General features: G+C 68.0%; 105 protein-coding genes, 1 tRNA gene and 2 pseudogenes (2 of these 108 only partly in view). 42 read left to right on the plus strand and 66 right to left on the minus strand.

All coding sequences use genetic code 11. The annotated features are described in order from the left end of the window. Positions 1–4, minus strand: partial view of a hydrogenase formation protein HypD gene (gene hypD, locus HYU53_08360; protein MBI2221208.1) — the 5' end (the start) only. Its footprint begins 1,163 nt before the window's first position; only the first 4 of its 1,167 coding nucleotides appear in the window; it begins with the start codon at positions 2–4; its stop codon lies beyond the left edge, outside the window. After that, positions 1–323, minus strand: partial view of a HypC/HybG/HupF family hydrogenase formation chaperone gene (locus tag HYU53_08365; protein ID MBI2221209.1) — the 5' portion only. It extends 4 nt beyond the left edge of the window; the window shows 323 of its 327 coding nt (coding positions 1–323); the start codon lies at positions 321–323; its stop codon lies off the left edge, out of view. The genes hypD and HYU53_08365 overlap by 8 nt, the downstream gene beginning before the upstream one ends. Positions 324–443: 120 nt before the next feature. Continuing rightward, entirely contained in the window at positions 444–2,759 is a 2,316-nt protein-coding gene (gene hypF / locus HYU53_08370) for a carbamoyltransferase HypF (GenBank protein MBI2221210.1), read from the minus strand. 385 nt (positions 2,760–3,144) lie between these two features. On the opposite strand from hypF, the gene HYU53_08375 reads away from it, so the two are divergent. From HYU53_08375 to HYU53_08395, 5 genes are all read left to right on the plus strand, one after another. After that, positions 3,145–4,935: a 2-oxoacid:acceptor oxidoreductase subunit alpha gene (locus HYU53_08375; GenBank protein ID MBI2221211.1), complete on the plus strand. Its 1,791-nt coding sequence runs from the start codon at positions 3,145–3,147 to the stop codon at positions 4,933–4,935. 32 nt (positions 4,936–4,967) lie between these two features. Beyond that, positions 4,968–5,837 (plus strand): 2-oxoacid:ferredoxin oxidoreductase subunit beta, encoded by an 870-nt coding sequence (locus HYU53_08380; GenBank protein MBI2221212.1) that lies wholly within the window; start codon positions 4,968–4,970, stop codon positions 5,835–5,837. A 79-nt stretch (positions 5,838–5,916) separates the two neighbouring features. After that, the gene (locus HYU53_08385) at positions 5,917–6,123 is read left to right on the plus strand and encodes a DUF2892 domain-containing protein (GenBank protein MBI2221213.1); all 207 of its coding nucleotides are present in this window, start codon (positions 5,917–5,919) and stop codon (positions 6,121–6,123) included. Continuing rightward, entirely contained in the window at positions 6,120–6,698 is a 579-nt protein-coding gene (locus HYU53_08390; protein MBI2221214.1) for a sigma-70 family RNA polymerase sigma factor, read from the plus strand. Before HYU53_08385 ends, HYU53_08390 begins: the two co-directional genes overlap by 4 nt. After that, positions 6,695–6,952: a zf-HC2 domain-containing protein gene (locus tag HYU53_08395; protein MBI2221215.1), complete on the plus strand. Its 258-nt coding sequence runs from the start codon at positions 6,695–6,697 to the stop codon at positions 6,950–6,952. The genes HYU53_08390 and HYU53_08395 overlap by 4 nt, the downstream gene beginning before the upstream one ends. A gap of 6 nt (positions 6,953–6,958) precedes the next feature. On the opposite strand, the gene HYU53_08400 is transcribed toward HYU53_08395, so the two are convergent. From HYU53_08400 to HYU53_08440, 9 genes and pseudogenes are all read right to left on the minus strand, one after another. Beyond that, positions 6,959–7,384, minus strand: a complete 426-nt coding sequence (locus HYU53_08400) for a hypothetical protein (GenBank protein ID MBI2221216.1) — start codon at positions 7,382–7,384, stop codon at positions 6,959–6,961. A gap of 106 nt (positions 7,385–7,490) precedes the next feature. Then, positions 7,491–7,742 (minus strand): ferrous iron transport protein A, encoded by a 252-nt coding sequence (locus HYU53_08405; GenBank protein ID MBI2221217.1) that lies wholly within the window; start codon positions 7,740–7,742, stop codon positions 7,491–7,493. 25 nt (positions 7,743–7,767) lie between these two features. Beyond that, complete coding sequence (locus HYU53_08410) at positions 7,768–9,513, minus strand: ferrous iron transporter B (protein ID MBI2221218.1); 1,746 nt, start codon at positions 9,511–9,513, stop codon at positions 7,768–7,770. Positions 9,514–9,717: 204 nt separating this feature from the next. Then, the gene (locus HYU53_08415; protein MBI2221219.1) at positions 9,718–10,125 is read right to left on the minus strand and encodes a DUF302 domain-containing protein; all 408 of its coding nucleotides are present in this window, start codon (positions 10,123–10,125) and stop codon (positions 9,718–9,720) included. Then, entirely contained in the window at positions 10,092–10,298 is a 207-nt protein-coding gene (locus HYU53_08420) for a DUF2892 domain-containing protein (GenBank protein MBI2221220.1), read from the minus strand. Before HYU53_08420 ends, HYU53_08415 begins: the two co-directional genes overlap by 34 nt. Continuing rightward, complete coding sequence (locus tag HYU53_08425) at positions 10,295–10,813, minus strand: universal stress protein (protein MBI2221221.1); 519 nt, start codon at positions 10,811–10,813, stop codon at positions 10,295–10,297. Before HYU53_08425 ends, HYU53_08420 begins: the two co-directional genes overlap by 4 nt. Position 10,814: 1 nt before the next feature. Continuing rightward, positions 10,815–13,926 (minus strand): annotated as a pseudogene (locus HYU53_08430) (efflux RND transporter permease subunit). Between the two features lie 26 nt (positions 13,927–13,952). Next, positions 13,953–15,107, minus strand: a complete 1,155-nt coding sequence (locus tag HYU53_08435) for an efflux RND transporter periplasmic adaptor subunit (GenBank protein MBI2221222.1) — start codon at positions 15,105–15,107, stop codon at positions 13,953–13,955. 1 nt (position 15,108) lies between these two features. Then, a complete protein-coding gene (locus HYU53_08440) occupies positions 15,109–16,428 on the minus strand; it encodes a TolC family protein (GenBank protein MBI2221223.1) in 1,320 nt (439 codons plus the stop codon). 51 nt (positions 16,429–16,479) lie between these two features. Between HYU53_08440 and HYU53_08445 the strand changes: the two genes are divergently transcribed. Both HYU53_08445 and HYU53_08450 read left to right on the plus strand, forming a co-directional pair. After that, entirely contained in the window at positions 16,480–17,073 is a 594-nt protein-coding gene (locus tag HYU53_08445; protein ID MBI2221224.1) for a sigma-70 family RNA polymerase sigma factor, read from the plus strand. A 1-nt stretch (position 17,074) separates the two neighbouring features. Next, on the plus strand, positions 17,075–17,341 hold the full coding sequence (locus HYU53_08450; GenBank protein ID MBI2221225.1) for a zf-HC2 domain-containing protein: 267 nt from the start codon (positions 17,075–17,077) through the stop codon (positions 17,339–17,341). Between the two features lie 70 nt (positions 17,342–17,411). Here HYU53_08450 and HYU53_08455 read toward each other — a convergent pair whose 3' ends face one another. The 18 genes from HYU53_08455 to HYU53_08540 all read right to left on the minus strand — a co-directional run bounded on the left by HYU53_08455 (position 17,412) and on the right by HYU53_08540 (position 41,928). After that, positions 17,412–19,679 (minus strand): CocE/NonD family hydrolase, encoded by a 2,268-nt coding sequence (locus HYU53_08455; protein MBI2221226.1) that lies wholly within the window; start codon positions 19,677–19,679, stop codon positions 17,412–17,414. A gap of 126 nt (positions 19,680–19,805) precedes the next feature. After that, on the minus strand, positions 19,806–23,048 hold the full coding sequence (locus tag HYU53_08460; protein ID MBI2221227.1) for a fused MFS/spermidine synthase: 3,243 nt from the start codon (positions 23,046–23,048) through the stop codon (positions 19,806–19,808). Further along, positions 23,045–25,210, minus strand: coding sequence for a carbohydrate binding family 9 domain-containing protein (locus tag HYU53_08465; GenBank protein ID MBI2221228.1), 2,166 nt, complete (start codon positions 25,208–25,210; stop codon positions 23,045–23,047). The genes HYU53_08460 and HYU53_08465 overlap by 4 nt, the downstream gene beginning before the upstream one ends. A gap of 7 nt (positions 25,211–25,217) precedes the next feature. Then, positions 25,218–25,901, minus strand: coding sequence for a response regulator transcription factor (locus tag HYU53_08470; protein MBI2221229.1), 684 nt, complete (start codon positions 25,899–25,901; stop codon positions 25,218–25,220). After that, the gene (locus tag HYU53_08475; protein ID MBI2221230.1) at positions 25,876–27,582 is read right to left on the minus strand and encodes a HAMP domain-containing histidine kinase; all 1,707 of its coding nucleotides are present in this window, start codon (positions 27,580–27,582) and stop codon (positions 25,876–25,878) included. The genes HYU53_08470 and HYU53_08475 overlap by 26 nt, the downstream gene beginning before the upstream one ends. Before the next feature lie 113 nt (positions 27,583–27,695). Further along, positions 27,696–27,863: an anion permease gene (locus tag HYU53_08480; GenBank protein MBI2221231.1), complete on the minus strand. Its 168-nt coding sequence runs from the start codon at positions 27,861–27,863 to the stop codon at positions 27,696–27,698. Next, positions 27,785–28,249, minus strand: a complete 465-nt coding sequence (locus HYU53_08485; protein MBI2221232.1) for an anion permease — start codon at positions 28,247–28,249, stop codon at positions 27,785–27,787. Before HYU53_08485 ends, HYU53_08480 begins: the two co-directional genes overlap by 79 nt. A 17-nt stretch (positions 28,250–28,266) precedes the next feature. After that, positions 28,267–29,958: a D-aminoacylase gene (locus tag HYU53_08490; GenBank protein MBI2221233.1), complete on the minus strand. Its 1,692-nt coding sequence runs from the start codon at positions 29,956–29,958 to the stop codon at positions 28,267–28,269. Between the two features lie 69 nt (positions 29,959–30,027). Next, positions 30,028–32,880, minus strand: coding sequence for a TonB-dependent receptor (locus HYU53_08495; GenBank protein MBI2221234.1), 2,853 nt, complete (start codon positions 32,878–32,880; stop codon positions 30,028–30,030). Between the two features lie 28 nt (positions 32,881–32,908). Then, positions 32,909–33,643 (minus strand): DinB family protein, encoded by a 735-nt coding sequence (locus HYU53_08500; GenBank protein MBI2221235.1) that lies wholly within the window; start codon positions 33,641–33,643, stop codon positions 32,909–32,911. Positions 33,644–33,902: 259 nt separating this feature from the next. Then, positions 33,903–35,978 carry an MtrB/PioB family outer membrane beta-barrel protein gene (locus HYU53_08505; protein MBI2221236.1) on the minus strand — a complete coding sequence of 692 codons (2,076 nt, stop codon included), beginning with the start codon at positions 35,976–35,978 and terminating at the stop codon, positions 33,903–33,905. 12 nt (positions 35,979–35,990) lie between these two features. After that, positions 35,991–36,971 (minus strand): DmsE family decaheme c-type cytochrome, encoded by a 981-nt coding sequence (locus HYU53_08510; GenBank protein MBI2221237.1) that lies wholly within the window; start codon positions 36,969–36,971, stop codon positions 35,991–35,993. Between the two features lie 304 nt (positions 36,972–37,275). Beyond that, positions 37,276–38,484, minus strand: a complete 1,209-nt coding sequence (gene nrfD, locus HYU53_08515; GenBank protein ID MBI2221238.1) for a polysulfide reductase NrfD — start codon at positions 38,482–38,484, stop codon at positions 37,276–37,278. Positions 38,485–38,493: 9 nt separating this feature from the next. After that, entirely contained in the window at positions 38,494–39,252 is a 759-nt protein-coding gene (locus tag HYU53_08520) for a 4Fe-4S dicluster domain-containing protein (protein ID MBI2221239.1), read from the minus strand. Positions 39,253–39,272: 20 nt separating this feature from the next. Continuing rightward, the gene (locus HYU53_08525) at positions 39,273–39,728 is read right to left on the minus strand and encodes a cytochrome C (protein MBI2221240.1); all 456 of its coding nucleotides are present in this window, start codon (positions 39,726–39,728) and stop codon (positions 39,273–39,275) included. Position 39,729: 1 nt separating this feature from the next. Then, complete coding sequence (locus tag HYU53_08530) at positions 39,730–40,020, minus strand: hypothetical protein (protein MBI2221241.1); 291 nt, start codon at positions 40,018–40,020, stop codon at positions 39,730–39,732. Between the two features lie 216 nt (positions 40,021–40,236). Continuing rightward, positions 40,237–41,631: an NAD(P)(+) transhydrogenase (Re/Si-specific) subunit beta gene (locus HYU53_08535; GenBank protein MBI2221242.1), complete on the minus strand. Its 1,395-nt coding sequence runs from the start codon at positions 41,629–41,631 to the stop codon at positions 40,237–40,239. Positions 41,632–41,649: 18 nt separating this feature from the next. Further along, entirely contained in the window at positions 41,650–41,928 is a 279-nt protein-coding gene (locus HYU53_08540; GenBank protein MBI2221243.1) for an NAD(P) transhydrogenase subunit alpha, read from the minus strand. Positions 41,929–41,987: 59 nt separating this feature from the next. Here HYU53_08540 and HYU53_08545 point away from each other — a divergent pair, with 59 nt between their 5' ends. After that, positions 41,988–43,271: a cation:dicarboxylase symporter family transporter gene (locus tag HYU53_08545; GenBank protein ID MBI2221244.1), complete on the plus strand. Its 1,284-nt coding sequence runs from the start codon at positions 41,988–41,990 to the stop codon at positions 43,269–43,271. A 51-nt stretch (positions 43,272–43,322) separates the two neighbouring features. Here the strand turns inward: HYU53_08545 and HYU53_08550 are convergent, their stop codons facing one another. From HYU53_08550 to nrfH, 3 genes are read right to left on the minus strand one after another with little or no spacing between them, the layout of a single operon-like run. Further along, positions 43,323–44,747 carry an alginate export family protein gene (locus tag HYU53_08550; GenBank protein ID MBI2221245.1) on the minus strand — a complete coding sequence of 475 codons (1,425 nt, stop codon included), beginning with the start codon at positions 44,745–44,747 and terminating at the stop codon, positions 43,323–43,325. Further along, a complete protein-coding gene (locus HYU53_08555; protein ID MBI2221246.1) occupies positions 44,747–46,180 on the minus strand; it encodes an ammonia-forming cytochrome c nitrite reductase subunit c552 in 1,434 nt (477 codons plus the stop codon). The genes HYU53_08550 and HYU53_08555 overlap by 1 nt, the downstream gene beginning before the upstream one ends. A 9-nt stretch (positions 46,181–46,189) precedes the next feature. Continuing rightward, the gene (nrfH, locus tag HYU53_08560; GenBank protein MBI2221247.1) at positions 46,190–46,651 is read right to left on the minus strand and encodes a cytochrome c nitrite reductase small subunit; all 462 of its coding nucleotides are present in this window, start codon (positions 46,649–46,651) and stop codon (positions 46,190–46,192) included. 88 nt (positions 46,652–46,739) lie between these two features. Between nrfH and HYU53_08565 the strand changes: the two genes are divergently transcribed. Then, positions 46,740–47,510, plus strand: a complete 771-nt coding sequence (locus HYU53_08565) for a radical SAM protein (protein MBI2221248.1) — start codon at positions 46,740–46,742, stop codon at positions 47,508–47,510. A gap of 6 nt (positions 47,511–47,516) precedes the next feature. On the opposite strand, the gene HYU53_08570 is transcribed toward HYU53_08565, so the two are convergent. Then, positions 47,517–47,960, minus strand: a complete 444-nt coding sequence (locus HYU53_08570) for a hypothetical protein (GenBank protein MBI2221249.1) — start codon at positions 47,958–47,960, stop codon at positions 47,517–47,519. Between the two features lie 14 nt (positions 47,961–47,974). After that, positions 47,975–48,928 (minus strand): sigma-54-dependent Fis family transcriptional regulator, encoded by a 954-nt coding sequence (locus HYU53_08575; protein MBI2221250.1) that lies wholly within the window; start codon positions 48,926–48,928, stop codon positions 47,975–47,977. Between the two features lie 214 nt (positions 48,929–49,142). On the opposite strand from HYU53_08575, the gene hemN reads away from it, so the two are divergent. From hemN to HYU53_08645, 14 genes and pseudogenes are all read left to right on the plus strand, one after another. Continuing rightward, positions 49,143–50,537: an oxygen-independent coproporphyrinogen III oxidase gene (gene hemN / locus HYU53_08580; GenBank protein MBI2221251.1), complete on the plus strand. Its 1,395-nt coding sequence runs from the start codon at positions 49,143–49,145 to the stop codon at positions 50,535–50,537. Positions 50,538–50,545: 8 nt separating this feature from the next. After that, positions 50,546–51,604 (plus strand): ferrochelatase, encoded by a 1,059-nt coding sequence (hemH, locus tag HYU53_08585; GenBank protein ID MBI2221252.1) that lies wholly within the window; start codon positions 50,546–50,548, stop codon positions 51,602–51,604. A gap of 15 nt (positions 51,605–51,619) precedes the next feature. Further along, a complete protein-coding gene (hemG, locus tag HYU53_08590; GenBank protein ID MBI2221253.1) occupies positions 51,620–53,029 on the plus strand; it encodes a protoporphyrinogen oxidase in 1,410 nt (469 codons plus the stop codon). Then, positions 53,026–54,348: a cytochrome ubiquinol oxidase subunit I gene (locus tag HYU53_08595; GenBank protein ID MBI2221254.1), complete on the plus strand. Its 1,323-nt coding sequence runs from the start codon at positions 53,026–53,028 to the stop codon at positions 54,346–54,348. The genes hemG and HYU53_08595 overlap by 4 nt, the downstream gene beginning before the upstream one ends. Positions 54,349–54,367: 19 nt before the next feature. Next, a complete protein-coding gene (gene cydB / locus HYU53_08600; GenBank protein ID MBI2221255.1) occupies positions 54,368–55,384 on the plus strand; it encodes a cytochrome d ubiquinol oxidase subunit II in 1,017 nt (338 codons plus the stop codon). 504 nt (positions 55,385–55,888) lie between these two features. Further along, positions 55,889–56,347 carry a hypothetical protein gene (locus HYU53_08605; protein MBI2221256.1) on the plus strand — a complete coding sequence of 153 codons (459 nt, stop codon included), beginning with the start codon at positions 55,889–55,891 and terminating at the stop codon, positions 56,345–56,347. Positions 56,348–56,727: 380 nt separating this feature from the next. Next, a complete protein-coding gene (locus HYU53_08610; protein MBI2221257.1) occupies positions 56,728–57,306 on the plus strand; it encodes a tetratricopeptide repeat protein in 579 nt (192 codons plus the stop codon). A 5-nt stretch (positions 57,307–57,311) separates the two neighbouring features. After that, positions 57,312–57,695 (plus strand): hypothetical protein, encoded by a 384-nt coding sequence (locus tag HYU53_08615; GenBank protein MBI2221258.1) that lies wholly within the window; start codon positions 57,312–57,314, stop codon positions 57,693–57,695. Between the two features lie 57 nt (positions 57,696–57,752). Beyond that, positions 57,753–59,009 carry a TolC family protein gene (locus HYU53_08620; GenBank protein MBI2221259.1) on the plus strand — a complete coding sequence of 419 codons (1,257 nt, stop codon included), beginning with the start codon at positions 57,753–57,755 and terminating at the stop codon, positions 59,007–59,009. An 8-nt stretch (positions 59,010–59,017) separates the two neighbouring features. Then, complete coding sequence (locus HYU53_08625) at positions 59,018–60,427, plus strand: efflux RND transporter periplasmic adaptor subunit (GenBank protein ID MBI2221260.1); 1,410 nt, start codon at positions 59,018–59,020, stop codon at positions 60,425–60,427. Beyond that, entirely contained in the window at positions 60,420–63,692 is a 3,273-nt protein-coding gene (locus HYU53_08630; GenBank protein MBI2221261.1) for an efflux RND transporter permease subunit, read from the plus strand. Before HYU53_08625 ends, HYU53_08630 begins: the two co-directional genes overlap by 8 nt. After that, positions 63,689–64,033, plus strand: coding sequence for a hypothetical protein (locus tag HYU53_08635; protein MBI2221262.1), 345 nt, complete (start codon positions 63,689–63,691; stop codon positions 64,031–64,033). Before HYU53_08630 ends, HYU53_08635 begins: the two co-directional genes overlap by 4 nt. A gap of 30 nt (positions 64,034–64,063) precedes the next feature. Then, a pseudogene (locus tag HYU53_08640) lies at positions 64,064–64,534 on the plus strand (DUF411 domain-containing protein). A gap of 175 nt (positions 64,535–64,709) precedes the next feature. After that, positions 64,710–67,091: a PAS domain S-box protein gene (locus HYU53_08645; protein ID MBI2221263.1), complete on the plus strand. Its 2,382-nt coding sequence runs from the start codon at positions 64,710–64,712 to the stop codon at positions 67,089–67,091. A gap of 14 nt (positions 67,092–67,105) precedes the next feature. Here the strand turns inward: HYU53_08645 and HYU53_08650 are convergent, their stop codons facing one another. From HYU53_08650 to HYU53_08670, 5 genes are read right to left on the minus strand one after another with little or no spacing between them, the layout of a single operon-like run. Next, a complete protein-coding gene (locus HYU53_08650; protein MBI2221264.1) occupies positions 67,106–67,555 on the minus strand; it encodes a hypothetical protein in 450 nt (149 codons plus the stop codon). Positions 67,556–67,601: 46 nt separating this feature from the next. Beyond that, the gene (locus tag HYU53_08655) at positions 67,602–68,339 is read right to left on the minus strand and encodes a prolipoprotein diacylglyceryl transferase (GenBank protein MBI2221265.1); all 738 of its coding nucleotides are present in this window, start codon (positions 68,337–68,339) and stop codon (positions 67,602–67,604) included. Between the two features lie 23 nt (positions 68,340–68,362). Then, positions 68,363–68,689 (minus strand): hypothetical protein, encoded by a 327-nt coding sequence (locus HYU53_08660; protein MBI2221266.1) that lies wholly within the window; start codon positions 68,687–68,689, stop codon positions 68,363–68,365. Then, complete coding sequence (locus HYU53_08665; GenBank protein MBI2221267.1) at positions 68,686–69,318, minus strand: cytochrome c; 633 nt, start codon at positions 69,316–69,318, stop codon at positions 68,686–68,688. The genes HYU53_08660 and HYU53_08665 overlap by 4 nt, the downstream gene beginning before the upstream one ends. A 26-nt stretch (positions 69,319–69,344) precedes the next feature. After that, entirely contained in the window at positions 69,345–70,172 is an 828-nt protein-coding gene (locus HYU53_08670) for a substrate-binding domain-containing protein (protein ID MBI2221268.1), read from the minus strand. Positions 70,173–70,284: 112 nt separating this feature from the next. On the opposite strand from HYU53_08670, the gene HYU53_08675 reads away from it, so the two are divergent. From HYU53_08675 to HYU53_08690, 4 genes are all read left to right on the plus strand, one after another. Next, the gene (locus tag HYU53_08675) at positions 70,285–70,968 is read left to right on the plus strand and encodes a response regulator transcription factor (protein ID MBI2221269.1); all 684 of its coding nucleotides are present in this window, start codon (positions 70,285–70,287) and stop codon (positions 70,966–70,968) included. After that, positions 70,965–72,380, plus strand: coding sequence for a HAMP domain-containing protein (locus tag HYU53_08680; protein ID MBI2221270.1), 1,416 nt, complete (start codon positions 70,965–70,967; stop codon positions 72,378–72,380). Before HYU53_08675 ends, HYU53_08680 begins: the two co-directional genes overlap by 4 nt. Before the next feature lie 89 nt (positions 72,381–72,469). Continuing rightward, positions 72,470–73,390 (plus strand): DmsE family decaheme c-type cytochrome, encoded by a 921-nt coding sequence (locus tag HYU53_08685; protein ID MBI2221271.1) that lies wholly within the window; start codon positions 72,470–72,472, stop codon positions 73,388–73,390. A gap of 11 nt (positions 73,391–73,401) precedes the next feature. Next, positions 73,402–75,861 carry an MtrB/PioB family outer membrane beta-barrel protein gene (locus tag HYU53_08690; protein MBI2221272.1) on the plus strand — a complete coding sequence of 820 codons (2,460 nt, stop codon included), beginning with the start codon at positions 73,402–73,404 and terminating at the stop codon, positions 75,859–75,861. A gap of 163 nt (positions 75,862–76,024) precedes the next feature. Here the strand turns inward: HYU53_08690 and HYU53_08695 are convergent, their stop codons facing one another. The 4 genes from HYU53_08695 to HYU53_08710 all read right to left on the minus strand — a co-directional run bounded on the left by HYU53_08695 (position 76,025) and on the right by HYU53_08710 (position 79,393). Then, on the minus strand, positions 76,025–77,077 hold the full coding sequence (locus HYU53_08695) for a sigma-54-dependent Fis family transcriptional regulator (GenBank protein ID MBI2221273.1): 1,053 nt from the start codon (positions 77,075–77,077) through the stop codon (positions 76,025–76,027). A 15-nt stretch (positions 77,078–77,092) separates the two neighbouring features. Continuing rightward, positions 77,093–77,317, minus strand: coding sequence for a NifU family protein (locus tag HYU53_08700; protein MBI2221274.1), 225 nt, complete (start codon positions 77,315–77,317; stop codon positions 77,093–77,095). Between the two features lie 159 nt (positions 77,318–77,476). After that, positions 77,477–78,838, minus strand: coding sequence for a sigma-54-dependent Fis family transcriptional regulator (locus HYU53_08705; GenBank protein ID MBI2221275.1), 1,362 nt, complete (start codon positions 78,836–78,838; stop codon positions 77,477–77,479). A gap of 60 nt (positions 78,839–78,898) precedes the next feature. After that, the gene (locus HYU53_08710) at positions 78,899–79,393 is read right to left on the minus strand and encodes a response regulator (protein MBI2221276.1); all 495 of its coding nucleotides are present in this window, start codon (positions 79,391–79,393) and stop codon (positions 78,899–78,901) included. Between the two features lie 60 nt (positions 79,394–79,453). Between HYU53_08710 and HYU53_08715 the strand changes: the two genes are divergently transcribed. Beyond that, positions 79,454–81,205, plus strand: a complete 1,752-nt coding sequence (locus tag HYU53_08715) for a PAS domain S-box protein (protein MBI2221277.1) — start codon at positions 79,454–79,456, stop codon at positions 81,203–81,205. 63 nt (positions 81,206–81,268) lie between these two features. Here HYU53_08715 and HYU53_08720 read toward each other — a convergent pair whose 3' ends face one another. The 4 genes from HYU53_08720 to HYU53_08735 all read right to left on the minus strand — a co-directional run bounded on the left by HYU53_08720 (position 81,269) and on the right by HYU53_08735 (position 86,791). Beyond that, entirely contained in the window at positions 81,269–83,941 is a 2,673-nt protein-coding gene (locus HYU53_08720) for a GNAT family N-acetyltransferase (GenBank protein ID MBI2221278.1), read from the minus strand. Positions 83,942–84,097: 156 nt separating this feature from the next. Beyond that, positions 84,098–85,567 carry a cardiolipin synthase B gene (locus HYU53_08725; GenBank protein ID MBI2221279.1) on the minus strand — a complete coding sequence of 490 codons (1,470 nt, stop codon included), beginning with the start codon at positions 85,565–85,567 and terminating at the stop codon, positions 84,098–84,100. Between the two features lie 8 nt (positions 85,568–85,575). Continuing rightward, a complete protein-coding gene (locus HYU53_08730) occupies positions 85,576–85,791 on the minus strand; it encodes a hypothetical protein (protein MBI2221280.1) in 216 nt (71 codons plus the stop codon). 61 nt (positions 85,792–85,852) lie between these two features. Next, entirely contained in the window at positions 85,853–86,791 is a 939-nt protein-coding gene (locus HYU53_08735; protein MBI2221281.1) for a proline dehydrogenase family protein, read from the minus strand. Positions 86,792–86,880: 89 nt separating this feature from the next. On the opposite strand from HYU53_08735, the gene HYU53_08740 reads away from it, so the two are divergent. Further along, on the plus strand, positions 86,881–88,227 hold the full coding sequence (locus HYU53_08740) for an Nramp family divalent metal transporter (protein ID MBI2221282.1): 1,347 nt from the start codon (positions 86,881–86,883) through the stop codon (positions 88,225–88,227). Positions 88,228–88,241: 14 nt separating this feature from the next. After that, positions 88,242–88,676, plus strand: coding sequence for a universal stress protein (locus tag HYU53_08745; protein ID MBI2221283.1), 435 nt, complete (start codon positions 88,242–88,244; stop codon positions 88,674–88,676). A gap of 28 nt (positions 88,677–88,704) precedes the next feature. Here the strand turns inward: HYU53_08745 and HYU53_08750 are convergent, their stop codons facing one another. Then, on the minus strand, positions 88,705–89,166 hold the full coding sequence (locus HYU53_08750; GenBank protein MBI2221284.1) for a DUF4920 domain-containing protein: 462 nt from the start codon (positions 89,164–89,166) through the stop codon (positions 88,705–88,707). A gap of 50 nt (positions 89,167–89,216) precedes the next feature. Here HYU53_08750 and HYU53_08755 point away from each other — a divergent pair, with 50 nt between their 5' ends. Then, complete coding sequence (locus HYU53_08755) at positions 89,217–89,459, plus strand: hypothetical protein (protein ID MBI2221285.1); 243 nt, start codon at positions 89,217–89,219, stop codon at positions 89,457–89,459. Between the two features lie 58 nt (positions 89,460–89,517). Here HYU53_08755 and HYU53_08760 read toward each other — a convergent pair. After that, positions 89,518–89,601, minus strand: a tRNA-Leu gene (locus HYU53_08760). A gap of 131 nt (positions 89,602–89,732) precedes the next feature. On the opposite strand from HYU53_08760, the gene HYU53_08765 reads away from it, so the two are divergent. Next, positions 89,733–90,071, plus strand: coding sequence for a polymer-forming cytoskeletal protein (locus HYU53_08765; protein ID MBI2221286.1), 339 nt, complete (start codon positions 89,733–89,735; stop codon positions 90,069–90,071). On the opposite strand, the gene HYU53_08770 is transcribed toward HYU53_08765, so the two are convergent. Continuing rightward, positions 90,068–90,769, minus strand: a complete 702-nt coding sequence (locus HYU53_08770) for a lipid-binding SYLF domain-containing protein (protein ID MBI2221287.1) — start codon at positions 90,767–90,769, stop codon at positions 90,068–90,070. The two genes, HYU53_08765 and HYU53_08770, sit on opposite strands and share 4 nt — an antisense overlap. Here HYU53_08770 and pdxH point away from each other — a divergent pair. After that, the gene (gene pdxH, locus HYU53_08775; protein ID MBI2221288.1) at positions 90,768–91,379 is read left to right on the plus strand and encodes a pyridoxamine 5'-phosphate oxidase; all 612 of its coding nucleotides are present in this window, start codon (positions 90,768–90,770) and stop codon (positions 91,377–91,379) included. The two genes, HYU53_08770 and pdxH, sit on opposite strands and share 2 nt — an antisense overlap. A gap of 9 nt (positions 91,380–91,388) precedes the next feature. Here pdxH and HYU53_08780 read toward each other — a convergent pair whose 3' ends face one another. After that, the gene (locus HYU53_08780) at positions 91,389–92,282 is read right to left on the minus strand and encodes a paraslipin (GenBank protein ID MBI2221289.1); all 894 of its coding nucleotides are present in this window, start codon (positions 92,280–92,282) and stop codon (positions 91,389–91,391) included. Between the two features lie 20 nt (positions 92,283–92,302). Continuing rightward, entirely contained in the window at positions 92,303–92,758 is a 456-nt protein-coding gene (locus tag HYU53_08785) for an NfeD family protein (protein MBI2221290.1), read from the minus strand. Between the two features lie 537 nt (positions 92,759–93,295). On the opposite strand from HYU53_08785, the gene HYU53_08790 reads away from it, so the two are divergent. Next, entirely contained in the window at positions 93,296–93,772 is a 477-nt protein-coding gene (locus tag HYU53_08790) for a hypothetical protein (GenBank protein ID MBI2221291.1), read from the plus strand. Here HYU53_08790 and HYU53_08795 read toward each other — a convergent pair. Beyond that, positions 93,732–94,076: a hypothetical protein gene (locus tag HYU53_08795; GenBank protein ID MBI2221292.1), complete on the minus strand. Its 345-nt coding sequence runs from the start codon at positions 94,074–94,076 to the stop codon at positions 93,732–93,734. The genes HYU53_08790 and HYU53_08795 overlap by 41 nt on opposite strands. A 21-nt stretch (positions 94,077–94,097) precedes the next feature. Beyond that, on the minus strand, positions 94,098–96,230 hold the full coding sequence (locus tag HYU53_08800; GenBank protein MBI2221293.1) for a thioredoxin domain-containing protein: 2,133 nt from the start codon (positions 96,228–96,230) through the stop codon (positions 94,098–94,100). Positions 96,231–96,241: 11 nt separating this feature from the next. Between HYU53_08800 and HYU53_08805 the strand changes: the two genes are divergently transcribed. Genes HYU53_08805 through HYU53_08815 form a run of 3 tightly spaced genes read left to right on the plus strand, consistent with a single transcriptional unit; the run spans position 96,242 to position 99,047 of the window. Further along, positions 96,242–96,553 (plus strand): DUF2231 domain-containing protein, encoded by a 312-nt coding sequence (locus HYU53_08805; protein ID MBI2221294.1) that lies wholly within the window; start codon positions 96,242–96,244, stop codon positions 96,551–96,553. Positions 96,554–96,579: 26 nt separating this feature from the next. Then, positions 96,580–97,341, plus strand: a complete 762-nt coding sequence (locus HYU53_08810) for an ABC transporter ATP-binding protein (protein ID MBI2221295.1) — start codon at positions 96,580–96,582, stop codon at positions 97,339–97,341. Next, positions 97,338–99,047, plus strand: a complete 1,710-nt coding sequence (locus HYU53_08815) for a hypothetical protein (protein MBI2221296.1) — start codon at positions 97,338–97,340, stop codon at positions 99,045–99,047. The genes HYU53_08810 and HYU53_08815 overlap by 4 nt, the downstream gene beginning before the upstream one ends. 420 nt (positions 99,048–99,467) lie before the next feature. Here HYU53_08815 and HYU53_08820 read toward each other — a convergent pair whose 3' ends face one another. The 11 genes from HYU53_08820 to HYU53_08870 form a co-directional block, all read right to left on the minus strand. Then, positions 99,468–100,268 carry a M48 family metalloprotease gene (locus HYU53_08820; GenBank protein MBI2221297.1) on the minus strand — a complete coding sequence of 267 codons (801 nt, stop codon included), beginning with the start codon at positions 100,266–100,268 and terminating at the stop codon, positions 99,468–99,470. A gap of 1 nt (position 100,269) precedes the next feature. Continuing rightward, positions 100,270–101,214, minus strand: a complete 945-nt coding sequence (locus tag HYU53_08825) for a YihY/virulence factor BrkB family protein (GenBank protein ID MBI2221298.1) — start codon at positions 101,212–101,214, stop codon at positions 100,270–100,272. Continuing rightward, positions 101,211–101,423, minus strand: a complete 213-nt coding sequence (locus HYU53_08830) for a hypothetical protein (GenBank protein MBI2221299.1) — start codon at positions 101,421–101,423, stop codon at positions 101,211–101,213. The genes HYU53_08825 and HYU53_08830 overlap by 4 nt, the downstream gene beginning before the upstream one ends. A gap of 16 nt (positions 101,424–101,439) precedes the next feature. Further along, the gene (locus tag HYU53_08835) at positions 101,440–101,820 is read right to left on the minus strand and encodes a YtxH domain-containing protein (protein MBI2221300.1); all 381 of its coding nucleotides are present in this window, start codon (positions 101,818–101,820) and stop codon (positions 101,440–101,442) included. A gap of 116 nt (positions 101,821–101,936) precedes the next feature. Beyond that, complete coding sequence (locus HYU53_08840; protein MBI2221301.1) at positions 101,937–102,374, minus strand: hypothetical protein; 438 nt, start codon at positions 102,372–102,374, stop codon at positions 101,937–101,939. Next, entirely contained in the window at positions 102,374–102,661 is a 288-nt protein-coding gene (locus tag HYU53_08845; protein MBI2221302.1) for a hypothetical protein, read from the minus strand. Before HYU53_08845 ends, HYU53_08840 begins: the two co-directional genes overlap by 1 nt. 116 nt (positions 102,662–102,777) lie before the next feature. After that, complete coding sequence (locus HYU53_08850; protein MBI2221303.1) at positions 102,778–104,124, minus strand: MCE family protein; 1,347 nt, start codon at positions 104,122–104,124, stop codon at positions 102,778–102,780. A 97-nt stretch (positions 104,125–104,221) separates the two neighbouring features. Continuing rightward, a complete protein-coding gene (locus HYU53_08855) occupies positions 104,222–104,974 on the minus strand; it encodes an ABC transporter ATP-binding protein (GenBank protein MBI2221304.1) in 753 nt (250 codons plus the stop codon). After that, positions 104,974–105,738: an ABC transporter permease gene (locus HYU53_08860; protein ID MBI2221305.1), complete on the minus strand. Its 765-nt coding sequence runs from the start codon at positions 105,736–105,738 to the stop codon at positions 104,974–104,976. The genes HYU53_08855 and HYU53_08860 overlap by 1 nt, the downstream gene beginning before the upstream one ends. A 77-nt stretch (positions 105,739–105,815) precedes the next feature. After that, a complete protein-coding gene (locus HYU53_08865; GenBank protein MBI2221306.1) occupies positions 105,816–107,210 on the minus strand; it encodes a sigma-54-dependent Fis family transcriptional regulator in 1,395 nt (464 codons plus the stop codon). Positions 107,211–107,352: 142 nt separating this feature from the next. Then, complete coding sequence (locus HYU53_08870) at positions 107,353–107,979, minus strand: protein-L-isoaspartate(D-aspartate) O-methyltransferase (GenBank protein MBI2221307.1); 627 nt, start codon at positions 107,977–107,979, stop codon at positions 107,353–107,355. Positions 107,980–108,074: 95 nt separating this feature from the next. On the opposite strand from HYU53_08870, the gene HYU53_08875 reads away from it, so the two are divergent. From HYU53_08875 to HYU53_08895, 5 genes are all read left to right on the plus strand, one after another. Further along, positions 108,075–109,679 carry a methylcrotonoyl-CoA carboxylase gene (locus HYU53_08875; GenBank protein MBI2221308.1) on the plus strand — a complete coding sequence of 535 codons (1,605 nt, stop codon included), beginning with the start codon at positions 108,075–108,077 and terminating at the stop codon, positions 109,677–109,679. A 2-nt stretch (positions 109,680–109,681) separates the two neighbouring features. Beyond that, positions 109,682–110,455, plus strand: coding sequence for an enoyl-CoA hydratase/isomerase family protein (locus HYU53_08880; GenBank protein MBI2221309.1), 774 nt, complete (start codon positions 109,682–109,684; stop codon positions 110,453–110,455). Between the two features lie 2 nt (positions 110,456–110,457). Then, positions 110,458–111,972, plus strand: coding sequence for an acetyl-CoA carboxylase biotin carboxylase subunit (locus HYU53_08885; GenBank protein ID MBI2221310.1), 1,515 nt, complete (start codon positions 110,458–110,460; stop codon positions 111,970–111,972). Positions 111,973–112,145: 173 nt separating this feature from the next. Next, entirely contained in the window at positions 112,146–112,352 is a 207-nt protein-coding gene (locus HYU53_08890) for a hypothetical protein (protein MBI2221311.1), read from the plus strand. Further along, positions 112,349–113,248: a hydroxymethylglutaryl-CoA lyase gene (locus tag HYU53_08895; protein MBI2221312.1), complete on the plus strand. Its 900-nt coding sequence runs from the start codon at positions 112,349–112,351 to the stop codon at positions 113,246–113,248. Before HYU53_08890 ends, HYU53_08895 begins: the two co-directional genes overlap by 4 nt. Positions 113,249–114,667 lie beyond the last annotated feature (1,419 nt).

The raw sequence follows: 114,667 nt of genomic DNA on the forward strand, positions 1-114,667 counted from the left end.
CCATTCGCGCCCGTGCCTCCACCCGCCTTCCGGCCTCCGCCGCCCGTCTGGTCCCCTGTCGCCTGCACCTCCGATCGGACATCGGCCGCCATCAGGTCGTCCTGGGCGCTCTCGAGCAGCTGCTCGTAGAGCGCCAGCGTTTCCTGGATGTCGTCCTGCGGGATTCGGCGGATCGCGTAGCCGACGTGATTGAGGATGTAATCGCCCGGTGCCACCGGCTGGTCAACCAGCTCGAGGCGCACTTCGCGCGTCACTCCCCAGAAATCGACGATGGCCACCAGGCCGTTCACGGCCAGGACCCGGCCGGGCACTCCGAGGCACATAGGTGTCGGCTCCTTCCACGTGCCACGTGCGACGTGCGACGTGCGACGTGCGACGTGCGACGTGCGACGTGCGACGTGCGACGTGCGACGTGCGACGTGCGACGTGCGACGTGCGATCTCTCATGAGCGACGCGAGTCGCGCGCCGCCGTCGCGATCGCGTTGGCGACCAGGGCCTGCCCGAGCGCGATGCCGCCGTCGCCGGGCGGCACCTGCCGGTGGAGGCACACACGGAACATCGGGCTGAGTTCCTCGAGGGTCCGCTCCGTCAGCAGCGCGTTCTGAAAGCATCCGCCGGTGAGAACGACACGGAGCCTCCCGAACAGCACCGCGGCGTGACGGACGACTTGCGCGGATGCGGCCGCGATCGTGTTGTGGAACCGGGCCGCGACGATCGCCGGCGCCTCGCCGCCGATAAGCTCGTAGACGGCGCCTCTGACCATCGGGCGCAGGTCGATCGTCCAGGGCGAACCGTCACGAACGATGTCGAAGGGATACCGGCCGCGCTCGCGCCCCGGTGCCGCCGCCGCCATCATGTTCCACTCGAAGGCCAGCTGCCCCTCGTAGGTGGCCCGTGTGCGGCACAGGCCGATGGCGGCGAACGCGTCGAAGTATCTCCCCACGCCGTGGGCCGCCGGCGCGTTGGCCCCCGTGGCGATGAGCCTCCGGACGATCGCAAGCTCCTCGGCCGGAATCTGGCGGAACAGGCGCACATCAGCCACCGGCGGCTCACCCGCGAACGCGTCCTCGAGCAGCGCGAGGGCGATGCGCCACGGTTCGCGTATCGCCCGGTCGCCGCCGGCGAGCACGACGGGACGGAACGTCGCGAGACGGGTAAAACTGGCCGCGTCCGCCAGCAGCAGCTCGCCGCCCCATGCCGCGCCGTCGGCACCGTAGCCCGTGCCGTCATACGCGAGCCCGAAGACGGGGCCGGCGATCCGGTGCTCCGCGATGGCGCTGGCCACGTGCGCGTGATGGTGCTGCACGGCGATCCTGCGGGATTCGACGCGCAGTTGCGCGTAGCGCGTGGACAGGTAGTCCGGGTGCATGTCGTGCGCGACGATCTCCGGCTCGACCCCGAGGAACCGCTGCATGCGGTCGATGGAGTCCTGGTAGGACTCGAATGTTTCGAGGTTCTCGAGGTCGCCGATGTGCGGGCCCAGGTAGGCGGCGTTGCCGATGCCGAAGCAGAACGTGTTCTTGAGGAGCGCGCCGCACGCGAGCACCGGTGTGTCGAACGGGCGCGCGACGGGCACTGGACGCGGCACGTAGCCGCGCGAGCGCCGCAGCAGCATCGGGCCGCCGGCCACGACGCGCGCCACCGAGTCATCGCAGCGCGTCACGATCGGGCGGTCGTGCACCAGGAAGAGATCCGCGATCTCGCCGAGCCGCGCGAGCGCCTCCTCGTTGCGGAACGCGAGCGGCTCGTCGGACAGGTTCCCCGATGTCATGACGAGCGGGCACGCCGCCGCCCGCGCGAGCAGGTGGTGCAGCGGCGAATACGGCAGCAGCAGCCCGACCAGCGGGTTGCCGGGGGCGACCGACGCGGCCAGCGGCGCGCCGGATCGCCGCGGCGCCAGCACGATGGGCCGCTCCGCCGACAGCAGCAGCGCGCGCTCCGCCGGGCCAAGGTGCGCGAGGCGTTCCGCCTCGTCCAGGTCGCGCACCATGACCGCAAACGGCTTCTCGTCGCGGTGCTTGCGACGGCGCAGGCGCAGCACGGCGAGCTCTGACGCCGCGTCGCACGCCAGGTGAAAGCCGCCGATCCCCTTCACGGCCACCGTGAGCCCGGCGCCGATCAGGCGCGCCGCAAGCTCGATCGGATCTTCGCCGTCGATCGCCCCGTCTCCCGGCACCAGCGCGCGCAGCGTGGGACCGCAGGCCGGGCACGCGTTCGGCTGCGCGTGGAACCGGCGATCGTCCGGGTTGTCATACTCGCGCCGGCACTCGGGACACATGTCGAAGCCGCGCATCGAGGTCGCCGCGCGGTCGTAGGGCACACCGAGCGCAATGGTGAACCGCGGGCCGCAGTTGGTGCAGTTGGTGAACGGGTACCGGTGGCGGCGGTTCGCCGGATCGCGAATCTCGCGCGCGCAGTCGCCGCACGTCGCCAGGTCCGCGGGGATCGAGACGCGGCGCTCGTCGCCCGCTTCGCTCTCGACGATCGTGAAATCCGAGACCGCCTCCGGCGGAATCGCGCTGTCCTCCACCGAGCTGATCGAAGCGGCGGGCGGTCCCGATTCCCGCAGCCGGCGCACGAAGCGCTCGAGCGCCTCCTGCGACCCGAACGCATGAATGACGACGCCGGCGGCGTCGTTGAGGACCCGCCCGTGCAGGCGCAGCTCGCGCGCGAGGCGGTACACCCAGGGGCGGAAGCCCACTCCCTGGACGGTGCCACGGACGTGGATGCGCCGGCCTTCGACTGCGGCCCTGGTCATGTCTGCGGATGGTCCGCGGTGCCGATGGCAAGGAGGGTGCCACGCAACTCGAGCGGCAAAGCGCTGAAAACGCGCCTGAAACCGCGCGTCCACGGCCGGCCGGGGCGCCTGGACGCGCGCGTGACGGAAAACCGCAAAGAAAGTCCAGGATCTGGCAATCTGAGGATTTGACGATTTCCGCGTGCCGGTTTCCCGGCAACCGGCCGACGTTCGCGCGAAAACTACCAGGAAATACCCCGGTTTCCGCGCTGGCGAGAGCTTTGCGAATGAAGAACTGAGATCAACCGCGGAGTCGTTGCGCGTCCGGACTCCTCCGTCCCCCTACTGCATTCCGGGCGGCTGCGCTCCGCGGTTGACGTGTTTCTGGCCTTCTTTTTTCATAACCATGAGACAGGACCTCGTTATCGGGATGGCGGGCGCGGGCGGAGACGGCGTCATCGCCGCGGGCGAAGCGCTCATCGCGGCCGCGGCCATCGACGGCTATCACGCGCGCATGACCAAGAGTTTTGGCTCGCAGATTCGCGGCGGTGAGTCGTCTTTCCGCCTCCGCATGTCGACGGCGCCGGTGCTGAGCCTTGGCGGCGCGCTCGACGTGGCGGTCGCGCTCAACTGGGACGACTTCCTGCGCTTCGGCGCGGAGCTGCCGGTCGGCGGCCGCACGACCGTGATCTATGACAGCAAGACCGGCGTGGCGACCAGCCAGATTCCGCTCACCGGCATTACGCCGGCCGAAGTGGTGGCCGTGCCGATCGACCAGATGGCGCGCGACCTGGTCGGCAACGACCGGGCGAAGAACACCGTCGTCCTGGGGCTGCTGTCGGGGTGGTTCGGGCTGCCCGCCGCGGCGATTCTCTCCGGGCTCAAGAAGCGCTTTGCGGCGAAGGGCGAAGAGACCGTCAAGCGCAACGAGGACGCGTTCAACGCGGGCGTGAAATACGCGCAGGAGCATCCGCTGGCCAAGGGATCGACGCTCGCGCCCGTCGCGAAGACGACCGCCAAGCGGCTCATCGCCGACGGCAACACGATGTGCGGCGCGGCGGCCATCGTGGCCGGCTGCAGGTTTTTCGGCGGCTACCCGATCACGCCATCGACCGAGATCATGCAGTTCCTCACCAAGGAGCTGTTCAAGTACGGCGGCACCGTGCTCCAGGCGGAAGACGAGATCGCGGGAGTGGGCGCGGCGATTGGTGCGTCGTTCGCCGGCGTGAAGGCCATGACCGCGACCTCCGGCCCAGGCATGTCGCTCAAGAGCGAGATGCTCGGCCTCGCGACGATCGCGGAGCTGCCGCTGGTCTGCGTCAACGTGCAGCGCGGCGGGCCGTCGACCGGCATCCCGACCAAGAGCGAGCAGTCGGACCTGTTCCAGGCCGTCTTCTCGGCGCACGGCGACGTGGTCCGCCCCGTGCTCGCCCCGGTCAGCGTGGCCGACATCTTCGGGATCACGATCGAGGCCTTCAACATCGCCGAGGCCTACCAGACGCCGGTCATCGTGCTCTCGGACGGTGACATCGGGCAGCGGAAGGAAACCGTCGATCCGTTCAACGTCGACGCGTTCCCGATCGTGGAGCGCGATCGGCCGGCGCCCGACGAACTGGCCGCGTACACGCGGTTCAAGCTGACCGAGTCGGGCGTGAGCCCGATCAGCGAGCCCGGCATGGCCGGAGGGAACTATCTCGCGTCGGGCATCGAGCACACGCAGTCGGGAGCGCCGACGGCGGCCGGGTCGGTGCACGCGGAGATGACGGCCAAGCGGTCGCGGAAGCTCGACCCGCTCAAGAAGCGGAAGGACCTGTTCCAGGAATACGGCCGGGCCGGCGCGCCGCTCGCGCTGGTGAGCTGGGGCAGCGTCGCCGGCATCGCGCAGGAAGCGCTGACGCTTGCCGAGCGTGAGGGGCTGCGCGTGAAGCTGCTCGTACCCAGGCTGCTCTACCCGGTGGCCGAGGAGATCTACCGCGCCTTCTTCAAGTCGGTGCAGGGCGGCCTCATCGTCGAGCAGTCGTACCAGGGACAGCTCTGGCGGCTGCTGCGGATGTTCGTCAACGTGCCGGACGGTGTCGAGCCGTTTGCCCGGCCGAGCGCCGTGCCCATCAGCCCCGAGGAGCTCGTCACGCGGCTGAAGCACATTGCGGTGGAACTGCAGCGCGGGAGAATGCCCGAAGCCGCGCCGGTGGAATAGCGACGCGTTACGTTCGACACGTGGAGTCATCGATGCAAGCGACCCTGCAAGCCAAGGACTTCAAGAGCGACCTCAAGCCGATCTGGTGCCCCGGGTGCGGCGACTTCGGCGTGCTGTCCGCCATCCAGCGCGCCCTGGCGGCGATCGGGCGGCCGCCGCACGAGATCGCCTTCGTGTCCGGCATCGGCTGTTCGAGCCGCATTCCCGGCTACACCACGGCGTACGGCTTCAACACCATCCACGGCCGGCCGCTCCCGATCGCGCAGGGGATCAAGCTGGCGAAGCCGGAGCTGCTCGTCCTTGCGGCCGGTGGCGACGGCGACGGGTTCTCGATCGGCGGCGGCCACGTCGCCCACGTCGTGCGCCGCAACATCGACATCACGTACATCGTGATGGACAACCAGATCTACGGGCTCACCAAGGGGCAGCTCTCGCCCACCTCGCCGCGCGGATTGAAGTCGGTGACCTCGCCGTACGGATCGCTCGAGGGGCCGATCAACCCGCTGCTCTCGGTGCTCGCGTACGGCGCGGGCTACGTCGCGCAGGGGACGCCCGCCGACATGGCGGCGCTCGCCAAGCTGATCGAGGACGGCATCAGGTATCCGGGATTCGCGTTCATCAACGTGCAGTCCCCCTGCATCACCTACGGCAGCGTCGACGCGCAGCTGAAGCAGCAGAAGGCCGCGATGCAGGACCTGAGGGCGCTCGGGCACGACTCGTCGAACAAGCTGGGCGCGTACGCGCTCGCCGAAGAGTACGGCACCAAGCTGTATACCGGCGTGTTCTACCGCAAGCCGGTCGCCGAGCCGACGATGGAGGGCCTGGCCGCCGAACGGCACGCCATGCTCCGGGAGAAGGCGCTCCCCAAGAGCGACATCCTCAAGCTGTTCGCCCCGGCGTAACCGGCGGCGCCCGTGTGGCCTCGCCCGCCGCTGAATCCTTTTGGGTCCCGGCGGACTCTATCGCGATGGAGGTCACACTATGGGCGTTTTCTTCTCTCGGAACGAGCATTCGCTCGACCGGATGATTCGCGTGATTATCGGCACCGCGCTGCTCTCGCTCGCGTTCGTGGGGCCCCGGACGCCGTTCGGGTACCTGGGAATCATTCCCCTCGCCACGGGCCTCACCGGCAACTGTCCGCTGTACTCCCTGTTCGGCTTCTCGACCTGTCCGACGAAGGTGCGTTGAGCGATCCCGCGGATGCCGGCCTGCTCGTGCGAGCCAGCCGAGGCGATCACGCCGCCTTCGAGGAACTGGTGCGCCGCCACGAGGCGGCCGTCTACCGCTTTGCCCTGGCGATCGCCCGCAGCCAGGCCGACGCCGAAGATGCGATGCAGGAGGCGTTCGTTGCCGCGTACCAGCACGCCTCCACGTACCGCGCCGAGGCGTCCGTGCGCACCTGGCTGCTGACGATGGCGCGCAATGCCGTCTGGCGCCAGCGGCGGCGCCTGGCCTGCGACGTGGTCGACGAGGCGCTCGACGATGTCGACGAGTGGCGGATCGCCGAGGCGGCGGGGTGGGGACAGATCAGCCCCGAGCAGGCGGCGATTTCGGCGGCGGAACGCGAGCGCCTCCATGCGGCGTTGAATGCGCTGCCCACGGCGGAACGCGAGGTGCTCGTACTGCGCGAGCTCGAGGAACTGAGCGGCGAGGACACCGCGCGCGTGCTCGGGTTGAGTCTCGCCGCGATGAAGAGCCGCCTCCACAGGGCGCGGCTCCGGCTCGCGGCCGCGCTGCGGGCGGAAGGACCGATCACGACATGATGCCCGAAGAATGCAACGTCGCCGGCCTGTACTGCTCGGACGTGCTCGCCCGCCTGAGCCGGTACGTGGACGGAGAGCTCGCACGCGACGAAACGGCGCAGGTCAACGCGCACCTGGCGGGATGCGAGTGGTGTGAGCGGTTCGGCGGGCGCTTCAGCGCGACGGTCGTCGAGCTGCGGCGCAGGCTGCACGAGCCGGCGCCGCTGCCGCGCGATGTCGCGTCCAGACTTCGAGATCGCCTGAAGCCCCGGTAACTCGTGCTACGGCGTGTTCGCCGAGGCGAGGACCTGGTCCCATCTTACCGCTGGACTCCCCTCCTTCTTCGCCACCTCGCCTGCGTCTTCCGCGCGCCCGAACGCCATGTAGTCTTTTTCCGGCGACGCGGTGCTCAACGTCACCCGCACAAACGTGGCGCCGTCAGCGGGAATGAGTTTGCCCGTGTGGTGATTGGTGACGAAGAGTCCCTTGTAGTGCTCGCCGGGATGCTCGGCGAGGTATTTCGCCATGCACCCGGCCGTGCGGAACTTGTAGGCGTGCCCCCCCTCGTCGACCATCTCGCCCGCGAGCTTCACGTCATCGATCGGGCGGCCGCACCGGAAACACCGTTCGCCCGAGGTGATGGGAAGAGGCTTGACCGCGCTGCATCCGACGGCCAGTATCGCTGCCGCCACTGTCAGCCACCGCATAGAACCTCCCCGCCGGAAGTCCGGCAAGTTTAGCTGGAGCCGGATTGTTGAATGGCAAGAGAGGTGCCGGAGAAAAGGGGAAAAGGGGGACAGTCCCCCTTTTTTGTCAGGCGCAGCTGACGTCGGTCCGGAAGGTCAACCTCGTCCCGACGGTCTGGGGGGGCGCAACCATGATGACCCGGGCCACCGCACGTTCGACGGCCAGCTCCGTTTCATCGCACTCGAAGACGATGCCGGGGAACGTCTGGAGGACCCGGACGCGCGCGCCGGGGGTCACGCCCAGGGCGCAGAGCCGGTCCGATCGTCCATTTGGATCCGGCAACACCTGCACGATGACGCCGCTCTCCCCGGCGCGCATGGAGGCCAGCGGCCTCCAGTCCTTGCTAGAAGGCGACATGCAGGGCCCCCAGAACGTAATTGAGCACGGCGCCCGTGCTGACGGCCACCACGGTCACGAACGTGAGGATGGCGAGCGCGACTCGTGGCCCGCGTTCCTTGACGATCATCAGCAGGTTCGCGACGCAGGGCACGAAGAGCGTCATCACCGTCAGGGCGACGACAGACTGCGTGGCGGTGAGCGCGCCGTCGCTCACCATCGCGAACAATCCCGCGGCGCCGTAGTCTCGCCGCAGGAACCCCATGATGAACACCTCGGCGGCGCGCGCCGGCAGGCCCAGCCATCCGGTGACGACGGGCTCGGCGGCCCGCGCGAGGGCGACGAGCGCGTGCGCGCGATCGAGGACAAACAGCAGCACGGTCCCTATCAGGAACAGCGGCACCGCTTCGCCGAGATACCACCGGATGCGGAGGACGGTCTTCGTCAGCAGGTTGCGCGCCCGCGGGAGGCGGATCGGCGGCAGCTCGAGGATGAACTCCGAGCGATCGCCGGGCAACACGCGCGCGGCAAGCCATCCCACGACGACCATCTGCAGCAGGACGATCCCGAACAGCGTGCCCAGCGCGAAGAACGAAATGCCGCCGAGGATCCCCAGGATCGTGGCCAGCTGCGCCGAGCACGGGACGCCGAGCGCCAGCAGCAGGATCGCGATGAGGCGCTCCTTCGGCGTTCCCAGAATCCGCGTCGTCATGGTCGCCATCGTGTCGCAGCCGAGACCCAGCACCATCGGCAGCACGGCCTTGCCGTTCAGGCCCATGGCGCGGAAGATTCGGTCGCAGAAGATCGCCAGGCGCGGGATGTAGCCGCTGTCTTCGAGGAATCCGAAAATCAGGAAGAAGGTGGTGACCACCGGCAGCACGATCCCGAAGGCGTAGGTCAGGCCCATCGTGATCAGGCCGTAGTCGCCGACGAAGAAATCGCGCACGGGCGCCCAGGGAAGGTACTGCGCGAGGTTGACGGCGGCGGGATTAATCCACGCGCCGAAGACCTGTTCCTCGAGCAGTTCCACGAGAGTTTGGGCGCCGAACACGCCGACAAACAGGTAGGTGACGTACAGCACGGCGATCAGGATCGGGATCCCCGTGAGCGGCTGGCGGACCGCGCGCGCGAACGCCTCCTGCCACCGCCCGACCGTGTGTCGCCGCGTTTGGCGGTGGCGCTCCGCCATGTCGTGCGCCCAGGTGGTGTGCGTGGTTGCGGCGGGGATTGCGGGAACCTGGGCCTGTGCGAGGGCGGCGCGCAGCTCGTCGAAACCGCGCCCCTCGACGGCGACGGTCTCCACGACCGGAATGCCCAGCTCGCGCGACAGGGCGTCGGCCTGCACGTCGATGCCGCGGGCGCGCGCCTCGTCCACGAGGTTCAGCACGAGGACCATCGGCTTGTCGAGGCGCGCGAGCTGCCAGGTGAGCATCAGCGCGCGGCGCAGGTTGCGCGCGTCGGCGATCTGCACGAGCAGATCCGCCTCGCCGTTTTCGACGATGCGGCGCGTGATCAGCTCGTCTTCGCTGATGTCCCCCTCGAGGGCATTCACGCCCGGCGTGTCGATGAGATCGCAGACTTCCGCCCCGACCATGGCGCGCCCGCGCATGACCGACACGGTGGTTCCTGGATAGTTCGAGACGGTGGCGTAGCGCCCGGTCAGGCGCCCGAACACGACGCTCTTGCCGACGTTCGGGTTGCCGACCAGGGCGATGCGCAGTGGCCTGGCGCGCAGCGTAATCAAGGGCTGCACACGGGTGGCGCTATTTATGGCATGAGGACACGGCACAATGAATGTCCAGTCGCAAGGTGGATACCCGACCAGAATAGGCCGGAATTGGGGTAAACTGCGAACGGATCTCAGAAAGTGCCGGATTCCCGGCAGGACGGCGATAAGTGGGACAGTCACACTTTCCTGGCGGCTGTCTTGGAAAGTGTGACTGTCCCACTTATCGGTTCAGAGCGCCCCAAGCGCGGCCCGCAGCCGGCGATCGGCCTCTGCGGCCACCGTCTCGAGGCCGCTGTTGTCCGGCGCGACTCGAACCATGATCGCCGGCGCCATCGCGGCCACCACGCTCCGGTCGGGCGCAACCTCGTAGACCGCCACGTTGCACGGCAGCAGCAGGCCGACGTCGAGATCCGCGTCGAACGCACGGCTGGCCAGCGGCGGGTTGCAGGCGCCGAGGATCGTGTACTTGCGGAAGTCGCGATCGAGCTTCGCCTTGAGCGTCGCCTTCACATCGATGGTCGTCAGGACGCCGAAGCCCTGATCTTTCAGCACGGCGGTCGCCCGTTCGACCGCCTGCTCGTACGGCAGGGGGACTTCGACTTTCAGGCCGTAACTGGTTTCGTCGATTTTGCGCATGCTTTCCTCAGGATCACCATCATCGGGCACCAGTCGGTCAGCCCCGACTGGAACAGGTTGAGCCCGACAAACACCGTAAACCAATAGAACCCGGGATGCACGTACATCCCGAGGAGCACGCTCGCCGTGACGAACAGGCCGGCGATGAGTCTCAGATAACGCTCCACCATCACTCCTCCTCCCGTTTGTTGACGCGTAACGCCGCTTCGTGACGCAGCCAGGCCACGTGCTCCGCCGCGGAGCGGGATTCCGACGCGCGGACGATCAGCACGGGCACCGCCGCCTGCCGATGGACCCGCTCGGCGACGGACCCCATCCAGAGCCGCGCGGCGATGCTCTTGTCGTTCGTGCCCATCACGATCAGGTCGGCGTCGGACGCGCGCTGCAGGATCACCTCCGCAGGCGAGCCGTCCGCAACGGTGACACGCGCCCCGTGCGCGCCGTGCTTCTGGAGGAAAGCCGCCAGGTATCGCTCCGCCGCCGCTCGCGCGTTGGTGCGTTGCGCTTCGAGCATCTTCACCTGGTCCATGGTGAAGTACGGCGGCGCGGTGAGCGCCTCCACATGAACGGCCTCGAGCTGGGCGCCGAACTCGCGCGCCAGCGCGTCGGCCACCGCGACGGCGCGCGCCGACGCTTCGCCGAAATCAACCGGCACCAGGATTCGTTTCGGGGGATACGCCGGCGTCATGCTACGCCTCCACCGCCCGCGGCCGCGTCGCCGGCGCGCCATGCCTGTTGCCGAGGTAATACAGAATCGGGACGGCCATGCGCGACAACAACAGCGACGCCACCTCGCCCGCCATCAGCGAAATCGCGAGCCCCTGGAAGATCGGGTCGAACAGGATGACCCCCGCGCCGACGATCACGGCGGCCGCCGTCAGCGCCATCGGGCGGAACCGCACGGCGCCTGCATCCACGACCGCCTGGCCGAGCGGCATGCCGTCCTGCAGCCGCAGCTCGATGAAGTCCACGAGGATGATCGAGTTGCGCACGACGATGCCGGCGCCCGCGATGAAGCCGATCATCGACGTCGCGGTGAAGAACGCACCCAGCAGCGCGTGCGCGGGCAGGATGCCCACGAGCGAAAACGGAATCGCCGCCATGATCGTCAGCGGCGTCTTGAACGACTGGAACCAGCCCACGACCAGGATATAGATGAGCAGGAGCACCGCAGCGAACGCGAGGCCGAGGTCGCGGAAGACCTCGTAGGTGATGTGCCACTCGCCGTCCCACTTCATCGCGTATTTCGTCGTGTCGAACGGCTGCCTCGCGCTGAACAGCTCGAACGCGTACCCCTCGGGCATTGGCAGGGCCTGCAGCGGCGCCTGCATCTGCAACACCGCGTACACGGGGCTTTCCTGCTCGCCCGCGATGTCACCGATGACGTAGCAGCGTGACCTCGTGCGTCACGTCCCCGAGCGCGATGGACTGCCCGTTGCGCGCGCCGTTCAGCCGCAGGGGGTCGAGCGCCCCGGGCTCGCCGCGCATCTCGCGCGGCATGCGGAGCACGATAGGAACGTCCTCCAGCGACCGGCGGTCGTGCAGCAGCCCCGCGGGAGCGCCCGCGTTGGCCATGCGCACGACCGCCGCGACCGCCTCGGCATTCACGCCGGCAGCCGCGGCGCGTTCCGGATCCACGTCGAGGCGGCGCTTCCGCTGCGGCTCCTCGACGTACCAGTCCACGTCGACCACGCCCGGCGTCCGCTCGAACACGTCGCGCACCTGTTTCGCGAGCTCGGTGCGGCGCGCCTGGTCAGGGCCGTAGATCTCGGCCACGAGCGTCTGCAGCACCGGCGGCCCGGGAGGCACCTCGGTCACCTGGATGCGCGCGCCGAGCTTCTTCGCCAGCGGCGCGACCCGCTCGCGCACGCGCTTCGCGATCTCGTGGCTCTGCTCGGACCGATCGTCCTTCGAGACCAGGTTGACCTGCAGGTCGCCGACGTGGGGCTGCTGGCGCATGAAGTAATGCCGCACGAGGCCGTTGAAGTTGTAGGGCGCGCTCGCCCCCGCGTAGGTCACGACGTTGGTGACCGCCGCATCCCTGGCGACCTCGTCTGCCAGCGCGGAGGTCACGCGCGCCGTATCCTCGAGCGCCGTCCCCTCCGGCATGTCCACCATGACCTGGAACTCGCTCTTGTTGTCGAACGGCAGCATCTTGACCGTCACGAGCCCGAGTGGCACCAGCGCCGCCGCGATCACGAGCAGGAGCGCCGTTCCCCCGAGGAACAGCAGGCCCAGCCGCGGATTCGCGATGAGCGGCGACATCACGCGCCGGTAGAGCGCAGTCAGGCGATCCTCGGCCTCATGGTGGTGCCCGGCCTTGCGCGACAGCATCCTGACCGCGGCCCACGGCGTGACCATGAAGGCGACAATGAGCGAGAACATCATCGCGGCCGAGGCGCCGACCGGAATCGGCCGCATGTACGGCCCCATCATCCCGCCCACGAACGCCATCGGCAGAATGGCGGCGACAACGGTCAGCGTCGCGAGAATCGTCGGGTTGCCGACTTCGTCCACCGCGCGGATGGCGATCTGCGCCATCGACGGCCCGCTTCCCATCCTCGCGTGCCGCACGACGTTCTCCACGACGACGATCGCGTCATCCACGAGGATGCCGATGGAGAAGATGAGCGCGAACAGCGTGATGCGGTTGAGGGTGTAGCCGTAGAGATAGAACACCGCGAGCGTGAGGGCCAGCGTGACGGGAATCGCGATCAGGACGACGCCCGCCTCGCGGCGGCCGAGCACGAGCCAGATCAACGCCGAGACCGACAGCACGGCGAGGAACATGTGCCAGAGCAGCTCGTTCGACTTCTCTGATGCCGTCTCTCCGTAGTTCCGCGTGTGCGTCATCTGCACGTCGCTCGGCAGGAGCGTGCCGCGGATCGTCTCGAGCGTCCGCTCGACGCGGTGGGTCACGTCGATGGCGTTGGTCCCCTTTCGCTTGGAGATCGCCACGGTGACGGCGGGCCACGTGCGGCCATCGCGGCCGCGGTACGTCACGTACGAGCTGGGCTCCGCGGCCCCCTCACGAATATCCGCGACGTCGCGCGCGAGCACGGCACGGCCGGCGACGCTGGACACCGCGACCGAACCGACCGCGTCCACGCTGTCGAGCCACCGGCCCGCATAGACGATTTCGCGCGATCCGCCGCTCGTCAGCTCCGACGCGGCCCTTGCGTTGGCGCCGGCGAGCGCACCCTGTACCTGCAGGGGATCGACGCCGTAGGCGGACAGCCGTGCGGGATCCAGCGTGACGCTGACCTGGCGCGGGCGGCCGCCGATGATCGTCACCTCCGACACATCGCCGATCGTCTTGACGGAGTCGCGCACCTGCGCGGCAAACAGCCGCAGCTGGCGATCGTCGTACCGCCCGCCCCACAGCGTGAGCGCCATGATGGGCACGTCGTCGATCGATCGGGGCTTCACGAAAGGCGCCGAGACCCCTGGCGGGATGATGTTGAGGTTCGACGAGAGTTTCTGGTTGAGCCGCACGAGCGCGCGCTCCTCGTTCTCACCGACGAAGAAGCGCGCGATGACCATCGCCTGGCCCGGGCTCGACGTCGAGTAGAGGTACTCGACGCCCGGGATCTCCCAGAGCAGCTTTTCAAGCGGGCGCGTGACGCGCTGCTCGACCTCCGCGGGCGACGCGCCCGGCATCGAGACGAACACGTCGATCATCGGCACGACGATCTGCGGTTCTTCCTCTCGCGGCAGTGCGATGACGGCGAGCAGCCCCAGCGCCAGCGAACCGACGATCGTGAGCGGCGTCAGCTTCGAATGGACGAAGGCTGCCGCCATGCGCCCGGCCAGGCCGGTATGCTGGCTCACTGGCGCCCCTCCGTCGTCACGGGCGTACCGTCGACGAGCGAAGGGGGCGCGCCGCGGACCACCCGCTCTCCGGCACCGAGGCCCGACCGGACTTCGACGAACCCGCCGGCCTCGCGGCCGATTTCGACGATGCGGTAGCGGACCTGGCCGTCTGACACGACGAACACCGCGTCCAACTGGCCGCGCTGGACGAGCGCGTCGGCCGGGACCGCCAGCGTCCTGCGCGCGCTCCCGCTGAACTGGACGCGGGCGAACATGCCCGTGCGCAGCGACTCGCCCGCGGGAAGCGCAACCTTGACGACAATCGTGTGAGCGTTGTCCAGCGCCGCCGCCCGCTCGACGACTCTGCCCTCCACGGTCACGTCATCGCCGTTTGGCGCCGAATACACGATGCGCGGGTTCGCGGACCAGTTCACGCGCGCTGCGCGACCCTCGTCCATGCTCGCCTCCACCTGGTGCCCGCCGTCTTGTTCAACCGTCACGACCGGCGTTCCGGGCATGGTCATCGCGCCCGCCTCGACGTGGCGCTGGGTGACGATTCCCGTAAACGGCGCGACGATGCGGCCATAGCTGGCCGAGATGCGCGCGGCCTCGGCCGCGGCACGGGCGCCTGTGAGATTCGCGCCGGCGGCTGATACGGCCGCCGCTGCCGCCGCGGCGCGCGCCCCGGCGGCGCTGAGCGCCGCCTGCGCCTCGTCAAGTTCCTGGGCCGTCGCTGACCTCCGCTCCCGCAGGCGTGCGATGCGCGCGTGGGTCGCCGCGGCAAGCGTCAGGGCCGCCTCCGCGGCGGCCTTGTCGGCCTCGGCGGCGGTGCGTCCCTGCGCCGCAGCCGTGAGGAGCGCGTCGGCGCGGTCGCGGTTCGCCTCCATCTCGCGCCCGTCGAGCACGGCGAGCAGCGCGCCGGCGCGGACGCGGGCGCCCGGCCGGGCGCTGATCTCGCGCACCTGCCCGACGATCCGGCTCGTGAGCACGGCGACCGTGCGCGCGCGCACCGTGCCCCCCACGTCGATTCGCTCGGCGAGATCCCTCGCCTCGGCGGCGCCGATGCGCACCGTCACCGCCGCCCGCCTGGCCGGCTCGCGCGCCCCGCCCCCGCCGCCACACGCCGCGCTCAGGACGGCCACGACTGCAATCAGGGTTGCCTGTTTCATCTCACCGTCCCACTGCCCACTCGAGCGTCCGCTCGCTCAGAAAAAGATCGACCGTGGCCGCGCGTTGTTGGAGCTCCGCGTCGAGCAGCGCGTTGGCCGCACGCAGGAGATCGCTCACGCCGGCCATGCCTGCCTCGTACCGTTCGCGGATGATGCGCTGGGCTTCGCGCGCCTGCTCGACCGCCGAGCGCCCGGTCTCCTCGCGCGCGCGCGCCGCGGTCAATCGCGCCACGGCTGACCGCACGTCCAGGCGAATGGCATCTTCGAGACGTTCCCGCTCCGCTTCGGCCCGGACCGCGCCGGCCTGGGCTGCCGCCAGCCGAGCGCGGTCACCAAACCCGTTGAAGAGATTCCAGCGGACCTCGAGGCCGGCCATCCACCACCGCTGCCGTCCGGTAAACCCCTCACCGTCGAACTCGAGACCGGCCTGCAGGCCGACGGTGGGAAGAAACGCGGCGCGTGCAATGTCGCGGGTGGCCGCGGCGGCGCGCACCTGCAGGCCGGCCTGCTTCACCTGTTCACGGTTGGCAAGGGCTTCGCGCTCGAGGTCCGCGATCGCTGCGGATGCGGGAGGGACGGTTGGCGACGCGAGTTCCTCGAGCGCGAATGTCGTGTCGAGCGGCGCCCCGATCAAATCGTTCAGCGCGGCGCGGGCGACGCTCTCCTCGCCGGACGCCTGCGCGAGCCGCGCCTTCATCGCGGCGGCGTGCACCTGGAACACGAGCACGTCGGCATCGGTCGCCAGCCCCGCGTCGCGCCTCCGTTCGGCGCGAGCGCGGTCTTCGCCGGCCGCCGTCACCGCGGATTCGGCGGCGCGGCGGGCCGCTTCGGCGACCAGCATGCCGCCGTAGGCGCGTGCGGTCGCGAGCGCCAGGTCGCGGCGCAGCGAGGCGGTGGCCAGCGCCGCCGTCTCCTGCCCCGCTTTGGCGGCGCTCATGCGCGCAGGGCGCGCCGGATCAAGGAGGTTGTGCTGCGCGGTCACCGTGCCGCGCACGTTGCTGACCGCATCGGGGTGGTTCAGCGCGTCGATGGCGAAGTTGCCGGGCCCGAAACGGGACTGCGCGAGCAGCGAGCCGAACACGAAGACCGGCTGGTCGCTGCGCTGCCAGCTTTCGACGTAATCGACGCGTGGGAACCAGCCCGCGCGGGCCTCGTCCACGGCCGCCCCTGCCGCGCGCTCCCCCGCCTGGGCTCCCCTGAGCGCCGGGTGCTGGTCGACGGTCCGAGCCACCGCGTCCGCCAGGGTCAGGCGCTCCTGGCCCCGCACGTCGGCGCTGAACAGTGTCAGAATGATGAGAATGCCAACAGTCCGAAAACGCATCCGGGGAGAAAGATGCGCCCTGGTGCCAAAAGGTGACAGGCTGAGCCGGCCGTGACGCTTTCAAGGAACCTGCATCTTGATCCAGCGACCGACGACGCGGCGCTGGTCGCGGCGGTGCGGAAGGGAGATCAGGCCGCCCTCGAGGCGCTGCTGGTGCGCGCGCAGGAGATCGCCTATCGCTTCAGCCGGGTGATCTGCGGCGCGGGCGCGGCCGACGCGGAGGACGCCATGCAGGACGCCCTCGTGAACGTGTACCGGCGCGCGAGCGAAATCAGGGAACCGAAAGCGTTCCGCGCGTGGCTGTATCGCACCGTCAAGAACGCGTGCCTGATCGGGCGCCGGCGGAAGGTGCACGAGCCTGGGCGGTTGTTGTCGCTCGACGAGTTGACGCCGGGCGGCGAGTTCCCGGTCCCCTCCGGCGATCGATCGCCCGAGCAGCTCGCGATGGACGGCCGGACGCGCCTGCGGCTGCGGCGCGCGCTGGCGTCGCTCCCGCCCTCGTTCCGCACGATCGTGTTCCTGCGGGACATCGAAGGGCTATCGACCCGCGAAGTCGCGCAGGTCATGGACATCTCGGAAGATAACGTCAAGACGCGGCTGCATCGCGCGCGGCTGCAACTGAGGAAAGTGCTCGAGGATCGCTGACGTGGCGCCAGACCGACATGCCGAGGACGACTGCCGCGCCTTGCTCCTGCGAATGGCACGGGGGATCGAGGGAGATTTGTCTCCGGCGGAACGGCGGGCGCTCGCGAAGCACCTCGCCGGCTGCAGGCGGTGCGGCGAGTTCTCGAAGAGCCTTCAGCGAACCATCGCGCTCTGCCGCGAGGCGGGCGCGCCGGCGATGAGCGCGCGGGCACGCGCGCGAGCGCGCGCGGCCGCGCGAGGGGTGATCAAGGTAAGAGGCAAAAGGTAAGAGGGCACAGGCGAAACACAAACGGCCTTCCGACGGCGACGCCATCGGAAGGCCGTTTCGGTGGGCTCGGTTACCGTTGGCTCGTCATCACCGGTTTCGCCGGGATCACGGGCAGCTGCAAGTACGACGCACGCTGCGGGCCCATGTGGATCGTGTTCGACGCGCCGTCATGGTACGACGTGTCGTACACGAACGGCGTTCCCCAGCCGCAGCCGCCGATCGGCTGCAGGTCGAGCCGGACGCGATGCCCGGCCCGGACGAGCGCGGTCGTCGGCTCGATCTCGACCTCCACCCGGACGATGTCGTTCTTCCCCTTCAGCGGCGCATAGTCGGCCTTCGAGTGGGTGTGGAACGGCAGAAACGGCGTCGATTTCTTCGGATCGAGCGCGCGGTGTGACACCTTGAGCCCGCCCTTGCCGACCGGATAGTCGCGCCGTTCCGGCGCGAGCGCGTACTGGACCTCCTTGCCGTTCTCGTCCAGCACGCGGACGGACGCAAACAGATCCATGTCCGGGGAGGTCGATGACACCCACGCCACCAGCTTCGCGTAGCCGGCCAGCGTGACGTCTTCGGTCATCGGCTCCGAGATGAACGAGATGCCGTGAGCCGAGCAGGCCACGGTCTGCCGGTCCACGTCGGCGGCATACGACTTCGATGCCGCCTGTTTCGGTTCGCTGCGCCCGAGCGTCAGGAAGTCGGTCCGGTTGGCGCCGGCAACCGACGCCGGGGTGCCGTGCAGGTAGAACTTCCGGTAGTCCGTGCGCGCGACGGGGAATTCATTCTCGTACTGCCAGAACCAGCCGCGATCGCCGCTGCGGATCATCATCCGCACGGCCGGCTTCATCACGTCGGTGCTCTGCGGCTTCCCCTTGAGGAAGCGGTCATAGAACTTGAGGTGATGCTCCAGCGCGGGCGGCGTGTACATCCAGCCGGAGATGAAGTCGCCGGTGATGAAACTGAGCTGCTTCTCCTTGGACGCCGCGTCCATGTAGGTGACCGTCGAGCCGCGGATGTGCTGGTGCCCGGTGTGCGAGAGCGGCACCTCGACGAGCATCGGCACCGTCACCTTGCTCATATCCGCGTCGATCTCTCCCGGCGGCTTCGGGTTGTTGTAGTACGTGCCCCACGCGGGCGGATCCGCGAACGGGTTGGCATTCTGGTGCGCGACCCTGTCGAAGGTCGGCTGGCCGAGGCAGCGATTCACCTTGACGCTCTTCTCCCACCACCCCTCGCGGCCGATGACGTTCGAGATTCCGCCGGTGAACAAGACCTGGCGGAAGCGCTCCGAGTCGCCGGCCGAGACGACCATCGCCTTCAGGCTGGGCGGCTGCAGCGAGGCGACGATCGGCTGGTTGATGCCGAAGTAGGAGGCGCCCCACGTGCCCACGTTGCCATTCGCCCAGTCGCGCGAAGCGATCCACTCGATCGAATCGTAGAAGTCCTCCGCTTCCTGCGCGCTGTACGGGTTCATCAGGCCCGGCGTGTTGCAGACACCGCGGCCATCGATCCTGACCACGGCGTAGCCTCGCGGAACCCAGTACCTCGCGTCGGCGGTCTCGTGGTTCTCGTAGGGATGGCGCTCGGGGTTGCCCATGAAAAAGCGATCCTGCGCGATGGCTTTCTCCTGCACCTCCTGGTCGTTGCAGGTGCACCCGCGGTAGAACGCCTTGCCGTACGAGCCGATCCCCACGATCGCGGGATACTTGCCGGGCGCGATTGGACGGAAGACGTCGCCCAGCACGTACGCGCCGTCACGCGTCGGGATCTTGACGTCGGTGAACTTCTGGATCCCCCAGAGCGCGTAACGCAGATGGTTCCTCGCTTCGGCCGGCGTGCGCAGCCGCGTCCCGAGGGCGGTGATGATCGCCTTCACGCCCGGCTGCGCGGCGAATTCCTCTTCGCTGTTGCCGAACTCGATGTCGTGCTCGTACGTGCTCGCCAGTTCCCGCGCCTTGTCACTGATCGCGACGCCGTTCTCGACGTTACCGTCGGCGTCAAGGCTCTGAAGAAACCGCGCCGCGTTGGTGGCCTGCGGGAAGTGAATCTTCTCGACGTCTCCGTTGACGCCGAGAATCAGGTGGGCCACCGTCATCAGCTCCTTGCCGCCGGCAGCGGAGCCGAGCGGCAACTCTCCGACCGAAAAGGTGACGGTCTCGCCGGGACGGTACTTGTACTCGCCCTGCGCGTTGGTCGTCCCGGAAAGCGTCGGCGTTCGAAAATTCAATCCTTCGACGCCGAAGAAGACTCCGGTCTGTACGCCGTCCTGCGCGGTCACAGAACCCGCCGACAGCAGCACTGCCGCAATGAGGGCTGCGCTTCGGTGTAACCATTGATGCATGGAAGACCCCTCCGACTTGGGTGGTCGGATTATCGCTTGGCCGCCGGACGTGTCAAGCACGCCACACGCGAATTGACGTACGGTGACACGCCGGAGACAAACTGGATACAGTTGCTGCGGCCCCCGTCACGCGCCGCCGGCCCGCGCAAGCAGGCGCGCGGCTCGCGCGTGGTGTCCCTGCCGCGACAAGGCTTCGGCCAGACCGCGCAGTGCGCCGGTGGAGTGCTGGTCAATCGCGAGCGCCTCGGCAAAGTACCCGGCGGCCGCCGCCGGATTCGATGCGCCCAGCTCGAACACGCCGAGATTGACGTACGCAGCCGGGTCGCGCGGGTTGCTCGCGATTGACGCCTCGAAAGCCCGGCGCGCGTCATCGGAGCGCCCGATGCTCGCGTAGGACGCCCCGAGCAGGTTGTGCACCCGCGCGTCGCGCGGCGTGAGACCAACCAGCCGCGCGGCGACCGCAGCCGCGCTGGCGTGTTGCCCGGTGAGGAACAGCAGCGTCCCCCGCGCGTACAGTGTCGCGGGCGCGTCCGGCCAGCGCGCGTCCATTCGCCCGACGACCGACGCAAGCCTTGGCGTGTCGCCCGCATCGGCCGCGAGCGAGGCGAGCTGCTCGTGCACGCCGGGGTCCTCCGGCGCGAGCCGCAATGCCTCATCCGCGGCAGCCAACGCCTCGTTCATCAGGCCCTGCCCGGCCAGGATCCTCGAGAAGTGACGCCGAGCGGCCAGGTTCGTCGGACGGCGCCCGGCGAGTTCTGCGAGAAGCGCCGTCGCGGCGGGGATACGGTCGCAGCCCGCGGCGGCGCGAGGCAGCGCTTCGAGCGCCTGCTCGTCCGACGGGTCTTCGCGAAGCGCGCGAGCCAGGTCGTCGTAGGCCGCGGCGTGGGCCGCCGCGCCGAGCTGCATCAGCCCCCGGTTCCGGTAGTGCGCCGCGGTGGCGGCCGCGTACGCCTCTGCCACCGCCCGAGGCCGCGCGCCGTCGGCGGCGAGCCGCCGCAGCCTGGAAGTGTTGTCGTCGGTGCTCCGGCCGTAGATCCCCATCGGCGCGGAGAACTCCAGTCCCGTACGGTCGTCGGTCTGCGCTGGTGCGTCGCCGGCGTATCGCGCCATGAACGCGCCGCCGCCCAGGTACAGAGAGAGCACGCTGAACGGCTCACGCGCGTCCACCGTCCCGAGATCGGCCGCGACGGCAGCGCGGCGCCACGAGGCGGCGACGGCCTCGAGCCGTGGTTCACGATCGCCCGCACCCCCCACGAGCAGCAAATCCCCCTGCCCCACCAGCCACACGGTGCCCTCGGGGAACACGGATCGGAACGTGGCGACAATCGACCGCAGGTCGGCATCGCCGATGTCGTAGGTGTGCGCCCACTGGCAGAACAGGCCATCGGCGGCGAGCCGCGCGCGCGCCGCGCCGAAGAATTCCCGCGTGAACAACGCGGACACGCCCGCCATCCAGGGGTTCGACGGCTCCGAGATGATCACGTCGTACCGGCGCGAGGAGAGGAGGAAGTGCGAGCGCCCATCGCCAATCAGCAGGTTCGTGCGCCGATCATCGAGCGCGTGGCGGCTCTCGGCGGCAAAGAACCGCGACGCCTCCACCACCTGCGGCGAGATCTCGATCATGTCCACGCGTTGCACGGGGTGGGCCAGCGCGGCTCCCAGGGTCACGCCGCTGCCGAGCCCGATGATCGCCACCTCACGGGCGTCAGGGTGCAGCAGCAGGGGCAGATGGCCCAGCAGCTTTTGCGTCAGCATGTCGCTGCCATTCGACGCGTCCACCTTGCCGTCGATCGCGAGCATCAGCGTCCCCGCCGCTCGCCGGACCGACACCGTGCCGCCGGAGCCCTCGTCGTAGTAGAGCATCGTGCCGACGCCGAGGCTTGCCCGCAGATCCAGGTCGGCCAGGTACGGCGCGTACTTGTACGCGCCGCTCGACAGCATCTCGCGGTCCCATGACGGCGACGCCGCACAGGCGGCGAGCGCCAGAACGGACGCGAGGATGGCCGCGAGGCGGCCATGCCCGGTCGCACCGCCGGCGATCACGATGAGCGCGCCGGCGATCGCTGCGGCGGCGCTCGCGGCGAGCACCACGTTCTGGAGGCCGAGCGAAGGAACGAGCAGGAATCCTCCCGCCAGCGCGCCGGCGATCGCGCCGATCGTGTTCGCCACATAGACGGCGGACACGCCGCGGGAGAGCGTCGCGTCTGTCCCGCCTCCGACCGCGACCGCAATCGGGAACGCGGCGCCGAGCGGTACGGTCATCGGCAGCAGCATGATGACGACGGCGGCCGACTGCAGAACCATGATGCTGGTGAACGTCGCGTCGGGCCGCGCCACCATCCAGGCGACCGCATACGGCAGTCGATTGACGAGATACGCCAGCGACAGCGCACCGATGGCACCGGCGACGAGCGTGAGTCCCAGCAGCAGCACGGGCCTGGCGCGCCTCTTCAGCGCCACGCTCGCGCTGCCGGAGCCCATCGCCAGGCCGATGATGAACGCGGCCAGCATGGCGCTGAAGGCGAACGTCGTTGGCCCGAGGGTCGCCGCGAGAATCCGTGTCCAGGCGACTTGAAACACCATGGCGACGGCACCTGACGCGAACACGGCCGCCGCTGCCACACGTGGTCGCGCCGTTTCGAGGGCCACCGCGGGGGCCGCGCGCCGCCGATCGCGCCGCGGCGTGAGCGGCAACCGTGGAACTGGTTCCGCATGCGCGTCCTTCCGCGACGCCAGCCAGATGGACATGCCGCCCGCCAGAAGGTTCATCGCAACCGCAATCAGCGTCGTCCCGTGCAGCCCGAGCGAGGGGATCAGCAGGAAGCCGGCGGCGAACGCGCCGACCGCCGCGCCCAGCGTGTTGCCCGCATACAGGAGGCCCACCTGGTGCCCCGGCGGCGTCGAGCCACGAACGAACCAGCGGACCGCGATCGGCAGGGTGGCGCCCATGGCGACCGCGGGAATCGCGACGAGCACGAGCGCCGTTCCCAACCGCACGAGCGGGAAGAGCAATCCGCTGTGGCCGTCGGCGTACGCCCATGCCAGCAAGGGGCGAAGCGACGCGAGGGCGATCGGCAGCACCAGGGCCGTGGCCGCGATGGCTGCCTCCAGGGCCGCGTAGGCCACCAGCGCCCGGACGCGTGAAAGCCGTGGCGCATAGACGCCACCCAGCGCCGCGCCGATCGCGAGCCCCCCCATGAACGCGCCGAGCACCGTGCTCACCGCGGCGACCGTATGGCCCATATGAAGGCCGAGCAGCCGGGACCACACGACCTCGTACACGAGAGCCGCGAAGCCTGACAGGAGGTAGACCCCGAGAAAGAGTGCGCGCGCCCCCTGCATGGGTCTCGAGATCTGTTCTGATGTCACAGGCGCAGCAGGTACGTCAGCTTCACAACAAAGCTGCGGTCCATGACCAACGGGGCGGCGGTGCCGATCAGGCGGTTCTCGTTGTACACGACGTACAGATCGCTGCCGGGTTTGTAGATGTAGTGCAGACGCAGGTTGACGCCGCCGAGTTCGGCCTCGCTGTTCCACTGCAGAAATCCCGCGGTGAACAGCCGCGTCGTCACGGCATAGTCGATGCGGGTGCCGACCAGGTGGCTTCGGAAGCCGCCAGACGGGAGACGCACGTCATTCACCTCGTAGTTGAGCGAGTACGCGAGGTGACTGGTGGGCTTCATGATCGTGTTCATCATCACGCTGCGGCGGCTTCCAGCGTAGAACGACCCGAACGAGTAGTCCACGAAGCCCGCGAGCCTGCGGCTCGGCCCGGAGGTCAGCCGGATCGCGGCATCCGTGAAGCGGTAGCCTCCCAGGGGGATCGTCACGTCCCGATAAATCGTGAAGGGCGCATCGAGCCGCTCGAGGTTTCGCGAGATCGTCACGCTCAGCGCGTCCGAACGGCTCGATTCCACCGAGGACCCGAACGCCGCGCTCCTGGACTGCAGGCCGCGATCCGCACCGGTCGTATAGTCGATGTCTGCCGTGAAGAACACCTGGCGGATCCGCCTCCGGTTCACGCGCGGGCTATACCGGAACCCGCCGTAGTTCGCGCGGATGTCGCGACGGCGGACGAACCCGACGGCGGGGTTGAAATTCGGGCCGACGTTCAGGTGATCGACTTCCAGCCCCCATGTATCCCCTTCGTAGGCGAACTGCGCGCGCCCCGACATGTCGCCAGTCGACACTCCCGGCGCCTGGCTCCTCGCGAGAAATCCGCTCGCGCGAACGCTGCGGCCGAAGGAGACGTTCGCGTCCGCGCCGAACGCCCGGTGCGCGTCGGCATCCGGCGAATCGCGCGCCGTGAACATCGCGCCGACGTTGGATCGCTGGAGAATGTCGCGCTTCACCCGGGCGACGGTGAAGTTCGTGGTGGGGACCGATCCGTTCTCGCCCGTCGTGATGTTCAACAGGCCGACGCTGTACGGCCCGGCCCTGCCGGTGAGACGCGCGCCGCCGTGCAAGGGGACCGCCCTGTTCCGATCGAGACCGATCCGCCGGCTGAAGAACAGCAGCGTCGTATTCGGATTACGCGTCGCCACCCCCCTCGGCACGCCGAACGTGTAAATGTCGCGCCCCTCGAGGAAGAAATCGCGCTTTTCGGGAAAGAACAGGTTGAAGCGCGTCAGATTGAGCTGCTGGGTGTCGGCTTCCACCTGGGCGAAATCCGTGTTGTACGTCAGATCCAGGTTGAGCCCCTGCGTCACGCCGTACTTGACGTCGAGGCCCCGATCGAAGAACCGGTCGGCATCGGGGCGGCCGCCGGCCGGGTCCTGGCTCGAGCCGACGACGCCAAACGGTTTCAATTCGAGGTGCCGGCTCCGCGCCAGGTCCGTGAGGCCCGTGAGATCCGCTGCCGCAGACAGCCGGCCGATCGCCTGAACGCCAAGCTCGCGCGGCAGCCTCGTGAGGAATGTGTGCTCTCCCTTCCGAAGGACGCTGCGGCGGACGTTGACGCCCCACACCGGCGCCAGGCCGAGGTCGTAGCGGAGGCTCGCCAGCGGCACCACCATCTCGACGGTCCAGCCCTGTTCATCGACGGTGGTCCGGGCGTCCCAGACGGTGCTCCAGTCCCAGTTGAATTGCCGCTCATCGGTCACGAACAGGTCGTGCATCGAGCCTTTCGGCGTGACGATGAACATCGGACCGTTGCGAAAGTCGCGGAAGGTGTCGAACACGATCGCGAACGAGTCATCTTTCGTGCTGATGGACGCCACGTCGCGCTTCATCTCGTTCGCGATGATCCGGTCCGGCTCGCTGTCGTAGCACCGGGCGCCGATGTAGAGGTGCTCCTCGTCGTACAGGATGCGGACCTCCGTCCGCTCGGTGGCGGGCGCCCCCTCGTTCGGGAGCTGCTGGATGAATCCGCTGAGGACCGGCGCACGGTCCCACGCCGGGTCATCGAGCACGCCGTCGATTCGCGGGGGCACCTCGACGCGCGTGGCCGCGATTTGTGGCCGCGGGGGAGGGGACTGAGCGGCCGTCGACAGCGGCAGCCCGGCGAGGAGCAGCGTCAGCACCAGGCGCACGGACAGCCTAGACGGAAAACCGGTACCCCGCCCCGTGCACGGTCACGATGTACAGCGGATGCTGCGGGTTCGGCTCGATCTTACGCCGGAGTTTGGCGACGAAGTTGTCGACGGTGCGCGTGAGCGGGAGGTTGTGGTACCCCCACACGTCGCTCAGCAGCTGCTGCCGCGTGACCAGCTCTTCGCGATGCGCGATGAAATAGCGCAGCAGGTCGAACTCCCGTGACGACAGATCGAGGCATTCGCCGGCGCGCCGCGCCTGGCGCTGCGCGAGATTCACGACAATGTCGCCGAACGTGAACTCGACCGGCTCGCGGCCGTCGGCGGAGAGGCGGCGGAGCTGAACGCGCACGCGCGCGAGCAGCTCAGGGATGCTGAACGGCTTTCCGATGTAATCATCGGCGCCGAATTCGAGCCCGGTGACGCGGTCGATCTCGGCGTTTCTGGCCGTCAGCATGATGATGGCCATCTTGATCCCGGACGACCGAAGCCGGCGGCAGACGTCGTACCCGCTCATTTTCGGCAACATCACGTCGAGCAGCATCAGATCGGGCCGCTCGCGGGAGGCGACCTCCAGAGCTTCCTCTCCCGTACCGGTGGCCAGCACCTCGTACCCCTCGAACTCGAGGTTGTCACGAAGGATGACTTTCATCTCCGGCTCGTCTTCAACCAGCAGTATGCGCTGCGCCATGGCTCGTTTCGCTCGCGAGGGGAAGGAGCACGCGGAACTCGCTGCCTCTTCCGGGCTCGCTCTCCACGGAGACCTTGCCGCCGTGCGCCCGCACGATGGCGCGGACGATTGCGAGCCCTAATCCAAAACCGCCCCGCGCGCCGGTGTTCCGCCCGCGGTAGAACTTGTCAAAGACCCGCGGCAGGTCGTTCCGCGGGATGCCGATGCCCTGATCGCGTACCGCAAGACGGCCGTACCGGCCGTTGGCATCGACACTGATGACGACCTCTTGCGATCCGGGCGTGTACTTGAGCGCGTTCTCCACGAGGTTCACGATCACCTGCTCGAGCGCGGTCCGGTCCCCCTTCACGAACGGCGCACTCGGCGGGCACTCGAAGCGGATGGCCGCGTGGCCGTTCACACCCATCCGCTTCACGGCATCGCGAGCCAGCTCCCCCAGGTCGAGTTCCTGCGGGTCGTGCAGGTCCGCGGCGCACTCGATCCGCGAGAAGTGCAGGACCTCCTCCACCAGAATCGACAGGCGCGCGGTCTGAAGCCGCACGATGTCCACATATTCCCGGATCTTCTCCGGGGAGCGAACCCGCCCCAACCCGAGGGTCTCGGACGCGCCCGAGAGCAGCGCCAGCGGCGTCTTGAGCTGGTGGGACACGTTGGCGACAAAGTCGGCCTGCATCTGCGCGAGGTGTATCGCCTGGCGATCGACCATGACGGCGAAGAGCAGGCCGACGATGATCAGGGACAGGACCGCGCCGAACAGCCCGTAATTCCCGAGGCCCGCGGTCGCCGGCGGCACGCCCGCGGCGCTGACGGCCACCCGCCACTGCGGCGATTCGGGATGCGCCGCGAGCCACGTGCGCAGCGCCGTCGTCGGAAAGAAGAGCATCTGGATCTGCGCGGATGCCGACGGGGAATCCGCCTGCACGGGGGAACCGTAGGTAATCTGCCCGCGTTCGTCCCAGACGGTCAGCGCGAGCCGCGGAGCCGGCGGCACCGACGACAGAATCTTCGAGAGATGCTCCGTCTCGAGACGTTCGAACAGGCTGTCGCGGATGCGCTGCAGGTTGACCGTGTACCCGATGATCCCGAAGAGGTGCTCGCGTGCGGCGTCATCCCAGAGCAGGTGGATGACGAACTGGTACGGGACGCCGTCCAGCGTGCGCTCGTACACCGCAAAGCTGCGGCGGCTGGCCAAGGCCAGCTGCGCCAGCCTGCCGATTTCGTCGCTCGGGCGCGTGTCGCGGAAGAACGCGCCGACGGGCCGCCCGCCGGGTGCCTCGACCGAAAGCTCACGGACGCCGGGTTCGAGATAAGGCCGGTAGAACAACACCTGCCGCTCAAATCTCGCCGGCATGCGTTCGCTCCACAGGAAGAAGCGGTCGACGTATGGGTAGCGCGCCATCCCGTCGGTGAAGAACGCGGCCATGCGCGGGAGGTCGTATGCCTTGATTTCGGGGTGGCCGATCCCCTCGAGGGTATCCAGGACGGCACCATCGAACAGCACCCGCACCTCGCTGGCGAGCACCGTGACGGTACGTTCGCAGACCTGCTGAATGATGAGCGCGGTCTGCTGGCGCTGCTGGTCGGCTGACCGCCGCTGCAGGTACACCACCAGCATCGCGGCCACGACCAGCGCGCCGACGGCACCGAGCAACAGTGGCCGGAAGGGGAAACGGCGGCGCATCTCAGCACCTCCGCGCGCGGCGCGCGGGAACGGAACTGTTCGAGTGTTCCGATACGCTACAGAAGAACCGCCCCACGGTCAAGCCGCATGTCTGTAATAGCAGGCGGCAAGGCTCACGAGAACCCCAGCAGGGGGCATAGCAGCCGCAGCCCGATGAAAAGGATCCCCGCGCCGACAAGGTCGACGAGGAGGCCAAACCGCATCATCTGCGTGACCGGGACGATACCGGTGCTGTAGACGATCGCGTTCGGCGGCGTCGAGATGGGCAGCATGAACGCCATGCTCGCGCCGAGGGCGACATGGCCTTGCCGATCATGAAGCTGCCGATGAAGAGGAAGATGATGGGATTGGCGAACGGCGCGAACGCCTCGGCCGCCGGCGCGATGCCGGCGAGCGCGGCCAGCGTGACGCCGACAAGCGCGGTGGCTGGCAGCGGGATCGGCTCGGTCACCCACCAGCACACAACCAGGGTCACGACGGCGGCCAGGCGGTGCGCCTCGGATGACAATCCGCCTAGGGGCAGCAGCCACACGAGCAGGAACGCGATCGGCCCGGCGAACAGACCGACGGTGCGCCGCCAGTGCTCGAAGCGGGCTTCGGCAATCGAGACAACGCCTTCAAATGCCTCATCGTTGATCTCGTTGGTGAGCGTGGAGCCGGGCTGCATGCGCATCCTCTGCACGATTACGATGTCTTCCGGCGTACGCCGGGTCCGGAGAGCACTTTACCGGGAGTCGCGCCGGTATGCCGTCCCTGGTCGATCACAACGGTGCCGTTGACGAGCACGTAATCAATGCCGACGGGGAACTGCTCGGGGTCCTCGAACGTCGCCCGCTCCGCCACGCTCTCCGGTTTGAACAGCACGAGGTCGGCGAAGAAGCCCGGCCGGATCTGGCCGCGGTCGCGGTGGCCGAGGCGCTGTGCCGGGAGAGACGTCATCTTGCGGATCGCGTCCTCGAGTGGCAGCACCCGGTCCTCGCGCACGTATTTCCGGAGGACTCGCGGGAAGGTCCCGTAGTAGCGGGGGTGCGCCCTGCCACCGGGCCCGGCGGGGGACCCGTCGGAGCAGATGCTGCACCACGGTTGCTTCATCGCGTACGCGATGTCCTCCTCGGACATGGCAAACCACATCGCGGACACGTCGCCGTCCTGGAGCAGGAGAAAGTCGAGGATGGCGTCGCGAGGATCGGTCGCCCCGATCATCTTCGCGATCTCGTCCATGTTCCGGCCGACGAACTGCTCGGGCCTGTTCGGAACGCGCGTGATGACGATCCCCGACAGGCCATCGACCGACTTGGAGATGTTCCACCACGACGGATCTCCGCCGTCCTGCATCTCCTTCTTGATCCTCGCGCGATCTTCCGGGCTTCGCAGCCGTGCCAGCATCTTCTCCCGGCCGCCGTCGTGCGCCCAGTTCGGCACCGCGTTGACCATGCTGTGGTGCATGGCCGGCCACGGATAGATGTCGGCGGTGATGTCCACACCCTGGGCACGCGCCTCGAGGATCACGTCAACTGACTCCCGCATCAACCCCCAGTTCGGGCGTCCAGCGGCCTTGATGTGCACGACTTCCACGGGCAGTCGAGCGGCCCGTCCGATCTGGATGGCCTCGCGGAACGCGTCCACGACCGTTTCGTTCTCGCCGCGCACGTGTGTGGAGTAGATTCCCCCGTAGCGGGCGGCGACCCGCGCCAGTGCCGTGATCTCCCCGGTGGCGGCAAAGCTGCCTGGCGGATTGACCAGGGCCCCCATCAGGCCCGCGGCCCCATCTTCCATGGCCTGCGCGAGCAGTTCCTCCATCCGGCGCAGCTCTGCGGCCGTCGGCGGTCGCTTCTCATGGCCGAGCACGTTCATGCGCAACGTGCCGGCGCCAACAAGGGTCGCCACGTTCGTGGAGATGCCCTGGCGCTTCAACCGGTCGTAGTAACCATGAACCGTCGTCCAATCCACCCTGATGCCCTGCCGCAAGAGTCCCCTGCTGCGGTCTTCGAGGTAGCGGCCCGTCAAGGGCGCCATCGATTCAGTTTCGGCAAGCAGCTCGAAGGTCACCCCCTGGCGCACCTTCGGCTCGTTTCGGCCGTCAGCGAGCAGGGCCACGTCCGAGTGACAGTGCATGTCATAGAATCCGGGGGAAATCACGTAGCCGTGCGCGTCAATCGTCCGCGTCGCCAGCGCGTCGGCGAGCGACCCGATCTGCGCAATCCTCTCGCCGACGATGCCGACATCCCCGCTGAACCACGGATTGCCGGTGCCATCGACGATGCGGCCGTTTCGGATGACGAGATCGAATCTCGTCGTCGGCGCGGCGGACGAGAACAGCGCCCATCCGCCGGCGGCCCCGGCAATCAGCACCGTGATGATCGCTACCTTGCGCATGGTTCACGGCTCCTCGGTCGGCGTGGGACAGGGGAGCGCGTGTGACGCGCTCCCCCGCCCGCCCGGCAGCTAGAAGTCCAGCCGCATCCCGACGCGGAATACGCGCGGAGGGATGATCTGCAGAGGCCGCAGGTACGACGCTCCCGAGTTCCAGCTGATGCGCTCTTCGGCGTTCGAGTTCGCCATGTTGAACCCGTCGAGCAGCGCAGCCAGCCGGAGGGACCCGCCCAGGCGGAAGCCTTTCTCGAGGCGCAGGTCGAAGATGGTGACGTTGCGCTGGCGGTGCGTCTCCATCGGCTCGGCGAGCACCCGGATGCTGCTGCTGTAATTCAGCGATGTCGTGAACGTCCGGCCGTAGGAGGGTCCAGCCTGGTGCCGCATCGTGCCGGACACCTTCACGTCCCACGGGAACTGGTAGCTGCCCTTCACGTTCGCCGTCCACATCGTGAACCTGTAACGCCCCTCGTCGGTGTTGATGAGGTCGTTGGGGGTCAGCGGCAGCGCGTTGGAGCGGACGCTGTTTGGCGCCTGCCCTTCGGGGAACTCGTTGCCGTTGTGCGCGTTCTTCATCAGCGAGAACGCCGCGGCCGCCGACCAGCCATGGCTCGGGCGCTTGGTGACAGTGAACTCGTAGGTGAGATAGTTGCTGTCGCCGTGCGGAATGTTGCTCGTCTGGTTCAGCGAGGGCTTCCCGAGGTACTCCGGCGCGACCTGGAATCCAGGTATGCCGGGGCCATCGTCCGCGTTGCCGCGGGTGCCGTCCGGACCCGGATCGTTGATGATCACCGGGACCGTGAAGGCCTCGAACGGCATGTTCAGGTTCACCCTGGCGTACTGCTGCCGTACTCCGCGCCAGACCAGCCCTCCGCGGAAGCCGAGATCGGTCATCAGCTCGCGCTCGAACCAGGCCGCCATCTCGCTGGCGTACGTGTTCTGCAGATCCGGATCGAGCTGTGTGCTCGCCGCTCCGCCCGTCGTCTGGATCAACCGTCCCTCTTCGCCCGGATCCCAGCGGCCGTTCCTGTTGGGATCGGACCACGCGTAGCGGCGGAACCACAGGGCATCGTTCGGGTTCAACGATCCGGCCAGGCCGTTGCCCGGGTCGTACCAGTATTTCGCGTAGTTGAACTTGACGACGTTCTTGCTGTCCTCGGTCAGCGCGTACGTGGCGCCGATGCGGGGCGCGACGTGGTTCCAGACCTGCCAGTCATCCACCGCAGCAAACACGACTTCGGTGGGGTTGAACCGGCTCGCGGGATGCCGTTGTTCGGGCGTGAACGCGCGGAATCGATCGAAGCGGATGCCAAGGTTCAGGGTGAGGCGTTCCGGCAGCTGCCACGAGTCGTTCAGGTACGCCGAGTAGGTGTAGAGGCCGTTGTAGTTCGCACCCGGCTCAAACAGGTACACCTCGCGCGGCTGACCGTTGTTCATGACGTGCAGGACCTGCTCGGGGAACCCCTCGTTCACCTGGTCCTGCCACTCCTTGAGAATGTTTCCGCCCAGCTTGAAGTTGTGCGTGCCGTACCACCCATCCTTCGTGTAGCTGAGCGATCCGAGCACCTGCGGGCGGTAGCGATCCTGGACCCGGTTCTGGTTGCCTCCGAAGACCTGGCTGTTGCCGACGTCCTCGTAGCGGAGGTTCTCCGTCTTCCGTTCGAACGGGAAATGGAACCAGTAGCCGCCGACGCGGGTTTCGAAGAACATCGTGTTGCCGATGACGCGGTTGAATTCGACCTTCCACACGCCGCTGTTGTAGTCCTGCTTGACGGTCGAATCCGGGAGGACGTTGAGGGCGGCCGTGGCGCTCAGCCGGTACGCGTCAAAGCGGTTCTCCTGCAGCTTGCCGGTGTACTGGTAGTAGCCAAACAGCTTGTTGTTCGTGGAGAGCTGGTACGTCAGCTTGGCGGCATGGTTCCGGCCTCGCGACTCCTGCGGCTCGGGCGGGTAGTTCGTGTACCACTGCTTGAAGTTCATGTCGCGGAGCGACGCGTACCACCACAACCGGTCCTTGATCAGGTAACCGCCGGCACCGACGTTGAAGTCCCGCCACCCGTCCGTCCGGTTGACTTCGTCCGGCCCGAGGGAACCGCCGCCCGATACGCCCCTGGCGATCTGGTCGGCATCGATGTTCCGGGTCTGCATCGCCGAGTCCTGGTAGTCGGCGTAGAGCGAGCCATGGTAGGTGTTGCCGCCCGCCTTGCTGATCAGGTTCGTGAACAGGCCGGGCGAACCGGTCTCGGCATTGTGGCCGGCCGTGCTGATTGACACCTCTTCGAAGGACCCGTAGTCGCCGTAGAAGGAGAACCCGACGCCGCCGGTCGACGAGTTCGAGATGATTCCCTCGACGAGGGGCCGCTCCTGGCCTGTGATGCCGTACACGTTCACCGGCAGCACGGTCATCGCCGCGCTCCCGCCCACGTCGAATTTGGACACGACCACGCTGGGTGTCTGCGCGAGCAGGCCCCAGAAATCGCGCGATCCGATCGGCATGTCGGACATCACGGCCTTGTCGAACGTCGTCGTCATCGTCGTGGACTGGCTGTCGACGACCGGCGACTCCCCGGTGACGGTCACCGTCTCCTCCAGGCTCGCCACGCCCATCTCCGGGTTGACCGTGGCGGTGAAGCCGATGCTGACGCGGATGCCCTCGCGTCGGACGGTCTGGAAGCCGGCGAGCTCGTACACGATCGTGTACTCGCCGGGCGGGACGGCGGCGAACCGGTACGCCCCCTCTTCGTTGGTCACCGTGTTGCGGGCGCCCATCAGCGCCGGGCTCGAGATGGTGATCGTCACGCCGGGGAGCGCTCCGCCGGTGTGGTCGACGACCCTTCCGTTGATGCCGCCGGTCGAGCCCGTCTGCGCCGCCGCCGGTGCGGAGGCGGTCAGGATCAGAAGCGCCACGACGGAACAAATGCGGCCCATATGCCTTTTTCTCCTTTCCTCCCCGGGTTCAACGCCCTCTGCCCTGCCGCTCCTGGGTCCACGGCGGGACAATCCCGTTCACGCGCGCGTACGCGATCAGTTGACCGAGGTGCTCGCCGAAGTGGCGCAACCAGAAGAACATCACGCCTCGATACGTGTTGTCGCCAATCCACTTGACGGGCTGGTCGCCCTGCTCGTCACGCACGCGCAGGACCGCGGCGCGGATGTGCGCGAACGACGCCTTGACCGCCGCCACCACCGTTGCTTTGTCGCGCGTGTTCGCCTCGACGATGTTCTCGCCCACCAGGCTGCGCGCGTAGCGCTCGGGATCGCTGCGATCGACCGTCTCATGGAGATCGAATGGATACCCGCGTCCGCGGAGGTCCGCGGGAGGCTCCGTGCCGATGAGGATCGGCTGCACGAAGCCGCGTTGCGCGACGTGAAGCAGCACCTGGCTGACGGACCGGACACCCGCGCCCGGAGACCACGTGTACTTTTCCGGGGGGATCGCCTCGGCCAGGCTCACGAAGCGGCGCTCGAAGTACGCGAGTTCCTTGAGGAACTCGGCGCGGAACCCGGCCGTGGGTGCCGCCTGCGGCGGCACTGGCCGATCGTCAGGCGCCGCGGAGCGTGCTGAACGCGCGGGTGCGGAGAGCGGGAGCAGAATGGCGACGAGCGCCAGGAGAGGAAAGACATGCCCGCCATGTGTGGGCACGAGATCGCGCGTGTGCATGCTGCCGTCCTGTGCTCGGCTGATCAGCAAGGGTGGCGCTCATGCTAGCAGGCGTCGAAGGGCTGTCAATACGGCAATCTGCAATCTTTTGTATTTGTAACGCGCTGTAATTGATGTCTCGCGATTGTGCCGAAACAGAGAAGACGACGACAACACAAACAACAGGAGCCGGAAGGCAGGATCCAGGAATGTTTCTCCTGGTTCCCACCTCCCGGCTCCTGCGTGTTGCCTTTTTCTTCTTGCCTTTTACTTTTTCACTTTCACGTGACTTTCACGTTCGTGTCGAGCGCTACCAGAGCACCGACACCCGCGCCATGCCGGTGTGCGCCTTGTAGGGCCTGTACACGTAGCCCAGTAGCAAGGACGTCGGCAGGTCAGCCTGCGCGGTGATCGTGTCGGCGCCCAGCGCGAAATCCTCGACCTGGTACTCGTCGTACCAGTACACGACTCCCAGCGAGAGACGCTTCGACACGAGATACCGCAGGTCGATGGTTCCGCGCAGCAGGTCGTTTGTCACCGCCGGGAGCGGAACCGGCGTCGGCACGGCACTGCCCGCGATGGTGCTGTAGACGTAGGTCGCTTTCCCCTTGCTCTGATCCCAGCCGAACCGCAGATCCGTTCGCGGAAGCACCTGGATCAGATCGACGCTGGCCGAGAGCGTCTTGGTCGTGTCGTCCGAGTCGTCGCTCCAGTTGCGCGTCGGATCGGTGAACTGCGGGTTCGGCAGCGGGCTCGCGGTGCGCGAGAGCTGCAGCGCGGCGTAGTTCTCGTAGGTGTACGTCACGTCCACGGCAACATGGTCGTTCGGGGCCACGTTCGCGCCGACGCTGTACACCTTGTTCGTGTTGTCCCGCAGCCCGAACTCCGTGTCCTTGTAGTCGTCCTTGCCGGCCGCGACCGATCCGTTGAAGCCGAGGAAGGAGACCGGGTGCTCGTAGAGCGCCCGCACGGAGAAGTACTCGTTGCCGGTGACGTCGAACGACGTGCGGAACACGTTGTCCACCGTCTTCTCGAAGATCCGGAACGTCCGATCGCCCGTGTAGCGGCCGTAACCGACCTTCAGGGCGCCGAACGGGAACGGCGTGAACGACGCGTCCAGGTCCAGGTAGTCCCGCTTCACGCTATGCGGCTCGCTGGTCAGCGGGTCGGTCCGGTGCACGCCGTCGAACAGGATCCACTGCGGTGAGTGGAACTCCTCCGTGCGGTTGTCGAAGTCGTAGTAGCGGTAGCGGGCGTTCAGCCACACGTACTGGTTCGGCCGCGAGGTGAAGGTGAAGTTCGACGACACGATCCGCACGTCACCGTCGACGTTGGCCCGCGCGAGCGAAAGCACCGGCGCCGCGGTGTTGGTCGTGTACGGCAGAATCTCCGCGTCGCTCTTGACCGATCCGACGCCGAAGTACCCGGTGATCCGGCTGCGGCCCGGCAGCTTGTAGGACGCGGCGGTGCTGACCATGTGCCGCGTGCTGTCGGGCGCCGTCGCCAGCCGCGAGACCGACGGTCCGCGGCCGTCAGCGTACGCGGACGGATACACGCGGTCGGTGACCGCGAGCGGGTTGTCCCACATGATCGACTTGATGTCGTTGGTGAACCACGACCCGTCGTACCCCACGCGAACGAGCGCCTTCCGGTTGGACCACTCGGCCTTCATGCTGAGATCGTCGGTCCGGTTGTCGATTGGAACCGGCAGTTCGACCGAGTTGCTGAAGCCGAAGGAGGCGATGGAGGGCATCGCCCCGTCGCGCGTGAAGCTGTTGAAGCTCACGGTGAGGTCGACTTCCCGCGTGGGGGACGCCGACATCGCGAACGCCAGCGTGTCGCGCCGGCTTTCCAGGTCGACCGGCCTCAGCAGGGCCGGGGCGGCGACCTTCCGGGTGGTCTTGTTCGTGGCCAGCAACGCGCGCGTCGCCGGGTCCATTCTGAAGACGCCGGTCGATTCGACCGTGTACGGTGTCCGGGCGTCGTTGCTGTACAGCAGCGGCACCTGGTCGTAGTAGAACGAGGCTCGCAGCTTCCCAACCTTCAGGAACTCGCCCCAGAAGCGCTGGTCGCTGCGGCCCACGTTGTCCGCGCCAGCCTCGAACAACAGGCTGCCGGAATCGGAGTTGAACCGGAAGCGCTCGAGCACGCCGCCGTCTCCGAGGTCGCGATACCGCTGGAACCTTGCGGCGTCGCCGGTGATGTCAGTGCCCCGCAGCCCGAAGTCCACCTGCCCGGTCGTGGCGAACGAGCTGGCGGGTTTCGGGGCGGCGGTCACCTGGGTACTGCTCTCGGTCTTGGCGGACGCGGTCGCGGTCGGCGTCTGTGCCTGGGCGGCGGAGGCGGCGACCACGAGCGCGGCGAGTGAAACAATCACGTTGCGCATGTCAGTCTGCTCCTACCGCACGAAGAAGTTGCCGGCCGGATGATTCGAGCCGTGAATCTGCTGGTGGCAGTTCATGCACGAGCGCCCGAACAGGCGGTTGCTGGTCTTGGTCTGGGTCGCGTCGTAGATCGTCGCCGGGTGCCGCGAGTGCACGTGGCACCGCTGGCAGAGCATCGGCAGCTTGGCGACCAGCAGGCGATCGTTGTTCGTCCCGTGCGGGTCGTGGCACGTGACGCAGCTCTCGTTGGTCGGCGCGTGCTCGTAGAGGTACGGTCCGCGCTTCTCCGTGTGACAGCTGACGCAGCTCTCGTTGATCGAATCGCCAACCTTCAACAGCCGCACGTTGCTCATCGAGCCGTGCGGGTTGTGGCACGAGGTGCACTCCATCTTGCCCTCGCGCACGGGCATGTGCCCGGTGCGGTTCAGCTTTGCGACCTTGTCCTTGTGGCAGGTGCCGCACGTCTCGAGCTGGGTCGTCTTTTTCAGCTGCGACTTCTCGGACTTCGGCTCGTGCACGCTGTGGCAGGTGACGCATGACAGGTTGCGGCCGTCGTGCTGGCTGCCTTCCCAGGCGGCGCGGTCGCCGCGGCTATGACACGTCAGGCAAATCTGGGTGACATCCTTCGCCGTCATCGAACTCGGGCGCAGGATCTTGGTCTTGTCCCCGTCGCCCTCGACATGGGCTTTCCCGGGGCCATGACAGGATTCGCATCCAGCGGCGGCGGCGGGCGAGCGCGGATCCAGCGCGCGCGAGTGCGGGCTGCCGTGATACCCCTTCTTGCGGTCCTCATGGCAGGTCAGGCACGTTTCCTCGCCGACGTACTGGCTGCTGTCCTGCGCGGGGGCCGCCTGGGCCGCCGCCGCTTTCGCGGGCTCGGCTTTCGACGCCTTGGCCGACACGGGCTTCGCGGGCACGAACACGATCGCGAGCATCAGGATCGCGAGCGCGCCGCCAAGCCAGAGTGCCGGGGCCGTGCGGTGCAACCGGCTCATTACAGTCCCTCCCCTTACGAATGGCATCTGACAGTTCAGGTGTAAGAAATTACCGCAGGCCTATGGGCAACACTCGTGCCCTTCGTCCTGCTTGGCGTGTTCGTCGAAATGCGGCGGTTCTTGCCGCAAAGTCGGCAATTTTGGGCCTTTCTACCGGCAACCCGCCGAAAACGTCGACGGAAACCCGTTAGGGTCGAACGGGCAACGATGAAATTTTCCCCAGCCCCTCCGCGAAAAAAACCGCAGGGGACGCAGAGGACGACGTCCCCCGCGGTTGATGCCCTGTGGGCTCTGTGGCTGGCGATCAGAACACGCGGGCGCCGACCGCCGCGCCTCCCGGTTGCGCCGCGTGCGCCGGCTCGCGCTCTTCCCGCCACGGCGGCAGCAGCCAGAGCAGCACGGCAAGGATCGCCACCGGCAGAATCATGAGCAGGATCGCGGGGAGCATCCCCTCGCGCGTCGCGAAACCCATCTTGTAGGTCGTGTATCCAAGATAGCTCTTGGAGAAGAGCTGGCCGCCGATCACCACGTTCCAGCGCATGGCGAAGATGCCGATGAGCGTCAGCACGCCGGCCGACGCGTAGAGCGCACGCCGCGCCGGCGCGCGGAACCTCACGAGCTGGGCCGCGGCGAGCAGCGCCAGCGGCACGATCGTGCCCAGGATGATCTGCAACACGATCTGCGAGGTGAACAGGCGGGTCTTCACCATGAAGTCCAGCGTCTTGAACGACTCGTCCGATTCGTAGATGCGGTGCACCAGGTCCAGCATCTCGAGCGAGAAGTCGATCAGGAACGCGTAGAACAGGTAGCGCGCCACCGTGTCGAGGCACGGCATGTCAATCGGCACCTTCTGCAGCCGCGCGTAGGCCATGTACACCAGCATCACCGCCGCGATCCCCGACACGATCGCGGAGAACAGGAACACAATCGGCATCATCGGCGTGGACCACCACGGATTCGCCTTGATCGACCCGAAGATGAACCCGACGTAGCCGTGCAGCAGGAACGCCGACGGGATCCCGATGACCGTGACGATGTAGCCCACGCGGTGGTCGAGGCGCAATGACGCCGGGCTGATGTTGTCCGACCCGAGCGTCACGACGGTGTAGAACCAGCGCCTGAGCCCGGTGCTGGCGCGACGGCGCAGCACCAGGTCTTTCCGGTAGTCCAGCCAGATCTCCACCACCAGCACCGCCATGAGGTACCAGAGATAGACGAAGCCGAACATCGCCATCGCCGACGTGGTGTGCGGCGTCAGGTACATCTCGAACGACCGCTCCGGATGGCCCAGGTGCAGCTGCAGCGGGAGCGGCGCCACGAGCAGGAACGCCAGCGCGGTGAGCAGCGCGATCCGGTACGTCGGCTTGACCGCCTGCACGTTGAACACGCGCTCGAGCGAGGCGAGGATGAACGCGCCGGCCACGAGCCCGGTGATGAACGGGTACAGGACGATCAGCACGCTCCACTGCAACTCGATTTCGTTCGGGTACAGAAAGCCTTCAACAGGCGGCATCGCGTCTCCTCAACGGACGGACCCATCCAGGTCGTTGTAGTACACCTTCGGCCGCGTGGCCATCTGCGGCTTCAGCACCTGTACCTTGTTCGTGCGCAGGAACTCGTGGATGGGATCCGCAGGGTTCTTCAAGTCGGCCAGCCGGCGGGCCGAGGTCGGGCACGTCTCGCAGCACGCCGTCGTCAGCCCCTTGCTGATGCGGTGGTAGCAGAGCGTGCACTTGTCCGCCGTGTGCGTGCGCGGATCGATGAAGCGGCAGCCGTACGGGCACGCCTGCACGCAGTAGCGGCAGCCCACGCAGTAGTCCGCGTCCACCAGGACGACGCCGTCAGGGCTGCGGAAGGTGGCGCCCACCGGGCACACCTGCTCGCAGGGGGAGTCCACGCAGTGGTTGCACAGTTTGGGAACGAAGAAACTCTTCCACGCGCCCTGCTCGTCCGGCACGGGCGGGAAGCCGTCGAAGCCGCCGTTCGGCGAGTCGACGATCGGGTGCTCCGGATCCTCCGGGTTGATGCGATAGCGCTCGACCCACGTCCGGAAGAAGTACGGTTCGTCGGGAACGTCGTTCTCCGCCTTGCACGCCCGCACGCACGACCCGCACCCGATGCACTTCTCGATCTCGACGATCATCGCCCACCAGTGATCGGACGCCTGGTAGTTCGGGGCCGCCTGCGGCTCGCCCGCCAGCACGTGCTCCCACGCGATTGCCGCCGGGGCGCTCAGCACCAGCAGCTTTCCGCTCTGCAACAGGAACGTTCGCCGGTCCATCTATCTCTCTCCTCGCGCCCCTATGACACGCCCGGGGCGTGCGGCTGGTGACAGGTCGTGCACGTCTCGCCCCCCGCGTGGTCTGCGCTCTTCACCTGCGGAAACGCCGCCGGCCTGGCGGAAGTCTGCTCGTGGCACCGCACGCAAAGCTTCGCGGGATTCGGCTTGACGCCGGCGGCCTCCCCCGCCGCGTGTGCCGCGTGAGGCCCATGACAGCTCTCGCAGCGCACGGCCGCGTGCCTCCCGGGGGCGCGAGTGGCGACCACGTCCTCGTGACACTCGACGCAGCTCCGCTCGCCGCCGTGGACGACAGGCTTCTTCGCGGCGACCTCGAGCGCACCGGCGCGATAGTGGCCGTACGTGCCGAAGTCGGCCGGAACCAGAACAGCCTGCGTGATCAAAAAGAGGAAGATGCCCGCCGCGAACAGGCCGGCAAGGCGCAAGAGGTGCTCGTAGTCCTGGAACTTGAAGCCCATATCAGGTCCTCACCGTGACATTCCGCGGGACGTCCTCCGGGGTCCCCCGCGGGACCAGCAGCCACAGGCGATATGCGATCCACGCGCTGGCGCTCCCGACAACGATCGCCGCCGGTACGACGACAAACACAAACGCGCCGGCGTACGGGTTCCACCGATCCCCGCCGATCAGCGTGTTGACCACCAGCAGCACGACGAGAAACAACGCGTCGACCGCGAGAAACAGGCCCAGCAGGCCCGCGCCTGCCAGCATCACCCGCGCCATCCCGGACCACCACGGAGCAGAGCCCATGGCCCCTCCTTCACTTCGCAGTCGCTACGAAGCCGTGAGCCGTACCCTGAATGAACGAAACGACGGTTATGAAACGGGCGACGGGATGACGTATGACGCGTTGTGCAAGTGGACGGCCACCCCGAAAAATGGCCGTAATCAGGCGGGCGCGCCGGGAAACCGGTGAATAGACGGTATTCCGGCGCCGCCGTCGTGCCGAAATGCCGGCGGGGTTGGTTACGCCGTCTTCACGGCGGCGATCAAATCCATGATCGCCTTCTTGCCGTCGGCAAAGTACATGAGCGTGTTGTCGGCGGCGAAGAGCGGATTCGGAATACCGGCGAATCCCGGGCTCAGGCTCCGCTTCACCACGACCACCGTCCGTGCCTTGTCCACGTCGATGATGGGCATGCCGGCAATCGGGCTGTTCGGATCGGTCCGCGCGATAGGGTTGACGACGTCGTTCGCGCCGATGACGATGGCGACGTCGACCTGCTGCATGGTGGGGTTGATCTCGTCCATCTCCTTGAGCTTGTCGTAGTCGATCTCCGCTTCGGCGAGCAGCACGTTCATGTGGCCCGGCATGCGCCCCGCCACCGGGTGAATCGCGAACTCCACCTCCAGGCCCTTGCGCTCCAGCAGGTCTGTCAAATCCCGCACCGCGTGCTGCGCCTGCGACACGGCGAGGCCGTAGCCGGGGACGATCACCACGCGGCGGGCGCCGTCGAACAGCATCGCCACCTCTTCCGGCGAGGTCGACTTCACCCGGCCGGCGTACACCTCGTCCGCCTTGGCGACCGGGCCGGTGGCAACGCCGCCGCCCGTGAGCACGTTGCCCAGCGACCGGTTCATCGCGCGGCACATGATCCGCGTCAGGATGATGCCTGATGCGCCGACGAGCGATCCGGCGACGATGAGGACGCTGTTGTTGAGGACAAAGCCGGTCGCCGCCCCCGCGATTCCCGAGTAGGAATTCAGGAGCGCGATGGCGACCGGCATGTCAGCGCCGCCGATGGGAATGGTGAGGAGGACGCCCAGCATGGACGAGACCACGACGACTGCCACATACGCCCAGATGGCAGTCGGATCCACGACGACAATCGCGCCAAAGCCGATCGCGGCGAGGCCGAGGACGACGTTCACGGCGCCCTGACCGCGGAACACAATGGGGCGTCCCGGGAGCAGCCACTCCTGCAACTTGTCGAAGGCGACGAGGCTTCCCCAGAACGTGACGGCGCCAATCACGCCGGAGGCCGCCGTGGCGATGGTGAGCTGCAGCGTGGTCTCGGTTGCGTCGATGAGCGCGGCGCCCGCCACGAGCACGGAGGCCCCCCCGCCGAAGCCGTTGAGGAGCGCCACCATCTGCGGCATGCCGGTCATCGGCACCTTGATGGCCAGCAGGGCGCCGGCCAGGCTGCCAAGGGCAATGCCCGCGGCGATGGTGGCCCACGCCGCGGTGCCGGCACCCAGAATCTCGCGGTCCACGAGCGTCGCCACGATGGCGAGCAGCATGCCGAGCGCGCCGTACAGGTTGCCGCGGACGGCGGACTTGGGGTGCGCCAGCCCGATGAGGCCGAAGATGAAGAGGACGGACGCGGCGAGATACGCGAGATTGATGAGTGAGGTTGGCATCGGTGTCGGGCGCGCCGCCTAGTCGCGCTTCCGGAACATGTGCAGCATTCGGTGCGTCACGAGAAACCCGCCGACCACGTTGATCGTGGCGAAAACCAGCGCCACGAACCCGAGCGCGGTGGTCAGCCGGTTGGGCGTCGCCACGGAGAGCAGCGCGCCGATGATCGTGATCCCGGAGACGGCGTTCGAGCCCGACATCAGCGGCGTATGCAGGAGGGGTGGCACCTTCGTGATGACGGCGAAACCCAGGAACATCGCCAGCACGAACACCGTGAAGACCCCGACGAACGCATCCATCCCGACACTCTCCCTGGAATCGACGTGCACCCCGCGCGGACTATAATACCCCGCCCGACATGTCCAATCACACGGCGGCACCGCCGCGCGCACGATTCCCTCTCACGCTCACGCAGCAGATCTTCGTTGGCCTCGCCCTCGGGATCGTCCTCGGATGGGTGATCAGCGTCACCGACCCGTCGTGGGCCGACGTGGTGCGGCCGTTCGGCCAGATCTTCATCCGCATGATCAAGATGGTCATCGCGCCGTTGATCTTCGCGACGCTGGTGGCAGGCATCGCGGGGGCCGGGCACGCGAAGGCCGTGGGGCGCATCGGCCTGCGCTCGATCATCTACTTCGAGATCGTCACGACGATCGCGCTCCTCATCGGGCTGGTCGCCGTGAACTGGTTCGAGCCGGGAGCCGGGCTCACCCTGCCCACGGCGGCCGGCGCCCCGGCGATCACGGCCCAACCGAAGACGTGGCAGGACATCCTGCTCCACACGGTGCCGGAATCGGTCGTCCGCGCGATGGCCGAAGGCGAGCTGCTGCAGCTGGTCGTGTTCAGCATGGTGTTCGCGATCGCGCTGGGGATGATCGGCGACAAGGGGCGGCCGATCATCACGTTCTGCGAGTCGCTTGCCGAGACGATGTTCAAGTTCACGAACCTCGTCATGAAGTATGCGCCGGTCGGCGTCGGCGCCGCGATTGCCTACACGGTCGGGCGCGGGGGGCTGGGCGTGCTCTTCAGCCTCGCGGCGCTGCTGCTGACGCTGTACGGCGCGCTGATCTTCTTTCTGATCTTCGTGCTCGGCCCCGTCATGCTGTTGTTCCGCGTGCCGGTCGCGAAGTTCATCAAGGCGGCGCGGGAGCCGGCGCTCATCGCGTTCACGACGACGTCAAGCGAGGCCGCACTGCCGCGCGCCATGGAAACGATGGAGCGGCTCGGGTGCCCTCGCAAGATCGTCTCCTTCGTGCTGCCGCTCGGCTACACGTTCAACCTCGATGGCAGCACGTTGTACCTCTCGATGGCCTCCATCTTCATCGCGCAGGCCGCCGGCGTGGAGCTCACCATCGGCCAGCAGATCATGATGATGCTGACGCTGATGCTGACGAGCAAAGGCGTCGCCGGCGTGCCGCGCGCGGCGCTGGTGATCCTGGCCGGCACCGTCGCCCAGTTCGGCCTGCCGCTCGAAGGGGTTGCGCTGGTGCTCGGCGTCGATCACCTGATGGACATGGGGCGCACGTCGGTCAACGTCATCGGCAACTGCCTGGCCACCGTCGTCATCTCCAAATGGGAGGGGGAGTTCGTGGAGGCGACCGCCGAGCAGCTCGCGGCGGCAGAGGAAAAAGGCGAACTCTAAAGAACCAGTGCGCCAACCGCGCTGACGAGCTGCCGCGGGCCGCGCTGCCAGCTAGAACTGCAGCAGGTTCTCGATGTAGAAGAAGGTCAGGTTTTGCGCCGCGAAGAGCCGCTGGACCACCCCGGCTCCCCGGATCCATCCCGCATACCCGTTGAGTGACCAGTTGGGATTGAACGTGTATTCAGCAGCGCCCTCGAGCACGGTCCCGAACGCCTTCTCGTTGGTCGATGCGCGGGTGCCGAAACCGAAACCGGCGCCCGTCCGCTGGGTGATGCCGCTTCCGAAATACCACCGATCCGCGCGCTGCATGAGATCGAGGCGGTGGAGGTCCGCGCGGATGGAAAGTGCCCCGGAGGGTCGGAGCAGGGCCTGAAGGAAGAGATCGCGCAGGTTCATCTGCGTGTAGACAGCGGAGAGCGAGTACTTCCTGGCCGTCGGCAGCATCTGGAAGAACGTGCGATGGCCGGCGTCGCCTGGCGCACCGTCGCCGGAAGAGGCGTTGATCCCGGCGCGCACCCATGGCTTCCAGGTCGCGTCATTCCATTGGTAGCCGGCTTCCGCCGCGAGGCTCCACGCGCGGTGATCCTGTCCGTACCAGTCGCCCGTCTGTGCGGCAGCCCACAGCAGCGTGTCGAACCCGGATGGCCACGCGGTGACCAGCGTCCCGCCGGCGGTCGTCACGGCGACGTCAACGGCAGCGGCAGGCATTCCGCTGTTGTCGGGCCGCGCGTGCACGAGCCGATTGTCATCGTAGTGATAGACAAACACCTGCGATTCGGTATGCGGCAGCCACCTCCCCGGTTTCGCGGTGAGCGCTGCCACGGCGACGTTCACCTCGCGCACGTGCACGTTCGCATCCTCTTCGAATCCGCCCTGCGTGGGACGGAACCACGCGCCGGTCAGCTGATAGCGCCCGCGCCTCCAGTCGGTGCGCACCCCGTCGAACGAGCGCTGATAGATCGACCACTCGAACTCGCCGATCAGCCGCGAGTCCACGCGTTGCCGCTTGACGGCCTCGATTTTCGGAACCCCCGAGAAGGCCTCGGCCCCGGAGGCATAGCCGAACCGGCCCGCCTGGATGTCCAGGCCGGGCGCGAGCCCCTTGATCGTGGCGTTCAGGTACTTGAGATAGAGCTGGCGGCTCGCCGCGTCCCGGCTGGCATCGTAGTACGCCCCGCCGGTCCCGAGCGGCCCCGGCCCGAAGGCGCGCTGCGGCAGGTGCCCGAACTGCACGTACTGGCCCGCGCCCTGGAAGTGCCAGCGCCGTCCGGTATGCCGCGCGCCGAACAGGAGCCGGTTGGCGATGAACGCGTAGTGAGGATCGCCGCCGCCGGGCCGCGGCTCGAAGAAGCGCCACGACTCCACGCGCGTGGTATTCCGCGCGAAGAACGTCGCGGGCACAGCGGGCGACTGTGCCGCGGGGGGTGTCTGCGGCGGCGTCGCGAAGAGCGCCGCCGCAAGAAGCGCGGAATACATCAGCGCGCGCCTCCGCCGGCCGCCGGCGCCGCGGTCGCGCGGATGCCGCCGCGCGCGAGCGCCAGCTGTCCCTGCCGGGCGAAGTCGATCGCTTCGGCCAGAATGCGCTCCGCCTCCTGCGGCGCGTGGAAGCCGGTGGAGTTCTCCGCTTCGACGAAGTCGAGGCGGAACTGCGCCTCGCGCTGGAACTTGCGTGCGACCTGCAGTTCCGCCTCGCCGGCTCCCGCCGTCCTCGCGGCTTTGAGGTCGCCGATGAGCGCGACAAGCGCGTCCATGGCGCGGTTGCGGAGGCCGAACACGCGTTCCTGGCTCGTCTCGATGCGCGCCTTCAGCTCCTCTTCCGGCCAGCGGTGGCAGGTCTGGCACGCGCGATTGATATTGAGCGCCGGGCTGCGCACGTGGTGGTCGCTGATCTTCAGCCCGCCGACGCGCATGTACGGCATGTGGCAGTCCGCGCACGACACGCCCGAGCGCGCGTGAATGCCCTGGTTCCACATCTCGAACTCGGGATGCTGCGCTTTCAGGACGCCGGCGCCGGTCTCGGCGTGCGTCCAGTCGCTGAAGCCCTGCTCCTCGTAGTAGGCGAGGATGTTCTCGACCTTCAGCCCGTTGACCCAGGGGTACGTCAGCCGCTTCTCGGGCCCCTTGAAGTAGTACTCGACGTGGCACTGGCCGCAGACAAACGCGCGCATCTCCTGCCGCGTGGCCATCCTGTTGACGTCGTAGTCCTTCACGCCCTGCACGGCCTTGGCGGCGCGGATGCCTTCCATGAACGCCGGCCGCGTCACCCGCAGCTGCATCGTCTGCGAGTCGTGGCAGTCGATGCACGCAACCGGGTGCTTCACGTGCTTGCGCGCCTCGAAGTACGGCAGCGTGTTGAGCGCCTCGAAACCCTTGACGATGTCGCCGTTTCCAGCCTTCTTGTAGGCGACATACATCGACGCATGGCAGTTGAGGCACGTGCCGGGCTGCTTCGTGACCTGCTGCCGCTCGGTGAACAACTGGTCCTCCAGCATGTAGGCATGGCCGCGTTCTTCGCGGAAGTCTCTCGCGAACGCGTAACCCGCCCACATCGTCTTCAGGCGCGGATCTTCCTCCAGCCGCGACTGCGCGACGACCGAGCGCGGATCCACGTCCGTCGGCGTGCGTGGCACCGCCTCGCTGCCACCGTAGCGTGTGCGCCGCTGGTCCACGGTCCGCTTGTATCCGTCGTACTGCTGCGGGAAGTTCTTGCCCCAGACGTCGGGATCCTCCGTGTCATCGGTCAGCTCGACGACGCGGAAGAACGGATTGCGGGCCTCCTGCTTGTGCTCGAAGATGTTCACGAGCAGCGCGGTGAGTGCAATCGTGGCCAGCGCCGCGATCAGCACGGTGAGCGCGATCAGCCGCGCGGCGCGGATGCGCGGCTTCTCCTCTCGTTTCTCGTCAACCATGAGGTGGCCTCAATGAAGATGCCCCACCGAGCGGTGGCAGCGGACACAGGCGAGTTCGTCCCTGGGCGTCTTGGCGGCGTGCGGTCCATCGATTTCGAGCGTGATGGACTCGTGGCACTTGCGGCACGCGCGCTCCGTCACGCCGTGGTTGCGCGAGGTGATCAGGATCTCATCGGGAAACCGCCCGGTCGTGAAGGCGAACGAATGCCAGAAGCCATTTTGAGCCTTGGTGACGTATTTCGCCACGCGCCCGGGCGGCGTGTGGCAGTCGTTACAGACCGCCACGGACCGGTGGCTCGACTTGACCCATCCATCGTACTGCTCGCGCATGACATGACAATTGACGCAGGCGTTCGGGTCGTTCGTGAGGTACGAAGCGCCCTGCGCGTAGATAAAGGTGTACGCGCCAACGCCGGCCGCGGCCCCGATCACCAGCCCCAGGGCGACAGCGGATGTGGCCCGCAGGTTCATGCCGGTCTCCCGGCAGCAGGTACCCCCATCGGCTCAAAACGGGCTGATTTCATGGCAGTCCCCAAAGTTGCATTCTGCAGCATCACCCATGCCGTTGCTTCCGTTGCTGGATGAGGTCGTCTACGGACCTGTGCACTCGCGCCGTCTCGGCTGGTCGCTCGGCGTGAACGTCTTCCCGGCGGGCCGAAAAATCTGTAACTTCAACTGCGCTTACTGTCAATACGGGTGGACGCGCGAAGGGGAATCGGCCGTCGCGCCGGACCACTGGCCCGCGCCTTCAAGAATAGCCGACGCGGTAGGCCGCGCGCTGCGCGCCCTCGAGACGGCGGGCGGCCGCGTGGACCGCATCACGCTGGCGGGCAACGGCGAGCCGACGCTGCATCCCCGGTTCGGTGAGGTCGTCGAGAGACTGCGCGTCATTCGCGACGAGGCGCTGCACGACGCGCGCATCGCGGTGCTGTCGAACGCGGGCACGCTGGATCGCCCCGCGGTCTTCGACGCGCTGCGTCGGGTCGACGACGCGTACCTGAAGCTCGACACGGCGGACCCGTGGCTGTTCAAACGGCTCAACGGCGCGCGCGCCAGCCTCGCAGACGTGGTGGACGCGCTGCGCGCGCTGCCGCACGTGACGATCCAGTCGCTGTTTGCACGCAGCCGTGACGGGCGCGTGGACAACACCGCACCCGAAACCGTGGAACGCTGGGTGGCCGCCCTGCGGGTCATTGCGCCGGTGGCCGTGCACGTGTACTCGGTCGACCGCGTGCCGGCCTGGTCCGCGCTGCAGCCGGTGCCGACCACGGAGCTGGAGGCGATCGCCGCCAAGGCGCGCGCCACCGGTCTGGCGGTGACGGTCTTCTAGTTCGACTTAGGTGAGCGTCTTTTCCATCCAGCTGCCGGCGCAGCCCTCATGGATGGCGACGAAGCCGGCGCGCACCAGGAGATGCTCGCCCCCCTTCGGGGGCATGACGACGACCCGCCTCGCGCCCGCCGCGAGGCAGGCGACCTCGAGGCCGTGGACGATGGCGGAGACGACGGCGTCGATGTCGCACGCGCCGGACACGTCAAGGCCGAAGTCCGGCGCCCGCACTTCGCCGCCGGCCCCCTGGTAGGTGGCGACCCCCACCGGCGTGGCGCCGCAGATGGCGATGAGCCGCGACCATCGCGCGAGGCGCTCGAGTCGCGCGGTGCCCAGGGCGCTGGCGCCAAACATGCGCGTCACGTCCTCGGCGGGCAACGGTTCGTGTTCCGGGCCGGCAACGGTCAGCTTCAAGAGCCCGTTCTTGGTCGTCGTGGCAGTGCTCAGCGCCATGCGTGGCCGCTCCTTCACTCTGCCGATTCGAGGTGGTCGAGGGCGAGTTTCCTGATCCGGTCGCCGAGCGTCGACCGCTTGACGTGCAGCAGCTCGGCGGCTTTCGACTTGTTCCCGTGACTGAGCTTCAGCGCCCACACGATGAGGCGCGTCTCGACTTCGCGCAGCCGATCGTCCAGCGACACCGGCGTGATGGTCGAGGGATTGTCGCAGACGGTCGGCACCTCGCCGCTGAGCCGCGCGTGGAACAGCACGGACGCCGGCACGCAGCCGAACTTCACCTGCTCGCACCGGCACGTCTGCGCGATGCGCTCGCACGCGTTCTCGAGCTCGCGGACGTTCCCCGGCCACGGGTAGCCGTGGAACGCGCGCTCGACCATCGGCGACAGACCGCGCGGCCGCTCCCCGCGGTCGCGGAAGAACCTGTCCATGAAGTGCGCGGTCAGCTCGGTGATGTCTTCCGGCCGCTCGCGCAGCGGCGGAAGGTCGAGTGACACGACGTTCAGGCGGTAATATAGATCCTCGCGGAATCTGCCTTCGTCGACCAGCCGCCGAAGGTTGCGCTTCGAGCCGGTGATGACGCGCACGTCGACGTCGATCGTCCGCGTGGCGCCGACGCGCTCGACGACGCGGTTCTGCAGGACGCGCAGGAGCTTCACCTGCACGGCCTGTGGCACGTCGTCCACGTCGTCGAGGAAGATGGTGCCGCCGTTGGCCATCTCGAAGCGGCCCGCGCGCTCCTTGATCGCGCCGGTGAAGGCGCCGCGCTCGTGGCCGAACAACTCCGCCTCGATGAGCGTCTCGGTGAGGATCGCGCAGCTCACGGGCACGAACGCGCGGCCGCGCCGCCGGCTATGATGGTGAATGAGGTTTGCGATCAGCTCTTTGCCGGTGCCGGTCTCGCCGGTGATCAGCACGTTGCTCTCGCCGTCGGCAATCACGCGGACAAAGTCGAAGACGGCCCGCATCCGCGGGCTTCGACCCGTGACAACATCGTCGGGCGAGAAGGTGGCCTGCACTGACGGGCGCCTTCCGCAACAGTGATGCCACGCTGATTCGCCCAACATTTCAGGGCACAATCCAGCGGTCTGCCGGAAATCCGTCAGCCCGCGCGGCGCCTGCCGCAAATGCGCGATTCCCTCAAGAAATCGCCGCGGTACGGCCTTTGATGACCGGGGAAGCATGCAGATGGGGACTGCACTGACAACCGCGCAACTGGTCCGGATTTTCGACCGGCCGGGGCCGCGCTATACCTCGTATCCGACGGCCGTGGAATTCACCGGCGAGTTCGGCGAACGGGACTACCTGGGCAGGCTCGACGAGGCGGCCGCGGCAGTCGGCGAGCCGCTTTCGCTCTACGTGCACCTGCCGTTCTGCCAGGCGCGCTGCTCGTTCTGCGGCTGTTCGGTCATCATCACGGAAAAGCGGGACGTGGCCGCCCGCTACCTCGAGTACCTGCACCGCGAGCTCGAGATGGTGGCGGCGCGCCTGCGCGGGCGGCGCCGCGTCGTGCAGTACCACTGGGGCGGCGGCACGCCGACCTACCTCGAGCCGGCGCAGATGGAAGCGCTCCAGGCGCAGGTCGTCCGGCACTTCGATATCGCCGCTGACGCCGAGCAGGCCATTGAAGTCGACCCCCGCGTCACGACGCGCGCGCACCTCGACACGCTGCGCCGCCTCGGCTTCAACCGGCTGTCGGTGGGCGTGCAGGACTTTTCGCCGATCGTGCAGGACGCGATCAACCGCCACCAGACCGAGGAAGCGACGCGCGAGCTGTACGCGGCGGCGCGCGCTGCCGGGTTTCAGTCAATCAACTTCGATCTCGTGTACGGGCTGCCGCAGCAGACCGCGGAGAGCTTCACGCGCACGTTGGAGTCGGTCGCCGAGCTGAGGCCCGATCGTCTCGCGGTGTACTCCTACGCCCACGTGCCCTGGATCAAAGGCAACCAGAAGCGGATCGAGCTGAAAGACCTTCCGCCCGCCGAGATGAAATTCGAGCTGTTCTCGGCCGCCCTGGAGACGTTCGTCGGGGCGGGGTATCGGCAGGTCGGCATGGATCACTTCGCGGTGCCGGACGACGAGCTGGCGCTCGCGGCCGAGGGACGCGTGCTGCATCGCAACTTCATGGGCTACACGACGCGCCCGGCGCCGGATCAAATCGGCGTAGGCGTGACGTCGATCGGCGACGTGCGCGGCGCCTACGCGCAGAACACGAAGAAGCTCAGCACGTACTACGCGTGCATCGACAATGGCCGGCTGCCCATCGAGAAGGGGCTGGTCCTCACCGCCGAAGACCGGCTGCGGCGGCATGTCATCACGCAGCTGATGTGCAACTTCCTGGCGGACGCCCGCGAGACCGAGCGGCGGTATGGCATCCGCTTCGACGAGCACTTCGCGGGTGAGCTTGCGGTGCTGCGGGCCGATGGGGGGCCGGCCACCTACGGCTTCGTGCGGGTCGCGGCGGAGGGGGTCGAAGTCCTCCCGCCGGGGCGCCGCTTCGTGCGCAACGTCTGCATGGCATTCGACGCCTACCTGGGGCGGCACGCCGCGAAGCCCGTTTTCTCACGCACGGTCTAGGAGCCGCGATGCCGGAGACGATCGGAGTCGTACTGTTCAACATGGGCGGACCGGAAAACCTCGACGCCGTCGAGCCCTTCCTGGTCAACGTCTTTTCGGATCGCGCCATTATCGAGCTGCCCCTGGGCGCCGTCGTGCAGCCGATCTTCGCGCGCGTCATCGCCCGGGCGCGCCGCGGATCGGTGCGCCGCAACTACGAGGGCATCGGCGGCGGGTCGCCGCAGCTGCCGCTGACGCGCGCGCAGGCGGAGGCGCTCGAGGAGCGGCTGAATAGGTCGGATAAGTGGGACAGTCACACTTATCCTCGTCATGCTGCGGATAAGTGTGACTGTCCCACTTATTCCGTCTTCACGGCGTTTCGCTACACGCGCCCGTCGGCGGCCGACACGCTCGAGGCGATGGCCGGCCGCGGCATCCACCGCGTCATCACTGTCCCGCTCTATCCGCACTACTCGCGCGCGACGACCGGCTCGTCGCAGGCGGATTTCGATCGCGCGCTGACAGACACGCGCTGGCGGCGCCACGGGTTTGACGTCACGCACGTCCACAGCTACCCGGACGACCCGCTGTACCTCGAGGCGTTCGCGTCGCGAATCCGCGAGGCGTACGACGCCATGACGCCCGAGGGGCGGCGCGACGGCGTCATCCTGTTCAGCGCGCACGGCCTCCCGCAGAAGTTCGTGGACTCGGGCGATCCGTACGTGACGCACATCGAGGCGACGCGGCAGGGGCTCCTCGATCGGCTCCGGCTCCCCAACCGGCAGGTGCTCGCCTACCAGTCGCGCACCGGCCCGGTTCGCTGGATCGGGCCCGGCACCGAGGAAACGATTGAAGAACTGGCGGCGGCCGGCGTGAAGCACCTGCTGGTGGTGCCGCTGTCGTTCGTCTCGGATCACATCGAGACGCTGTATGAAATCGACCAGCTGTTCGGGGAAGCGGCGCGCAAGGCTGGCATCATCGAGTACCGCCGGCCCGAGGCGCTCAACACGCACCCGCAGTTCATCGAGTCGCTGGCCCGGCAGGTCGAACGCGTCGCGGCGGCGCAACGGGTGGCGGCCGCGCAGTAGGCGGGTCCTCAACGCATGAAGAAGGTTGTCATCGCGGGCGGCGGCATCGCCGGCCTTTCGCTCGGATTCGCGCTCCAGCAGCGGCACGTGGACGTTGCGGTCCTCGAACGTGCCGACCGCCCGGGCGGGAACATCCGCACGGCGAACATCGACGGATTTCTCTGCGAGTGGGGACCGAACGGGTTCCTCGACAACGCTCCGGAAACCCTCCGCCTCGTTGAAGCGCTCGGCCTGACTGGCCGGGTGGTCCGCAGCTCCGACGCCGCCAGGCGGCGCTTCATCTACCGCGGGGGAGGGCTCCACGAGGTGCCCATGGGCCCCGGTGCCTTTCTCACGAGCGGGTTGTTGTCGCTCCGCGGCAAGCTGCGGATCGCGGCCGAACCCTGGGCAAAGCCCGCCCCGGGCGGCGACGAAACGATCTACGCCTTCGCCGCGCGCCGCATCGGTTCGGAAGCGGCGTCCGTCATGGTGGACCCGATGGTGTCCGGCATCTTTGCCGGCAACGCCCGCGAGCTGTCGCTCGCGGCCTGCTTCGCGAAGATGGTGGAAATGGAGTCCCAATATGGCGGGCTCTTCAGGGCGCTCCTCGCGAAACGGCGCGAAGCCGCGGGCCGGAAGCGGGAGGGCGGCATCGACGTCGGTCCCACGGGCACGCTCACCTCGTTTGTCGGCGGCACGCAGGATCTCATCGACGCGCTGGCGGCGCGCCTCGGCCCGGCGCTCAGCCTCAATACCGAAGTCACCGGCCTCTCGCGCGGCGCCTCTGGCTGGGACGTGGCGACCTCCCGCGGGCCGATCGCGGCGAGCGCCGTCGTGCTGGCCGGCGCGGCCGGCGTCAGCGCGAATCTGGTCCAGCCGCTCTCATACGGGCTCTCAGCCACGCTCCGGCAGATTCCGAGCGCGCCGCTGGCTGTCGTGTGCCTCGGGTACGACGAGGCCGACCTGACCCGCACGCGCGGGCCGCTGGACGGATTCGGGTTCCTCGTGCCCAGGGGCGAAGGGCTCCGCATCCTCGGCGCGCTGTGGGACTCGAGCGTGTATCCCCACCGCGCGCCCGAGGGGCGCGCGCTGATCCGCGTGATGATTGGCGGCGCCAGCGATCCGCAGATCCTGTCGCTCTCCGACGACGAGCTGCTGCAGACGGCGCGGGACGACCTGCGGCGCGCGATGAACCTGTCCGTGCAGCCGGTGCTCGCACGGGTGATTCGACACCCGCTCGGTATTCCGCAGTACACTGTGGGCCATCTCGATCGCCTGGCCGAGATCGACCGCCGCCTCGCCGCGTGGCCCGGCCTGTTTCTCGGCGGCAACGCCTACCGCGGGCCCTCCATCAACGCATGCATCGCCGATGCGGACCGGCTCGCCGACGCCGTCACGGCGCGCGTCCATCCGACCGAGACCACGGCTACCGAGGTTGTTTCATGACGGATGCGATATACGCGGCGCGGTTCCAGTTCGCCTTCACGATCATGTTTCACTACCTGTTCCCCGTCCTCACGATGGGGCTGGGCGTGCTGATCGCGGTGCTCAAGACGCTGCAGATCGTCAAGGCACGTGACGAGTACGGCGACGCGGCGCGGTTCTGGGCGCGCATCTTCGCCATCACGTTTGCGGCGGGTGTGGTCACCGGCATCCCGATGGAATTCCAGTTCGGCACGAACTGGGCGCGTTTCTCCCGGTACGCGGGGCCCGTCGTGGGGCAGACGCTGTTCATGGAGGGCGTGTTCGCGTTTTTCGCGGAGTCGGCGTTCCTGGGCGTGTTCCTGTTCGGCGAGCGCCGCGTCAACCCCCTTCTGCACTGGCTCGCGGCCGTGATGGTCGGCCTCGGCGCCGTCGTCTCCGGCTATTTCATCGTCGCGACCAACGCGTGGATGCAGAACCCGGTCGGCTACCAGATCGTCAACGGCCGTGCCGAGCTGACGAGCCTCTGGGCGCTGCTCGGCAACCCCTACGTGCGGTGGATGTATCCGCACGTGATTTCCGGATCGATGATCACCGGATCGATGGTGATGGCGGGCGTCGGTTCCTACTACCTGCTCTCGCGCCGCGAGCCGGAGCTGGGCCGCCTGTCGGTACGCCTCGGCGTCACGACCGGCCTGATCTTCGCGCTCGTGTCGCTCTTCCCCACCGGGTCGCTGCACGGGGAAAACGTGGCGCGGTATCAGCCCGTGAAGATGGCGGCCATGGAAGGCGTGTTCGAAACGCAGGAAGGGGCGCCGCTCGCCATCATCGGCATGCCGGACACGGAAAGGCGGGAACTGCTCGATCCGATCTTCGTCCCGAAGATGCTCAGCTACCTGGCCTATGGCGATTTCCGCGCCAAGGTCGTGGGTCTCAACGACATCCCGGACGATCGCCAGCCGCCGGTGGAGCTCGTGTATTACGCGTACCACATCATGGTGGGGCTCGGCACGATCTTCATCGCCGTGCTTGGCGTCGCCGCGCTGCTGCTCTGGCGCGGTACGCTCTTCACCAACAGGCTGTGGCTGTGGGTCCTGATGCTGGCAATGCCATTCCCATACGTTGCGAACCACGCGGGCTGGATCGTGGGCGAGGTCGGCCGGCAGCCCTGGGTCGTCTACGGGTTGCAGCGGACGGCCGAAGCCACCTCCACGAACGTCAGCGGGGGGATGACCGTCTTCACGCTGCTCGGCTTCATGGGGCTGTACCTGCTGCTGGGCCTCTTATACGTGTTCCTGTTCCTCAAGATCGTTCACCAGGGATCACGGCATGGGCACGCCTGAGATTTGGTAATTTGGTGATTTGGTGATTCACGAACTCTGGTTTGTCGTCCTCGCCTTCATGCTTACCGGCTATGCCGTGCTCGACGGCTTCGACCTTGGCGTCGGCGCGCTGCACCTTTTCGTCGGGCGGAACGCGAGCGAGCGTGGACGCGCGATCGACACGATTGGCCCGGTCTGGAACGGCAACGAGGTCTGGCTGCTCGCGGCGGGCGGATCCATGGTTGTCGCCTTTCCGGCCGTGTATGCCGCCAGCTTCAGCGGCTTCTACCTGGCGTTGATGGTGGTGCTCTGGCTGCTGCTCCTGCGCGGGATCAGCATCGAGTTCCGCCACCAGGTGGACAGCCCGCTCTGGCACGAGGTGTGGGACGTGGTGTTCTGCGGCGCGAGCGCGCTGCTCGCCGTGCTGTTCGGCGTGGCGGTCGGCAACGTGCTGCGCGGCGTGCCGCTCGACGCACGCGGGGAGTTCCAGGGCTCGTTCGCGCTCATGCTGAACCCGTTCGCCGTGCTCGGCGGCGTGCTGTCGCTCGCCACGTTGTCGCTCCACGGCGCGGCGTGGCTCGCGCACAAGACCGACGGCCAGCTCCAGCCGCGCGCCCGCCGGCTGGTGGGATGGATGTGGTGGGTCGTCCTCGCGCTGCTCGCCGCGATGGTGGCCGCGTCATTCGTCGTGCGGCCGGATTTCACGACGAACTTCACGCGATGGCCGGTGCTGCTGGCCTTCCCGCTCATCGGTCTGGGAGGCGCCGCGTACCTGCGCCGCGCCTGGGCGCGCCACGACAACCGCGGGGCGTTTCTCGGCAGCGCCACGCTCATCGCCGGCACCCTCGCATCGGCGGCCGCCGGCCTGTTTCCGCACCTGCTCCCCGCGTTGCCCGGCTCTTCCCACCCTGGGCTCGACATCTACAACGCGTCCTCGCCGGCTGGCTCCATGCGCATCGCGCTGGGCATCTACCTGTTCGGCATGACGCTGGTCACTGTCTACCTGGTGAACATCTACAGGATCTGGAAGGGCAAGAGCCAGCAGTACTACATTTGAGGATTTGGAATTTGGAATAAGTGGGACAGTCACACTTTCCGCGCCGCTCTGTCGGAAAGTGTGACTGTCACACTTATTCACAAAAAAAAGGGCCGGCTGTTCGGGAAGAACAGCCGGCCCTGCGTTCTGTAGTTCGGCGCCGACGACGGCTGGATGATACCAGGCAGGCTCGCCGCAGCCGCGTTTGACGGCAAAAGCTGTTCGCCGCCGGCGCCGGTGGGACTAGTGCGACGGAAAACGAATCCAATCGCGGTGCCAGTACGGCGGATACCCCCGAACTGCGCGGATTTGCGCCTAAAACGCGCCAAACGGCCGGTTCCGGCCGATCGGCAGACCACCTGTACGGGTACGATTTGCCGGGATTCCGTCAGCCGCGCGGGTTTCCCGTCGCGGATTCACGTGTGACATCCCCTTTTCCGGCCGAAGAACCGGGTGCGGCCGGGAACTGGAATTGCTGCCTCAAGAGGGCAAACTCGTTTCCAACTTCAGAGAAGGAGCCAGTCGATGTCGCTTGTGATGCTGCTCCTCGCATGGGTAGCCGGCGGCACGTTCGCGTGGTCGCAGTCGACCGTTCCTGCCGATACGTCCGGCTACGTGTGGGATACGGGCTGCAAGGACTGTCACGAGGAAATTTACGCCGCGTGGGCCAGGACGAAACACAAGACCGCGCTCAATCGCCTGAGCCGCGGCGACCAGGAGAAAGAGTGCGCTGGCTGCCATTTCACCGGCAGCGCGAAGGCCGTTTCGGTCGATGGGCGAACGGTGAACGGTGGCGTCCAGTGCGAAAGCTGCCACGGGCCAGGACGCGCGCACGCGGAGTCTGCCAAGGGAGGCGGCACGCCGGAGACGTACACCAAGGCGCCTGGCGAGAGCACCTGCACCGAGTGCCATAACAACAAGAGCCCGCACTACCGCGGGTTCTTCTACTCGGCCATGAAAGGGTTCGTGCACAAGGTCAAGTAACGGTGCTGGAATTTCGGCGCGGAGTGGGGAATTTCCCGCGCCGCAGACAGCGCTTTTCATCGCGGAACCCGTCGAATTCGCGGAAATTCTTGGAGATCCAGCGAGTTCTGCGTGTGCTGCGGTGAGGTCCCTGTCGGCACGCAAGCTGCAGTCTCGTTTTGGCAACACCTGCCCCGCAGCCGTCTCCTCCGTCGCTCTGCCGGCGAGGGTGCGGTCGCTGCGCTGGCGCGCATACCTGGCCCTACTAGGTCCGAGTCACACGCCACCAGCGAACCCCTGAGTTTTCAGAGCGTCACGGCTGCGGGCTTCTCTTGTCTCGGAACGTCATGCCACAACGCACGGTTTCATCAAGGCCGGCTCGCACCAACCCGATGTCGGCGATGGCGATTGTCAGCGGCATCGCCGGGGTGCTGTTCGGCGTGATCGCGGGCTACCTCATTGCCACGCAGCAGGGGATCGGCGCGGCCGCATCACCGGCCACCACCACCGCCACCACCGAGACGACGGCTGCGGCTTCGAGCAACGCGCCTGCAATTAACGAACAGGAACTGCAGACCTATCGGGACATCCTCAAGGCTGACCCGAAGAACGTCCGCGCCGCAACGGAGCTTGGAAACCGGCTGTACGACGCCGGGCGATATTCCGAGGCGATCGTGTACTATCGCCAGGCGTTCGCGCTCGAGCCGAAAAACATCAATGTGAGCACCGATCTGGCCACGGCGATTTGGTACACCGGGGACGCGGATGGCGCCCTCGCGCAGTTCGAGAAGTCGCTGGCCATCGATCCGACTCATGGCCAGACGCTCTTCAACATCGGGATCGTGAAGTCTCAGGGAAAAAATGACTACAAGGGGGCCTCTCTGGCCTGGGAGAAGCTCCTGGGGGCCAATCCGGGTTATCCTGAAGGGGAGCGCGTCCGGCGGTTGCTGGACGAGGCCAAAGCCAAGGCTGGAGCATGACACAGGTGACCCGCCGTATCGTGAGCCCCGCGATCGCGCTGATGCTGGCCGTCAGCCCGGTGCTCGTGTGCGTGCCGGTTGCCGCCGCCGCGACGCAGGAGGGGCACTGCCAGCCGCCCGCCCCGCCCGCCGGGCATGACTGCGGTCCCGCTGCGCCGCACCGCATGGATTGCTGCGCGGCCCGGGAGGACGGGAGCCCGACGCTTCCCGTGTCGAACGCGGGCCCGACCTCGCGCGTGGACAGCGGCGCGACCGTCCTCCAGGCGGACGGCGCGCTTTCGACTGTCAGCCACGCACGGCCTGCGCTGCCCGCATTGCTCCGTGCGGCCCCGCCGCACGGGTACCGATCCATCGATCTTCCCACGCTCAACGCCGCCTTCCTGATCTAGCGCCACCTCTCTGGCTGCGTGCGCTCGCCGCACGCGTGTGTTCACAGGAGAGGTGTCATGCGTTTACGTTTCACGTTCGCGATTCTTGCGCTCGCGTACTCGGCGCCTGCCTTCGCGCAGGCGGAGGCGCCGCGCACCACGCTCGCGCCCCTGATTGACGCGGCGATGGCGGCAAGCCCTGAGATTGCGGCCGCCCGGCTGCGCTACGAGGCGGCGCTCGAGCGTCCTGCACAGGAACGCAGTTTGCCGGACCCGATGGTCTCGGCGGGCTACGCCGCCAGCGGCAAGCCATTCCCCGGCGCCGGGCTCGGCAAGGAGCCGACGGCGAACATCGGCCTGATGGTCACGCAGGAGATCCCCTACCCGGGGAAGCGGGGGCTGCGTGCGTCGATGGCGACAAGAGAGGCGGAGGCAGCGCGCGAGGAGATTGCCGCGGCGCGCCTGTCGGTGGTCACTCGCGTCAAGCAGGCGTACTACCGCCTCGCGTACACGTACGCCGCGGTCGACGTGCTCGCCCGCAACCGGGAGTTGCTCGAGACGCTGCTCAAAGTGAGCGAGGCCCGCTACGGCGTCGGCGGCGCCGCCCAGCAGGACGTGTTCAAGGGGCAGGCGGAACTGACGGTCGTGCACCTGCAGGAGCAGCGGCTGCTGCAGGAACGCCGCACGCGCGAAGCCGAGCTGAACGCGCTGATCAATCGCGAGCAGGGGATGCCGGTCGGACGCCCGGAGGATCTCCAGTTCGTGCCGTTCGACGTACCGGTCGGCGCCCTGCTCGCCGGCGCGCGCGCGCACGCCCCGATGTTGCTGCGCGATCGCAAGATGATCGAGCGCGCCGAGGTTGGCGTGGAGTCCGCGCGGCGTGACTACAAGCCCGACTTCGGCGTGTCCGGCGGCTACTACAACATGGGCTCCATGCCCGCGATGTACGAATTCCGGTTCGACATCACCGTCCCGCTGCAGCGCGCGCGGCGCGCCGCCGCGGTGAAGGAACAGGCGGCCCTCCGGGATCAGGCCCGGCACGCCCTCGACGCCACCGCGCGGGGCATCGAGGCGCGCATCCAGGAGGACTACGAGATGGCGTCGACCTCATCGCGCCTCGCCCGCTTGTATCGCGACACGCTGCTGCCGCAGGTGCGGCTCGCCCTCGAATCGTCGATGGCGAGCTACCAGACGGGGGGCGTGGATTTTCTGTCGGTGCTCACGAACTTCTCCAGCGTCATCGACAACGAGATGCGGTACTTCGACGAGCTCGCGTCGTTTCACGTCGCGGCAAGCCGCCTCGAAGAGATGACGGGCGCGCCGATCGCGCACTGAGGTTTGCCATGAAACTGCTCAAAGTCTTCCTCGTCCTTGCGCTGGTGGCGGCGGCATTCGCCGGTGGCTTCCTGGCGCGCGGCGGGTCCGGCACAACGCCCCCCGGCAGGAGCGCGGCGGCGGGCGCGCGGCGGATTCTCTACTACGTGGACCCGATGCACCCGGCCTACACGTCGGACAAGCCGGGCACGGCGCCCGACTGCGGCATGGCGCTCGAGCCCGTGTACGCCGACGAGGTGGGTGCCGCCGCTCCCCCGTCCGCGGAGCGGAAGGTGCTCTTCTACCGCGACCCGAAGGTCCCGTCATACACGTCCCGCGCCCCGGGCCTCAATCCCGAAACGGGCAACACGCTCGAGCCGGTGTACGCGCCAGGCGCCGAAGCGGCGCCCCCCGGCACCGTCCACATCTCTCCGGAACGCCAGCAGCTGATCGGCGTGAAGTACGCCACGGTCACCGCGGAAGGCGGCGGGCGGACCATCCGGACCGTCGGGAAGGTCGCGTTCGACGAGAGGCGCATCGCCCACGTACATCCCCGCTTCGAAGGGTGGGTCGAAAAGGTCTACGTGGACTTCACCGGCGAGGTCGTCCGCCGCGGCCAGACGATGCTGACCGTTTACAGCCCCGAGATGCTGGCCTCGCAGCAGGAACTGCTGCTCGCGCGCAAGGCGCGCGACCTGATGAGCGCCAATCCCCTTCCGAGCGCGTCCACGCACGGCGATTCGCTGTTCGCCGCGGCGAAGCAACGGCTGCAGCTCTGGGGCCTGACCGACGCGCAGATCGAACAGGTGCTCCGCACCGGCGAGCCGATCCGCAGCATCGCGCTGCCGGCGCCGGCGGGCGGCTTCGTCACCACGCGGAATGCCTTTCCGAACCAGAAGGTGACGCCCGACAGCGACCTGTACACCATCGCGGACCTGAGCCGCGTCTGGATCGTCGCCGACCTCTTCGAGTCGGACGCCGCGTCTGTCCGCGTCGGCGAGACCGCGCGCATCCTCGTCCCCTACTCGGATGCGCCCCCGCTCTCGGCGAAGGTGAGCTACATCCAGCCCGAAGTGGATCCCGCGACGCGGACGATCAAGGTGCGCCTCGACGTCGGCAACCCCGGCACGCGCCTGAAGCCGGAGATGTTCGTCAACGCCGAGTTTACCGTCCGCGGCACGCCGCGGCTGACGGTGCCGGCCGACGCCGTGCTGGACACCGGCGAGCGCCAGACCGTGTTCATCGATCGCGGCAACGGTTACCTCGAGCCGCGGGCCGTGAAGATCGGCGAGCGGCTGGGCGATCGCATCGCGATCGACAGTGGTCTCGCCGCCGGCGAGCGCATCGTCGCCTCCGGCGCGTTCCTCGTGGACTCGGAGAGCCAGCTGCGCGCCGCGGTCAGCGCGATGGCCGCGCCGAAGGGGCACGAGCATGATTGACCGCCTCATCGAGTTCTCGGCGCGCAACCGGTTCCTCGTCTTCCTGTTCGTCGCGAGCGCCGTTGCCGCGGGGGCGTGGTCGATGAAGACGGTGCCGCTCGATGCCATCCCTGACTTGAGCGACACGCAGGTCATCATCTACTCGCGCTGGGACCGCAGCCCCGACATCGTCGAGGACCAGGTCACCTACCCGCTGGTCACGGCGATGCTCGGCGCGCCCAGGGTGAAAGACGTCCGCGGGTTCTCCGACTTCGGCTTTTCGTACGTCTACGTCATCTTCGAAGAGGGGACGGACATCTACTGGGCGCGGTCGCGCACGATGGAGTACCTGTCGGGCGTGCTCCCGCGGCTGCCGCAGGGAGTGAGGACCGAGCTCGGGCCCGACGCGTCCGGCGTCGGCTGGGTGTTCCAGTACGCGCTGGTTGACGAGACGCGTACGCACAGCCTGGACGAGCTGCGTTCGTACCAGGACTGGTATCTCCGCTATTACCTCAAGTCCGTGCCCGGCGTGGCGGAGGTCGCGCCGATTGGCGGCTTCGTCCGCCAGTACCAGGTGCAGGTCGACCCCAACCGCCTGCGAACGTTCAACATCCCGGTCTCGAAGGTCATCGAGGCGGTCCGCGCGGGCAACAACGACGTGGGCGGCCGCCTCGTGGAGTTCTCCGGCGCCGAGTACATGGTGCGCGGCCGCGGCTATGCGAAATCCGCGGACGACATCGGCAACACCGTGCTGCTGTCGACCGAAGCGGGCGTGCCGGTCCGCGTCCGGGACGTCGGCACGGTGACGCTGGGCCCGGATCTCCGCCGCGGGGTCGCCGACCTCGACGGCACCGGCGATGTCGTCGCCGGCATCGTCGTGATGCGCCAGGGAGAGAACGCGCTGGATGTCATCGAGCGCGTCAAGGCGAAGCTGAAGGAGGTCGAGCCCTCGTTGCCGAAAGGGGTCCGGATCGTCACCGCGTACGACCGTTCCGACCTGATCCTGCGCTCGATCGACAACCTGAAGGACACGCTCCTCGAAGAGCTCGTCATCGTCGCGATCGTCATCCTGATCTTCCTCTGGCATATTCCGAGCGCGGTCATTCCGATCATCACCATTCCCGTCGCGGTGATCATCTCGTTCATCCCGATGCGGCTGTTCGGCATCTCCTCGAACATCATGTCGCTCGGCGGCATCGCCATCGCCGTCGGCGCGATGGTGGACGCCGCGATCGTCGTCGTCGAGCAGACGCACAAGAAGCTCGAGGAGTGGGAGCGCACCGGCCGGCGAGAGGATTACCACCGCGTCATCGTGAACGCCGTGAAGGAAGTCGGCGGGCCGAGCTTCTTCGCGCTCCTGGTGATCGCCGTCTCGTTTCTCCCCGTCCTCACCCTCGAGGCGCAGGAAGGGCGGCTGTTCAAGCCGCTCGCCTACACGAAGACCTTCTCGATGATCGTCGCGGCGGTACTCGCCATCACGCTCGACCCGGCCATGCGCCTGCTCTTCACGCACATGAAGCAGTACTCCTTCCGGCCGCGATGGCTCGCGCGCGCGGTGAACGCGGTGCTCGTCGGAACGATCCACTCCGAGGAGACGCACCCGATCAGCCGGATCCTGATCAGGGTTTACGAGCCGATCTGCGCGTGGTGCCTCCGCTGGAAGTGGGCCGTCATCGGCGGCGCGGTCGCACTCGTCATCGCAACCATCCCGGTCTACCAGCGCCTCGGCTCGGAGTTCATGCCGCCGCTCGACGAAGGGTCGCTGCTCTACATGCCCTCAACGCTGCCGGGCATTTCCGTCACCGAGGCGCAGCGGCTGCTGCAGGTGCAGGACCGCATCATCAAGCAGTTCCCTGAAGTGGAGCGCGTGCTCGGCAAGGCGGGGCGCGCGGAGACGTCCACCGATCCGGCGCCGCTCTCGATGATGGAGACCGTCATCCTGCTCAAGCCGCACGACCAGTGGCGCCACGTGGACACGTGGTACTCCGACTGGGCGCCGAACTGGCTGAAGCCGGTGCTGCGGCGGGTGACGAGCGACCGCCTCTCGACCGAACAGCTCGTCGCCGAGATGAACGCGGCGCTCAAGCTGCCGGGCGTCACCAACGCCTGGACGATGCCGATCAAGGCGCGCACCGACATGCTGACCACCGGCGTCCGCACGCCGGTGGGCATCAAAATCTACGGCGCCGACATCAAGGAGATCGAGCGCCTCGGCACGGAGATCGAGTCCGTTCTCCCGTCGGTGCCCGGCACGCGGAGCGTCTTCGCGGAACGGACCTCCGGCGGCTACTTCCTCGACCTCGTCTGGAAGCGGGACGAGCTGGCCCGCTACGGCCTGTCCATCGACGATGCGCAGATGGTCGTGATGTCGGCGATCGGCGGGGACACCGTCACGACGACGGTCGAAGGGCGCGAGCGTTACGCGGTCAACGTCCGCTACTTCCGCGATTACCGCAGCGACGTGGACAGCGTCCGGCGGGTGGTTGTGCCCGCGATGGACGGCCGGATGCAGGTGCCCGTCAGCCAGCTCGCCGAGGTCCGGATCGTCAGCGGCCCGTCGATGCTGCGCAACGAGAACGGCATGCTGAACGGGTACGTCTACGTCGACGTCGCCGGCCGGGACATCGGCGGCTACGTCGCCGACGCCAAGGAGGCGGTGGCCTCGCGCGTGGCGCTGCCCGTCGGCTACTCGCTCGTCTGGAGCGGCCAGTACGAGGCGATGGAGCGCGTCAGGCAGCGGCTGACGATCATCGTCCCGCTGACGCTGTTCCTCGTCGTCCTGCTGCTCTACATGAACACGAAGTCGTGGGCGAAGACGTCCATCATCCTGTTCGCTGTGCCGTTCTCGGCGATCGGCGCGATCTGGCTGCTGTATGCGCTCGGCTACAACATGAGCATCGGGGTCTGGGTCGGGCTGATTGCGCTGCTCGGCGTGGACGCGGAGACCGGCGTGTTCATGCTGCTGTATCTCGATCTCGCGTACGAAGACGCGCGCCGCGACGGGCGGATGCGCTCGCTCCGCGATCTGCAGGCGGCCATCCTGCACGGCGCGGTGAAGCGCATCCGGCCGAAGTTCATGACGGTCGCGGTGATGTTCATGGGACTCGTGCCCATCATGTGGTCCGTCGGCGCCGGGGCCGACGTCATGAAACGGATTGCCGCGCCGATGGTGGGCGGCATTTTCACCTCGTTCGTCCTGGAATTGATGGTCTACCCGGCCGTGTACGAGCTGTGGAAGTGGCACGCGGAAGTCAAACCCTCACTCAAGGAGCAACTCGCGTCATGAAGATTCCTGCATTCGTCCTCTCGGCTCTCCTGCTCTCGGCTCTCCTGCTCGCGGCGCCGATCGCCGCCTCGGAGTCCCGCACGTTCACCGGTGTGATTGGCGACTCGATGTGCGTCCGCGATCACGCCCCTATGAAGATCGCACCCGACGACAAGTGCGTCCGCGACTGCGTCAGCCACAGCAAGGACGTGAAGTACATCCTGTTGACGCAGGACAAGCACTACGTGCTCAGCGATCAGGCGGCGCCCGAACGACTCGCCGGCCGGAAGGTGGTCGTCAAGGGCGTGCTGTACGAAAAGACCGGTATCATCAAGGTGGAGTCGATCGAGGCTGCCAAGTAGGGGGGAATCGTGAAGAGAGTGACGACGTGTATGGCCGTGGTGGCGCTGCTCGCGGGCCCCGCGGCGGCGCCGGTCGCAGCGGCGCAACAGAAGAGCGTAGCGCCCGCGACCCAGGTGCGCGTGTTCGAGGGCCCGGGTTGACCGTGCTGCGGCCGGTGGGTGAAGCACCTGCGGGCTGCCGGGTTCTCGGTCGAGACCCAGATGGTGAATGACCTCGACGCCGTTCCGGAACGCCGGCGCGTGCCGCAGTCCCTGCGATCGTGCCATACGGCGGTGATCGGCGGTTACCTCGTCGAGGGACACATCCCGGCGGCGGCCGTGCGACGGCTGCTCCGCGAGCGTCCGACGATCGCCGGCATCGCGGTGCCGGGCATGCCCGCCGGATCGCCTGGGATGGAGTCCGCCACGCCGGAGGCATACGAGGTGATCGCGTTCGACAAGGCCGGCAAGACGTACGTCTTCGCGAAGGTCGCCGCCGACGGAACCGTCAGCCGGCGATGACACCCGTGGCCGGGGGGCCGCCGACAACCCGGCGGGCCCCCTTCGGCCACCCTGCCCGTCCAGCGATTAACCCCCCGGAACGGTGGCACTTGGCGGCGCCGAGCCGCGCGGAACAATCCGTGCAGGGACCGCAGCACGCGCGCCAGCGTCAACGCGCCAACAGAGGACATGCCCGATGGCCGGTTCCTTCAACAACGTCGGGCCCGATGGGGCCGACGACGCCGCGGCGTCCAACAGGCGGCTGTCGCTCCACATCGAGAAAACGCCACTGGCGGTGATCGAATGGAACAGCAATTTCGAGGTTGTCCGGTGGAACCCGGCTGCGGAGCGGATCTTCGGCTACACGCAGGCCGAGGCGCTCGGACGCCACGCGATGGATCTCGTCGTCCCCGAATCCGCCCGCGGGCACGTCGATCGGGTCTGGCGCGACCTGATTGCGAATCGCGGCGGCGCCACGAGCACGAACGAAAACACCACCAAGGATGGCCGCCGCGTCGTCTGTGAGTGGCACAACACGCCGCTCGTGACCGATGACGGCCGCGTCGTCGGGGTGGCCTCGTTCGTCCAGGACGTCACGCAACAGAAGCGCACCGAAGAAGCGCTCCGGCAGAGCGAGGAGCGCTATCGTGTCCTCGTGGACACGACGGCCGACCACATTTACAGCTACGACCGCGACGGGCGGTTCACGGGGGTGAACGAGGCGCTGCGCGCGTCGCTCGGCCGGGCCGCCGACCAGGTCATCGGCAGGACTGATCTGGAGCTGGGCTTCTCAGGGCCGGCTGCCGATCGCTGGCAGCAGTTGAAACGACGGGTCCTGGCGACCGGAGAGGTGCAGGACGTCGAGATCGGCAGTCCAATGCCCGACGGGCAGGTCCACACGTACCAGGCCGTGCTACGTCCCGTGCGCGACGCCGCGGGGCAGATCATCGGCATCCGCGGCATGAGCCGCGACATCACGGAACGCAAGCGCCTCGCGGAAGAGCGGGAGCGCCTGAACGCCCAGGTCGCGGAACGCGAAGAACTGCTCAACGCCATCGTCAACAGCATTCCGGAAGGCATCGCCCTGCTCCGCGGGCCCGACTTCAGGTTCGAGCTGGTGAACAGCGTCCTCCAGAACATCGATCCGGAGACGGTCATGCTGGGGCGTCCGTTTGCGGAAGCCCATCCCGAGCTGGCGTCGCTCGTGCTGCCGGTGCTCGAGGAGACCGTGGCGGGTGAGAAACCGCGCGGCTTCGTGGATGTTCCCTTCGACGTTCCGGCGGCAGACCCCTCGGGGCCGCGCCAGCGCCGTTTTGTCAGCTTCTCGTACGCGCCGATCCGGTTTCCCTCCGGACAGCCATCGGGCGTGCTCGTAACCGCGACCGACACGACAGAGCGGGTCCTGCTCGAGGAACAGTTCCGGCAGGCGCAGAAGATGGAGGCGATCGGGCGGCTGGCCGGCGGCATCGCGCACGACTTCAACAACCTGCTGACGGCGATCCTCGGCTACTGCGAGCTGGTCGTCGACGAGCTGGGGGAGGACCACCCGGCGCGCGTTGATGTCGAGCAGATCCGCGATGCGGGAAACAGCGCCGCCACGCTCACGCGGCAGCTCCTTGCCTTCAGCCGGAAGCAGATCCTCCAGCCGGCGCTGCACGACATGAACGAGATCGTTGCCGCCAACCGCCGCCTGCTGCAGCGCGTGCTGGGCGAGGACATCGCCATCACCGAGCACCTCGGCGCGAAACAGCCGACCGTCAGGGTAGACCGCGGCCAGATCGAACAGGTGCTGATGAACCTCACCGTCAACGCGCGCGACGCCATGCCGCGCGGAGGATCGCTGACCATCGAGACGGCGAACGTGATGCTCGACGAGTCCTATGCGCAGATGCACGTCGCCGTGACGCCTGGCCCGTACGTCATGCTCGCGGTGAGCGACACAGGCCACGGCATGACGCCGGAGGTGAAGGCGAGGCTCTTCGAGCCGTTCTTCACCACGAAAGAGCCGGGCAGAGGCACCGGGCTCGGCCTCGCCACCGTCTACGGCATCGTCAAGCAGAGCGGCGGGAACATCTGGACGTACAGCGAGTCCGGGCACGGCACGACCTTCAAGGTCTACCTGCCGCAGGTGCAGGAGAGTCCGGAAGCGGCGGTGCCGGCGCCGGCCGCACTCGTGGCTGGCGGCCACGAGATCATTCTTCTCGTCGAAGACGACGAGCGGCTGCGCGAGCTGGCGCGCAAGGCCCTCGTTCGCGACGGCTATTCCGTGTTGGCCGCGCCCGATCCGGCCACGGCCCTCGAACTCTCCGAGCGGCACGAGAGCCCGATTGCCCTGCTCTTGACCGACGTCGTGCTGCCGCAGATGAGCGGCCGGATCCTGGCCGAGCGGCTGCTGGCCCTGCGCCCGCACATGCGCGTGCTCTACATGTCCGGCTATACCGACAACGCGATCGTTCACCACGGCGTGCTCGATCGCGCGACGGCATTCCTCCAGAAGCCGTTCACGCCGGCCGCGCTGACGAGGAAGGTGCGGGAGGTGCTTGGCGCGCCAGCACCGCGTCAAGCCGGCCCCGAGTAACACCGGAAGCCTGCTCAGTGCTTCATGCCGCCCATGTTCTTCACCATGGGGCACTGCATCATGCCCTGCGCACCCGCCTGCATGTGCTCCATCATGTGCTGCATCATGCCGCCCTGCATCTTCTCCATGCCGTCGCGCATGGCTTTGCGCTGCGTCACGAGCTCATTGACCACAGCGGCGGTGGCATCCACCTTCGCCTGACCCGTCGCGCTGTTCATCGTCTGGGCGAGCGTGTCGAGCCCGGCGTCCATTTCCTTCATGTGCGCCATCATCTTCTGGCGCGCGGCCATCATGGCCTGGCAGTCGGTCGTCATCTTGCCCTGCATGCCCGACGTTTGCGGTTGCGGCGGCTCGGCTGGATGCTGGTGCTGCGCGGCCTGGGCGAGACGTGCCGCGTGCGCCACTGGAGCACCCGCAATGCACACCAATGCGGCCATCAGCAGGGATCCTTTCAGCATGCGCATGTGACGTGACCTCCGTGAGAAAAACGTTCTGTTCAGTATGCTCCTGTCAGTATCCTCCCGCCGCGCGCCGGGGGCGTGGAAAATTGCGGCAGAGTTGCACCAGCCCCGCTCCAATGGCCGCGAGGGATGCCCAGTGGGCGACACTCATGCCCAGCGCCACCGGAGGATTCACCCTGATCCATTCGATGGCAAACCGGATGGCACCGGCGCCGATGAGATAAGCGCCCAGCACGGCGCGATCGGGGACGCCGTTGCGGCGCAACCGTCCGAGAGCCCAGGCGAGCGGCAGCAACGCAAGGCATTCGTAAAGCTGCGTGGGATGGACGGGAACATCGGTCGGCGGCAGCCCTTCCGGGAACGCGACGGCCCACGGCACGCCGGACGGACGGCCGTAATCGTCGCCGACCAGGAAACAACCAATCCTTCCTATCGCATGGCCGATGGCCAATGCCGGCGTCGCCGCCGCCAGAACCGGAATGACGGGCAGGCGTTTCGCGACGATCGTGATCAGTCCTGCGGCGAGCCCGCCGGCGAGCCCGCCGTACCAGCTGAGCCCTCCGCGGGACAACAGCAGGCCGCGCCACGGCTCCTCGCCAAAATGTTCGGCGAACCACAGGAGCTTTGCTCCCGCAAGCCCTCCAACGACACCCGAGATCGCGGCATCCACGGCCCCTGGTGCAAGGTTCGAGCGGCCCAATTCCCTGGAGAAGATCCAGAGCCCAATCAGCGCTCCCAGCGCCACCATCACGCCGAAGCTGGTCACGACGAAGTCGCCGAAGCGCACGAGCTCTGGATACATCGAACGCGTCAGCGCTTCGGCCGATTGGCCAGTCGCACTTCCCTGGCGACCAGGGTTTCCTTACCCGCGGCATCTTTCTCAGTCATCGCCGTCACGACGACGCGGTCGCCAACCTTGATCTCCGATCGCGTGGCGGTCGTCTTTTCGCGCAGGATCTTCGTCTTTTCGTTCACCACCACCATCGAGACCTTGCCGTCCCTGGCGGCTTTGACCTCGAATCCATTCTCGTGAATCACCGACACGGTCCCCATGATTCTGTGATCGTGTCCCTCGTGTGCGATGGCGGGCGTGCCAACGCAGGCAAGCAGCGCGAGCGCCAGAACAATCCGTCTCATTGATGCTCTCCATGCCTATGACGCGGCCGCGGGGGCGCAGGGGCGTTGTCTTCCTCCGACAGGAACCGGCGCGTCTCTTCTTCCTCGCGCCATTGGTCCGCGCTCTTCGGGTTCAAGCCTTTCATCTCCTCCAGCTCGGCGTCGGTGAGTTTCGGCAGGTGCCGGATGAACTGGACGAGGTGCCAGCTCGCCGTTTCACCCTCAGAAGTACCCGTCGCCCACGCCGGCATGCCTGTGAAGCGCACGCCGTTTTCGATGATGTAGAAGAGCTCGCCGTCGGTGAGATCCTGCGTCGCCCCCTTACGCATGTCCGGCGCCGGCGGATACAGGCCCTTGCCCATTTCCGCGTCGCCGCTGCCGTCGTTCGCGTGGCACACCGCGCAGTGATCGGCAAAGTGCTCCAGGCCGCTCCGGAGGGATTCGCGGGTCTGCGCCACCGGTGCGCGCAGATCGCGGGCGGCGCGAGGGATGGCCGCGGCGCGCAAGCGGCGGGCGACAACCGTTTCCGCACGGCCCGGCGTCGCGCGCGCGCTGATCCCGCCCGCGGCAAACCAGGCCGCCGCGGTCACCGCGAGAGCCCCGACGAGGGCGAGCAGGACCACCACCACACGGAGCAGAACTTGAAGCACGCTGCCTCCTCGGTCGCGGGCGCCCATCACCGCGGCAGGTCGAACGGCCGGCTACCCTCGCGGTCCGACGGCCACGCGGTAAAGGCCGCCGCGTCCCTGACTCGATATCCGGCAATCACATCACGGCCGGGGCCGCGGCACAACCACTCGGCAAAGCGTCGCGCCGCCGGCGAGGCGTTGCGCGGGAGAATGACCGCGTACGTATTGATCAGCGCCGGATCGCCGCCGAAGAGGATCTGCACGGACACTGCGGGGGCCAGCTGCACCACGGTGGCCCGATCGCAGAGAGTGTAGGCGCCGATCTGCGACGCCACGCGCAGCGTGCCGGCCATGCCCTGCCCTGCCACGATCAGGCGGCTTCCCGTGGGGCGCGCTGCCGCCGCGCGCCACAGGTCTTCCTCCCGCTCGTGCGTTCCCGAGCTGTCGCCGCGTGAAACAAACGTGGCGTCGAGCCGCGCGATTCGCGCCATCGCTTCTCTCGCCGTCCGGGCGCCGCCGACCCCGGCGGGATCGGCGGGTGGACCGGTGAGAACGAAGTCATTGAACATGATCTTGCGGTAGGACCAGCCGGCGTTGCGCGCGAGGAATTCCGCTTCGCGCTTCGGGGCATGGCTGATGACCACCGCCACGTCGCCGCGCTCGAGCATCCTCAGGGCTTGTCCGCTGCCGACCAGGTGAGCGCGAAGGGTGATCCCCGTCCGAACGCGAAAGGCGGGCACCAGGGTGTCAAGCAGGCCGCTATGCCCCACGCTCGTGGTGGTCGCAAGGACGAGGAGCGGCGGGGCATCGTCGCGGCAGCCGGCAGAGGCCAGGAGGAGGACCAGGCAGGCGGCCGCGCGAGTCGTGATGGTCACGTCGATCACAAGCCTATAACGGACTTCGCGGATCTTCCTGACGCCACTCTTCAGGAATTCTTCAGGTTCGTCACCGGCGCAATCGGAGTTACCCTTGGGCTGACAGCCATCCATGCGAGTGCTGATTGTCGAGGACGACGCGAAGGTTGCGGCGGCGGTCAAGGCGGGGCTGGCGGCCGAGGGCTACGATGCGGTGGTGTCTCGCAGCGGCGAAGACGGCTACTTCCGCGTGACAACCGAGCCGTTCGACGCGTTGGTCCTCGACCTGGGCCTGCCGGGACGGAGCGGGCTCGAGGTTCTCTCGGGGCTCCGCGGGCGCGGGTTGGCGATCCCCGTCCTGGTGCTGACCGCCCGGGACAGCGTCGATGACCGCGTGGTCGGCCTGGACGCGGGGGCCGACGATTATCTGGTCAAGCCGTTCGCCTTCGCGGAGCTCGTCGCACGCCTGAGAGCCCTGCTGCGGCGCGGCCGGCCCGACGAAACCCATCGGCTGCGGCTCGCGGACCTCGAGCTCGATGCCGCGACGCGCACGGTCGATCGCGGCGGCCAGGCGATCGAGCTGACCGCTCGCGAGTTCCAGTTGCTCGAGTACCTCCTGCGTCACCAGGGACAGGTCGTGTCCCGGGAGATGCTGGCGCGCGACGTGTGGAAGGAGGTCGCGCGCGCGACGCCGCTCGACAACGTGATCGACGTGCACATCACCAGGCTGCGGAAGAAGGTCGACCTGGGATTCTCCGCGCGCCTGATCCACACGGTCCGGGGCGTGGGATTCCTGGTCAAGGAGGAAGAGACGTGACCGTGTGGCGGCTGCGCACGCGCCTGACGGCGTGGTTCGCCGGGTCGATCATGGCGATCCTGGTGCCGTTCCTCGCCGGCATCCTCGCCCTCGAATGGCGCTCGATGCGCGCCGCGCTCGACCACCATCTGTCCGAGGATCTCGAGGTCGCCGCGCAGATGCTCGTGCGGTTCGACTCGGTCGTCGGCTGGCGGTCGACCATGGACACCGACCCGGGGTACGACGCGGGTCCCCAGCGGTGGGTCGAAGTGTACAACTCGGGCGGGGAGCCGCTGTTTCTCCGCGGCGTGCCCAGGAGTGCCGCGATCCGTGCCGCGATCGCGCCGCCGCCGCCCGGCTCGCAGGGTTTTCGCACGCTGAAGACCCCGGCCGGAGCCCACGTCCGCACGCTGACCGTTGAGCGCGACTTCGGCGACCACCGCTTGTGGGTTCGCGTCGCGCGGAGCGAAGACGGGCTGCGGCAGGACCTGAGCGATCTCATCCTCCTCTTTTCCATCGGCGCACCGCTCGGCGTGCTGGCGGCGGCCTTTGCCGGCCATCTCATCGCCGGACGCGCGCTCGCGCCCCTCGGACGGATGGCCGAGCGTGCGCGCTCCATCAGCGCCGAGCACCTCGCCGAGCGACTGCCGGTCGAGAACGCCGACGACGAGCTGGGCCGGCTCGCCACGGTGTTCAATGACACCTTCGCGCGGCTCGAGTCGTCTTTCGAGAGGCTGAAACGCTTCACGGCCGATGCCTCCCACGAGCTGCGCACGCCGCTGACCGCGATCCGCAGCGTGGGCGAGGTGGCGCTGCGCGAGGCCCACGACGAGGCCGCATACCGCGAGATCATCGGAAGCATGCTCGAGGAAGTGGAGCGCCTCTCGCGAGTCGTCGAGACGCTGCTCATGCTCTCGCGGTGGGAGAGCGGCGGCGCCAGGCCCGCCCTGGAGACGGTGGACCTTCAGGCCATTACCGACGACGTGGTTGGCCAGGTCGCGGTGCTGGCCGAGGAGCGCGACGTGACCATCGACGTTCGGCTCGCGGGGCCGCTCGTCGTGGTCTGCGACCCGGTCATGGCCCGGCAGGCGATCCTGAACGTCGTCGACAACGCGATCAAGTTCACGCGCCCGCGCGGACGCGTCACGATCTGGTCCCGCACGACGGCAGAGGGGCAGGAGCTGATCGTCGACGACGAGGGCGCCGGGATCCCGCCGGACCAGCGGGAGCGCGTGCTGCAGCGGTTCTACCGGATCGGCGAGGGACGTGGCCGCGCCGAAGGGGGTGCCGGCCTCGGCCTGGCCATCGTCCACTGGGCGCTCACCGCGAACAAGGGGCGCATTGCGATCGACGGGAATCCGGCCGGAGGCGCGCGGATCGTCCTGTCCCTGCCCCCTCCCGACGCGTCCCGCGCCGCGCAGAACCGATCCTGAACGCGAATTCAGGAACTCTTCAGGTCCACTCCAGCCGCCAGTTCCTAGACTTGGACCTGACGTCATTTCTATCAGGAGTCATTCAAACAATGCTGCGACATCGCTGGACCTGGCTCGCAGGAGCCACCGGTACGCTTGCTCTGGCCATCGGCTGGAGCGTCGTATCGGCCAAGACGCCCGCAAAGCCGGTCGATTGGGCTGCGCTCAACCCCGCGTTTGCCGGCGCGACGTTCGTCAACAACCCGGAAACGTGCCGGACGTGCCACGAGGACGCCATGGCGCCCTACGCGCACACGACGCACGCGCTCGCGTTCGGGACGACGCCCCCCGAGACCAGCGGCGAGTGCGAAAGCTGCCATGGGCCGCGGAGCGCGCACGTGGAGAACCCGACGGCGGAACTGCGGATCGACCGATCCTCGAAGGCGGGGTCCGCCATCTGCCTGCAGTGCCACCAGGGCAAGTCACGCTTCGGCTGGAAGGCGGGCGCGCACCACTCGAACGACGTGAGCTGCTCGTCGTGCCACGCCGTGATGGCGAAGAAGAGCGAGCGGGCGCTCCTCGTGAAAGCGACGGTGACCGAGACCTGCTACCAGTGCCACGGCGAGGTCCGGGCCGAGACGAACAAGATGTCTCACCACCCGGTGCGCGAGGGGCGCATGGACTGCGCGGCGTGCCACAACGCGCACGGGGGGACGCCGCGCCTGCTGATCAAACCGACGGTCAACGAGACGTGCGTCACGTGCCACGCCGAGAAGCGCGGTCCGTTCGTATGGGAGCACGCGCCGGCGCGTGAAAGCTGCGCGACGTGCCACACGCCGCACGGCTCCAACCAGCGCAACCTCCTGACGGCCAAGGACCCGTTCCTGTGCCTCAGCTGCCACAACTACGGCGGGCACATCAACCTGCCGCGGTACAACCGCGTGAGCAACCCGTACGGCAACGGCTGCTCGAACTGCCACCTGAGCGTGCACGGATCGAACCATCCGTCCGGCGCGAAGCTGACTCGATAAGGAGGATCGCCATGAGACGGATCATCGTGACCCTGGCGGTCCTCTGCGCCGCCCCCGCATTCGCCCAGACACCGCCGCCGCCAGCGCCGAGCGTGGCCGCCCCGGCCTCGCCGCGCGTTGGGGGCAGCGTGACCACCGGCGTCCAGCAGTTCGACAACTCGTCCAACTCGAGCAAGCTCGGGGAGTATCGCGACCTGCGCGACGACTTCTTCCTCCCGAACGCCTCCATCAGCGGCAGCAACGCGGCGACCGGCTGGTTCTTCAACCTGAGCGCGTTCAATCTCACGCGGGACGACCAGACGATTCTCGCGCGCGGCGGCCGTCCGGGCGCGTGGAGCTTCCAGGCGGACTGGAACGAGACGCCGCACAACTTCAGCAACAAGGCGGTGACGCCGTACATCCGCCGCGGCCCCGGGCTCTTCGAGCTGCCGGCGACGGTTCCGATCGCGTTCAAGAAGCTCGCGACCGGCGCGGCTGACGCGAACGGCGTGCTCGCGAGCGATGCGCTCGTCGCCGCCTACCAGTCCACGTTTCTCGCGGCGACGCCGCTCGCGACGCAGACCAACACCGGGCATTTCGCGCTTGGCTGGAGCGAGTCCGACGCGATCAGCCTCGCGGTGGTCTACGACCGCCGCGAGAAGACCGGCCTGAAGGCCGCGTACGGACCAATCGGCGACCGTCCCCCGCGGACCCTCAACATCCAGTTGACCGAACCGGTGGACTACCGCACGAACGACATCACACTCTCCGCCGAGCACGACGGCGGCCGCTATCAGCTGCGGGCCGAGTATCTGTTCTCCGACTTTGCGAACCAGATCGACACGCTGCGCTGGCAGAACGCCTTCACCACGGCGCCAGCCGGCGCCGAGTTCGACGTCTGGGATCGCCGCGTGGGGACGTACGGCGCCCGGCCCCTGCCGCCGGACAACCGCTATCACAACGCCACGGCCAGCGCCGGCATCGACATGCCGCGCGACAGCCGCCTGACCGCGACCGTGTCGTACGGGCGTCTCGAACAGGACGAAACCCTGCTGCCGTACGCCACGTTCAACGCCATTGCCAATCCGGCGTTGCCGCGGAGCACGGCGGAGGCGCTCATCAAGACCACGCACCTCGCCGCCGACTACGTGATCGCGCCGGCGCCCCGGCTGAACGTCCGTGCGTTCTTCCGGCGCACCGATCTCGACAACGAGACTCCGTCCGACCGATGGCAGTACGTCACGTCGGACACCACGAGCCTCACCGGCACGGTGTCGTACGTGAACAAGCGCGTGAGCCTGCCCTACGCGTGGGACCGGCAGAACGCCGGGGCGGAGACGACGTGGCGGCTGCCGGCGCGCAGCACGTTCACGCTGGGATACGAGCGGGAGTCGATCGGCCGCGATTTCCGCGAGGCTGACACGACCGAGGACATGCTGCGCGCGACGTGGCGGATGCGGCCGGCGCGCGGCGTCTCCGTGCAGGGGCGCTACGTATACGGCACCAGGGACGGCGGCACCTACAACGGCACGGTCACACACGAAGGCTACTGGTACGCGCCGTCGGAGGCGAATGACAACAACAACCCGCTGCTGACGTTCGACAACCATCCCGATACGCGCCGCTACGACGTCTCCGACCGGGAGCGGCAGCAGTTCGACCTGACGCTCAACCTGACGCCGGGCGATCTGTACGCCGTCTCCGCGTTCGTACGCTATCGCAACGACGACTTCGCATCGGACGTCGTACCGACGCAGCCGCTGGCGGGCACCACGCTCGCCGACCGCAATGCCACCACGCCCGGCGATCAGCTCGGGCTGCTCGAAGACAGGCGGCTGCGATACGGCGTGGACCTCTTCGCGCAGCCGGGCGCGCGCGTCATGCTGAACGCGTTCCTGAACTTCGACGAGGGCACCAGCCTGGAGCGGTCGATCGAGTTCAATGAGAACAACAAGGCGAATCCGAGCGCCATTGCCAACTCGGTGCTCGGGCCGTGGACACGGGCGAGCAGCCAGTGGACCGCCGACTTCGACGATCGGACCTGGAGCGGCGGCCTGGGCGCAACGCTTCAGATCGTTCCTGAACGCCTGGTGCTGATCGCCGACTACACGGCTTCGCTCGCCGAGGTCGACATCACCTACGGGGGCTTCGGGCTCACCAGCTTCGACGGCGCGCCGCTCGCGCCGAACCACGAGTTTGCGTTCTCGACGCCGCCGGTGATTCGCGAAGATCTCCAGGTCCTGAACCTGCGCTTCGAGATTCCGATCCGGTCAATCGTGCTGATCGCCGGCTACAGCTACGAGACCTACACGCTCGAGGACTGGCAGCAGGGATCGAGCGCGCCGTGGGTGGAAGCAGTCGGGAGCGGCACGTTCCTTCGGGACAGCTCGCGGTCCCATCAGTGGGGCAACCGGCTGTTCACCCTGGGCACGTACCTGGCGCCCAGCTACGACGCGCACGTGGGCTTCGCGGGGTTTAGGTACCGATTCTAGGGGGTTCGAGGGGGTCGAAGGGGTCGAGGGGTTCGAAGGGGTTCGAAGCGAGGGGTTCGAGAAGTTCGACGGGTTCCGGCTCCCGGCTCGCTGGAACGCATCGAACCATCGAACCTCTCGAACCCTTCGAACCCCCTCGAACCCCTCGAACCTTTCGATTCACCTACATCGCCGCGGCGAGCGGCGAATCCGACGCCGCTTCTGCCGCCGGCGCTTCGTCGCTCACCTGCAGCCCGCAGCGCGCGATCCGGTCGCCGAGCGTCGATCGCTTGATGTTCAGCAGCTCCGCGGCGCGCGACTTGTTGCTCTTGCTCACCTTCAGCGCCCAGTTGATCAGGCTCGTCTCCACCTCGCGGAGGCGGTCGTCGAGCGAGATGCCCGCCGGCAGGCCGTCGGCGTCGTTCAACGGCGCTTCCTGCAGCGCGTCGGGCCCCACCTGGAAGAGCACCTGCGCACCCATGCAGCCGACCCGAATCGTCCCGCACGTGCAGGTCTGCGCCATGCGCTCGCACGCGTTCTCGAGCTCGCGGACGTTCCCCGGCCAGTCGTACCGCGTGAAGATGTTCTTCACCATCGGCGAGATGTCCGGCGCCGCCTCGCCCCGCTGGCGGAAGAACCGCTTGAAGAAATGGTCGATGAGCGCCGGGATGTCCTCGCGCCGCTCGCGCAGCGGCGGCAGGTTGATCGGCAGCACGTTCAACCGGTAGTAGAGGTCCTCCCGGAACTTGCCCTCCGAGACGAGCTGCTTCAGGTCCTTCTTGCTGCCGGTGATGACGCGGACGTTGACCGGCGTCGCGCGCGTGCCGCCCACCCGCTCGATGACCCGGTTCTGGATGACCCGCAGCAGCTTCACCTGCATGGCGAGCGGCACGTCATCGATGTCGTCGAGGAAGATCGTGCCCCCCTGCGCCAGCTCGAACCGTCCCGGCTTGTCCTTGATCGCGCCGGTGAAGGCGCCGCGCTCGTGGCCGAACAGCTCGGTCTCGATCAGGTTCTCCGAGAAGAGGGCGCAGCTCACGGCGACGAAGGGTTGGTGCCGGCGAGGGCTGGAGTGATGAATGAGGTTGGCAATGACTTCCTTGCCAGTCCCGCTCTCGCCGGTTATGAGGACGTTGCTCTGGCTGTCGGCGATGACCCGGACGAAATCGAACACGCCACGCATCCGCGGGCTGTGCCCGACGACGACCGAATCAGGTGAGAAGCTGCTGTTCCGCAAAGGTCGTCCCTCCTCCTACACGACTTCGAGCTGCTCGAACTCGCGGATCTCGTCTCGCAGCGCCATCTCGACGCCCAGATACAGCGTCATATGGGCGCTGGGACACCCGGCACACATTCCCGTGAGCCGCACCCGCGCGTTGTTGCCGTCTACCCCTACCAGCTCGATGTCGCCCCCATCTGCCTGGAGCAGCGGCCGAATCCGCTGCAGCACCGTTTCCACGCGCTCGCGAGAAACCATCAGTCGCCCCTCAGTAATTTATGATTCCTGCCGACTTTCCGGCAGCAACGCCTGTGCCAGTGAACTTTTCGTCGATTTTCTGAGTAAAACGCGCTGGTCGCGCGTTTTGCAATGGGGGCAGTCCACGGAGCGGGGAATTTTCCGCAGCGGGCCGGGGAATTACGCGCCCTTCTCCAGCCCGAACTTCTCGATCCGGTAGCGGATCTGGTCGCGGTTCAAGCCGAGGAGCGCGGCCGCCTTCGTCTGGTTTCCGCCCGTCCGCCGGAGCGCCTGCCTCACCAGATCCCGTTCCAGCGTTTCGAGATCCACGCCATCGGCAGGCAGCTCGAAGCCCGCCACCACCTGGCGCTTGCTCGACAGGAGCGGAAAGTCGGATTCATCCAGGCGGTCCGCCTCCACCAGGAGCATCGCGCGCTCGACGGCGTTCTTCAGCTCGCGGATGTTGCCCGGCCACGTGTACCGGGCGAGCAGCTGCTCGGCCGCCGGCGTCAGCCCCTTCACGCCCTTGCGGAACTCCGTGTTGAAGCTGTCCACGAAGTACTTCGTGAGCACGGGAATGTCGGCGCGCCGCTCGCGCAGCGGCGGCAGCTCGATCCGCATCACGTTCAACCGGTAGTACAGATCCTCGCGAAACTTCCCTTCCTTGACCGCCTCCTCGAGCTCGCGGTTGGTGGCCGCGATGACGCGGGCGTCCACGCGGATGTCCGCGGCGCCGCCGACGCGCTTGAAGGCGCGCTCCTCGAGAAACCGCAACAGCTTGGCCTGCAGCGCGGGGACCATCTCGCCGATCTCATCGAGAAAGACCGTCCCCCCGTCCGCCGACTCCAGCAGCCCGATCTTCTGCTGCCGCGCGTCGGTCAAGGCGCCGCGCTCGTGCCCGAACAGCTCGGATTCGAGCAGCGTTTCGGGCAGCGCCGAACACGTGATGTTCATGAAGGGGCGCGCGGCGCGCTCGCTGTTGTAGTGGATGACCTTCGCGGCCAGGTCCTTCCCCGTGCCGCTCTCACCGGTCAACAGCACCGTCGAGGCGCGGCTCGACGCCACCTTGCCGATCAGCGCCTTCAACTGGGTTGCGTTCGGCGAGGTGCCGACGATACGGTCGATCGAGTACGGCGCCGATTCGCTGGCCCGGAGCGCGCGCACCTCGCGGCGCAGCCGCGTCGTCTCGAGCGCCTTGTCGACGAGCATCGAGACTTCGTCGAGGTTGAACGGCTTGTTCGCATAGTGGTACGCGCCCGCCTTCATCGCCTCGACGGCGAGCTCGACGCCCTGGTGGGCGGTGAGCAGGATCACGGGAAGGTCGCGGTCGCGCTCCTTGAGCCGCGTGAGGATCGACAGCCCGTCCGAGTCGGGGAGCTTGTAGTCGAGCAGGACCAGGTCCACGCCTTCCGCGGCGCGCTGCAGCGCCTCGCGGCCAGTCGGCGCGTCCACGACGCGGTGCCCGTCCTGCGACAGGCGCTCGGACAGCGACCAGCGAACGAGCGATTCGTCATCGACCACGAGCACGGTGGCCTGCGGCATAGCCACAATTATAGGCACAAGGCCCGAGGCTGCAGGCACGAGGGGGTGACTGGTGTCTGGTTAGGCTTCGCCCACCGCGTCTTCGACCAGCGTCACGATGTGGTGGAGGTCGAACGGCTTGCTGACGACGTGGAAGGCGCCGAGGCGGAGGGCGTCCTCGGTGGTTTCCGGCGAGCCGTAGGCGGTCATCATGATGACCGGCGTGGCGGGCGCGAGCTGCCGGATTTGCCGCAGCAGCCCGAGGTCCGCGCTGTCGGGCAGGCGCAGGTCGAGCAGGACGGCGTGGACCGCCGGCGCGTCCGGCGTGAAGCGCTGGAGCGCGCCGCGGGCATCCTCGGCTTCGACCACCTCGAAACCGGCCCTGGCGAGCCCCTCGTTGAGCGACCACCGGATCAGCAGCTCGTCATCGACGACGAGAACCCGGCGTGTGGGGGTTTTTTCGCGCCTTTCGGTGAATTTTCCGCCTTCCGCCGCGACGGGCGCGGGTGGCTGCGGGGTCGCGTTTTCGGCCGCGATTCCGGCGTCGTTGCGGTGCGGAAATGAAACTACTACCATGAGCGGAAGCTTGGTCCGACCCTCTCCCTACAAGTTCCGCGCCACGAGGACCTGCACGCCATGACACTCCCGCGGTCGGTGTGGCCGCTCGTCGGCTTTGCGACCGCGGCGGTCATCTTCCTGCTCGATATCACCCAGCCCGGGGGGATCGCTGTTGCGATCCTCTACGTTGTCGCGATCCTCATCGGCATGTGGACGCCGCAGGCGTACTACTCGCTCCTGGTCGCGGCCCTGGCGACGGCCCTGACGTGGATCGACATCCCGCTCTCGCCGCAGGGAGAGTACCGGATCGCGTTCATCAACCGCATGCTCGTGGTGATCTCGCTCTGGGTGACCGCCGTCCTCGTCGTGCAGCGGCGCGTGGCGCAGGAAGCGCTCGCCGAGCGCACGCGCCATGCCCAGCTGTATCTCGACGTCGCCGGGGTGATGCTCGTGGTGCTCGATCGCCGGCAGCGCGTGCTGCTGCTGAACCGCAAGGCGCGCGAGCTGCTGCAGGTCTCCGAGCGCGACGTGCTCGGCCGGGACTGGTTCGACCTGTTCGTCCCCGAACGGGTGCGCGACGCGGTGCGTGCCGGCCACCTGCACTTCGTCGAGGGGGACGCCTCGCTCGAGACGGCGGATTACACCGTGCTGACGCGCGGCGGCGGCGAGCGGATGATCCACTGGCACCGCGCGATCATCCGCGACGCGTCGGGCGCCGTCATCGGATCGATCGGGTCTGGGGAGGACATGACCCCGACCCGCACGGCCGAGTCCGCCCTGCGCAAGACGATCAAGGACCTCCAGGACATCAAGTACGCGATCGACCAGGCGGCGATTGTCGCCACGACCGACGTGCACGGGAAGATCACGTACGCGAACGACAAGTTCTGTGAGATCTCGAAGTACCGGCGCGAGGAGCTGATCGGGCAGGATCACCGGATCATCAACTCCGGGTATCACTCCAAGGAGTACATCCGGGACCTGTGGCGGACGATCGCGCGCGGCCAGGTCTGGCGCGGCGAGATCAAGAACCGCGCGAAGGACGACACGACCTACTGGGTTGACACGACGATCGTCCCGTTCCTCGACGAGCGCGGGAAGCCGTACCAGTACATGGCCATCCGGTCGGACATCACCGACCGCAAGCGGCAGGAGGAACGGCTGCGCGAGCAGGCGGCCCTCGCGCGGCTCGGCGAGATGGCGGCCGTCGTCGCGCACGAGGTGAAGAACCCGCTCGCGGGCATCCGCGGCGCGCTCCAGATCATCGGCACGCGGCTGCCGGCCGACACGCGCGATCGGTCGGTCATCGGCGACATCCTCACGCGCCTCGACTCGCTCAACAACATCGTCCAGGATCTGCTGCTGTTCGCGCGCCCGCGCACGCCGCGCGCCGACAAGGTGCCGCTCGGCACGCTCATCATGAGCACGCTCGAGCTGCTCAAGAAGGACCCGAATTTCGCGCGCGTCGAGGTCGCCGTGCACGGCAACGACCCGGTCGTCGAAGCCGACGCCGAGCAGCTGCAGACGGTCTTCACGAACCTGCTGCTGAACGCGGCGCAGGCGTCCGGAGGGTCAGGGCGCATCGACGTCGTGCTGGAGCCGCGCGATGGATGGTGCGACGTGAAAGTGCGCGACCACGGTCCGGGCATTCCGGCCGAGGTGCGCGAGCGGATCTTCGAGCCGTTCTTCACGACGAAGCACCGCGGCACCGGCCTTGGACTGCCGACCGCGAAGCGCGTGGTGGAGCTGCACCGCGGGACGATCGCGGTCGCGGCGGCGGCCGGGGGCGGGACGGAAGTGACGGTGACGCTGCCGGCTCAGAGACAGTGAATAAGTGGGACAGTCACACTTTTCCGCCGCGAATCAGCGGAAAAGTGTGACTGTCCCACTTATTCAGTACACCACCCGCCTCGACAGCTGGCCGGCCCGCTTCTCGACGCGGATTCTCGCGTCGAGGATCTTGCCACCGCACTCGAGCACTTTGATCGGGTTGATGTCGAGTTCCTGGATCTCGGGGCACAGCTCGACCAGCGCGGACACGCGCAGCAGGGCCTCCCGCAGCGCGGGCTCGTCCACCGGCGCCGAGCCGCGATAGCCGCGCAGCAACTTCGCGCCGCGCACCTCCTGCAGCATCTCGGCGGCGTCGCAGTCGGTCAGCGGGTGGAGGCGGAACACCGAGTCCCGCAGCAGGTCCACGAGGATCCCCCCGCTGCCGCACGCCAGCACGGGCCCGAACGACGCGTCGTGCAGCGCCCCGATGAACATCTCGACGCCGCCGGTGACCATCTCCTGCACGAGCACGCCGGACAGATCGACGCCGAAGTGTTCCTCGAACGATTCGTACGTGCGCCACGCCTCCTGCGGCGTCGCGATGCCGAGCCTGACCGCGCCGGCGTCGCTCTTGTGGACGATGTCCGGGCTGATCGCCTTCATCACGAGCGGGAAGCCGATCTCCTTGGCCGCCTGGACCGCTGCGTCCTTGTCGGTGACGAGGCGGCTTGCCGCCGCGGCGAGCCCGACGGCCCCGAGCATGGACGAGACTTCGGGCGGTGTGAGCCAGCCGCCGCCGCGCGCGAGCGCGCGCAGCATGATGGCCCGCACCGCGTCGCGGTTGATGCCCGGCAGCGCCGGCGCCACGCCCTCTTCACGCGCGCGCCACTCCGCGAAGCCCGCCACGCGCGACAGCGCGATCGCGGCCGACTCCGGGAACGGGTAGCACGGCACCGGCGTGAGCACGGTCGGCGCGCCATCGATCTGCATGAACGTCGCGACAATCGGCTTGCTCGCGCCCTTCGCGGCGCCCACAATCGCCCGCGCCACTGCTTCGGCTTCCGTCACGAGCGGCGGGATGAAGATCGTCATGATCGCGTCGACGCGCTCGTCGGCCAGCAGGATGTCGAGCGCCCGCCGGAAGTGCTCGGCCGGCGCCGACGCCAGCATGTCCACGGGGTTCCCCACGCTCGCCGCCTCCGGGAGGAAGTGACGCAGCGCGGACTTGGTCTTCTCGGAGAGCGCGGGCAGCTCGAGCCCGTTCGCCTCGCACGCGTCCGCCGCGAGGATGCCGGGGCCGCCCGCGTTCGAGAGAATGGCCACGCGCCGGCCGCGCGGCAGCGGCTGGTTCGCGAGCAGCGCGGCCACGTCGAACATCTCGTCCAGCGTGTTGGTGCGGATGACGCCCGCCTGGCGGCACAGGGCGTCCACCACCGCGTCGCTCGTCGCGAGCGCGCCGGTATGCGACGAGGCCGCGCGAATCCCCGCACGCGACCGGCCGGATTTCACCGCCACGATCGGCTTGCGCCGCGAGATGCGCCGCGCGATCTGGCTGAACTTCTTCGGGTTCCCGAAGCTCTCGAGGTACAGCAGGATCACGTCCGTCCGGGGATCGTCGTCCCAGTACTGCAGCAGGTCGTTGCCCGATACGTCCGTCTTGTTGCCGATCGACGCGAAGCTCGAGATCCCGATGTTCAGGCGCCGCGCCGAATCGAGAATGGCCACGCCAAGCGCGCCGCTCTGCGTGGACATCGCCACGCGCCCCGCGGGCGGGAACACCTGCGAAAAAGTGGCGTTCAGGTTCAGCGCCGGATCGGTGTTCAGGATCCCCATGCAGTTCGGCCCGATCAGGCGGATGCCCGCGGTGCGGATCTTCTCGAGCAGCTTCCGCTCGCGCTCCTTCCCTTCCGCCCCCGCCTCGCCGAACCCGGAGCTGATGACCAGGACGCCGCGCACCCCCTTGTCGATGCAGTCGTCGGCCGCATCGAGCACGTCGGCCGCCGGCACGCAGATCACCGCCAGGTCCACCGGCCCCGGGATGCTCGCCACGCTCGGGTAGCTGCGCAGCCCCTCGATCTCCGAGGCGTACGGGTTGACCGGGTAGATTCCCCCGGTGAAGCCCGTACTCTTCAGGTTGTGCAGCACCTCGGCGCCGATCTTGCCGCGCGCGCGGTTGGCGCCGACCACGGCGACGCCGCGCGGCTCGAAGAAGGCCTTCATCGACGCGACCGCCGCGTGCTGCGATCGCTCGGCCGCGCGCTCCTCGTACTCCGCCGTCCGTTCGAGCGAGAGGACGACGTGATACACGCCGCCGTCCACGTGGCGCTGCACGGCGAATCCGCACTCGAGGAACACTTCCATCATCCTGCGGTTTTCGCCGAGCACGTACGCGTTGAAGGTGCGGACGCCGCGCGTCGCCGCAATGTCGGCGAGCCGCTCCAGCATCCGCGTCCCGACGCCCCGCCCCTGGAGCCTGTCGGCGATCGCGAACGCCACCTCGGCACGATCGGGCGTGGACGGCAACCGGTAGAACCCCGCCAGCGCCACGATGCCGCGGTGCGATTCGCCGACAATCGCGAACTCGTTCTCGTAATCGACCGTCGCCAGCGCCTTCACCCTGTGGACGTCAATGCGGGGCACCGCCATGAAGCGGAAGTACAGGCTCTCGGGCGACAGGCCCCGGAAGAATTCCAGGAGCGGCGGTTCATCCTCCGGTCGTACCGGGCGCAGCCGCAGCGTGGAGCCGTCGCGCAGAACGACATCTGACTCGAACTCGACAGGGTAGGTGAGGGGCATAGCGCTGCGGACAGCGCCTGCGAACGTCGCGCCGCGCGCAGATGGGCGTAATTTCAATGGTTTGCGGGCCAACCTCGGCGGCGGCTGCCGGAAATCCGGCACCTGTGCGAAGAGCACGAGGCCTCTGCGCGTTTCGCGCCTTCCGCGGGGAAGACTCTAGCGGCCTGGCTCCCGGTGGTTCTTTCGCCGCTCGCGCCCTTCGAGGTACAGCCGCAGGGAGCGGATCAGCAGCGACAACCCCCACCAGCCGACGATCAGCGCGAAGGGCCACGCGATCGCGCGCGGCCATTTCACCGCGGCGACGGCCAGCAACAGCAGCACGAGCGCCATCGGCCCGAGCAGCCGTGCCTCGGACGGCCCAAAGCCGCGCCGGTTCCGGATCGCGGCGCCGACCGCGCTGCCGATGCCGATCGCGCCCGCCGTGGCGCGTCCCGCGCTGCCGCGGCGGCGCCAGCGCACGCGGCGCCTGCCTGGAAACGGCGCGGGATGCAGCGGTTTGACGCGCTGCCGCGGCGTGAGCACCACTTCGGTGGCCTTCTCGAGATCGGACTCGTACTGCTGCTCCATCGCCGCCGCGAACGCGTCATCGTCTATGGCGACGTCGAGCTCCCAGTTGCCGAGCCAGCTGAACGGGTTGAGATTGGTCGAGCCGACGCGCGCCCAGCGACCGTCGGCCACGGCCGTCTTGGCGTGAAGCATCGAACCGTTCCACTCGAAGACGCGCACGCCCGACTCGAGGAGCGGTCGGTACGCTGAGATCGACAGCGCGCGCAGGCCAGGAACGTCGCTGGAGCCGGGGACGAGAATCCGGACGTCCACGCCGTCGGCGGCCGCCGCGCGCAGGGCCTGCACGTACGGGGTGGTGGCGACGAAGTAGGCGTCGGTGATCCACAGGCGCTCGCGGGCCGCGGCGGTGACGATCTGATCGAGGCGATAGAGCGCCGCGCTGGACGGCACGGTCGCGATGACCCGAACCGGGAGGTCGCCGGCAGAGGGGATCGACTCGAGCGTGGGGCGCTCCTCCTCGGGGAGCGGCGCTCCGGCCTCGGCCCACATGGACGCAAACGCCTGCTCCACCTCGGCAACCGCCGGGCCCGCGAGCTCAATCCCGGTGTCCCGCCACGGGTCGATCTTCCTGCTCTCGTTGCCGACCCAGGCGCTGCCGATGCACAGTCCGGTGACGAACGCGACGTGCCCGTCGACGCCGATCACCTTGCGATGATCGCGGCTCGCCCACGCGAGCGGGCTGTCGAACCGCGGCGGATTGAAGCAGCGGACGTCAACCCCCGCGTGGCGCAGGACGCGAACGAAGCGGCGCGGGCGCGGCTTGAACGTGCCCCACCAGTCGTAGAGCACGCGCACGCGCACCCCGTCGCGGGCGCGCGCGGCGAGCGCGTCCGCGAACTGCAGTCCGACCTCGTCGTCGTGGATGATGTAGGTTTCGAAGTGGATCCAGTGCCGCGCGGCGCCGATCGCGTCGAGCCAGGCCGGGTAGTTCTCGCGCGCGTCGCAGAGCAGGCGCGCGCGATTGCCCGGGATCGGTTCGGCGCCGCTCGCGCGCGTCAGCGCCTGCTGGATGACGCTGTCGACCGCGTGCTGCCGGGAGGCGGCCTGGCTCGGGGACATGGATCCGTTCAGCGGCGCTTGCGCGACGCGCTCTCGCGTTTCGGCCCGCCGCCCTTTCGGGAACGCGATCCTCTGGTCTCGCCCGCCTGGCGCCGCTGCTTGTTGACGGTGGCGGCCGCAATCCGTTTCGCGGTCTTCGCGCTGCGGCCGCGCTTCAGAGCTGAAGCCTTGATCTTTTCGTACTGGCGCCCGCGCTTGGCGCTCTTCACACCACGTGGCGGCATGGCGTCCTCCGCGGGCGAGAAGTGCAAGATCCGGTCCCCGCTGAGCCTGACCGGCGGGGCATCACCCGCGCCCGCCGAGCACGTTCTTCACGACAAACCCGATGTTGGCGGGCCGCTCGGCGAGCCGCCGCATGTACCAGGGGAACCAATACTCGCCGTAGCTGATGAGCACGCGCAGCCGGCGCCCGCAGGATGCGAGCCGCTGTTGGAGCGGCCGGCCGATGCCGTAAAGCATCGCGAACTCATACGCCTGCGGCGGCACGCGGTTCTCGTCGATGAACCGCAGCAGGCGATCGACGAGCGCCGCGTCGTGCGTGCCGATGTGCAGGAGGGTGCCATGCTTCTGCGCGTCGGCGTCCAGCATGCGGGCGGACAAGGTGTAGAAGCTCTCGTCCACGTCACGCTTGTCGGGAAACGCGACGTCCGGCGGCTCCAGGTACGCCCCCTTGACAAGCCGGATCGCGCATCCGAGCGGCAGCAGCGCCTCGACGTCCTGCGCGGTGCGCCGCAGGTACGCCTGCAGCGCGATCCCGACCCGGCTCGATCGCGCGCGCGCGGCGCGGAACAGCTTCAGCGTGGGATCGACGTACGGGGAGCTTTCCATGTCGATCCAGATGAAGTTGTTGCGCCCGGCGGCGCGATCGAGCAGGCGATCCAGGTTGCGCCCGCACAACGCGGGGTCGAGATCGAGGCCGAGCTGCGTGGGCTTGATCGAAATCTGCGCGTCGAGGCCGGATGCTGCCACGCGATCGAGCAGCGTCAGGTAGTGTTGTGTGACCTCCTCCGCCTCGGCCGCCGCCGTCAGGTTCTCACCGAGATGCGTCAGGATCGTGGTGATCCCCTCCGGCTTCAGCGTCGCGGCGGCCGCCAGCGCGTCCTCCATCCGCTCGCCTGGCATGAACCGGGACACCGATCGCCTGACGAACGCCCGCTGCGTCGCCTGTTTCCGGAGCCACGGGCTCGTCGAGCCCGCCAGCAGGATCTTCCGCATAATCGACATGATGGCGTCCTCCGCCTGATGTGAAACCGCCGACATTCTCGCACACGACTGGACGGAAACGCGCCGGGGCCGTAGCATGACGGCGTCCCATGCTTCGACGACCACGTCTTCCCACGCTCCGCCGGGTGCCCGAGCCCTATGACGCGGACACGCGCAGCCTGTCGGAGGTCCATGGCACCATCGCGATTCCGCTGGCCGGGTTCTGGCGCAAGCTCTTTGCGTTTGCCGGCCCGGGCTACCTCGTGGCGGTCGGCTACATGGATCCGGGCAACTGGGCAACCGATCTGGCCGGCGGATCCCGGTACGGGTACCGCCTGCTCAGCGTCATCCTGATTTCGAATTTCATGGCGATCCTGCTGCAGGCGCTCGCGGCGCGCCTGGGGATCGCCACCGGCCGCGACCTCGCGCAGGCGTGCCGCGACGCGTACTCGAAGCCGGTCACGGTCAGCCTGTGGATCCTCGCGGAGCTGGCCATTGCCGCCACCGATCTCGCGGAAGTGGTGGGCGCGGCGATCGCGCTGGAGCTGCTCTTCGGGATCCCGCTCGCCTGGGGCGTGTCGCTGACCGCACTGGACGTGCTCGTCGTGCTCTACGTCCAGCGCCTCGGCTTCCGCTACGTCGAAGCGATCGTCGTCGCACTCGTGGTGGCCATTGCGGGCTGCTTCGCCATCGAGCTGTCGATGGCGCGCCCCGACATGGCGGGGATCCTCAGCGGCTTCGTGCCGCGCGGCGAGATCGTCCGCGACCCCGCGATGCTCTATATCGCCGTCGGCATCCTCGGCGCGACCGTGATGCCGCACAACCTGTACCTGCACTCCTCCATCGTGCAGACGCGGAAGTACTCGGATGCCCTCGAGAGCCGCCGCGAGGCGATCGGCTTCGCGACCATCGACTCGACGATCGCGCTGATGTCGGCGCTGGCGGTCAACGCCGCGATTCTCATCATGGCGGCGGCGACGTTCCACGGCACGGGATACGGGGATGTCGCCGACATCTCGGTGGCCTACCAGCTGCTCACGCCGCTGCTCGGCACGGTGCTCGCCAGCAAGCTGTTCGGCGTCGCGCTGCTCCTCGCGGGACAGAACGCGACGCTGACCGGCACGCTGGCGGGCCAGATCGTGATGGAGGGGTTCCTGATGTGGCGCATCCGGCCGTGGCTCCGCCGCATCATCACGCGGCTCGCCGCTGTCGTCCCGGCGCTGCTCGTCGTGATCTACGCGGGGGATCGCGGCGCCGGCCAGCTGCTGGTGTTGAGCCAGGTCATCCTCAGCATGCAGCTGCCCTTCGCGATTTTTCCCCTGATCCGTTTCGTGTCCGACCGCCGCAAGATGGGCGAGCTCGTTCCGGGCCGCGCCACGATGGCACTTGCCTGGACGACCGGTGTCATCATTGCCGCGCTCAACGTGTGGCTGCTGTACCAGAGCATCGCGTTGTAGGTGAGGACCGGGCCATGTATTCGCGCATCCTCGTTGCCGTCGAACACTCACCCGCGGACCGGACGATCATCCATCACGTCCGCCAGCTCGCACGGCTGTGCGGGTCGGAACTGCTGCTCGTCCACGTCGCCGATGGCTGGGCGGCGCGGAACATCGAGCAACTCGACCTGAGGGACTCCGAGGAGATTCGCGACGACCGCGACTACCTGGAGAAGCTCGTCGTCGAACTGAATGGTGAGGGATTAAAGACCGCCGGGCGACTGGCGTTCGGCGATCCCGCGACCGAGCTCGTACGGGTCGCCAGGGAGGAACGGGTGGATCTCGTCGCCATGGCCACGCATGGCCACCGCTATCTCGCCGACATCGTGCACGGCGCCACGGCCGACCGCGTCCGCCACGCGCTGGACATCCCGGTCCTCATGCTGAGAGCTGCCAAGGAGCCCGCGTGATCCGCGGGCTCCTTTCTCCAACACCGTCTCAGTAGACGATCGCGCCAGTCGCCTTGATCCGATACTCCGGTGCCTTGGGCGTGGTCGCGTCCTTCGCGCCGGCGGCCTCCTGCGCGTGTTCCGCCTCGCGTGCATCGCCCGGGCCAATCCGTTCGAAGGCCCCCTCGGCCGACGCGCGCTTCCCTTTCGCGTCTTTCGGGAACACGATGCCGCCGCCGTGGTCCACCTTGAACTGGATCCCGTCGCTCTGCTCGCTGTCGGCGATCTGGATCCAGCAGCCCATGCTCTGGCAGACGGCGCGGACGGTGCCGTCCACGCGAACGGTCTTGCCCACGTAGTCGTCCGGCTTCGCCAGCGGGTCGGCGACCTTGGCGCTCGTCGTGAGCGTCACGCCCCCGCCGAACGACGTGCCCTTGGCCGCCTCCTGTGCGGAAACAGCGAGCGAGGCGACGGCAGCCATCGCGGCGGCCACCAGGAACATCCGTTTCATGAGTCCTCCCATGGTGAGATGCCCACCATCATATGATGAAGGGCATCGCCATGGCTCGGTGGACCCGTCGACGCGTGGCCTGGATCGCGGCCAATCTCGTTGCCGCCGTCACGATGCCGCTCGTCATTGCCCTGTGGAGTACCTACCTGGTGAGCGGCGACGAGTCGTCACTGCCCGAGGGGTTCTCGGCGTCGACCTTCGTGGTTGCGTTCACCGGGGCGTGGCTGGTGTTTCTCGCGCTGCTGAACGTGACGGGGCTGCTGTTCGTGTGGCTGTCCCGGCGAGGGGAATAAGTGGGACAGTCACACTTTCCGAAGCCGCCGCCCAGGAAAGTGTGACTGTCCCCCTTATTGCCGGGGGTGGGGATCGAACCCACACGGCCTTGCGGCCAGGGGATTTTAAGTCCCCAGCGTCTGCCAGTTCCGCCACCCCGGCGTCCCTTTATTATCACTTCGATTGCAGGAACGTCATCGCCTCGCACGCGGTTTCGCGGTTTGACACGGGAAAATGCGGACGCCTCGCGGGAACGCTCTTTGCCCCTGCCCCCGCCGTCCGGAGGCACAAGTATGGCGCTCGGGAACTCGGTCTACGTCAAGGGTGACATCATTGCCGGCGAAGATTTGACGATCTCCGGCCACGTCGAGGGGCGCATCGAGGCGGCGGGACATGTCCTGACGCTCGCCCCGGGGTCCCACGTCGTCGGGAACGTCGAGGCCGCCGCCGTCGATGTTCACGGGCACGTCGAGGGGGAGATCATCGCGACCGATCGCCTGAGCGTGGGCGCTGGGGGCGAGGTGGACGGCAACGTCATCACCGCCCGCCTGGCCATCGCCGAGGGAGGGCGCGTGCAGGGACGCGTCGAGATGTCCGCGCCGCAGCACGCGCTGCACGCCGCCGCGAGCTAGGTTCCGGCCGAGAGGTTCTTTGGCGACTGCCGGTTGAGCAGGTCCACCAGCGGCCGCCCGGCTGGCGCCGGCTCAACGCCGCCCCGCACGATTTCCTTCGCGCCAACCCGGTTTCCGTACACCTTCTCGTTCGCGTCGTTGTCGGCCCTGAGCGTCGAGCCTTCGAGCGACACTCCCGCGAACAGGCCGCGCGATCTCGAGTAGGTGAGGATCTCCGCGCGCATGGCCGCGTCGGTCGCGGCCCCCGCCGCGCGGCCCTTGGGGCCTGCCGCCGCCGACGCGTCGGCGCCCAGCTTGACCTTGCTCGCCAGCACGGACGAGGCGCCGCGCTCGTTCATCACGAGCAGCACGAAATCGGTCGCCTGCCCGCCGAGCTGCAGACCGAAGCTGCCGCCTTCGAGCGCCATCAGCGAGGGGGCGCTCCACGGCTGATCGAAGTTCTCGCCCGTGCGGCAGAGCATCGCCCCGCGGCCGTAGCTGCCGCCGACGCCGAGCGCGAACTTCTTGACCGACGGGAACACGACGACGCACTCGGCGCGGTCGAGCAGGCTCTTCGGGACGCCGTCCGGAATGTCGAGCACTTCCTTCAAGACGGTCGCGGCCTCGCGCAACCGGTCTTCCTCTTTGCCCTGCGCGTCTGCCGGCGCGGCGCCGGCCAGGACGATGAGCGCAAGAACGAATGGAACGATCTGCTTCATGCCTCCATTGTATGATGGCGTACGCGCCAACATGGCATCCTCTAATCCGATCACCGAATTCCTCGATGCAGCCGAGCGCGCGCGGGCGCACCAGGTGGACACCGCGCCGGCGGCGCTCGCCACGGCCGACCGGGCGGGGCGCCCGTCGGTCCGCATGGTCCTGTTGCGCGGCGTAGACGAGCGTGGCTTCGTATTTTTCACGAATTACCACAGCCGCAAGGGACGCGAGCTGGATCAGAACCCGCAGGCGGCGTTGTGTTTTCACTGGATCGCGCTCGACGAGCAGATCCGCATTGAAGGCACGGTCGAGCGGCTGAGCGGGGCCGAGTCTGATGACTACTTCGCGTCGCGGCCGCGCGGCAGCCAGCTCGGCGCGTGGGCGTCGGACCAGAGCGCGCCGCTCCCCTCGCGCGAGACGCTCGAAACGAAGTACCGGGAGGTGGAGGCGCGCTTCGGCACCGGCGCCATCAGCCGCCCGCCGTTCTGGGGAGGCTATCGCCTGGTCCCGCGCGCGATTGAGTTCTGGTACGGCCGCCCGGACCGCCTGCACGACCGCGTGCTCTACACACGCGACGGCTCCGGCTGGACGATTACCAGGCTCTATCCGTAGCCTCTTGGATCACGCCGTCCTCTTCGCCACGTTGGTCGCCATCGCGATCATCGACCCCAGGTCGGCGACGTTGGCTGGCAGCACGACGGTGTTGGTCTCCTTCGCCAGCTCGCCGAACTGCGTGATGTACTGCTCGGCGATCCGCAGCTGCATCGCGTCCATCCCGCCCGGCACACGCAGCGCCTCCGCCACGCGGCGCAGCCCTTCGGCCGTCGCCGCCGCCACGGCGAGGATCGCGGCCGCCTGGCCTTCCGCCTCGTTGATCTGCTGCTGCTTGTTCGCCTCCGACGCCTTGATGACCTCCTGCTTTGCGCCCTCGGCGGTGTTGATCGCCGCGTCGCGCGTGGCCTCGGACGTCAGGATCGTCGCGCGCTTCTCGCGCTCGGCGCGCATCTGCTTTTCCATGGCCGCCAGGATGTCGGACGGCGGCGTGATGTTCTTGATCTCGTACCGGAGCACCTTGACGCCCCACGGCTCCGACGCCTTGTCCAGCTCGCTCACCACCGCCTGATTGATGTTCGCGCGCTCCTCGAACGTCCGATCGAGATCAATCTTGCCCACCTCGCTCCGCAGCGTCGTCTGCGCGAGCTGCGAGATGGCGAATGCATAGTCCGAGATGCCGTAGGAGGCGCGCTCCGGGTTCAGCACCTTCAGGTACAGGATGCCGTCGACGCCCACCTGGACGTTGTCGCGCGTGATGCAGACCTGCGCGGGAATGTCCGCCGCCTGCTCTTTCAGGCTGTGGCGGTAGCGGATCACGTCGATGAACGGCATGAGCACGTGGAAGCCGGCGCCCAGCGTCGCGTGAAACCGGCCGAGCCGCTCGACCACGAAGGCGCTCTGCTGCGGCACGACCACCGCAGTCTTCGCGATGACGACCAGGACGAAGAACGCCAGCACCATCAGGACGATCAGGCTGCCGGTCACGATTGAGCCTCCTCGCGAATGAACAACATGAGACCAGAGACGCTCTCGATCACGCACCGCGCTCCCCGCGGCAGCGTGCGATCGCCGGCGTTGCGCGCCTGCCAGATCGTGCCGCGGCATTCGGCACGGCCGACCGCGCCGGGCGCGATGTCGTCGAGCGGCAGCGCGATCTCCCCCGCCAGCGTGTCCACGTCCGGCTTTCCCTGATCCAGCTTCAACCAGCGGATCATCGGGTTGCGGAACAGCACGAGCGACCCGACCGACAACACGGAGAACAGCAGCAGCTGCATCCACAGCGCGTCGACGGCGCCCACCATCCGCAGCGCGCCGATGGCCAGCGCGGCCACGCCGAAGAAAATGACGTAGAAGCCGCCGGATGCGGCCATCTCGAGCAGCACCAGCACCAGGCCGAGCACGAGCCACTGCCACCAGGCGATGTTCAGAATGTCCATGGGTGTACGGGGTAACGCGCGTATTCTCGCACGGAACCGCTCGAAGTTTCAGCGCCCGTTGCGCGGTGCCGCCGGATTGCCGGAACTTCGCGCTGCCGCCGGGACTCCGGCGGTTGGCCCGTCGATTCCGGGCTGAAACGGCCCGATCGCGTGGCACTTCGATTGCGTCAATCCGCTCCGTGCCGGTTCCCCAAGGTCCAGTACTTCTCGCGCTCGCCGATGTCGGTCTGCTGTTCGACACGCTGCGCAGGCGCGCGGACGATTCGCTCTTCGCGTACGCCGCCGGGTTCGTGTCGCTGAAACGGTACCTGCGCCCACCGAGCGAGGTCCTCTGGCGCGCCCGCCGTGAACGAGGCGCGATCCGGTTTCTCCCCGCCGACAGCGCGCCGCCGAAGCTGGCGCTCATCGGCGTGCGCTGCCTGCGTGGCAAGTGCGACGCCGACCCCGCGCTGGGTTACGAGCTGCTCAAGCGGTTCTCCCAGGTCATGAAACAGCGCCTCGAGGGCACGCGCCTCCAGCTCCTGGACCTGTACATCAATGCCCAGCCGCCGCGTCGACCCGATGCGCCCGCGGACCTACGCGATCCGCCACGTGCGGGAGGAGACGGACGACACGTCGACCGTCGAACTGGCTCCAAACAACGGCACGCGCGTCATGACGTTCGCGCCGGGCCAGTTCAACATGGTCTACATCCCCGGCTGCGGTGAGATCCCGCTCTCGATCAGCGGCGATCCCGCGACCCGCGGCCGGCTGCTGCACACGGCCCGCGCGGTCAGATCGGTGACCAGTGCCATGCGCCAGCTTGCCGCCGGCGACGTCGTCGGCGTCCGTGGTCGCTTCGGTGTGGGGTGGCCCACCGAGGAGGCCGCCGACGGGAAGGACGTCGTGATCGTTGCCGGCGGCATTGGCCGTGAGAAGTGGGACAGTCACACTTTCCGATTCGCTGAGCTGGAAAGTGTGACTGTCCCACTTCTCACACCGGCGGCCCGCCCGTTGTGGCGATCGCGCGGGTGACGAGCGCGTCGAGGGCGGTGCGGCCGATCGCGAACGGCCCGGCGATGGCGGCGCCCATCGGAATCTCGAGCGCGATCACGACCCGCCCCTCGTCGAACGGCTCCACGATCCAGGAGAACCCGCGCAGCGCCACAACCGGGTCCGGGGCGCCCGGATTTCCCACGCGGTTCAGGGCGAGGAGGATCTGCCGCAGAACATCGCGCACGTCCTCCTCGTCCCATTTGTGCGGATCGCGCGGGTGGACCGCGCGTTCGACGGCGGCGTCCTTCTCGTTGCGGAGCACGATCTCGATATCGAACGTCACGGCGTCACCTTGCGAGCGCAGTCAGTCGAGCAGCGCTCGAAGCGCCGCGGCATCGTGCACCGGCGCCTCGCAGCGGAAATCGTGGCAGACGTACGCCGCCGGACGCCCGTCACGCGGGCGCATGCCGGCGGTCAATGGCAGCAGCCGCGCCACGCCTTCGACATCCGCGGGACGCGTCAGCGGCACCAGCACGGTAAACGGCTGATACCGTGACGCAACGGCCTCCTGCAGCGCGCGGGCGTCCTCGCCGGCAATCACGATCTGGCGCACGCCGGCATGATACGCCGAGAGCGCGGCGCACATGAAGGGAGACACGCGCGCCGCCTCCGCGCCACGATCCGACAGCCGCGCCAGCGCGCGCTCCGCCAGCGCGCGATGCGCGGCCTCGCCGGTGAGGTGCGACAGCGTGAGCACGTTCATGACGCTGACCGATCCGGCGGCCGGCTCGGCGCCGTCGTAATCCTCTTTCAGCCGTAACAGCACCGTGGGGTCGTCACCCGCAGTGCTGAACCAGCCACCCGCCGGATCGCCGAACAGGTCGTCCTGCCGCTTCTGCAGTTCGATCGACCACTCGAGCCACTGCGGGTCGCCGGTCGCCTGGAACAGTTCCAGCAGGCCGAACACCAGGTACGCGTAGTCCTCGCAGTAGCCGTCGATTGCCGCCTCGCCGTCGCGGTACCGGCGACGCAGCACGCGGCGCGACGCGTCCCACAGGGTCTGGCGCAGGAACGCCGCCGCGTGGCGCGCGGTTTCCACGTACTGCGGCGCCCGGCCGCTCGCGAGCAGCACCCGCCCGGCACGCGCAAACGCCGCGATCATCAGGCCGTTCCACGCGGTGAGCACCTTGTCATCGAGGTGGGGCCTGGGGCGTCCGGCGCGGGCGTAGAACAGCGCCGGACGGGCGCGTGCCAGCACGTCCACCACCTCCGCCGCCGCGCGCCCGGTCTGCTGCGCGACTTCTTCGACCGTGGCCGCGGTGTACAGGATGTTCCACCCGGCGAACTCGCCGTGCGGATCCTCCGGCGCGTTGCCCGCCGGCAGCACGCCGAACCGGGTCTTCACCACCGCGGCTTCGTCGCCGAGCAGGCGATCGATTTCTTCCGCGGTCCAGAGATAGAACGCCCCTTCGGACTTGCGCGCCCCGGGCGCGCCCGCGAGCTCGGGCGGCACGCTGTCCGCGTCTTCCGCCGAGAAGAATCCCCCGGCGCGATCGGTCAGATCGCGCCGCACGTACTCCAGCGTGTCCTCGGCGACGACGGCATAGAACTCGTCGCCTGCCGCCTGGTGCGCCTCGGTGTAGGCGAGGACCAGCTGTGCCTGGTCGTAGAGCATCTTCTCGAAATGCGGCACCCGCCACTCGCGATCGACCGAGTAGCGATGAAACCCGCCGCCGACGTGGTCGCGCATTCCGCCAAAGGCCATCGCGCGCAGGGTCGCGACCGCCATGTCCAACGCGGTGTCGCTGCGCTCCGCATCGCCGCGGGTGCGCGCGTGCTCGCGCATCAGGAACAGCAGCTCCGACGGGCGCGGGAACTTCGGAGCGTCGCCGAAGCCGCCCGCGCGGCGGTCGAACGTGCGTTGATACTGCTCGACGCCCTGGTCGAGCACCGCGGTGCCGGGCGCCCGGCCGTCGGTGCCCGGGCCGTCGCGCTCGGTGGCCGCCCGCAGCCGATCGATCAGCGTTCCCGCGATGTTCTCGATCCTGATCCGGTCAGTGCGCCATCCCTGGGCGATCTCTTGCAGCACGTCGATGAAGCCGGGACGCCCCCAGCGGGAGGTTGGCGGAAAGTACGTCCCGCCGAAAAACGGCTTCAGCTCTGGTGTGAGGAAGACGCTCATCGGCCATCCGCCGGCGCCCGTGGTCGCCTGCACGAACAGCATGTACACACGATCCACATCCGGCCGCTCCTCGCGATCGACCTTGATGGACACGAACGAGTCGTTCAGCGCCGAAGCCACGTCGGGCCGCTCGAACGACTCGTGCTCCATCACGTGACACCAATGGCAGGTCGAGTAGCCGACGGAGAGAAAGATGGGCTTGCCGTCCGCGCGCGCCCTCGCGAACGCCTCCTCGCCCCACGGGTACCAGTCAACGGGATTCGAGGCGTGCTGCAGCAGGTAGGGGCTCCGCTCGGCCGCGAGGCGATTCGGCATCCGTACAACTTATCACCGCGTCGGCGTCACTCTTGCTTCCACCTCAGGCGGAGGACGCTTATGGAAAGCAGAGCGGGCTCGGCAACGTCGTCGTGGTGGCGCTGTTCGCGGCCAGCTGGTGGATGCGGTACGAAGTCGGCGGGTACTTCCCTTCGCTTGCGGCGATGCTCGTCGCCGCGGCCGGCCTGGTTCTCGGCGCCGTCACCGCGTGGCTGGGTGGGGAGCTGGTGGATCGTCTCGGCGTCGGCGTCGACGATGGGGCGCACCTGGACGCCCCGAGTTCGCTGCGCGAGCGTTCGGCCCGGGGGCGCGTGGGCGCATAACCATGGGATAGTAGAATGCGGCGCAGATGTTGCTCGCCATTGAAACGAGAGCACTGCGCCGCGTGTTCGGCGACACGCCGGCGGTGGACGGCATCGATCTGGCGGTCCCGTCCGGCAGCTTTTACGGTTTTCTCGGCCCGAACGGCGCGGGCAAGTCCACCACCATCAAGTGCCTGACGGGGTTGCTCCGTCCCACGTCGGGGGCCATGCGGATCCTCGACCTCGATCCGGTTCGCGATCCAGTCGCCGTGAAAACGCGCATCGGCGTCGTGCCGGAGGATCTCGCGCTGTTCGATCGGCTCACCGCGCGGGAAACGCTGGCCTTCGTCGGCCAGGTGCACGCCGTGGCGCACGCGGAGCTGCAACGCCGCACCGACGAGCTGCTCGAGTTGATGGATCTGCGGGGCGCGGGCGACACGCTCGTCGCCGATTATTCCCACGGCATGCGCAAGAAGCTGTCGCTCGCCGCGGCGCTGCTGCCCGGGCCCAGGGTGCTCTTCCTCGACGAACCGTTCGAGGGCATCGACGCCATCGCGTCGCGTCAGATCCGGACGTTGCTCCAGGGCTTCGTCTCGCGCGGCGGGACGATCTTCCTCACGTCGCACATCCTTGAAATCGTCGAGCGCCTCTGCGACCACATCGGCATCATCGCGAACGGAAAGCTCGTGGCGCAGGGCCCGATGGCGGATCTGAAGGCAGGGGGCGCCGCGGCCGGCACGCTCGAGGAGACGTTCCTCGGACTGGTGGGCGCCGGGGCCGCGGGCGACGTGTCGCTGGACTGGCTGTGAGCGCCGCATCCTCTCTCCGGATTCTTCGCGCGCTCGCGTGGCTGCGGTGGCGCGTGCTGATCAACACGATCACGCGGAGCGGGGCGCGCGACATCATCGAGCGAGTGTCGCGCACCGCCGAATCTCTCCTGCCCATCGCCATTGCCGTGCTCCTGACGCCTGCGGCGGTTGGGCTGGCCGTGTTCGGTGTGTGGACCGGATGGTCGCTGACGGGCGATCCGCTTCAGTCCGCCTTTCCGCTGCAGGTCATGAGATGGACGCTGGCCGTGGCGCTGCTGCTCACGCTCATGGGCCCGATCCTCCTCTCCACGGGCGCGCAGGCTGCTGGACTGATCCGGCTGATGCTGCTGCCGATCCCGGCGCGAACGCTCTATTTCGCGCACACGGTCTCCGGCCTCTCCGATCCGTGGGTGTTCCTGTCCGTGCCGCTGCTGGCTGGTGTCGCGGTTGGCGGCGCCGTTCGGGGGACCGCTCTGCCTGCGCTCGCGGCGCTCGCTGCGGGCGTCGCGTTTCTCCTTCTCCTCCTGGGCATTGCCTCGCTTTCGAGCGCGACGCTGCAGCTCATCGTGCGCGACCGGCGACGCGCCGAGTCGCTGGTACTCGTCGGACTCGTGTTCGTCGTCGTCGTATCGCTCCTTCCGAGCGCGTTCATCCCGAAGGACGCGGGCCGGCGCCGCGGCCCGCGGCACCGCGGGGAGGTCGGCCTGGCTGTCCCCGGCTGGATGCAGACGACTGTCGCGGCGATCCCTTCCGAGATCTACGTTCGCGCGATGCGCGAGGCTGCGATGGGACGCGGCGACGCGACCGCCGCACGCTGCGCCGGCCTGCTGATCTGGGCTGCGCTGGCGCACGGGCTGACGTGGCCGGTCTATCAACGGATGCTGCGCACGCCGGCATCGAGCGGACGCGCGCGCCGGATCGCGGGGCACGGTGGGTTCGCGACGGTGCCACTGGCCGGCCCGCGCACGTCGGCGGTCGCGGTGTCGTTCGTGCGCCTCGCGCTCAGAACGCCGCGCGGCCGCGCGATCGTGCTGATGCCGATCGTGATGCTCGCGGTGTTCACGGTGCTGTTCGTCGTTCGCGACAATGCCATTCCCATCGGGCCGGTGAACATTGGCGCCGGCTACTCGCTCGGCATCTTCGGCATCGTCCTGGCGTTGTTGGCCATCGCGCCATTTGCATTCAACCAGTTCGCCGTGGATGGCGCGGGGCTCACGCTGGAGTTTCTCTCGCCGATCAGCCCGCGCGAGCTGTTGTACGGGAAGGCGGCCGGCGGAGCGCTCATTGCCGCCGTACCCTGCGCGCTCTCGCTCGCCGTGGGAGCTGGCACCGGCGCCCACTCCGCCGTGCTGTGGAGCGCGGTCATCTTCGGCGCGCTTGCCGCCTACGTCGTGCTCTCCCCTGTCGCCGCGATACTGTCCCTGCTGTTCCCGCGCGGTGTGGATCTGTCGAGTGTGGGCAACGCGGGAAATGCTCATCAGGCCGCCGGCCTGCTGGGCGTGCTGGCGTTCGTCGTGTCGTGCGCCCCTCCGGCCGCCATCGCGGCCTTCGCGCTCCGCGCGCTCGACAGCCCGGCGGCCGCTGCCGCGCTGCTTGCCGCGTGGCTGCCCGTCGCCACGGCGCTCGCGTACGCCGGCTTCACACTCGCGGAGCGGCTGATGGAGGCGCGACGAGAAAACCTGCTGATGGTTGCCTCGGGCAAGTGAGCCGCGGCCGCCCCGCGAGGAGAAGGAGCCCGCCGCATGCCACGGTCGCTGGCGGAGTCGCCAACCGAACGACCACGATCCTCACAGTAGGCCGCCCGCGAGGAAAAACAAAGACAAGGCAGGGAGCGTCTTTCGACCCTCCCTGCAGCCTCATGGCAGGCAGTCGTGGCAGGTGTGTTTCCCCAGCTGAACACCGGGGAGGATGGCCCGACGCGCCGTGCGCTTCGGTCACCATCCACCAGAGCAACCGGGGTGCCATCTCCGGGCGCTGACAGATGCCCCTGTTTATCGTGTTCTTGCGGCTGTGATGGAGGCGGGCTTACGGCTGCGCCTCTCGAGTGGAACCTCACGGCCCAGTTGTGAGTGTAATCGACTACCCATCTCTCGAGTTCGCGCGTGGGCTATCCCGCAGTGGTCGTGCTACCTGCGCATCCTCCGCGCTGGTGCCAAACGGCCGAGCCGTTGGCGCACCTGCTGGAACCGGGAGCTGTCACGCCGTCCGCCGCGTTGCACGATCCGCCGCAGGCCGTTGATGCGTCCGGCGGGCGCGGGGTGCGTCGAGCGAAACACCTCAACGTGGGAGGGGTCGCGCCCCTGCGTCTCGCGGAGGATCTGCATGAACTCCAGCATTCCGCGGTTGTCCCAGCCCGCACGCCGCATGATCCGGGCACCCACGCGGTCGGCATCGAGTTCGTCCTCGCGGCTGAATTTCAGCATGTAGCCTCCCGCGATGAAGCGGGCGGCGATTTGCGCCGAGCGCGCGCCGCCGTCGTTGCCGAGGACGGCGCCAAGCAGCGCGAGCAGGCCGTTGGCCACCATCGATTTCGTCAGTTGGTCGGCGGCGTGCCGCTGGGCGATGTGCGCCGTTTCGTGGGCCAGCACGCCGACGACCTGCGACTCGTTGCGCGCCGCCTGCATCGCGCCGCGATTGATCCACACGGGACCGCCCGGCAGGGCAAACGCGTTGATCTCGCGGTAGTTCGCGATCGAGTAGGAGTACGGGTATTTCGGCCCTCTGGCCTGCCGCGCGAGCTGGCGTCCGATGTCGCTGAGGTAGCCCGCGATCGCGGGGTCGGTCACCTCCGGCGTTTCCGCCTTCACCTGCGCGTGTGCCTGCCGTCCGATGTCGATCTCCTGCTCCACCGAGATCAGCGTCACGGCGCCGGCCACGCTCACCGCCAACGCCAGCCCCGCCAACACGATGACGGCCTGATGTCTCACCTCAGACCTCCGTTCGCGGTGCCGGCGCCGCCGGCATGTCTTCAGGCCTTCGCCGCCGCAGTCGCGCGTACGCGGCGGTCAACTCGGCGCCGTAGAGCAGAATCACCGCCGACACGTAGATCCAGATCAGGAACGCCACCACCGCCGCGATCGATCCATGGACGCTCAGCCGCGAGAGGTCCTTCATGTACCACGAGAACCCCTTCAACGCGCCGCGCCAGAGCAGCCCGGTCATGACGGCACCCACCCACACGTCGCGGAAGCGCACGTTCGCGTTCGGAACGAAGTAGAAAATCAACCCGACTACCACGATGAAGAGCACCGTCGGCGCCCACTGCAGCGCGACGCCGCGCAGCACGAGCAGCGCGGGGGTGCGGTTCACCACGCCGGCGAACCAGGAGGCCCCGACCACGGACGTCGCGCTAAGCAGGGCGAGTGCGGCCAGCAGCAGCAGGCTCGCCGTGATGAGCATCAGCAGCGCAATCAACTTGTGTTTCAGGTAGCTGGGCTGCTTGTCGACGCCCCACGCGTAATTGACGGCGTTGCTGATGGCGCCGAAGAACCCCATCGCGGCCCACGTCATGAGGATCGAGCCGGCGATGCCCAGCGGCACGGACGAGCGGTGCATCTGCTGGAGCTGCTGGTTGACGAAGTCGAACTGCCGGGGGAAATACTTGAAGACAAACTGCAGCACGGCGTCCTGGCCGACGCTGTCGGAGACAACCGACCCGAGGATCGAGAACACGATCAGGAAGAACGGGAAGAGCGACAGCAGCGCGTAGTACGCAATGGACGAGGCGAACGTCAGGTTGCTGCTGTCGTAGAAGCTCGTGAAGCCTCGCCACAGGGCCAGCGCGGTGAGGTTCACCTCGAAACGCACGCGCCCGGCCACCTGCGCGAACAGCGTCAGCGCGCGCGCACCGGGCGCGCGCGTGTCGGTCGTCACCTGCCCATGATACTGCGCCGGCCGCTTGCCTCCCATGCCGCGCGCAGCTCGTGGACGAACAGCGCGGGGAGCGGCCCGATGACGAACCCCTTCGCCATGCGGAAGGCAGCGCGGCGCCGCGCGGGATCGCGAAGCACGATCCACGCGGCAGCCGCCCCGGCCGCAACGAGCAGGAGGTCCGCAATGGCCGTCGCCCGGCGCTCGTTCATTGGCTCGTCGACACGCTCAGACGCCGGTGTTGCCCGTGTTGCCCGCGCCCGTGCCGTACCCGGCTCCGGTCGTTCCGAAGTTCGAACCGGTGGTCCCGGTCGCGCCGCTCGCCGGCTCACCGGTCGTCCCGGTCGCGACGCTGCTGCGCGCCCGGTCGTAGGCCTCGCGCCCGCGCTCGGCAAACTGCGTCACTTTCTCCGAGACCTGCTGGTAGGCATCTGTCGCCGTGTTCCGCAGCCGCCCCGCCTGGTCCGAAAGCTGCGTGCGAAGCTCGGCGCCGGCGCGCGGCGCGAACAACATACCCAGCCCCGCGCCGAGCACCGTGCCCGCGAGCAGCCCCATCAAAAACGCGCCGCTGCCTTCCTCGCGCTCGAAACGGTCGTATTCGTACGTCATCGAGTGTCTCCTTTTCTCCTTCTCGCCGACGACCGGTTGTCGCGCCGGGCTGGTTCGCCGAGCGCTCTCATCCGGGCCGCCGTTGCGCCGGTTCGTCCCCCGCAAACGGTCCGTTGTCAGTACGTGCCCGTGCCCGCGTACGGATCGGCCGCGGCCGGACGTGCCCGGTGGCCGCCGTTGCCGCTCACCATCGACGCCACGGCGGCGCGCACGCCGCGCACCAGCCCCAGCACACGCGCGACCTGTTCTCTCACGGTGTGTTTCATGCGCTCGGCGGTGACGTCCACGCGGTCCATCGTGCCGGCAATCGCGTGGTCCACCCGCTCGGCCTGGAGCTGCGCCTTGGCCGTGATGCCCTTGACGTCGTCCAGGATCGTGTTGACTTTCGTCGTCAGCGGCACGAGGTGGCGCCGCTCGAGGTCGGCGACGACCGCCATGATGCGCCGGTACGCGATGAACGCGCCCACACCGAAGCCGATCGCGACGAGCGCCTCGAGCACGGCGACCACCGCCATGATGCCGAGGAACGTGTTCGTAGTGCCCAGATCTGCCATTAGTGTGCAACCCCCTCGCCCCAGCGGCCGCCCGGTCCCCCGGTGAGATCGCTGAGCGACCGCCAGCCTTCATCGGCGGCCGTCCGCGCCTTGTCGATCGTCCCGCGCAGACGCCGGAGCTCACCGACGAAATCGTCGAGCTTCGGTTCGATCTGCGCGCGCACGCGCTGGCCGCCCGCCGTCAGGTACAGATAGCCCCAGACCGCCCCGGCGGCCGCGCCCACGAGCGCGGCCAGCATGACCCGCGATCGATCGTCCACAGTTCCTCCTTCGGTGCGTACTGACATCGGCGTACTTCTATCCATACGGCATGCCAGCGACTGGACCGTGCAGGGGGGCACCGTGATGTGGAACGCGAGTGCTGAGCTGCAAGGCCCTGTAGGGAATCCTGACGCCGCGTCCGTTACCGTGGGGCGAAGAGCGCCAGCGCCACGCCGCGCCAGCTCGTTCCTGTCGGGCTGTCTGGGGCGTCCGTGCCGAGCGCGATCACGCCGACGCGGTTCGAGTCGAGGCCATATTTCACCGTGACGTACTCCGCAACGATGGAGGCGCGGTAGCGCGAAGCCAGGTACCGCACGTCTTCCGTGTCCCCCTCCGCGTAACCTTCAACGACGAGCGGGCTGCTGGGCGGGTACTTCACAAACTGAGACATGACGGAGTCGATCCTGGCCTTGCCAGCCTCGGTCAACCGCTCCACGCCGTGTTCGTCGGGGCCAAACAGGTACGACGCGTCCAGCCAGATGCGGAGCGCCTTGCGATCCTTGCCCTCGAGCGCGCCCTTCCGATATGTCGCGGCGTCGATGTCGTCCAGATCGAAATAGCCTCGCCGGTTGAAGAATCCGCGGAAGAGGAAGTTCCGCTTCAGCGCTTCGGCATTGGCGGCCAGATCCGCCATCGCGTCGCGCGCGTGCGTGATGGTCTGGCGCAGGTCGGCCGCCAGCCCCTGTGCGGGACCGTCCTTGCTGCTCACACTGCTGTTGAAGTCTGCGACAGCCTTGCGCGCCTGGCTCGCCACCTCGCGCAGATTGGCGACAACCCCCTCCGCTTCGGCCGCGATGCGCCTCGCATCGCGGTAGAGCGCATCGTCGTGCACCAGCCGGCCGAAGGTGCCGCGCCCGGCACGCACGTTGTCGATGATGAGGCGCATGTCCTCGGCCACGCGCCGCCCGTCGCGCGCGATCGCTTCCACGTCGTCGCGCGAGGAGGTGAACATCGCCTTGGCTTCCACCGCCGTGTCGGACACCGCCTGGATCGCAACCTGGACGTCCCCCTTGAGTTCGTCGACCGTCCGGGTCACCAGGTCGAGCGTCTCGCTCATCTGCTGGAACAGGTCCGCGATGTCGACCGGGTCGCGGCTCTGGATCGTGCTGCCGCCCGGCGCGCGGGGCGAGTGCTCCGATCCGCCCTCGACCTGCACGAACTTGTTGCCGACCAGCCCCTCGTTCTGAATCGACGCAATCGAGTCGGTGCGAACGACGCCATGGAGGTCTTCGCGGATGCGGATGTGTACGCGGAAGCGCGCGCGCGGACTGTCCGGAACGCGGATCGCGGTGACCTCGCCCGCATCAAGTCCGGCGACGCGAACGCTCGCGCCGTTCTCGAGGCCCGCGAGCTTCGAGAACTCCGCGTAAACCTCGAACGACTCTTTGAACAGGCCGCGCCGGTCGCCGATGAGGAACAGCCCCGCAGCAAACAGCACGACGCCGCCGATGACGAAGGCGCCGACGCCCAGGAGCTTGGAAGGCGGCATCGTTGAGCTGGCTTGCAACTTCCGCACCGGAAAAAAGGGGTCGGGAGCCTTTTTCGGAGCGGGGAGAGGGACCGAAAAAGGCTCCCGACCCCTTTTTTCACCCCGCGTGCGTGGAACGCATGAAAGATTTCACCAGGGGGTCGTCGCTCTTTTCGAACTCCTCGGCCGAGCCGCGTGCCACAATCCGTCCTTCGTGCAGCATGACGAAGGTGTCGGCCAGCTTGCGCGCGCTGGGGATGTTGTGGGTCACGACGATCAGCGTGGTGCCCTCCGTGGTTTTCAGGTCCAGGAGCAGGTCGTCGATCTCTTCCGAGGTGATGGGGTCGAGCCCGGCGCTGGGCTCATCAACGAGCAGGATCGGCGGATCCAACGCCAGGGCGCGCGCCAGGCCGGCCCGCTTGCGCATCCCGCCGGACAGGTCGGCAGGCAGCTTGGCGTAATCGCGCTCCAGCCCCACGCGCGCCAGCTTCTCGGCCGCCCTGCTCCGAATCTCAGCGTCGCTCAACCTTGTGTGGCGGCGCAGGACAAAGGCGACGTTTTCGCCGATCGAGATCGAGTCGAACAGCGCGCCATTCTGAAACACGAAGCCCATCCGTCGGCGCACCGGGGTCAGCTCGGCGCTCGACATCGGCGTGATCTCGGTGCCCTCGACGAACACCCGGCCCTCGTCGGGCTTCACCAGCCCGACGATGTGCTTGAGCGTGAGGCTCTTCCCGGTTCCGCTGCGGCCGAGGAGGCAGAAGCCTTCGCCCTGGGCCACCTCGAAGGTGACGCCGTCCAGGACGCGACGCGGGCCGAAGGACTTCGTCACCGCGTCCAGCCGAGCGGCCGGTGTCGTCTGGCCGCCCATCAGCCGCCGGAGCCGGGGAGGAAAAAGAAGATCAGCTTGACGAGCAGGACGTTGATGGCGATGAGGCCGATCGAAGAGAGCACCACGGCGCGCGTCGAGGCGCGTCCCACGCCCGCGGTTCCTTCGGTCGTCTGGTACCCGAGGTAGGACGAAATGATGGCAATCAGGTAGCCGAACACCATCGTCTTCAGTGTCGCCGGCACGTAGTCGGAGTAGTTGATCAACGAGAACGCGCGGCGCACGTACAGCGGCAGCGACATGCCCGTAATGGCCGCCTCGGCCACGTAGCCCCCGAGGATGCCGGAGAAGTTCAGGATGGTGGTCAGGATCGGCACCGAGATCACGCACGCGATCGCGCGCGTGACGACGAGGTATTTGAAGGCATCGACGGCGGTGGCCTCGAGCGCGTCGATCTGCTCGGTGACGCGCATCGCCCCCAGCTCGGCTCCGATGCCGGCACCGATCCGGCCCGCCAGGAGCAGCCCGCAGGTGAGCGGGCCGGTCTCGCGGACGAGCGCCATCGCCAGCCCCGCGGGAATCATCGATTCGGCGCCGAACCGCTCGAGCGACGCCCGCGTGTGCATGGAGAGCACGACCCCCACGGCAAATCCCGCGACGGCAACGAGCGGCGCCGAGCGCAAGCCAAGCTCGTAGAGCTGCCGCGAAATCTCCCTGAACTCGAACGGAGGCCGGAACGCCGCGACCACGGCGCGCGCGCCGAACAGCGACAGGTCTCCGACCGCGGCCACGGCACGTAGCATCATCGTCAAGGCCAAAGGCCCTCGGGTGCGCCCGTCAGAGCCGACGGCCAGAAGCGTCGGCCGTCAGCGCCCGGCCGTCGTTACGAAACGGCGCGTCGTGCGCCCTTGCCGGGATCCGTGATGGCGTGCTTCTTCATCTTGCTGTAGAGCGTCGGCCTGTACAGGCCGAGGATCTGCGCCGCCTCCTGCTTGTTCCAGTTCGTGCGGTGCAGCGTCTGCAGGATCGCCATCCGCTCGATCTCGGCCAGCGTGCGATGCGGCGGAATGGTGAACTCCGCCTGCGTCTGCGAGTCGCTGCGCATCGTGTCCGGCAGGTCGTTGACGGTGATCTCGCTCGACTTGGCCACGAGCACGCCGCGCTCGAGGATGTTCTCCAGCTCGCGCACGTTCCCGGGCCACCGGTGGCGGATCAACAGGTGATACGCGTCGGGCGTGATCCCTTTCAGGTTGCGGTCGGGGCGCTTGTTGTACTTCTCGCGGAAGTACTCCGTCAGCAGCGGAATGTCCTCGGTCCGCTCGCGCAGCGGCGGGACCCGCAGCGTGATGGTGTTGATACGGAAGTACAGGTCCTCGCGCAGCTTGCCGTCGCGCAGCGCCGTATCGACGTCGACGTTGGTCGCGCAGATGAGCCGAAAATCCACCCGGACGATCCGGTCGCTGCCGATCGGCCGGTACTCACGCTCCTGCAGGACGCGAAGCAGCTTCGTCTGCAGGTACGGCGGCATCTCTCCGATCTCGTCGAGGAGCAGCGAGCCCCCCTCCGCCATCTCGAAGAGCCCTTCCTTGTCCGTCATCGCGCCGGTGAACGCGCCCTTCTTGTAGCCGAACAGCTCGGACTCGATCAGGTCCTTGGGAATCGCCGCGCAGTTGATCTTGATGAACGGCCCCTTCGCGCGCTTGCTGTTGTAGTGGATCGCGTTGGCGATGGGCTCCTTGCCCGTGCCGTTCTCCCCCTGGATGAGGATGTTGGCGTCGCTGCCCGCCACGCTGGCGACCAGCTCGAGCAGCTCGTGCATCTTCTTGCTCTTGCCGATGATGTTCTCGAAGCGGAACTCGCCGCGCAGCTTGCGGCGCAGTTCCTCGTTTTCATCAAGCAGCGTCCGGCGCTCGAGCGCGCGTCGCAGCCGCGTCAGCAGCGCCTCGGGGTCGGTGGACTTTTCCACGAAGTCGAAAGCCCCGGCCTTCACCGCCTCGACCGCCTTGTCGAGGGCGGGATGCCCCGTAACCACGATCATTTCGCAGTCGCTCGGGACCTGCTTGAACCGCCGGAGCAGCTCGAGACCGTCGATGTCCGGCAGCATCATGTCGACGACGACGGCGTCGGGCCGCCAGGTCTTGTACAGCTCCTCACCCCGCACGCCGACCATCGCCGTCCGTACCTCGTAGCCTTCCTGCTCGAGGATGATCTTGAGCCAGTCGATCATCTGCGGCTCATCGTCGATCGCCAGGACGCGGAATTTGCGTTTGGTCGTCATCGTAGCACCCGAAACTGTCTTCAAGGCAAACGCTCAAGGCGCAACATGTTGGCTTGAAGCGTTGGAAGATTATACACAGCCGCAAATGCTGTCAAGTGTGGAGACAAATATGTCACGCCAGAACCCACCGGGTGCGCGGAAGTTAAAGATCCGGCGTGGATTGCCAACCGAACCGGCCCAGAAGGGGCACGAACGCGCAGGCGTCCCTTGATTCCATCCTGAATTCGTCGCCGTGCCGTGTCAGGATGGTGAGCACTTGCTGATGATGGGAGCCGACGGGAATGACGAGGCGGCCTCCTTCGGCGAGCTGAGCCTTCAGCGGCTCGGGCACCGACGGTGCGCCGGCTGTCACGATGATCCCGTCGAACGGGGCTTCGGACGGCAGTCCTTCGCTGCCGTCGCCGACGATGACGCGCACGTTGGCCGCCGCCGACTCGGCCAACGCGCGGCGCGCGTGCGCGGCGAGCGTTTCGTGTCGCTCGAGGCTCACCACCTCGCGGACGAGCGCCGCGAGGACGGCCGCCTGGTATCCCGAACCGGTTCCCACTTCGAGCACGCGATCCCCGGCCGAAGGACGCAGGGCCTCGGTCATGATCGCCACCATCAGCGGCTGCGAGATCGTCTGCCCTTCGCCGATCGCGAGCGGCCGGTCCTCGTACGCCGACGCCTCGCTGCCCGGCGGCACGAACAGGTGGCGCGGCACGGCGCGCATCGCCGCGAGCACGCGAGGGTCGCGCACACCGCGACCCTCGATCTGCGTGGCGACCATCCATTCGCGGGCCGCCTCGAAACCCATCGGAAATACTATAATTCGCGCATGTCCTGCGCGGTCCACCCGCGGCCCCTCGAGCGGCTTCCCAGCTGATGGACGTCCTCGACACCCATATCGACCCCGGATCGCCCGAATTCCGCCAGAACCGCGCGCGGATGGAGGGGCTCGTGCGCGACCTCCGGGAGCGGCTGGCGCGCGCGCGCGAGGGAGGGGGCGCAAAATACGTCCAGCGCCACCGCGAGCAGGGCAAGCTGCCCGTGCGGGAACGTATCGAGCGGCTGCTCGACCCGGACTCCCCGTTCCTCGAGCTGTCGCCGCTTGCAGCGTGGGACCTCTACGACAATGATGCGCCGTCGGCCGGGATCGTCACCGGCGTCGGGCGCGTGAGCGGGCGCGAGGTGCTGATCGTCGCCAACGACGCGACGGTGAAAGGTGGCACGTACTATCCGCTGACCGTCAGGAAACACGTCCGGGCGCAGCAGGTCGGTCTGGAGAACCGGCTGCCCTGCGTGTACCTGGTCGACTCGGGCGGCGCCTTCCTGCCGCTGCAGGCAGAGGTGTTCCCGGATCGGGAGCACTTCGGCCGGATCTTCTTCAACCAGGCGCGCATGTCGGCGGAGGGAATCCCGCAGATAGCCGTGGTCATGGGCTCCTGCACGGCCGGGGGTGCGTACGTCCCGGCGATGTCCGACGAGACGATCATCGTCAAGGGGACCGGAACGATCTTCCTGGGCGGGCCACCGCTCGTGAAAGCCGCAACCGGCGAGGAAGTCAGCGCCGAGGACCTCGGCGGCGCGGACGTGCACACCCGCCTCTCAGGGGTCGCCGATTACTTCGCGGACGATGACGAGCACGCGTTGCACATCGCGCGCACGATCGTGTCCACGCTGCACACGCGGAAGACGCTGCCCGAGGTGACGACGCCGGAAGAGCCGCGGTACGATCCGGAGGAGATCTACGGGATCGTCTCCGCAGACGTGCGGAAGCCCTACGACGTGCACGAAGTCATCGCGCGCCTCGTGGACGGCTCCCGGTTCGACGAGTTCAAGGAGCGCTACGGCAGCACGCTCGTGACCGGCTTCGCGCGGCTGCACGGATTCCTCGTCGGCATTCTCGCCAACAACGGCGTGCTGTTTTCCGAGTCGGCGCTCAAGGCCGCGCACTTCATCGAGCTGTGCAACATGCGCGGCGTCCCCCTGATCTTCCTGCAGAACATCACCGGCTTCATGGTCGGCAAGCAGTACGAGCGCGCCGGCATCGCGAAGGACGGCGCGAAGATGGTGCACGCCGTGGCGAACTCCGTCGTGCCGAAGTTCACCGTCATCGCGGGGGGCTCGTTCGGTGCGGGCAACTATGGGATGTGCGGCCGCGCCTACGAGCCGCGGCTGCTGTGGATGTGGCCGAACGCGCGGATCTCCGTGATGGGAGGAGAACAGGCCGCGGGTGTCCTGACCACGGTGAAGCGCGACCAGCTCGCGCGCGAAGGGCGCCCGTTTGCCAGCGGCGACGAGGCGGCGATCCGCGGCCCGATCCTGGAGAAGTACGAGCGCGAGGGCTCGCCGTACTACTCCACCGCACGCCTGTGGGACGACGGGATCCTCGATCCGGCGCAGACGCGGCAGGCCCTCGCGCTGGGGATCTCGATGGCCTGGAATGCCCCGGTGCCTCCCGCCCGCTTTGGCGTGTTCAGGATGTAGCGATGCTCGACATCCGTCACGACGGCGCCGTCACCCGCCTGACCCTGAACCGGCCGGAGGTGCGCAACGCGTTCAACGACGAACTGATCGAAAGGATGACCGACGCCGCGCGCGCGATCGGCGCGCGGCGCGAGACGCGCGTGGTCGTGCTGCAGGGGGCCGGGAGCGTGTTCTGCGCGGGCGCGGACCTGAACTGGATGTCACGAATGGTCGCGTACTCGCGCGAGCAGAACTCGCTCGATGCCTCGCGGCTCGCCATCATGTTCCACGAGCTGGACACGCTCCCGCGGCCGGTCGTCGCGAAAGTCCACGGCGCCGCGCTCGGCGGCGGCGCCGGCCTGGCCGCCGTGGCGGACATCGTCGTGTCGGACGAGGCTGCGGTATACGGGTTTACCGAGGTGAAGCTCGGGATTCTCCCTGCCGTCATTGCGCCCTACGTAGTGGCGAAGATCGGCCGGTCCGCGGCGCGCGAGCTGTTCCTGACCGGCGCCCGCTTCTCTGCCGCGCGCGCGCGCGAGATCGGCCTGGTGCACTACGTTGAGAGCAGCGCGAAGATCGAGGACCGGATCGAGGCGCTGGTCGGCGACCTGGTGTCCTCCGGCCCCACCGCGATGGCGCTCGCGAAAGACCTGATCCGGCGGGTCGCGTGCGAAATGCCGGACAACGTCATCGGGCTCACGAGCGACACGATTGCGCAGCAGCGCGTCTCCAAGGAAGGCCAGGAGGGGATGCGCGCGTTCCTCGAGAAGCGGAAGCCGGACTGGAGCGCGTCGTAGTCGTGCAACGCGTCCTGGTGGCGAATCGGGGCGAGATCGCGCTGCGCGTGATCCGGGCATGCCGCGAGCGGGGCCTGGAATCGGTCGCCGTCTTCTCCGAGCTCGACGCCGGGGCGCCGCACACGCGCGCCGCGGATCGCGCCGTCGCGATCGGGCCGGCGCCGGCCGCCGAGAGCTACCTGCGGATCGACCGGATTCTCGACGCGGCGCGCGCCTGCGCGGCGGACGCCGTCCATCCCGGGTACGGGTTTCTCTCCGAAAACACGGCGTTCGCGAGCGCCTGCGAGCGGGCGGGCCTCACCTTCATCGGGCCGCCGGCATCGGCGATCGCCCTGATGGGTTCGAAGATAGCGGCGCGCGAGCTGATGCAGCGCGCCGGCATCCCCGTTGTCCCCGGGGAAACACCCGCGCGCCAGGATGATCCCGGCATCGTCGCGGCGCTCCGGAAGGTGGGCTTCCCGGCGCTCGTGAAGGCGGCCGCGGGCGGGGGCGGCAAGGGCATGAGGCGGATCGCCGGCGAACGCGAGGCGCCGGAACTGGTGGCCGCGGCCCGGCGCGAGGCGGCCGCGGCGTTTGGCGACGGCACGCTGTACGTCGAGCGTTTGATCGAGCGGGCGCGCCACGTCGAGATCCAGGTCTTTGCAGACGCTCACGGCCACGCGGTACACCTGTTCGAGCGCGAGTGTTCGGCGCAGCGCCGGCATCAGAAGATCCTCGAAGAAAGTCCTTCACCGGCCCTCACCGACCGCGTGCGCCAGGCGATGGGGGCCGCCGCCGTGGCGGCGGCGAAGGCGGCGCAGTATCGGAACGCGGGGACCGTCGAATTCCTGGTCGAGGGCGAGGGAGACTCGGCGCGCTTCTACTTCCTCGAGATGAACACCCGGCTGCAGGTCGAGCATCCGGTGACCGAGGCGATCACGGGGCGTGACCTGGTGCAGGCCCAGCTCGCCGTCGCGGCCGGCGAACCGTTGCCGTGGGCGCAGGCAGACCTCGAACGCCGCGGGCATGCGATCGAGTGCCGCCTCTATGCGGAGGATCCGTCGCAGGAGTTCCTGCCGCAGGCCGGGCGGCTGCTGGTGTATCGCGAACCCAGCGGTCCTGGCATCCGCGTCGATTCCGGCGTTGTCGAGGGGAGCGAAGTGCCGGTGCAGTACGACCCGCTGCTCGCGAAGCTCATCGTACACGCCGAAACGCGGAACGCGGCGATCGCCCGTGCGATCGCCGCGCTCCACGAATTCCCCATCCTCGGCGTCCGCACCAACATCCCGTTTCTCCTCCGGCTGCTCGCCGACGACGAGTTCCGGAGTGGACGGCTGCACACGCGGTCGATCGACGAACGGTGGCGGGATCTGGCGCCTGCCCGAACGGACCCGCCTCCATTCGTACGGGCGGCGCTGGCCCGCGCGGCGGAAGTGGGACAGTCCCACTTATCGCGCGGGATAAGTGGGACTGTCCCCCTTCCTGAGCCGGTGAATGGCGCCCTCGATCCGTGGCAGAGAGTGCGAGGGTGGCGGTGAACGTCACCGCAATCAGCCCGTCCGAGCTCATCGTCACGGATGAGGCCGGCCGGCAGCGCCGGATTTTTGTGGCAGCCACAAAAGATCGGCAGTGGGCGTTCTGCGAAGGGGAGGTGTGGGAGATTGCAACCGCGGCGCCCGCGCCGCGGCGCCGGCGGTCGGCGGGCCATGAGATGCTGGCCGCGCCGATGCCGGCCACGGTCATCGGCGTGCCGGTTGCCGTCGGCGACCGTGTCTCCCACGGGCAGACCGTCGTGACGCTCGAGGCGATGAAGATGGAGCTGCCGCTCCGCGCCGCGCACGATGGGACCGTTACGGCTGTCAACTGCGGGCCGGGCGACCTCGTCCAGCCGGGCGTGACGCTGGTTGAAATCGAATGAAGATCACCGTCGTCGAGGTCGGGCCGCGCGATGGCCTCCAGAACGAAGCGTCACCGGTCACGACGGCCGACAAGATCGCGTTCGTGGACCGGCTCTCCGCGGCGGGGCTCCCCGTCATCGAGGTCTCCGCGTTCGTCAGCCCGAAGTGGGTGCCGCAGATGGCGGATGCCGGCGCGGTGTTCGCCGGCATCCGCCGCCGCCCTGGCGTGCGCTACACCGCGCTCGCGCCCAACCTGCAGGGACTCGAGCGGGCAGCGGCGGCGCGCGCGGACGACATCGCGATCTTCGCCGCCTCATCGGAGAGCTTCAGCCAGCGGAACATCAACCAGACAATCGGCCAATCGCTCGAGACGTACGCGGCGGTGTCCTCGGCGGCGCGCGCGCGCGGCCTGCGGGTGCGCGCCTACCTCTCCACGGCCTTCGGGTGCCCGTTCGAAGGAGCGGTCGATCCGGCGCGCGTCGCCACGCTCGTCGCGCGCCTCCTGGCGCTCGGCGCCTACGAGGTCGCCGTCAGCGACACGATCGGCGTCGCGCACCCGGCGCAGATTCGATCGCTGCTCCCGCGCATCTTCTCCGACGCGCCGGGCGGGCGAGTCGCCCTCCACCTGCACGACACCCGCGGCACGGCGCTCGCCAACGTACTGACCGCGATCGATCTCGGGGTCCGTACCTTCGACGCCTCTGCGGGCGGCCTCGGCGGTTGTCCCTACGCGCCCGGGGCGACGGGCAACCTCGCGACGGAAGACCTGATGTACATGCTCGACGGCCTGGGGGTCGAGACCGGCGTCGATCTCGACGCGCTGGTGAACGCGTCGCTCTTCATCGAAGAGAAGGTCGGCCACGCGCTGCCCTCGCGCGTGCTGCAGGCACGGAAGCGGTCAACCTACGGCGTCTAGCCGCCCCCTCCGTCAGCGCCGTTCCTGTGGCGCTGCTCTTGCTACGCACGCCATGGGGAGGCACAAGGCCTGAATGGCGCGCATGCCGCGGTTTGCGATCGTACTGATGGGCATAGGGTTGCTCAGCGCGTGCTCGAGGGAGGCGCAACAGGACGCCACACGGATCGCGTCAGCCGAGTTACAGAAAGCGCTCTCGCAGCGCGCGCCGGCGTACGTCACCGCTCACCACGACGGCGCAACGATCTGGAAGACCCTGCGGAAGTTCTACGCCGATCGGCGATATCAGCCGGCATGGATAGAGGGGACGCGCCCGCGGAAGCAGCTCGATGCGCTCCTCGGCGCGATTGACGGAGCCACGCGCGATGGCCTGGACCCTGAACTCTACGATCTGGGCCCGCTCTCGCACGCCCGCTCGCAGGTGCGCACGCGCCTGCTGGGCCCTGACGGCTTCGATCCGGAGGCGATCGCTCCGACCGATCTGCGCCTGACCGCCGCGTGGCTCGCCTATGCGAGCGACCTCGCCAACGGCGTCACCGTGCGACCGCATGCCGACCCGATGTGGCGGATCAAGCCGCGACCCATTGACCTGCTGCCCTCGCTGAGAGCAGCGGTTGACCACGGCACCGTTGACGAATCGCTGCGAGCGCTCGCTCCGAGTCACGACGAGTACCGGCGCCTGGCCGAGGCCCGCGAACGCTACCTGGCGATCGCGCAGGCCGGTGGCTGGCCAACGCTGCCGGCTTCGCTGGCGCTGAAGCCGGAACAGCGCAGCCCGCACCTGGCCGCCCTCGCCAGGCGGCTGGCGGTCACCGGCGACCTGCCGGAACGCTGCGCCGAACGTCCACCACAGTCCTACGATGCGGCGTTGCAGGATGGAGTCCGGCAGTTCCGCGCGCGTCATGGGCTGGCGCAGGAACCGGTCCTCACGCGCGAGACGGTGGCGGCGATGAACGTGCCGGTCGCGATGCGCATCCGGCAGATCGAGTTGAACATGGAGCGATGGCGCTGGTTTCCGCGGGACCTCGGCGAACGGCACATCCGCGTGAACGTCCCCGAGTATCACCTCGAGGTGTGGGAGCAGGGGCGCGTCATCCTGCCGATGAAGGTGGTTGTCGGCGCGAGCGACAAGCCGACTCCGATCTTCAGCGACACGATGACGACGATCGTCTTTGCGCCGTTCTGGAACGTGCCGTCGAGCATCGCCGCGGAGGAAACGCTGCCGGCGGTTCTGAGCGATCCCGGCTATCTCGAGCGCAACAACCTCGAGGTCGTCTCCACGTCGGGAGAGGTCGTCGATCCGTCGACGATTGACTGGTACGGGCACGCGTCAACCGACGAGGAGGGGAACGGCTTTCCTTATCGGTTCCGGCAGCGGCCTGGAACGGCGAATTCGCTCGGCCTGGTGAAGTTTCTCTTTCC

Source organism: Acidobacteriota bacterium, from assembly GCA_016184105.1.
GTDB lineage: Bacteria > Acidobacteriota > Vicinamibacteria > Vicinamibacterales > 2-12-FULL-66-21 > JACPDI01.

Excerpts from the sequence above, each read along its gene's own strand:
- HYU53_08380 (MBI2221212.1), top strand. The coding sequence starts at position 4,968 with ATGCAAGCGACCCTGCAAGCCAAGGACTTCAAGAGCGACCTCAAGCCG.
- HYU53_08425 (MBI2221221.1), bottom strand. The coding sequence starts at position 10,813 with ATGACGCCGGCGTATCCCCCGAAACGAATCCTGGTGCCGGTTGATTTC.
- HYU53_08490 (MBI2221233.1), bottom strand. The coding sequence starts at position 29,958 with ATGCGCAAGGTAGCGATCATCACGGTGCTGATTGCCGGGGCCGCCGGC.
- HYU53_08475 (MBI2221230.1), bottom strand. The coding sequence starts at position 27,582 with ATGCGCCGCCGTTTCCCCTTCCGGCCACTGTTGCTCGGTGCCGTCGGC.
- HYU53_08510 (MBI2221237.1), bottom strand. The coding sequence starts at position 36,971 with ATGAGCCGGTTGCACCGCACGGCCCCGGCACTCTGGCTTGGCGGCGCG.
- HYU53_08415 (MBI2221219.1), bottom strand. The coding sequence starts at position 10,125 with ATGCGCAAAATCGACGAAACCAGTTACGGCCTGAAAGTCGAAGTCCCC.
- HYU53_08835 (MBI2221300.1), bottom strand. The coding sequence starts at position 101,820 with ATGACGTACGAATACGACCGTTTCGAGCGCGAGGAAGGCAGCGGCGCG.
- HYU53_08730 (MBI2221280.1), bottom strand. The coding sequence starts at position 85,791 with ATGCCGCCACGTGGTGTGAAGAGCGCCAAGCGCGGGCGCCAGTACGAA.
- HYU53_08725 (MBI2221279.1), bottom strand. The coding sequence starts at position 85,567 with ATGTCCCCGAGCCAGGCCGCCTCCCGGCAGCACGCGGTCGACAGCGTC.
- HYU53_08785 (MBI2221290.1), bottom strand. The coding sequence starts at position 92,758 with ATGGACATTCTGAACATCGCCTGGTGGCAGTGGCTCGTGCTCGGCCTG.
- HYU53_08865 (MBI2221306.1), bottom strand. The coding sequence starts at position 107,210 with ATGACGACCAAACGCAAATTCCGCGTCCTGGCGATCGACGATGAGCCG.
- HYU53_08520 (MBI2221239.1), bottom strand. The coding sequence starts at position 39,252 with ATGGACCGGCGAACGTTCCTGTTGCAGAGCGGAAAGCTGCTGGTGCTG.
- HYU53_08575 (MBI2221250.1), bottom strand. The coding sequence starts at position 48,928 with ATGCGGGCCGTCTTCGACTTTGTCCGCGTGATTGCCGACGGCGAGAGC.
- HYU53_08705 (MBI2221275.1), bottom strand. The coding sequence starts at position 78,838 with ATGCCGCAGGCCACCGTGCTCGTGGTCGATGACGAATCGCTCGTTCGC.
- HYU53_08545 (MBI2221244.1), top strand. The coding sequence starts at position 41,988 with ATGTCCAATCACACGGCGGCACCGCCGCGCGCACGATTCCCTCTCACG.
- HYU53_08605 (MBI2221256.1), top strand. The coding sequence starts at position 55,889 with ATGTCGCTTGTGATGCTGCTCCTCGCATGGGTAGCCGGCGGCACGTTC.
- HYU53_08630 (MBI2221261.1), top strand. The coding sequence starts at position 60,420 with ATGATTGACCGCCTCATCGAGTTCTCGGCGCGCAACCGGTTCCTCGTC.
- HYU53_08845 (MBI2221302.1), bottom strand. The coding sequence starts at position 102,661 with ATGTCAGTACGCACCGAAGGAGGAACTGTGGACGATCGATCGCGGGTC.
- HYU53_08555 (MBI2221246.1), bottom strand. The coding sequence starts at position 46,180 with ATGGTTGACGAGAAACGAGAGGAGAAGCCGCGCATCCGCGCCGCGCGG.
- HYU53_08495 (MBI2221234.1), bottom strand. The coding sequence starts at position 32,880 with ATGGGCCGCATTTGTTCCGTCGTGGCGCTTCTGATCCTGACCGCCTCC.
- HYU53_08720 (MBI2221278.1), bottom strand. The coding sequence starts at position 83,941 with ATGCCCCTCACCTACCCTGTCGAGTTCGAGTCAGATGTCGTTCTGCGC.
- HYU53_08635 (MBI2221262.1), top strand. The coding sequence starts at position 63,689 with ATGAAGATTCCTGCATTCGTCCTCTCGGCTCTCCTGCTCTCGGCTCTC.
- HYU53_08550 (MBI2221245.1), bottom strand. The coding sequence starts at position 44,747 with ATGTATTCCGCGCTTCTTGCGGCGGCGCTCTTCGCGACGCCGCCGCAG.
- HYU53_08530 (MBI2221241.1), bottom strand. The coding sequence starts at position 40,020 with ATGGGCTCTGCTCCGTGGTGGTCCGGGATGGCGCGGGTGATGCTGGCA.
- HYU53_08620 (MBI2221259.1), top strand. The coding sequence starts at position 57,753 with ATGCGTTTACGTTTCACGTTCGCGATTCTTGCGCTCGCGTACTCGGCG.
- nrfD (MBI2221238.1), bottom strand. The coding sequence starts at position 38,484 with ATGCCGCCTGTTGAAGGCTTTCTGTACCCGAACGAAATCGAGTTGCAG.
- HYU53_08850 (MBI2221303.1), bottom strand. The coding sequence starts at position 104,124 with ATGCCGCCTTCCAAGCTCCTGGGCGTCGGCGCCTTCGTCATCGGCGGC.
- HYU53_08505 (MBI2221236.1), bottom strand. The coding sequence starts at position 35,978 with ATGCGCAACGTGATTGTTTCACTCGCCGCGCTCGTGGTCGCCGCCTCC.
- HYU53_08810 (MBI2221295.1), top strand. The coding sequence starts at position 96,580 with ATGTTGCTCGCCATTGAAACGAGAGCACTGCGCCGCGTGTTCGGCGAC.
- HYU53_08645 (MBI2221263.1), top strand. The coding sequence starts at position 64,710 with ATGGCCGGTTCCTTCAACAACGTCGGGCCCGATGGGGCCGACGACGCC.
- HYU53_08800 (MBI2221293.1), bottom strand. The coding sequence starts at position 96,230 with ATGCCGAATCGCCTCGCGGCCGAGCGGAGCCCCTACCTGCTGCAGCAC.
- HYU53_08830 (MBI2221299.1), bottom strand. The coding sequence starts at position 101,423 with ATGAACGAGCGCCGGGCGACGGCCATTGCGGACCTCCTGCTCGTTGCG.
- HYU53_08405 (MBI2221217.1), bottom strand. The coding sequence starts at position 7,742 with ATGCGCGCCGGGGAGAGCGGCGTCATCGTGCAGGTGTTGCCGGATCCA.
- HYU53_08455 (MBI2221226.1), bottom strand. The coding sequence starts at position 19,679 with ATGCATCAATGGTTACACCGAAGCGCAGCCCTCATTGCGGCAGTGCTG.
- HYU53_08870 (MBI2221307.1), bottom strand. The coding sequence starts at position 107,979 with ATGGTCGCCACGCAGATCGAGGGTCGCGGTGTGCGCGACCCTCGCGTG.
- HYU53_08745 (MBI2221283.1), top strand. The coding sequence starts at position 88,242 with ATGTATTCGCGCATCCTCGTTGCCGTCGAACACTCACCCGCGGACCGG.
- HYU53_08690 (MBI2221272.1), top strand. The coding sequence starts at position 73,402 with ATGAGACGGATCATCGTGACCCTGGCGGTCCTCTGCGCCGCCCCCGCA.
- HYU53_08385 (MBI2221213.1), top strand. The coding sequence starts at position 5,917 with ATGGGCGTTTTCTTCTCTCGGAACGAGCATTCGCTCGACCGGATGATT.
- HYU53_08715 (MBI2221277.1), top strand. The coding sequence starts at position 79,454 with ATGACACTCCCGCGGTCGGTGTGGCCGCTCGTCGGCTTTGCGACCGCG.
- HYU53_08840 (MBI2221301.1), bottom strand. The coding sequence starts at position 102,374 with ATGGCAGATCTGGGCACTACGAACACGTTCCTCGGCATCATGGCGGTG.
- HYU53_08595 (MBI2221254.1), top strand. The coding sequence starts at position 53,026 with ATGACGGATGCGATATACGCGGCGCGGTTCCAGTTCGCCTTCACGATC.
- HYU53_08895 (MBI2221312.1), top strand. The coding sequence starts at position 112,349 with ATGAAGATCACCGTCGTCGAGGTCGGGCCGCGCGATGGCCTCCAGAAC.
- HYU53_08440 (MBI2221223.1), bottom strand. The coding sequence starts at position 16,428 with ATGCGTTTTCGGACTGTTGGCATTCTCATCATTCTGACACTGTTCAGC.
- HYU53_08875 (MBI2221308.1), top strand. The coding sequence starts at position 108,075 with ATGGACGTCCTCGACACCCATATCGACCCCGGATCGCCCGAATTCCGC.
- HYU53_08435 (MBI2221222.1), bottom strand. The coding sequence starts at position 15,107 with ATGAAACAGGCAACCCTGATTGCAGTCGTGGCCGTCCTGAGCGCGGCG.
- HYU53_08880 (MBI2221309.1), top strand. The coding sequence starts at position 109,682 with ATGCTCGACATCCGTCACGACGGCGCCGTCACCCGCCTGACCCTGAAC.
- HYU53_08770 (MBI2221287.1), bottom strand. The coding sequence starts at position 90,769 with ATGAAGCAGATCGTTCCATTCGTTCTTGCGCTCATCGTCCTGGCCGGC.
- HYU53_08660 (MBI2221266.1), bottom strand. The coding sequence starts at position 68,689 with ATGAGACGGATTGTTCTGGCGCTCGCGCTGCTTGCCTGCGTTGGCACG.
- HYU53_08525 (MBI2221240.1), bottom strand. The coding sequence starts at position 39,728 with ATGGGCTTCAAGTTCCAGGACTACGAGCACCTCTTGCGCCTTGCCGGC.
- HYU53_08790 (MBI2221291.1), top strand. The coding sequence starts at position 93,296 with ATGCCCAGCCGCCGCGTCGACCCGATGCGCCCGCGGACCTACGCGATC.
- HYU53_08855 (MBI2221304.1), bottom strand. The coding sequence starts at position 104,974 with ATGGGCGGCCAGACGACACCGGCCGCTCGGCTGGACGCGGTGACGAAG.
- HYU53_08700 (MBI2221274.1), bottom strand. The coding sequence starts at position 77,317 with ATGGTTTCTCGCGAGCGCGTGGAAACGGTGCTGCAGCGGATTCGGCCG.
- HYU53_08675 (MBI2221269.1), top strand. The coding sequence starts at position 70,285 with ATGCGAGTGCTGATTGTCGAGGACGACGCGAAGGTTGCGGCGGCGGTC.
- HYU53_08860 (MBI2221305.1), bottom strand. The coding sequence starts at position 105,738 with ATGATGCTACGTGCCGTGGCCGCGGTCGGAGACCTGTCGCTGTTCGGC.
- HYU53_08735 (MBI2221281.1), bottom strand. The coding sequence starts at position 86,791 with ATGTCGATTATGCGGAAGATCCTGCTGGCGGGCTCGACGAGCCCGTGG.
- HYU53_08395 (MBI2221215.1), top strand. The coding sequence starts at position 6,695 with ATGATGCCCGAAGAATGCAACGTCGCCGGCCTGTACTGCTCGGACGTG.
- HYU53_08780 (MBI2221289.1), bottom strand. The coding sequence starts at position 92,282 with ATGGTGCTGGCGTTCTTCGTCCTGGTCGTCATCGCGAAGACTGCGGTG.
- HYU53_08400 (MBI2221216.1), bottom strand. The coding sequence starts at position 7,384 with ATGCGGTGGCTGACAGTGGCGGCAGCGATACTGGCCGTCGGATGCAGC.
- hemG (MBI2221253.1), top strand. The coding sequence starts at position 51,620 with ATGAAGAAGGTTGTCATCGCGGGCGGCGGCATCGCCGGCCTTTCGCTC.
- HYU53_08740 (MBI2221282.1), top strand. The coding sequence starts at position 86,881 with ATGCTTCGACGACCACGTCTTCCCACGCTCCGCCGGGTGCCCGAGCCC.
- HYU53_08765 (MBI2221286.1), top strand. The coding sequence starts at position 89,733 with ATGGCGCTCGGGAACTCGGTCTACGTCAAGGGTGACATCATTGCCGGC.
- HYU53_08710 (MBI2221276.1), bottom strand. The coding sequence starts at position 79,393 with ATGGTAGTAGTTTCATTTCCGCACCGCAACGACGCCGGAATCGCGGCC.
- HYU53_08685 (MBI2221271.1), top strand. The coding sequence starts at position 72,470 with ATGCTGCGACATCGCTGGACCTGGCTCGCAGGAGCCACCGGTACGCTT.
- HYU53_08535 (MBI2221242.1), bottom strand. The coding sequence starts at position 41,631 with ATGCCAACCTCACTCATCAATCTCGCGTATCTCGCCGCGTCCGTCCTC.
- hypF (MBI2221210.1), bottom strand. The coding sequence starts at position 2,759 with ATGACCAGGGCCGCAGTCGAAGGCCGGCGCATCCACGTCCGTGGCACC.
- HYU53_08625 (MBI2221260.1), top strand. The coding sequence starts at position 59,018 with ATGAAACTGCTCAAAGTCTTCCTCGTCCTTGCGCTGGTGGCGGCGGCA.
- hemH (MBI2221252.1), top strand. The coding sequence starts at position 50,546 with ATGCCGGAGACGATCGGAGTCGTACTGTTCAACATGGGCGGACCGGAA.
- HYU53_08565 (MBI2221248.1), top strand. The coding sequence starts at position 46,740 with ATGCCGTTGCTTCCGTTGCTGGATGAGGTCGTCTACGGACCTGTGCAC.
- pdxH (MBI2221288.1), top strand. The coding sequence starts at position 90,768 with ATGCCTCCATTGTATGATGGCGTACGCGCCAACATGGCATCCTCTAAT.
- nrfH (MBI2221247.1), bottom strand. The coding sequence starts at position 46,651 with ATGAACCTGCGGGCCACATCCGCTGTCGCCCTGGGGCTGGTGATCGGG.
- HYU53_08755 (MBI2221285.1), top strand. The coding sequence starts at position 89,217 with ATGGCTCGGTGGACCCGTCGACGCGTGGCCTGGATCGCGGCCAATCTC.
- HYU53_08610 (MBI2221257.1), top strand. The coding sequence starts at position 56,728 with ATGGCGATTGTCAGCGGCATCGCCGGGGTGCTGTTCGGCGTGATCGCG.
- HYU53_08890 (MBI2221311.1), top strand. The coding sequence starts at position 112,146 with ATGCTGGCCGCGCCGATGCCGGCCACGGTCATCGGCGTGCCGGTTGCC.
- HYU53_08650 (MBI2221264.1), bottom strand. The coding sequence starts at position 67,555 with ATGCGCATGCTGAAAGGATCCCTGCTGATGGCCGCATTGGTGTGCATT.
- HYU53_08540 (MBI2221243.1), bottom strand. The coding sequence starts at position 41,928 with ATGGATGCGTTCGTCGGGGTCTTCACGGTGTTCGTGCTGGCGATGTTC.
- HYU53_08570 (MBI2221249.1), bottom strand. The coding sequence starts at position 47,960 with ATGGCGCTGAGCACTGCCACGACGACCAAGAACGGGCTCTTGAAGCTG.
- HYU53_08375 (MBI2221211.1), top strand. The coding sequence starts at position 3,145 with ATGAGACAGGACCTCGTTATCGGGATGGCGGGCGCGGGCGGAGACGGC.
- HYU53_08750 (MBI2221284.1), bottom strand. The coding sequence starts at position 89,166 with ATGAAACGGATGTTCCTGGTGGCCGCCGCGATGGCTGCCGTCGCCTCG.
- HYU53_08485 (MBI2221232.1), bottom strand. The coding sequence starts at position 28,249 with ATGCAGCCCGGCTCCACGCTCACCAACGAGATCAACGATGAGGCATTT.
- HYU53_08470 (MBI2221229.1), bottom strand. The coding sequence starts at position 25,901 with ATGGCGCAGCGCATACTGCTGGTTGAAGACGAGCCGGAGATGAAAGTC.
- HYU53_08480 (MBI2221231.1), bottom strand. The coding sequence starts at position 27,863 with ATGGCGTTCATGCTGCCCATCTCGACGCCGCCGAACGCGATCGTCTAC.
- hemN (MBI2221251.1), top strand. The coding sequence starts at position 49,143 with ATGCAGATGGGGACTGCACTGACAACCGCGCAACTGGTCCGGATTTTC.